At 64.5% G+C, this 113,583-nt stretch carries 109 protein-coding genes and 1 pseudogene (2 of these 110 cut by a window edge); 64 read left to right on the top strand and 46 right to left on the bottom strand.

The window, feature by feature from the left end:
- Positions 1-307, bottom strand: partial view of a DUF4286 family protein gene (locus KW845_RS18005; RefSeq protein ID WP_218370707.1) — the 5' portion only. It extends 386 nt beyond the left edge of the window; 307 of the gene's 693 nt are visible here — the first part of the coding sequence; the start codon lies at positions 305-307; its stop codon lies off the left edge, out of view.
- Positions 304-1,146 carry an SDR family oxidoreductase gene (locus KW845_RS18000; RefSeq protein ID WP_255592736.1) on the bottom strand — a complete coding sequence of 281 codons (843 nt, stop codon included), beginning with the start codon at positions 1,144-1,146 and terminating at the stop codon, positions 304-306. The genes KW845_RS18005 and KW845_RS18000 overlap by 4 nt, the downstream gene beginning before the upstream one ends.
- Before the next feature lie 93 nt (positions 1,147-1,239).
- Between KW845_RS18000 and KW845_RS17995 the strand changes: the two genes are divergently transcribed.
- From KW845_RS17995 to KW845_RS17925, 15 genes are all read left to right on the top strand, one after another.
- On the top strand, positions 1,240-1,914 hold the full coding sequence (locus KW845_RS17995) for a TetR/AcrR family transcriptional regulator (protein WP_218370706.1): 675 nt from the start codon (positions 1,240-1,242) through the stop codon (positions 1,912-1,914).
- A gap of 220 nt (positions 1,915-2,134) precedes the next feature.
- Positions 2,135-2,878 carry an enoyl-CoA hydratase/isomerase family protein gene (locus tag KW845_RS17990; protein WP_370628270.1) on the top strand — a complete coding sequence of 248 codons (744 nt, stop codon included), beginning with the start codon at positions 2,135-2,137 and terminating at the stop codon, positions 2,876-2,878.
- 24 nt (positions 2,879-2,902) lie between these two features.
- On the top strand, positions 2,903-3,646 hold the full coding sequence (locus tag KW845_RS17985) for an SDR family NAD(P)-dependent oxidoreductase (RefSeq protein ID WP_218370704.1): 744 nt from the start codon (positions 2,903-2,905) through the stop codon (positions 3,644-3,646).
- Positions 3,647-3,695: 49 nt separating this feature from the next.
- Positions 3,696-4,553 (top strand): enoyl-CoA hydratase family protein, encoded by an 858-nt coding sequence (locus KW845_RS17980; RefSeq protein WP_218370703.1) that lies wholly within the window; start codon positions 3,696-3,698, stop codon positions 4,551-4,553.
- A gap of 59 nt (positions 4,554-4,612) precedes the next feature.
- Positions 4,613-5,578 carry a tripartite tricarboxylate transporter substrate binding protein gene (locus tag KW845_RS17975; protein WP_218370702.1) on the top strand — a complete coding sequence of 322 codons (966 nt, stop codon included), beginning with the start codon at positions 4,613-4,615 and terminating at the stop codon, positions 5,576-5,578.
- A 23-nt stretch (positions 5,579-5,601) separates the two neighbouring features.
- On the top strand, positions 5,602-6,573 hold the full coding sequence (locus tag KW845_RS17970) for a tripartite tricarboxylate transporter substrate binding protein (RefSeq protein ID WP_218370701.1): 972 nt from the start codon (positions 5,602-5,604) through the stop codon (positions 6,571-6,573).
- A gap of 16 nt (positions 6,574-6,589) precedes the next feature.
- Positions 6,590-8,221, top strand: a complete 1,632-nt coding sequence (locus KW845_RS17965; protein WP_218370700.1) for an AMP-binding protein — start codon at positions 6,590-6,592, stop codon at positions 8,219-8,221.
- On the top strand, positions 8,221-9,942 hold the full coding sequence (locus KW845_RS17960; RefSeq protein ID WP_218370699.1) for an enoyl-CoA hydratase/isomerase family protein: 1,722 nt from the start codon (positions 8,221-8,223) through the stop codon (positions 9,940-9,942). Before KW845_RS17965 ends, KW845_RS17960 begins: the two co-directional genes overlap by 1 nt.
- A gap of 163 nt (positions 9,943-10,105) precedes the next feature.
- Entirely contained in the window at positions 10,106-11,077 is a 972-nt protein-coding gene (locus KW845_RS17955) for a tripartite tricarboxylate transporter substrate binding protein (protein ID WP_218370698.1), read from the top strand.
- Between the two features lie 21 nt (positions 11,078-11,098).
- Positions 11,099-11,941 (top strand): alpha/beta fold hydrolase, encoded by an 843-nt coding sequence (locus KW845_RS17950; protein WP_218370697.1) that lies wholly within the window; start codon positions 11,099-11,101, stop codon positions 11,939-11,941.
- A 72-nt stretch (positions 11,942-12,013) separates the two neighbouring features.
- Entirely contained in the window at positions 12,014-12,811 is a 798-nt protein-coding gene (locus tag KW845_RS17945) for an IclR family transcriptional regulator (RefSeq protein ID WP_218370696.1), read from the top strand.
- A gap of 63 nt (positions 12,812-12,874) precedes the next feature.
- On the top strand, positions 12,875-13,102 hold the full coding sequence (locus KW845_RS17940) for a DUF2945 domain-containing protein (RefSeq protein ID WP_218370695.1): 228 nt from the start codon (positions 12,875-12,877) through the stop codon (positions 13,100-13,102).
- 128 nt (positions 13,103-13,230) lie between these two features.
- The gene (locus tag KW845_RS17935) at positions 13,231-14,190 is read left to right on the top strand and encodes a tripartite tricarboxylate transporter substrate binding protein (protein WP_218370694.1); all 960 of its coding nucleotides are present in this window, start codon (positions 13,231-13,233) and stop codon (positions 14,188-14,190) included.
- Between the two features lie 2 nt (positions 14,191-14,192).
- On the top strand, positions 14,193-15,542 hold the full coding sequence (locus KW845_RS17930; protein WP_218370693.1) for an acyclic terpene utilization AtuA family protein: 1,350 nt from the start codon (positions 14,193-14,195) through the stop codon (positions 15,540-15,542).
- Positions 15,539-15,868, top strand: a complete 330-nt coding sequence (locus tag KW845_RS17925) for a hypothetical protein (RefSeq protein ID WP_218370692.1) — start codon at positions 15,539-15,541, stop codon at positions 15,866-15,868. Before KW845_RS17930 ends, KW845_RS17925 begins: the two co-directional genes overlap by 4 nt.
- A gap of 37 nt (positions 15,869-15,905) precedes the next feature.
- On the opposite strand, the gene KW845_RS17920 is transcribed toward KW845_RS17925, so the two are convergent.
- The 9 genes from KW845_RS17920 to pcaH all read right to left on the bottom strand — a co-directional run bounded on the left by KW845_RS17920 (position 15,906) and on the right by pcaH (position 25,370).
- The gene (locus KW845_RS17920; protein WP_218370691.1) at positions 15,906-16,895 is read right to left on the bottom strand and encodes a tripartite tricarboxylate transporter substrate binding protein; all 990 of its coding nucleotides are present in this window, start codon (positions 16,893-16,895) and stop codon (positions 15,906-15,908) included.
- 524 nt (positions 16,896-17,419) lie between these two features.
- Complete coding sequence (locus tag KW845_RS17915) at positions 17,420-17,971, bottom strand: MarR family winged helix-turn-helix transcriptional regulator (RefSeq protein WP_218370690.1); 552 nt, start codon at positions 17,969-17,971, stop codon at positions 17,420-17,422.
- A gap of 88 nt (positions 17,972-18,059) precedes the next feature.
- On the bottom strand, positions 18,060-19,244 hold the full coding sequence (locus tag KW845_RS17910) for a Gfo/Idh/MocA family protein (protein ID WP_218370689.1): 1,185 nt from the start codon (positions 19,242-19,244) through the stop codon (positions 18,060-18,062).
- Between the two features lie 32 nt (positions 19,245-19,276).
- Entirely contained in the window at positions 19,277-20,248 is a 972-nt protein-coding gene (locus tag KW845_RS17905) for a PDR/VanB family oxidoreductase (RefSeq protein WP_218370688.1), read from the bottom strand.
- Positions 20,249-20,296: 48 nt separating this feature from the next.
- On the bottom strand, positions 20,297-21,286 hold the full coding sequence (locus KW845_RS17900) for an ABC transporter substrate-binding protein (RefSeq protein ID WP_218370687.1): 990 nt from the start codon (positions 21,284-21,286) through the stop codon (positions 20,297-20,299).
- 17 nt (positions 21,287-21,303) lie between these two features.
- A complete protein-coding gene (locus tag KW845_RS17895) occupies positions 21,304-22,623 on the bottom strand; it encodes a Rieske 2Fe-2S domain-containing protein (protein WP_218370686.1) in 1,320 nt (439 codons plus the stop codon).
- 87 nt (positions 22,624-22,710) lie between these two features.
- Positions 22,711-23,727, bottom strand: coding sequence for a tripartite tricarboxylate transporter substrate binding protein (locus tag KW845_RS17890; protein ID WP_218370685.1), 1,017 nt, complete (start codon positions 23,725-23,727; stop codon positions 22,711-22,713).
- A 332-nt stretch (positions 23,728-24,059) separates the two neighbouring features.
- A complete protein-coding gene (pcaG, locus tag KW845_RS17885) occupies positions 24,060-24,650 on the bottom strand; it encodes a protocatechuate 3,4-dioxygenase subunit alpha (RefSeq protein WP_218370684.1) in 591 nt (196 codons plus the stop codon).
- 3 nt (positions 24,651-24,653) lie between these two features.
- Positions 24,654-25,370, bottom strand: a complete 717-nt coding sequence (pcaH, locus tag KW845_RS17880) for a protocatechuate 3,4-dioxygenase subunit beta (RefSeq protein WP_218370683.1) — start codon at positions 25,368-25,370, stop codon at positions 24,654-24,656.
- 102 nt (positions 25,371-25,472) lie between these two features.
- Between pcaH and pcaQ the strand changes: the two genes are divergently transcribed.
- Positions 25,473-26,423, top strand: coding sequence for a pca operon transcription factor PcaQ (gene pcaQ, locus KW845_RS17875; protein ID WP_218370682.1), 951 nt, complete (start codon positions 25,473-25,475; stop codon positions 26,421-26,423).
- A gap of 46 nt (positions 26,424-26,469) precedes the next feature.
- Here pcaQ and KW845_RS17870 read toward each other — a convergent pair whose 3' ends face one another.
- Genes KW845_RS17870 through KW845_RS17860 form a run of 3 tightly spaced genes read right to left on the bottom strand, consistent with a single transcriptional unit; the run spans position 26,470 to position 29,322 of the window.
- Entirely contained in the window at positions 26,470-26,922 is a 453-nt protein-coding gene (locus tag KW845_RS17870) for a carboxymuconolactone decarboxylase family protein (RefSeq protein ID WP_218370681.1), read from the bottom strand.
- A complete protein-coding gene (locus KW845_RS17865) occupies positions 26,915-28,306 on the bottom strand; it encodes a lyase family protein (protein ID WP_255592733.1) in 1,392 nt (463 codons plus the stop codon). Before KW845_RS17865 ends, KW845_RS17870 begins: the two co-directional genes overlap by 8 nt.
- 17 nt (positions 28,307-28,323) lie before the next feature.
- The gene (locus tag KW845_RS17860; protein WP_218370679.1) at positions 28,324-29,322 is read right to left on the bottom strand and encodes a tripartite tricarboxylate transporter substrate binding protein; all 999 of its coding nucleotides are present in this window, start codon (positions 29,320-29,322) and stop codon (positions 28,324-28,326) included.
- Between the two features lie 113 nt (positions 29,323-29,435).
- Between KW845_RS17860 and KW845_RS17855 the strand changes: the two genes are divergently transcribed.
- Complete coding sequence (locus KW845_RS17855; protein WP_218370678.1) at positions 29,436-30,332, top strand: LysR family transcriptional regulator; 897 nt, start codon at positions 29,436-29,438, stop codon at positions 30,330-30,332.
- A gap of 12 nt (positions 30,333-30,344) precedes the next feature.
- Here the strand turns inward: KW845_RS17855 and KW845_RS17850 are convergent, their stop codons facing one another.
- Entirely contained in the window at positions 30,345-31,313 is a 969-nt protein-coding gene (locus KW845_RS17850) for a tripartite tricarboxylate transporter substrate binding protein (RefSeq protein ID WP_255592732.1), read from the bottom strand.
- Positions 31,314-31,385: 72 nt separating this feature from the next.
- On the bottom strand, positions 31,386-32,246 hold the full coding sequence (locus tag KW845_RS17845; protein ID WP_218370677.1) for a TauD/TfdA family dioxygenase: 861 nt from the start codon (positions 32,244-32,246) through the stop codon (positions 31,386-31,388).
- Positions 32,247-32,389: 143 nt separating this feature from the next.
- Between KW845_RS17845 and KW845_RS17840 the strand changes: the two genes are divergently transcribed.
- Positions 32,390-33,190, top strand: a complete 801-nt coding sequence (locus KW845_RS17840; protein WP_218370676.1) for an IclR family transcriptional regulator — start codon at positions 32,390-32,392, stop codon at positions 33,188-33,190.
- A 147-nt stretch (positions 33,191-33,337) separates the two neighbouring features.
- On the opposite strand, the gene KW845_RS17835 is transcribed toward KW845_RS17840, so the two are convergent.
- The 10 genes from KW845_RS17835 to KW845_RS17790 all read right to left on the bottom strand — a co-directional run bounded on the left by KW845_RS17835 (position 33,338) and on the right by KW845_RS17790 (position 42,113).
- Entirely contained in the window at positions 33,338-34,171 is an 834-nt protein-coding gene (locus tag KW845_RS17835) for a polysaccharide deacetylase (protein ID WP_218370675.1), read from the bottom strand.
- A gap of 51 nt (positions 34,172-34,222) precedes the next feature.
- Positions 34,223-35,419 (bottom strand): M20 family metallopeptidase, encoded by a 1,197-nt coding sequence (locus KW845_RS17830; protein WP_218370674.1) that lies wholly within the window; start codon positions 35,417-35,419, stop codon positions 34,223-34,225.
- A 10-nt stretch (positions 35,420-35,429) separates the two neighbouring features.
- Positions 35,430-36,227: an alpha/beta fold hydrolase gene (locus tag KW845_RS17825; RefSeq protein ID WP_218370673.1), complete on the bottom strand. Its 798-nt coding sequence runs from the start codon at positions 36,225-36,227 to the stop codon at positions 35,430-35,432.
- Positions 36,228-36,241: 14 nt separating this feature from the next.
- Complete coding sequence (locus KW845_RS17820; RefSeq protein WP_255592731.1) at positions 36,242-37,027, bottom strand: SDR family NAD(P)-dependent oxidoreductase; 786 nt, start codon at positions 37,025-37,027, stop codon at positions 36,242-36,244.
- Complete coding sequence (locus tag KW845_RS17815; RefSeq protein ID WP_218370671.1) at positions 37,024-37,998, bottom strand: tripartite tricarboxylate transporter substrate binding protein; 975 nt, start codon at positions 37,996-37,998, stop codon at positions 37,024-37,026. Before KW845_RS17815 ends, KW845_RS17820 begins: the two co-directional genes overlap by 4 nt.
- A gap of 14 nt (positions 37,999-38,012) precedes the next feature.
- The gene (locus tag KW845_RS17810) at positions 38,013-39,074 is read right to left on the bottom strand and encodes a ketopantoate reductase family protein (protein WP_218370670.1); all 1,062 of its coding nucleotides are present in this window, start codon (positions 39,072-39,074) and stop codon (positions 38,013-38,015) included.
- Positions 39,058-40,038 carry a tripartite tricarboxylate transporter substrate binding protein gene (locus KW845_RS17805; RefSeq protein WP_218370669.1) on the bottom strand — a complete coding sequence of 327 codons (981 nt, stop codon included), beginning with the start codon at positions 40,036-40,038 and terminating at the stop codon, positions 39,058-39,060. Before KW845_RS17805 ends, KW845_RS17810 begins: the two co-directional genes overlap by 17 nt.
- Positions 40,039-40,061: 23 nt before the next feature.
- A complete protein-coding gene (locus tag KW845_RS17800; protein ID WP_218370668.1) occupies positions 40,062-40,628 on the bottom strand; it encodes a carboxymuconolactone decarboxylase family protein in 567 nt (188 codons plus the stop codon).
- A 305-nt stretch (positions 40,629-40,933) separates the two neighbouring features.
- Positions 40,934-41,797 (bottom strand): MurR/RpiR family transcriptional regulator, encoded by an 864-nt coding sequence (locus KW845_RS17795; protein WP_218370667.1) that lies wholly within the window; start codon positions 41,795-41,797, stop codon positions 40,934-40,936.
- Positions 41,784-42,113, bottom strand: a complete 330-nt coding sequence (locus KW845_RS17790; protein WP_218370666.1) for a hypothetical protein — start codon at positions 42,111-42,113, stop codon at positions 41,784-41,786. The genes KW845_RS17795 and KW845_RS17790 overlap by 14 nt, the downstream gene beginning before the upstream one ends.
- Positions 42,114-42,165: 52 nt before the next feature.
- Here KW845_RS17790 and KW845_RS17785 point away from each other — a divergent pair, with 52 nt between their 5' ends.
- Positions 42,166-43,269, top strand: coding sequence for a sensor histidine kinase (locus KW845_RS17785; protein WP_218370665.1), 1,104 nt, complete (start codon positions 42,166-42,168; stop codon positions 43,267-43,269).
- Positions 43,270-43,300: 31 nt separating this feature from the next.
- Here KW845_RS17785 and KW845_RS17780 read toward each other — a convergent pair whose 3' ends face one another.
- From KW845_RS17780 to KW845_RS17740, 9 genes are all read right to left on the bottom strand, one after another.
- Positions 43,301-44,671, bottom strand: a complete 1,371-nt coding sequence (locus KW845_RS17780) for an amidase (protein WP_218370664.1) — start codon at positions 44,669-44,671, stop codon at positions 43,301-43,303.
- The gene (locus KW845_RS17775) at positions 44,668-44,847 is read right to left on the bottom strand and encodes a hypothetical protein (protein ID WP_218370663.1); all 180 of its coding nucleotides are present in this window, start codon (positions 44,845-44,847) and stop codon (positions 44,668-44,670) included. Before KW845_RS17775 ends, KW845_RS17780 begins: the two co-directional genes overlap by 4 nt.
- Before the next feature lie 19 nt (positions 44,848-44,866).
- The gene (locus KW845_RS17770) at positions 44,867-45,829 is read right to left on the bottom strand and encodes a tripartite tricarboxylate transporter substrate binding protein (protein ID WP_218370662.1); all 963 of its coding nucleotides are present in this window, start codon (positions 45,827-45,829) and stop codon (positions 44,867-44,869) included.
- Positions 45,830-45,906: 77 nt separating this feature from the next.
- A complete protein-coding gene (locus KW845_RS17765; protein ID WP_218370661.1) occupies positions 45,907-46,809 on the bottom strand; it encodes a succinate--CoA ligase subunit alpha in 903 nt (300 codons plus the stop codon).
- Positions 46,802-47,965, bottom strand: a complete 1,164-nt coding sequence (locus KW845_RS17760) for an ATP-grasp domain-containing protein (RefSeq protein ID WP_218370660.1) — start codon at positions 47,963-47,965, stop codon at positions 46,802-46,804. Before KW845_RS17760 ends, KW845_RS17765 begins: the two co-directional genes overlap by 8 nt.
- Before the next feature lie 7 nt (positions 47,966-47,972).
- Positions 47,973-49,124, bottom strand: a complete 1,152-nt coding sequence (locus KW845_RS17755) for an acyl-CoA dehydrogenase family protein (RefSeq protein ID WP_255592730.1) — start codon at positions 49,122-49,124, stop codon at positions 47,973-47,975.
- A gap of 67 nt (positions 49,125-49,191) precedes the next feature.
- A complete protein-coding gene (locus KW845_RS17750; protein WP_218370658.1) occupies positions 49,192-50,082 on the bottom strand; it encodes a polysaccharide deacetylase family protein in 891 nt (296 codons plus the stop codon).
- A 34-nt stretch (positions 50,083-50,116) separates the two neighbouring features.
- Positions 50,117-51,088, bottom strand: a complete 972-nt coding sequence (locus tag KW845_RS17745) for a tripartite tricarboxylate transporter substrate binding protein (protein ID WP_218370657.1) — start codon at positions 51,086-51,088, stop codon at positions 50,117-50,119.
- Positions 51,089-51,252: 164 nt separating this feature from the next.
- Positions 51,253-52,182, bottom strand: coding sequence for a LysR substrate-binding domain-containing protein (locus tag KW845_RS17740; RefSeq protein ID WP_218370656.1), 930 nt, complete (start codon positions 52,180-52,182; stop codon positions 51,253-51,255).
- A gap of 168 nt (positions 52,183-52,350) precedes the next feature.
- Here KW845_RS17740 and KW845_RS29735 point away from each other — a divergent pair.
- Positions 52,351-52,674: pseudogene (locus tag KW845_RS29735) on the top strand (secondary thiamine-phosphate synthase enzyme YjbQ); the annotation flags it as partial.
- Between the two features lie 113 nt (positions 52,675-52,787).
- Here the strand turns inward: KW845_RS29735 and KW845_RS17730 are convergent.
- On the bottom strand, positions 52,788-53,594 hold the full coding sequence (locus KW845_RS17730; protein WP_218370655.1) for an IclR family transcriptional regulator: 807 nt from the start codon (positions 53,592-53,594) through the stop codon (positions 52,788-52,790).
- Positions 53,595-53,681: 87 nt separating this feature from the next.
- On the opposite strand from KW845_RS17730, the gene prpB reads away from it, so the two are divergent.
- The 4 genes from prpB to KW845_RS17710 are packed head-to-tail and all read left to right on the top strand — an operon-like array spanning position 53,682 to position 57,489.
- On the top strand, positions 53,682-54,599 hold the full coding sequence (gene prpB / locus KW845_RS17725) for a methylisocitrate lyase (RefSeq protein WP_218370654.1): 918 nt from the start codon (positions 53,682-53,684) through the stop codon (positions 54,597-54,599).
- Between the two features lie 21 nt (positions 54,600-54,620).
- Complete coding sequence (locus tag KW845_RS17720) at positions 54,621-55,592, top strand: tripartite tricarboxylate transporter substrate binding protein (RefSeq protein ID WP_218370653.1); 972 nt, start codon at positions 54,621-54,623, stop codon at positions 55,590-55,592.
- A gap of 24 nt (positions 55,593-55,616) precedes the next feature.
- Positions 55,617-56,498, top strand: coding sequence for an amidohydrolase (locus tag KW845_RS17715; RefSeq protein WP_218370652.1), 882 nt, complete (start codon positions 55,617-55,619; stop codon positions 56,496-56,498).
- A complete protein-coding gene (locus KW845_RS17710) occupies positions 56,485-57,489 on the top strand; it encodes an Ldh family oxidoreductase (protein ID WP_218370651.1) in 1,005 nt (334 codons plus the stop codon). The genes KW845_RS17715 and KW845_RS17710 overlap by 14 nt, the downstream gene beginning before the upstream one ends.
- Here KW845_RS17710 and KW845_RS17705 read toward each other — a convergent pair whose 3' ends face one another.
- Positions 57,490-58,236 carry an RES family NAD+ phosphorylase gene (locus tag KW845_RS17705; protein ID WP_218370650.1) on the bottom strand — a complete coding sequence of 249 codons (747 nt, stop codon included), beginning with the start codon at positions 58,234-58,236 and terminating at the stop codon, positions 57,490-57,492.
- On the bottom strand, positions 58,236-58,631 hold the full coding sequence (locus KW845_RS17700) for an antitoxin Xre-like helix-turn-helix domain-containing protein (protein ID WP_255592729.1): 396 nt from the start codon (positions 58,629-58,631) through the stop codon (positions 58,236-58,238). The genes KW845_RS17705 and KW845_RS17700 overlap by 1 nt, the downstream gene beginning before the upstream one ends.
- 79 nt (positions 58,632-58,710) lie before the next feature.
- On the opposite strand from KW845_RS17700, the gene KW845_RS17695 reads away from it, so the two are divergent.
- Both KW845_RS17695 and KW845_RS17690 read left to right on the top strand, forming a co-directional pair.
- Positions 58,711-59,130: a secondary thiamine-phosphate synthase enzyme YjbQ gene (locus KW845_RS17695; protein WP_255592728.1), complete on the top strand. Its 420-nt coding sequence runs from the start codon at positions 58,711-58,713 to the stop codon at positions 59,128-59,130.
- Between the two features lie 174 nt (positions 59,131-59,304).
- Positions 59,305-60,012: a ribonuclease activity regulator RraA gene (locus tag KW845_RS17690; protein ID WP_218370649.1), complete on the top strand. Its 708-nt coding sequence runs from the start codon at positions 59,305-59,307 to the stop codon at positions 60,010-60,012.
- Positions 60,013-60,087: 75 nt separating this feature from the next.
- Here KW845_RS17690 and KW845_RS17685 read toward each other — a convergent pair whose 3' ends face one another.
- On the bottom strand, positions 60,088-61,026 hold the full coding sequence (locus KW845_RS17685; protein WP_218370648.1) for a dihydrodipicolinate synthase family protein: 939 nt from the start codon (positions 61,024-61,026) through the stop codon (positions 60,088-60,090).
- Between the two features lie 219 nt (positions 61,027-61,245).
- Here KW845_RS17685 and KW845_RS17680 point away from each other — a divergent pair, with 219 nt between their 5' ends.
- Positions 61,246-62,601: a sodium:alanine symporter family protein gene (locus tag KW845_RS17680; RefSeq protein ID WP_218370647.1), complete on the top strand. Its 1,356-nt coding sequence runs from the start codon at positions 61,246-61,248 to the stop codon at positions 62,599-62,601.
- 63 nt (positions 62,602-62,664) lie between these two features.
- On the opposite strand, the gene KW845_RS17675 is transcribed toward KW845_RS17680, so the two are convergent.
- The 3 genes from KW845_RS17675 to KW845_RS17665 are packed head-to-tail and all read right to left on the bottom strand — an operon-like array spanning position 62,665 to position 66,487.
- Positions 62,665-63,975 (bottom strand): cytochrome c, encoded by a 1,311-nt coding sequence (locus tag KW845_RS17675; protein WP_218370646.1) that lies wholly within the window; start codon positions 63,973-63,975, stop codon positions 62,665-62,667.
- A 13-nt stretch (positions 63,976-63,988) separates the two neighbouring features.
- Complete coding sequence (locus tag KW845_RS17670; RefSeq protein ID WP_218370645.1) at positions 63,989-65,764, bottom strand: GMC family oxidoreductase; 1,776 nt, start codon at positions 65,762-65,764, stop codon at positions 63,989-63,991.
- Positions 65,765-65,767: 3 nt separating this feature from the next.
- Complete coding sequence (locus KW845_RS17665; protein ID WP_218370644.1) at positions 65,768-66,487, bottom strand: gluconate 2-dehydrogenase subunit 3 family protein; 720 nt, start codon at positions 66,485-66,487, stop codon at positions 65,768-65,770.
- 332 nt (positions 66,488-66,819) lie between these two features.
- On the opposite strand from KW845_RS17665, the gene KW845_RS17660 reads away from it, so the two are divergent.
- The 7 genes from KW845_RS17660 to KW845_RS17630 all read left to right on the top strand — a co-directional run bounded on the left by KW845_RS17660 (position 66,820) and on the right by KW845_RS17630 (position 74,402).
- Entirely contained in the window at positions 66,820-67,803 is a 984-nt protein-coding gene (locus tag KW845_RS17660; RefSeq protein WP_218370643.1) for a tripartite tricarboxylate transporter substrate binding protein, read from the top strand.
- Between the two features lie 15 nt (positions 67,804-67,818).
- Positions 67,819-69,219, top strand: coding sequence for an amidase (locus KW845_RS17655; protein WP_218370642.1), 1,401 nt, complete (start codon positions 67,819-67,821; stop codon positions 69,217-69,219).
- 240 nt (positions 69,220-69,459) lie between these two features.
- Positions 69,460-70,491 (top strand): tripartite tricarboxylate transporter substrate binding protein, encoded by a 1,032-nt coding sequence (locus tag KW845_RS17650; RefSeq protein ID WP_218370641.1) that lies wholly within the window; start codon positions 69,460-69,462, stop codon positions 70,489-70,491.
- 24 nt (positions 70,492-70,515) lie between these two features.
- Positions 70,516-71,529 carry a cyclase family protein gene (locus tag KW845_RS17645; RefSeq protein WP_218370640.1) on the top strand — a complete coding sequence of 338 codons (1,014 nt, stop codon included), beginning with the start codon at positions 70,516-70,518 and terminating at the stop codon, positions 71,527-71,529.
- A gap of 37 nt (positions 71,530-71,566) precedes the next feature.
- Positions 71,567-72,367: an SDR family NAD(P)-dependent oxidoreductase gene (locus KW845_RS17640; protein WP_218370639.1), complete on the top strand. Its 801-nt coding sequence runs from the start codon at positions 71,567-71,569 to the stop codon at positions 72,365-72,367.
- A gap of 44 nt (positions 72,368-72,411) precedes the next feature.
- Entirely contained in the window at positions 72,412-73,413 is a 1,002-nt protein-coding gene (locus tag KW845_RS17635; RefSeq protein WP_218370638.1) for a tripartite tricarboxylate transporter substrate binding protein, read from the top strand.
- 8 nt (positions 73,414-73,421) lie between these two features.
- Entirely contained in the window at positions 73,422-74,402 is a 981-nt protein-coding gene (locus KW845_RS17630; protein WP_218370637.1) for a zinc-binding dehydrogenase, read from the top strand.
- On the opposite strand, the gene KW845_RS17625 is transcribed toward KW845_RS17630, so the two are convergent.
- On the bottom strand, positions 74,383-75,414 hold the full coding sequence (locus tag KW845_RS17625) for a substrate-binding domain-containing protein (protein ID WP_218370636.1): 1,032 nt from the start codon (positions 75,412-75,414) through the stop codon (positions 74,383-74,385). The genes KW845_RS17630 and KW845_RS17625 overlap by 20 nt on opposite strands.
- Positions 75,415-75,621: 207 nt before the next feature.
- Between KW845_RS17625 and KW845_RS17620 the strand changes: the two genes are divergently transcribed.
- The 4 genes from KW845_RS17620 to KW845_RS17605 are packed head-to-tail and all read left to right on the top strand — an operon-like array spanning position 75,622 to position 79,833.
- Positions 75,622-77,190, top strand: coding sequence for an AMP-binding protein (locus KW845_RS17620; RefSeq protein ID WP_218370635.1), 1,569 nt, complete (start codon positions 75,622-75,624; stop codon positions 77,188-77,190).
- A 26-nt stretch (positions 77,191-77,216) separates the two neighbouring features.
- Complete coding sequence (locus KW845_RS17615; RefSeq protein WP_218370634.1) at positions 77,217-78,026, top strand: SDR family NAD(P)-dependent oxidoreductase; 810 nt, start codon at positions 77,217-77,219, stop codon at positions 78,024-78,026.
- A gap of 31 nt (positions 78,027-78,057) precedes the next feature.
- Entirely contained in the window at positions 78,058-79,035 is a 978-nt protein-coding gene (locus KW845_RS17610; RefSeq protein WP_218370633.1) for a tripartite tricarboxylate transporter substrate binding protein, read from the top strand.
- A 33-nt stretch (positions 79,036-79,068) separates the two neighbouring features.
- Positions 79,069-79,833, top strand: coding sequence for a citryl-CoA lyase (locus KW845_RS17605; protein ID WP_218370632.1), 765 nt, complete (start codon positions 79,069-79,071; stop codon positions 79,831-79,833).
- Between the two features lie 21 nt (positions 79,834-79,854).
- On the opposite strand, the gene KW845_RS17600 is transcribed toward KW845_RS17605, so the two are convergent.
- Positions 79,855-80,811, bottom strand: coding sequence for a LysR substrate-binding domain-containing protein (locus KW845_RS17600; RefSeq protein ID WP_218370631.1), 957 nt, complete (start codon positions 80,809-80,811; stop codon positions 79,855-79,857).
- Positions 80,812-80,942: 131 nt separating this feature from the next.
- Between KW845_RS17600 and KW845_RS17595 the strand changes: the two genes are divergently transcribed.
- The 21 genes from KW845_RS17595 (at position 80,943) to KW845_RS17495 (ending at position 106,114) form a co-directional block, all read left to right on the top strand.
- On the top strand, positions 80,943-82,409 hold the full coding sequence (locus tag KW845_RS17595) for an aldehyde dehydrogenase family protein (RefSeq protein ID WP_218370630.1): 1,467 nt from the start codon (positions 80,943-80,945) through the stop codon (positions 82,407-82,409).
- Positions 82,409-84,196, top strand: a complete 1,788-nt coding sequence (locus tag KW845_RS17590; RefSeq protein WP_218370629.1) for a thiamine pyrophosphate-binding protein — start codon at positions 82,409-82,411, stop codon at positions 84,194-84,196. Before KW845_RS17595 ends, KW845_RS17590 begins: the two co-directional genes overlap by 1 nt.
- A 1-nt stretch (position 84,197) precedes the next feature.
- Positions 84,198-85,448 (top strand): CaiB/BaiF CoA-transferase family protein, encoded by a 1,251-nt coding sequence (locus KW845_RS17585; protein ID WP_218370628.1) that lies wholly within the window; start codon positions 84,198-84,200, stop codon positions 85,446-85,448.
- Positions 85,449-85,496: 48 nt separating this feature from the next.
- The gene (locus KW845_RS17580) at positions 85,497-86,477 is read left to right on the top strand and encodes a tripartite tricarboxylate transporter substrate binding protein (protein WP_218370627.1); all 981 of its coding nucleotides are present in this window, start codon (positions 85,497-85,499) and stop codon (positions 86,475-86,477) included.
- Between the two features lie 11 nt (positions 86,478-86,488).
- A complete protein-coding gene (locus KW845_RS17575) occupies positions 86,489-87,667 on the top strand; it encodes a thiolase family protein (protein WP_218370626.1) in 1,179 nt (392 codons plus the stop codon).
- A complete protein-coding gene (locus KW845_RS17570; RefSeq protein ID WP_218370625.1) occupies positions 87,664-88,062 on the top strand; it encodes a Zn-ribbon domain-containing OB-fold protein in 399 nt (132 codons plus the stop codon). Before KW845_RS17575 ends, KW845_RS17570 begins: the two co-directional genes overlap by 4 nt.
- Positions 88,063-88,158: 96 nt before the next feature.
- Positions 88,159-88,881, top strand: a complete 723-nt coding sequence (locus KW845_RS17565) for an SDR family NAD(P)-dependent oxidoreductase (RefSeq protein ID WP_218370624.1) — start codon at positions 88,159-88,161, stop codon at positions 88,879-88,881.
- A complete protein-coding gene (locus KW845_RS17560) occupies positions 88,878-90,416 on the top strand; it encodes an acetyl-CoA acetyltransferase (protein WP_255592726.1) in 1,539 nt (512 codons plus the stop codon). Before KW845_RS17565 ends, KW845_RS17560 begins: the two co-directional genes overlap by 4 nt.
- Positions 90,417-90,426: 10 nt before the next feature.
- Positions 90,427-92,538, top strand: coding sequence for an acetate--CoA ligase family protein (locus tag KW845_RS17555; RefSeq protein ID WP_218370623.1), 2,112 nt, complete (start codon positions 90,427-90,429; stop codon positions 92,536-92,538).
- A gap of 43 nt (positions 92,539-92,581) precedes the next feature.
- A complete protein-coding gene (locus KW845_RS17550) occupies positions 92,582-93,547 on the top strand; it encodes a tripartite tricarboxylate transporter substrate binding protein (RefSeq protein WP_218370622.1) in 966 nt (321 codons plus the stop codon).
- Positions 93,548-93,557: 10 nt separating this feature from the next.
- Positions 93,558-94,691: an NADH:flavin oxidoreductase/NADH oxidase gene (locus tag KW845_RS17545; protein ID WP_218370621.1), complete on the top strand. Its 1,134-nt coding sequence runs from the start codon at positions 93,558-93,560 to the stop codon at positions 94,689-94,691.
- Complete coding sequence (locus tag KW845_RS17540) at positions 94,675-95,517, top strand: SDR family NAD(P)-dependent oxidoreductase (protein WP_218370620.1); 843 nt, start codon at positions 94,675-94,677, stop codon at positions 95,515-95,517. Before KW845_RS17545 ends, KW845_RS17540 begins: the two co-directional genes overlap by 17 nt.
- A gap of 22 nt (positions 95,518-95,539) precedes the next feature.
- Positions 95,540-96,979 carry an FAD-dependent oxidoreductase gene (locus KW845_RS17535; protein WP_218370619.1) on the top strand — a complete coding sequence of 480 codons (1,440 nt, stop codon included), beginning with the start codon at positions 95,540-95,542 and terminating at the stop codon, positions 96,977-96,979.
- A gap of 59 nt (positions 96,980-97,038) precedes the next feature.
- A complete protein-coding gene (locus tag KW845_RS17530; RefSeq protein WP_255592725.1) occupies positions 97,039-98,286 on the top strand; it encodes an ABC transporter substrate-binding protein in 1,248 nt (415 codons plus the stop codon).
- Between the two features lie 31 nt (positions 98,287-98,317).
- Positions 98,318-99,190 (top strand): branched-chain amino acid ABC transporter permease, encoded by an 873-nt coding sequence (locus tag KW845_RS17525; protein ID WP_218370618.1) that lies wholly within the window; start codon positions 98,318-98,320, stop codon positions 99,188-99,190.
- A complete protein-coding gene (locus KW845_RS17520) occupies positions 99,187-101,724 on the top strand; it encodes an ATP-binding cassette domain-containing protein (RefSeq protein WP_218370617.1) in 2,538 nt (845 codons plus the stop codon). Before KW845_RS17525 ends, KW845_RS17520 begins: the two co-directional genes overlap by 4 nt.
- A complete protein-coding gene (locus KW845_RS17515) occupies positions 101,721-102,551 on the top strand; it encodes a sugar phosphate isomerase/epimerase (RefSeq protein ID WP_218370616.1) in 831 nt (276 codons plus the stop codon). Before KW845_RS17520 ends, KW845_RS17515 begins: the two co-directional genes overlap by 4 nt.
- A 3-nt stretch (positions 102,552-102,554) precedes the next feature.
- Positions 102,555-103,499, top strand: coding sequence for an NAD(P)-dependent oxidoreductase (locus KW845_RS17510; RefSeq protein WP_218370615.1), 945 nt, complete (start codon positions 102,555-102,557; stop codon positions 103,497-103,499).
- A gap of 39 nt (positions 103,500-103,538) precedes the next feature.
- Complete coding sequence (locus KW845_RS17505) at positions 103,539-103,949, top strand: cupin domain-containing protein (protein WP_218370614.1); 411 nt, start codon at positions 103,539-103,541, stop codon at positions 103,947-103,949.
- 8 nt (positions 103,950-103,957) lie between these two features.
- The gene (locus KW845_RS17500) at positions 103,958-104,908 is read left to right on the top strand and encodes an NAD(P)-dependent oxidoreductase (protein WP_218370613.1); all 951 of its coding nucleotides are present in this window, start codon (positions 103,958-103,960) and stop codon (positions 104,906-104,908) included.
- Positions 104,909-105,016: 108 nt separating this feature from the next.
- A complete protein-coding gene (locus KW845_RS17495) occupies positions 105,017-106,114 on the top strand; it encodes a DUF1615 domain-containing protein (RefSeq protein ID WP_218370612.1) in 1,098 nt (365 codons plus the stop codon).
- A 34-nt stretch (positions 106,115-106,148) separates the two neighbouring features.
- Here KW845_RS17495 and KW845_RS17490 read toward each other — a convergent pair whose 3' ends face one another.
- Positions 106,149-107,276, bottom strand: a complete 1,128-nt coding sequence (locus tag KW845_RS17490) for a Fic family protein (protein WP_218370611.1) — start codon at positions 107,274-107,276, stop codon at positions 106,149-106,151.
- Positions 107,277-107,440: 164 nt separating this feature from the next.
- Between KW845_RS17490 and KW845_RS17485 the strand changes: the two genes are divergently transcribed.
- Both KW845_RS17485 and KW845_RS17480 read left to right on the top strand, forming a co-directional pair.
- Complete coding sequence (locus KW845_RS17485; protein WP_218370610.1) at positions 107,441-108,658, top strand: CaiB/BaiF CoA-transferase family protein; 1,218 nt, start codon at positions 107,441-107,443, stop codon at positions 108,656-108,658.
- A 33-nt stretch (positions 108,659-108,691) separates the two neighbouring features.
- Complete coding sequence (locus KW845_RS17480; protein ID WP_218370609.1) at positions 108,692-109,651, top strand: hydroxymethylglutaryl-CoA lyase; 960 nt, start codon at positions 108,692-108,694, stop codon at positions 109,649-109,651.
- 2 nt (positions 109,652-109,653) lie between these two features.
- Here KW845_RS17480 and KW845_RS17475 read toward each other — a convergent pair whose 3' ends face one another.
- Positions 109,654-110,436, bottom strand: coding sequence for a GntR family transcriptional regulator (locus KW845_RS17475; protein WP_218370608.1), 783 nt, complete (start codon positions 110,434-110,436; stop codon positions 109,654-109,656).
- A gap of 197 nt (positions 110,437-110,633) precedes the next feature.
- Between KW845_RS17475 and KW845_RS17470 the strand changes: the two genes are divergently transcribed.
- From KW845_RS17470 to KW845_RS17460, 3 genes are all read left to right on the top strand, one after another.
- On the top strand, positions 110,634-111,512 hold the full coding sequence (locus KW845_RS17470) for a CoA ester lyase (protein WP_218370607.1): 879 nt from the start codon (positions 110,634-110,636) through the stop codon (positions 111,510-111,512).
- A gap of 69 nt (positions 111,513-111,581) precedes the next feature.
- Complete coding sequence (locus tag KW845_RS17465; RefSeq protein WP_218370606.1) at positions 111,582-112,793, top strand: CaiB/BaiF CoA-transferase family protein; 1,212 nt, start codon at positions 111,582-111,584, stop codon at positions 112,791-112,793.
- A 37-nt stretch (positions 112,794-112,830) separates the two neighbouring features.
- A protein-coding gene (locus KW845_RS17460; RefSeq protein WP_218370605.1) for a branched-chain amino acid ABC transporter permease crosses the window boundary here: on the top strand, positions 112,831-113,583 show its 5' portion. It continues 111 nt past the right edge of the window; only the first 753 of its 864 coding nucleotides appear in the window; it begins with the start codon at positions 112,831-112,833; its stop codon lies off the right edge, out of view.

Here is a 113,583-nt window from a genome sequence, read left to right as displayed (position 1 = left end):
CGCAGAATCCCTTGACTGTATTGTGAAACAGCGGGATGAAGCGTCGGCTATTGTCGTCGGGCCGTCGCTGCAAGGCCTGATAGTGCTCGTCTTCGAAGATCGAGAGCGATGCGGTGCGATACAGGGCCAGGTATTTGGGGCCGCTCCGCATGGCCGCAAAACGCCTGCCCCAGTGATAACCGGGAATGGCGAGCACGCGGTCGCGCACATGTTCGCGGTTATACCAATCATTAAACGCCGGCTCATCGGCCGGCGGGATATCGGTCCAGACAAATACCAGCGCGGCGGAGTGGGTTCCGGGCTTCATTGCAGGGCCGCAACCATTCCGCCATCGACATGCAGGCTGGCGCCGGTGATGAAGCCGGCTTGCACCGACGCGAAGAATGCGACCGCTGCGGCAAGCTCATCTGGGGTTCCCAGGCGCCCGAGCGGTACAGCCTTGATCCGGTCGGCAGCGCTATATGACGTGGTAAGTGCTTCAGTACCGATGGAGGCGGGACATACAGAATTTACCGTAACACCCTGAGCCGCGACTTCGTTTGCCATGTGCTTGAGCATGGCTTGTACGCCGGCGCGATAGACAGTCGAAAGTGCATGCTTGGGCATGGGTTGCTTGACCGATGCCGAGGTCACTCCGATTACGCGGCCCCAGCCGCGGTTCGCAATGGCCGGCACAATGCGGCGAGCGACCCTGACGGCTCCCCATAGCTGGGTTTCATAAGCTTCAGTCCAGCGCGCATCGTCGGTTTCCTCCAATACAGTGCGCATGCCCAGAGGAGGGCGGCCCGTGTTCAACACCAGAATGTCCGGACCGTCGAATGCGGCGCACTCGGCGAGCAACCTGTCGACGTCCGCGGCCTGCGCCATATCGCCAGCCACGGCCAACGCCTGAACGCCATGTTGTTGGCGTAGTTCCGCGGCAGCTGTTTCGAGCTTGTCGCGCGACCGCGCGAATAGCACGATGCGGCAGCCCTCCCGGGCCAACCGGTGCGCGATGGCGTGGCCCAGACCGCTGCTCGAGGCAGTCACGATCGCCGTCTTTCCTTCAATACCCAGGTCCATGTATGGCTCCTCGTTGGCGCCGGCGGCATCGGCCAGTGCACATGTTACAATTGCCGCAAGGCAAAAAAACGAACGCTCATTCATTTTGAGCGGTCATTGTAGGCATAGACTTGCCGAACCGGAACACTTCCAACCATTTCCTTTTGTCCAAAGCGCCGCTGGCGCCTATTCCGATACATGGATCTACCCACCAACCCCCAAGGTACTGTCAAGAGCAAGGTCGACGCTCCTGAGCTTGTGGCCAAACGGCGCAGTCAGTTCATCAATGCGGCCATAGACTTGTTTGGCCAGCATGGATACCACGTCACCACCATCCGGGAGATTGCACAGGCTGCCAAGGTCAGTATCGGATTGATCTATCAGTACGTCGAAGACAAGGAAGACATCCTCTTCCTGGCTCTATTGACCGTGCTGGATACGTATGCGCAAGAGATTCCCAAGGCCCTGGAAGGCCTGGAAGATCCGCTCGAGCGGTTCCGCGCCGCCGTGCATGCGTATTGCCATGTCAATGACAGCAACGCCAACGCTACTGTGCTGGCATACCGTGAAACCAAATCCCTGCGCAAGGAAAGGCGGGTCGCCATCCAGCAAAAAGAGCTGGACAGCAATGCGCTGATCGCGGCATGCATACAAGATTGCATTGACGCCGGTATCTTCGAGAAAACGATCGATATCGAGCTCATGACGTACCAGCTCGTCATGTTTTCGCATGCATGGGCGCTCAAGTCCTGGCGCTTTAGGGGAATGATGAGCGTGGACACCTATGTCGACCGCGGGCTGGACCTGATGCTGGGCCCCGTGTTGACGGTGCGAGGCCGGCGCGTCTATCAGCGGCAGCGTCCTGCTCTGTAAGGCGGCAAGAAGCGAGGGCACGATGGGGGAGTAGTGCGGTATTGACACCGCACTATCGCGCGTGCCAGAATTCGGCCGAGTAAATGAACGATCATTCATTCTATTTTTGATCGCCGCCTGGACTTGCTTTTGCGTGCAAGCCAAATTTCGCCCTGATTAATGAATGACTGTTCATTCTTTTTGGGTGCCGGAACTGCACGGGAGTCGCGTCTTGATCGAAGTGAACGTACATGCCGGCATCGCGACCGCCACATTGGCGCGGCCGCCGGTCAACGCCATCAACAACACCTGGATTGATTGTTTCCATGCCGTGCTGGACCAGCTAGCCGCGCGAAACGACTGGTCGGTGCTGTGGGTTCGGTCTTCTGCCAAGACCTTCTGCGCCGGAGCCGACCTGGCGCAGATTCAAAGTCACTTCGCGGAGCCCGCCGGCGCGAAGGCGATGGTGGCCGACATCCGGCGCTTCCATGATCTTTTCGCGCGACTGGAAGCGTTGCCGCAAGTCACCATGGCCGAGATTGGCGGCGCCGCCTTGGGCGGTGGACTGGAGATGGCGTTGTGCTGCGACCTGAGGATCGCCGCGCACGAAGCCAGCCTGGGATTGCCCGAGGCGCGCCTGGGCCTGCTGCCGGGCGCCGGTGGTACCCAGCGGCTGTCCTGGCTGTGCGGCAAGGGCACCGCTTCGCGGCTGATCCTGGGAGGCGAGGTGGTCGACGGCCAGACCGCCTGTCGTCTTGGATTGGTGCAATGGTCGGTGCCTGCCTTGCAGTTGACCGACCATGCGCGGCAGATCGCATGCCGTATCGCCGATCTTGCCCCGGCCGCGCTCGCCGCGGCCAAGGCCTGCATTGCGCTGGCCGCAGACGCCTCGCGCGATGGGTTCCAGGCCGAGCTCGATGCGACTGAAGCACTCTTCAGCAACGCCGACACACGACGACGCGTTGCGGCTTTCCTCGACAGGTAATTCCACATAGACGAAGGAACGGGCATGTCCAACGAAAAGAATGTAGCGGTGGTCACTGGAGCGGCCTCGGGTATCGGCAAAGCGACGGTGCTTGCGTTGGTTCGCAAAGGCGTGCACGTGTGTGCGCTGGACATCGACCGCGAAGGGGCCGCGCGCCTGGTGGCGCAGCCCGAGGCTGCCGGATCCGTTGAATACTTCTACCTGGACCTGGAGAGCCGGGATTCTGTCTTGCAGGCTGCCGCCCAGGTACTGGAAAAGCACCGGAATATCGACGTCATCGTCAATACCGCTGGATGGGACCGGATTCAGCCATTCATCGACAACACGCCTGAATTCATCGACAAGGTCTTGAGCATCAACCTGGCCGGCCCGGTGCTGCTGACACAGGCGTTGCTGCCATCGATGATCGCGGCGAACCGGGGCAAGATCGTCAATATCGCCAGCGATGCCGGGCGGGTGGGAAGCATGGGGGAAACGGTCTATGCGGCCGCCAAGGGCGGTGTAATCGCCTTCACCAAGTCGCTGGCCCGAGAGATCTCGCGTTACCAGATCCATGTCAACTGCATATGCCCCGGCCCTACCGATACGCCGCTTTTCCATGCGCAGCCGGAAAAGCTGAAGGAGGCGCTGGTGAAAGCCATACCGTTCCGGCGCTTGGCCAAGCCCGAGGAAACCGCCAACGCGATTCTGTTCTTCGCCGGCGCCGAATCCGACTATGTGACCGCACAGGTCCTGAGCGTGAGCGGCGGCCTCACGATGGTGGGCTAGGCAGCGGTTGCGCGAGCATTTTTCCTTTTCCACTAGCAAGTGAAACATCATGACAGCCACCTCCGATCTTTTCAGCCCCCAAGGCCTGAACTTTGCCAACTATCAGCCGCGCCATTTCAAATGGCAATTGGACGGCAAGGTGGCGACCATTACGCTGAATCGCCCCGAACGCAAGAACCCCCTGACCTTTGAGTCGTATGCAGAGTTGCGTGATCTTTTCCGCAATCTGGTCTATGCCGACCAGATCAAGACCGTGGTGATCACGGGGGCGGGGGACAATTTCTGCTCGGGCGGCGATGTACACGAAATCATCGGGCCCTTGGTGGAAATGCAGCGCAACGGCGATATGAATGGCCTGCTGGCATTCACTCGCATGACGGGTGACCTGGTGAAAGCCATGCGCGCCTGCCCCCAGCCGATCGTCGCGGCGGTGGATGGCGTATGCGCCGGTGCCGGCGCCATCCTGGCCATGGCATCCGACCTGCGCCTGGGCACGGCCGCCAGCAAGGTTGCGTTTCTGTTCGTACGGGTGGGGCTGGCCGGCGCCGATATGGGGGCTTGCAACATCCTGCCGCGCATCATCGGTGCGGGCCGCGCGGCGGAACTGCTCTATACGGGCCGCTCGATGAATGGCGAAGAGGCAGAGCGTTGGGGGTTCTACAACCGCCTGTGCGGTGCGGAGACACTGTTGGCGGACGCTCAGGAGATGGCGGCGGCACTGGCCGACGGGCCGACATTCGGCCACGCCATGACCAAACGCTGCATCCACCAGGAATGGAGCATGAGTATCGATGACGCGATAGAGGCCGAGGCGCAAGCCCAGGCGATCTGCATGCAGACCCAGGACTACGAGCGCGCCTACGAGGCATTCGTCGCAAAGCGAAAGCCCGTGTTCCAGGGAAATTGAGACCAGGGCGTTCTGTGCGCGCAGGCCTGGCCGGGTAGCAATGCAATGGAGGAGACGCCATGCAATACCCATTCCGACGCTTCTTGCTGTGTACGGTGCTGGCTTTGCTGTCGGGGCTGGCGTGGGCCGGCTATCCCGAGCGTCCCGTCAAATTGGTGCTGCCTCTTCCTGCAGGCTCGGCCACGGATGTCGTGGCCCGCATTCTTGCGGCTGCGTTGTCCGAATCGGTCGGGCAGTCCATCGTGGTGGAGAATCGGCCGGGCGCCGACGGCGCTATCGCCGGCGCCTATGTCGCCAAGGCAACCGCCGATGGCTACACGCTGCTGTTCGGCACGAACAGTCCCATGGCGGCGGCGCCAGCCATGCACAAAGCACCACCCTATGACCCGGCCAGGGATTTCACGCCGATCTCTCTGGTGGGGCGTTATTCGTCATTTCTTTGGGTCAATGACAGCTTGCCATTCAGGTCACTGGGCCAGGTACTGGACTACGCGCGTGCCAATCCGGGAAAACTGACCTACGCGACTGGCAATACCGGCGGCATGGTGGCCATGGCCCAGATGCTGTCGCTGGCGGGCAAGGTGAAGATGACGCATGTTCCTTACAAGGGCGAACCCGCAGCGCTGATCGACGTCGTGTCCAATCGCGTGCAGTTGATGTTTGCCACGCCCAGTGCGGCGCAAGGCTATGCGCGCGAAGGCAAGTTGCGCGCGCTGGTGACGACTCTGTCAGAGCGCAGTCCGGGAGCACCCGATGTGCCCACGATGGCAGAAGCCGGCCTGCCGGACTTCTCGATCACGCTGTGGGCAGGCATATACGGGCCGTCTGGCGTGCCAGAGGAAATCGTCACGCGCCTGTCGAACGAGATCAACCGGGCTCTCGGGCGCGAGGATGTGCGCCGGCAATTGATGGCACAGCAGTTCTTTCCAGAGGCCTCGACATCACAAGGCTTGGCCGAATTCACCCGGGCTCAACTGGCCTCTTATGCTCAGACCCTGCGTGAGGCAGGCTTCCAGCCCGAATGAACACCGCAGCAAGGAGACCTGCCATGTCCTGGACGAGAAGGTTCCTGTATGGCGCGGCCGTGGCAATAGCCTCGGCGGGGTGGGCTGCTCATGCCGCCGGCTATCCCGACAAGCCCGTGCGCCTGATCGTGTCGTTTTCACCCGGTGGCTCCGTGGATGCAACGGCCCGCCTTCTGAGCGATGCCCTGACCCGGCGCTGGGGGCAGCCCGTGGTTGTCGAGAATCGGCCGGGAGCGGACGGCAATATAGCGGCTGAATTCGTGACGCGCGCGCCGCCGGACGGATACACGCTGCTGATCACGTCGAACTCAATATCGATTTCGCCCGCTCTGCGCAAATTGCCGTTTGATCCGTTGCGGGATCTGACGCCTGTGATACGGGTGCTGTCGATCCCGAACTTGCTGGTGGTGAATCCCGCGGTGCCGGCGCAAAACCTGGCCGAACTGGTGCGTCAGGCCAAGCGTGAGCCGGGCAAGCTGACATATGCGTCCAGCGGAACGGCGACGACTCCCTTCATGGGCATGGCGCTGTTGATCAGCCTGACGGGCATGCAGATGGTTCATGTCCCTTTCAAAGGCACGGCGCCAGCACTGACAGCGACACTGGGCAAGCAGACCGATCTTATGTTCGGCGATGTCAACTCGACGTTGCCGTTCGTGCAAGCCGGCAAGCTACGGGCGCTGGCCATCAGCTCGAGTACCCGGCTGAACCTGTCTCCCGACATTCCCACTGTGGCGGAGTCGGGTTATGCCGATTTCGATACATCCACCTGGGTCGGCATATTCAGCCCGGCGGGTACTCCCTCGCCGGTGCTCGATCGTATAGCGGCCGACATTGGTTCTTTACTGGGGGACCCGGGATTCCGCAAGCGCCTGGGCGACATGGGGGCGCAGGTCAATGGCGAGTCCATGCAGACGTTCGCCCACCTGATCCGGGACGACATTGCTCGTTGGCGCAAAGTCGCCGCCGAGCAGCAGATCTCGGCAACAGACTGAGGAGCAAGCATTTTTCATGGCCTGGAACATTCCCGCTTTCCCGTCTGCCGAGGCCGATGCCTATCGCCGGCAGGGCGTATGGAACGAACGGCTGATCATTGATTACCTGGACGAGCACGCCGCACGTGCTCCGCAACGCACGGCTTTCATCGACAGCCGGAGCAGCATCGACTACACGACGTTGCAGGCCGACAGCTACCGTGTGGCGCTAAGCCTGCATCAAAGCGGGCTGCGTCGTGGCGACGTGGTGGCGGTCCAGTTGCCCAATTGGATAGAGTTTGCGGTGTTGCATATGGCGCTGGTTCGCCTTGGCGCGGTGACGTGCCTGATTACGCCGATCAGCCGCGAGCGCGATGTAGCCATGATGCTGAAGGTGGCGCAGGCGCGGTACCTGGTGGTCGCCGATGTGTTCCGTGGCTTCGATTACGCACGCATGGCCAGTGGCCTGTTGCAAGCTGAAGATTGCATCGTGGTGGGTAACGCCTTGCCCGGCATGCGTTCGTGGCACGATCTGATCGCCTCTGGCAACGACCAGGCCAGGACGCGCCGTGCGATAGACGTGATGCGTCCGGGGGCAAATGAGATAGCCGAACTGGTTTTCACCTCGGGAACCACAGGCGAGCCCAAGGGCATCCTGCATACTCATAACACTTTGCTGGCGCCCCAGCTGGCAATGGCCCGTTCCCTGCAGTTGGATGAAGCGGACGTGCTGCACATGGCATCGACCCTGGGGCACCAGACGGGTTTTCTCAACGGCGTCAGGTTGCCTGTGCAGATCGGCGGCACAGCCGTATTGCAGGATGTCTGGGACCCCGGTGCGTTCGCAGCGCTGGTCGCCCGTCACCGCATCGAAATATCGAGCGGTAGCGCGACATTCCTGTTGGACCTGTTGCGCTCTCCGGCCATGGATCAGCATGACTTGTCCTCCTTGCGCATCTTTCGTTGCGGAGGCGGCCCGATTCCCATGGCCCTGGTGCGAGAGGCGGAACAGCGGTTGCCCGGCTTGAGAGTGCTGCGCGGATGGGGGCAGACAGAGAACGGCGTGGTCACGCTGTCCAGGCTGGAAGATTCGCAAGCCGTTCGTGCCGAGACGGATGGACTGCCTCAGCCTGGCATGCGCGTCAAGGTGCTGGACAAGCATGGTGCGCCCGCTTTGCCTGGCGAAGAGGGGCGGCTGCTGGTTCAGGGTGCATTCATGAGCCCGGCATACGTCGGCACGGCCGGCCCGAGTGCGCACCCGCGCGTCGATGGCTGGTTCGATACCGGGGACCTGGCTGTCCTGGACAAGTGCGGCTACCTGCATATTACCGGGCGGGTCAAAGACATCATCATTCGCGGCGGAGAGAACATTCCGGTCCATTACATCGAGAATGTGCTGTACGAAGACCCGCGCATTCTGGAAGCGGTCGTCGTGGGCGTTCCCGACCCCAGGCTGGGAGAACGCTGCTGCGCGGTGGTCATCTGCCGGGATGGAGCGACGCTCGACCTGGAAGCCCTGCGGATGTTCCTGGGCACCCGCGGGGTGGCGCGGCAGTATTGGCCAGAGAGGCTGCACGTCGTGCAGACGCTGCCGCGCAGCGCCAACGGCAAAGTGCAGAAAGTGGCATTGCGGGCCGCCTTGGCTGCCGAACCACAACGGGAAGCGTAATGAATACGGCACACTATACGGTCGATGGCGAAGTGGCTGTTCTTACGCTGGATAATCCTCCCGTCAATGGCTTGAGCATCGAGCTGCGCATCGCGTTGGCCGCGGGGCTGGACCGCGCGCAGGCCGACCCCGCCGTCAAGGCGATCGTCATTACCGGCGCGGGGGGCGTCTTCTGCGGCGGCGCCGACCTGCGCCAGATCAATACGCCGCAATACTGGGCTTACCCTCGCACCATACAGCTGGCGCATCTGCTCGACCAGATCGCCAAGCCGGTCGTCGCAGTGATTGACGGGCTGGCGCTCGGCGGCGGACTTGAACTGGCGTTGGGATGTCATTACCGTCTGGCGACGGCATCGGCCCGCCTGGCGTTGCCGGAGGTTCGGCTGGGGCTGTTGCCAGGGGGTGGGGCGACGCTGCGGCTGCCGCGCCTCGTCGGCCTTGAGTCCGCGGTGCGGATGATGCTGGACGGAGCCATGACCGGCGCCCGCGAGGCGCTTGCCAGTGGATTGATAGATGCCGTCATCGACGCAGCGCCTCTGCCAGGCGGTATCGCCTATGCACGTGCAATAGCGGCACGCGGCCAATCGGTGAGGCGCGCCCGCGACCTGCCCGTGCCGGCGGACGGGGGGGCCGAGTTTTTCCGGGAATGCCGCCGCGGGTTGGCGCCGGGGCGGGCTCGCGCCGCCATCCTGGCCTGCGTCGAGGCGGGGGTCACCCTGCCGTTTGAAGAAGCCGTCCGGCTGACCGACGAAGCGACGCGCGAATTGATGGAGTCCGACGAGGCAGCCGCGTTGCGTTATCTCTTTTTTGCGGAACGCGAGGCCGGAAAACCCGACTCGGCCACTGTGCCGTCTTGCAGGATCGGCCGCGCGACGCGGGTGCGCCACGCCGCCGTGCCCGAGCGAACCGGCTGGCTGGCGGCAAGCATGCAGGAAGCGGGAGAAATCACGGTTCTGCTGGATTGCACCGGTAATTGGCGTGTCGAGCAATCCAGCGCGGTAGCGGGTGCCGACGACGACGACGCGGCGTTGCGGGCCCTGGTCGGCGCGGATCTCATCGTGGTGGATGCCGACGACGAGACTGTGCAGCGAGAGCTGCTGCGCGCGGCCGGGCACTACATCCGGGCGGAAACCATGGTGGCGTTGATACGAGGGCAAGCGCGGATCGGCGACGCGTCCGTCGACATAATGGCGCGTGATGCGTTGCGCCTGTATTGCGCACCGGTTGGCAAATTGGCCGAGATCCAGCAGCCGGATAGAGCCGATGCGAACTTGGCGGCGGTGGTTCGCTACGTGCGCGATCGGGGCGGAAAGGCCGTACTGACCCGGGGGGCACGGGCGCCGATATGGGAGCTGGTGGTCGAGCAGGCCAGGTCGTGCTTGGCGCAATGCGCCGAAGCTGGGCTGGATCCTGTCGATATCGGCCGTGCCTTGCGGCAGATCGGCTTCGGCAAATCGGCGGTCGACGTGTTGCTGTCTGGCGTATTGCCGGAAAATCGATGCGTCGAGCCTGAAGGCCCTGTCACCGAGGCCGCCAACGAGGCGGTGCGTGTTGCCATGGGCCGCATGGCGCAGGAAGGCGCGCGGTTGCTGGAAATGCGGTGTGTCGCCAGGGCTTCTGATGTGGATGTGGCGATGGTGGGGGCAGGCCTGTTTCCCGCGACGTTGGGAGGCCCCATGTATCAGGTGGCTTGCCAAGCCAAGAAGGATGCTGGCGGCTGAGACGGGCAGTATGTCAGGCTCGTTTTCGCCGGCTTCTACCTTACCCAGGCGGCTGGGTGCTTCTTCAAGTTTTTCCGCCTATCGGAAAAAGTGCGCTTATCGCGCTTGAGGACGGCTAGACCCGACCTCTAGACTGGAACGACCAGTTCATGAGGAGACAGCCATGTCAAGAATCAAAACAGCATACAGGCTGCTGGCGATCACTTCCGTTTTGCTCGCGGGAGGTACGGCCCAGGCCCAACAGTATCCCGAACGACCGATTAATGTGGTCGTGCCATTTCCTCCGGGCGGTCCGGTGGACACGCTGGCGCGGATTCTGTCGAAGTCGATGAGCGCTTCGCTTGGGCAGCAAATAATCATCGAGAACAAGCCCGGAGCGGGCGGCTCGATCGGAGCGGCCCAAGTGGCGCGCTCTGCCGCGGACGGTTATACGCTGCTTATGACGGCGAGTTCATTTGCCATGGATCCGGCCATCCGGTCGAACTTGCCGTTTGATCCCCGGGAAGATATGCATGGGGTTGCCAATGTGGCCAGCGGCCCTGTTGTATTGCTGGCAAAGAAAACCCTGCCTGTCGACACTTTTCCGGAATTGCTGCAACTGCTGAAAAAAGAGCCCGGAAAACTCGCCTATGCATCGACGGGGATCGGCACGGTCAACCATTTCGCCGGCGAGCTGCTCAAAAGCGCGGCGAAGGTGGACGCGCTGCATGTCCCTTACAACGGTGCGGCGCCGGCTACCCAGGCGATCGTGGCCGGCGAAGTCGACTTTTTCTTCAACAATGTCTTGTCGTCCGTTCCCCTGGTGGCGGCCGACAAGGTCAAGGCGCTGGCCGTCACGAGTGAAGAACGCTGGCCGGCATTTCCCGATGTTCCCACACTGCGGGAGTCGGGCGTGCCCGTGGAAATCTCGTCGTGGTATGGCTATTTTGCGCCCGCTGGCACACCCCCGAGCGTGATGCAAAAGTTCTATGCCGAAGTGAACAAGGCGCTGGCGGCCCCCGAGGTCAAGCAGCAGATCGAGCGCCTGGGTTTGAAAATCGAAGGCATGGGTCCGGATGAGTTCCAGATCTATGTGGATAAAGAAATCGACAAGTGGGCCGCGGTCGCGAAGAGCGCGGGTATCCAGCCTCAATAACCGTACATGTAAGGAAATCGAATGCCGTATCTGGAACGCAAAGACCACCCCTCGCTGCATTATCTCGTAGACGATTACACCGACCCCTGGAAAAATTCCCCGACGCTGATCCTGCAGCATGGCTTCGGTCGATCGGCTGAACTCTGGTACCGCTGGGTACCCTATCTGGCGCGGCACTACCGAGTCGTGCGTCCCGACCTGCGCGGGCTGGGAAAATCGGGACGCGATTTCGATCTTGCCACCGGCATGACCGTCGATAACCTGGTATCCGACCTGGCCGCCGTGGTAGACCACGTGGGGGGTGGCAACCCGGTGCATTATTGCGGCGAATCGCTGGGCGGCATGCTGGGTGTGGCGTTGTCTGTCGTTCATCGGGAAAAACTGCGCACCCTGTCTTTGATTGCCGCGCCGCTACGTATCTCGGCCGCTACACAGAAAACCTTTGCGTGCGGGCGGGAAAGCTGGCAAGCCGCGATCGCCGAACTCGGTACCCAGGCGTGGGCTCACGAGATCAACGGCAGCTTGCGCTTCCCCGCCGACGCCGAGCGGGGCATGCAGGATTGGTATGCCGACATGATGGGCGAAACCCACGCCGATTCATTGATCGCGCTGTCGCGCCTGGCGGCCAAGGCGGATATCGAACCTTTGCTCGATCAGGTGTCGGTGCCCACGCTGGGACTGTACCCCGTCGCCGGAACCATCACCGGAACGGATGAAGCCATCATCAAGGCTAAAATTCCCGGCATCAAGTACATCGGGCTTCCCAGCAAGTTCCATGCTATTCAGTTTCTGATGGCCCGGGCTTGCGCCGAAGAAGTACTGCATTTTGCATGCCAGCACGACGGAATCGCTGCGCACGAGTGAGTGTCGCAGGGAAAGACGGGCTTTCGCTGATCCGGTTCCGTCCTTGGCATGGCGGAACCTATTTTCGATCCCATGACTGACGACTCGGTTTACCGTGGTGTTTCACGGACTATCGCCATCCTGAGGGTCATCGCCGCCAGCCAGGAAGGAGGGTTGAGGACCTCGGAGATCAGCGACGAGCTGGGCCTTAGCTACAGCGCGACCAGACGCCTGTTGCACGCGCTATTGGCGGAACAGGCCGTCGAGTTGGCGCCTGACGGCAGGCGGTACCGTATGGGACGGGAAATAACCCTGCTGGGTCTGGCACGCACCCACCATTCAGATCTCAGAAGATGCGCAGAAGGCCATATGCGTCAACTGGTCGGCGACTTCAGGGAGTCCGTCTATTTGACAGTGCGCAGCCACGCGGACTCGGTCTGCATTCACAGAGAGATCGGCACATCCGGGCGCAAGGTACTGTCGATCAGTGAAGGTTCCCGCCGCCCGCTTGGGACCGTTATCGGCAGTATTGCCTACCTGGCCGCACTGGATGCTTCAGAGTGCGAAAGCATCATCGATGAGAACCGGAGCCGATATCCTCATTGGGGAGTCACCTCCAGTCTGGTCATCGAACGTGTCGAATTCGCAAGGCATCACGGCTATGCCTACGCCAGCCAAGGGTTGCGGCCCGGGACCCGTTCAGTGGCGGCCGCCATTCAAGACGGACAGGGCAAGCCTTGTGGATCGCTCAGCATTGCGGCGGTTGCCGATATCATGGACCCGCCGATGATCGAATCGATGGCGCAATCCCTTCGGCACAAGGCGGAACTCATTGCTGCAGTCTTGAACAGCCAGGCCAGCCGCACCCGAGAGCCGCCTGTCAATAGATAAGATCGCCGCTTATGTTGTATGGTGGAACTTACGGCCTGTACTGGCGCTTGGGAGCACGACGACATGACCAAGGCGTTCAAAGTTGGCGATCACGTAAGCTGGAATTCCGAAGCGGGCCGGGTGACGGGCACGATAGTCTCCGTTCACACTGATGATTTCGATTACAAGGGGCATACGCATCGTGCCTCGAAAGACCATCCCCAATACGAGATCAAGAGCGACAAGACGGACCACATCGCGGCTCATCGGGGCGAAGTGCTCAGGCATGTACGTGGCCGTGGCCCGGCATGACGCGGCCGTTCTCTCGGGCAGGCCGGCCGCCACCATGGCGCCCACTACCTTTTCTACACTGCCGGTACAACTCAAGCGGCGGTGGGTTCGATCTCATTGCCCCTCAGCCGCTGCCCAAAGGAGACTTCATGAAACGGCTTTTCCCGTTGTGCGCGGCGATGTTCCTGGCGGCAGTCCAGCCGGCAGTTGCGGACACCTATCCGTCCAAGCCCATCAAGATGGTTGTGCCCTTTGGTCCCGGCAGCGGTACCGACCAGGTCGCGCGCGCGTTGTCAGAGGCCATGTCGAAATTGGACAAGGTCACGGTGGTGGTCGAGAACCGGCCAGGCGGCAACGGTTTCATCGCCGCCCAGGCCGTGTCCAACGCCGAGCCCGATGGCTACACCATGCTTCTGACCACGAACAGCACCCATGCGGCGGCAGAGCATCTATACAAGAACCTGCCCTACGACCCGGTCAAGGACTTCACGCCCGTGGCGCTGCTGCGCAAAGGCTACCTGGTGATGGTGACCCGGCCTGATTTTCCGGCTGCCACGGTGGCCGAGTTCACGGCGTTGGCCAAGCGCGAACCCGGCAAGCTGAATTTCGGCAGCGGCAGTTCCTCGTCGCGCGTGTCGGCCGAGCTGTACAAGCAGCTCTCGGGCACCGACCTGACGCACATCCCGTACAAAAGTAATCCGCTTGCGCTGACCGACCTGCTGGGCGGACAGATCCAGGTGATGTTCGTCGATACCTCATCGGCGGTCAGCCTGGTGAACAACGGCAAGCTGCGGGGCCTGGCGGTGACCAGTGCGCGCCGGCTGGATATTCTGCCCAAACTGCCCACCATGGAAGAGGCGGGCCTCAAGGACTACGAAATGTCGTACTGGACCGCCGCTTATCTACCGCGCAATACCCCGCCCCAGATCACGGCGCGGTTGAGCGAACTACTTGAGCGTGCCATCCATTCCTCCGGGCTGAAGCAACTGATGGACAAGACCGGTACCGAAGTGTCGTTCGGCGATGCCGAAACGTTGAAGCAGTTCCAGGCCTCGGAAACCGAAAAATGGGCCAGGATCATCAAGGCCGCCGGCATTCAACCGGAATAGGCATGGCCAAGCACCGCATACGCGTCGGCGCAGGCTCCGGCTTTTCCGACGACCGCTTCGAGCCGGCCCTGGAACTCGCCCGCCACGGCGACATCGACTACCTGGTATTCGAGTGCCTGGCCGAACGCACCATTGCGCGTGAAACGCTGGCGCGCCTGAAGAACCCCCAGGCAGGCTACACGCCGTATCTTGTCGATCGCATGCGCTTGGTGCTGCCCGAGTGCCTGCGGCGCGGCATACGAATAGTCACCAATATGGGGGCAGCCAATCCGGTCGCCGCCGCGCGCGCCATTCGCGCCGAGGCGCTTGAGCTGGGCCTGGCCGCGCCGGGGGTCGCCGCTGTCATCGGTGATGATGTCACCGAGATCATCCGAGCCAACCCCCAGCTTCGCTTGCTCGACAATGGCGAACCCGTGGAGTCGCTGTTGCCGCGCCTGGCGGCCGCCAATGCGTATCTGGGGGCGGATGTCATCAACGAGGCCCTGTGCCGCAACGCGCAGGTGGTAGTGACGGGCCGGGTGGCCGACCCATCGCTGTTCCTGGGGTGCATGCTGCACGGATTGGGCTGGTCTTACGACGACTACCCGCGCCTGGCGGCCGGCACCTTTGCCGGCCACCTGCTGGAGTGCGCGGCCCAACTGACGGGGGGATGCTTTGCCGACTTGCCGCGCAAGTTCGTGCCCGACATGGCCCGCATCGGGTTTCCCTATGCCGATGTAGACGCCGCCGGAAACGTCAGCTTCGGCAAGGTGGATGGGTCGGGCGGCCGGCTGGACGTGGCCACCTGCACCGAGCAGGCGCTATACGAGATGCACGATCCCGCCAACTACATTACGCCGGACTGCGTGCTGGACATTACCCAGGCCGAGTTCCGCCAGGCCGGCAATGACCGGGTCGACATGCACGGCGCCCAGGCCCGTGCGCGCACGCCGACCTACAAGGTGGTGGTCGGCTATCACGATGGGTGGATAGGCGAGGGCGAGGTCGGCTATGCCGGGCCGAACGCGCTGGGCCGCGCCCGCATGTCGGAACAGATCGTGCGCGAACGGCTGGCGCTGCGCAGCTACAGCTATCCCGAGATCCGGGTCGACTATATCGGCGTATCCAGCCTGCATGGCGATCTGCCGGGCCGGCCAGAGCCCTACGAGGTCAGGTTGCGCGTGGCCGCCCGCACCGCCGATCGCAAGGCTGCCGAGGCGGTGGGCTTCGAGGTGCGCACGCTGAACGTGAACGGGCCGGCGGGCGGCGGCGGCGGCACCCAGTCGGTGCGCCAGGTGATAGGCGTCAGGTCGTTGTTGCTGCCGCGCGAGTATGTCCGCCCCGAGATCATCATGGAAGGAGCCCCGGCATGATCAAGGTCTACGAGCTGGGCCATTCGCGCGCCGGCGACAAGGGAAATACCTCGAATGTCTCGGTCATTGCCTACGACGCGGCAGGTTGGGATGTGCTGCGGCGCGAGCTGACCGTCGAGCGGGTCATGCAGGCCTATCGGCACGTGGCAGCCGGACCGGTGACACGCTACGAGCTTCCCAGGATGCGCGCGCTGAACTTCGTCATCGAAAACGCACTGGGCGGCGGTGTGACGATTTCCCTGGCCATGGACGCGCATGGCAAGACGCTGTCGTACATCATGCAGGATATCGCGCTGCCGGATCAGTCGTCGCACACTGGGCGGTGATCCGCCGGCCTGGCCGGCCGGCGTTTCGCAGGCGACGCTACTTTTCTGCCTTGGCGCCGGAAATCTGCACCAGCTCGGCGGCCTCGCCCATGCCTTTCCGGACCATGTCCCAGTAGGCATCGATGGACATGGGCTCGGCGGGTACCGAACCCATGTCCACGAACTTCTTGCGCAAATCGGGGTCTTGCAGGGTCTTGGCCAGGGCCTCATTGAGCTTGACCAGGATCGGGCGCGGGGTGTCCGCGGGCGCCACCAGGCCGTACCACGATTCCATATAGAAGTCCTTGACGCCTGCCTCGTCGAAGGTGGGCACTTGCGGCAGGGCGGAAATACGCGCCTTGGCGGTGATGGCCAGCGGCCGCACCTTGCCCGAAGCGATGGGCGCCATGGCGCCGGTGGTGATGATCATGTCGACACGGCCGGCCATCACATCGGTCAGTGCCGGCGCCGTGCCCTTGAACGGCACATGCAGGATGTCGATGCCCGTGCGTGTCTTGAAGCTGGCGCCCGCCAAGTGTTGAGATGAACCTACGCCACCCGAGGCATAGGTCAGCTTTCCCGGGTTCTGTTGTGCTTGCGCCACGTAGTCTTGCACCGTTTTGAAGGGGGAATCCAGCGGCACCAGCATCGTGGATGGCGACGTATTGACCAGCCCCACCGGCGCGAAATCCTTGATGGGGTCATAGCCGATGTTGTCGTACAGCGCCGAATTCAGGCCGTGCGAGGCCACTGTGGCCAGCATGATGGTGTAGCCATCGGGCCTGGCGCGCGCGGCGGCAACCGAGCCGATATTGCCGCCCGCCCCGCCGCGGTTGTCTACCACCACTGCCTGGCCCAGATGCTTGCTCATTTCCGCGGCCACCATGCGGCCAACGCCGTCGGCGGGCCCGCCGGCCGCCCAGCCCACGATCATGGTGACCGGCGCGGACGGATAGTCGTCGGCCGATTGTGCCGGGGCGGCAAAGGCCGACAAGCCCAGCGCAAGGGTCAGTCCGGCGAATTTATGGGCGCGTAAGTTGGCACGCATCGTTGCAGTCCTTATAAGAATAGAAGCAAGAGCGTACCTGATCTTCATCTGAATTTTCCGAGGCATTTTCCCTATCCTTTTGATTGCGAGACTTAAGCTGGGATAGCCTGGTGACGTAGATACGGTAGACGGGCGCGTTACTGCGCATACGTGATTCCACTAAACGCAAGGAGCAGACATGGAAGTCATGCGAGCACTGTGGGTCGGTATGTTAGGAGCGGCGTTGACCACGCCGGCATGGGCCACAGGCGGGCGAATACACTTCGTGGGCAGTATTGTGGTTCCGGCTGCCTGCACGGCGGCTGTCCAGATTCGCCGCGGGGCGCCCAACGTCACGGCAGATTGCAGCACGCCGGAAAGCGTGTCGGTGCCGTCATCGTCGCAAGTCCCGTACGCTGATGTGACGGTCCGGCCGTTGCAGGACCATTCGGCCCAGGCGAGCGGCCCACGCAGGTACGTGGTCGATATGACGTACCGCTAGGCGGCGGGCCGGGCGGTAGAGCGGGCCGGGGCACTGGCCCGGCTCAGGATTCGGCGGTCTCGTTGATGCGTCGCGACAACTCGCGGGTAGACACCACGCGCCGTTCGGCGTTTTCCATGGAGGCCTCGTCGTCTGCCATATTGGCAATGATGGCCAGCAATACCTTGCGCGCGGTCTTGACTTCGGTGCCGGTCAGGCCGCGAGTGCCGATGGCATTGATTTCTTCGGCCAGCGGGATCAGTTTTTTTTTCAGGGCCCGGCCATTGCGCGTGAGAAAGACGTGGATGTTCTTGTTGTTGCCCGGCAGGTGCTTGCGTTCGATATAGCCCAGCGCTTCCATCGCTTTCATGGCCGCATAAGTGGTGGGTTCCATGACGCCGGCCTGTTCGCTGAGTTCGCGTTGCGTCAGGCCGTCTTGTTCCCACAGGATGCGCAGGAACGCCCAATGCCCGAACGAGACGTTGTGATCCGACAGGCGCATCTGCAGGCCACGCACCAAGGCGCGAGTGGCGTCCTTGATCAGGTGTGCAAGGCGGTCGTGCGGAACTGCCTCGCGCCAATGGGCCAGTACTTTTCTCGTTTCTTTGGAAGTCATGCGCAGGCAGCGTGATGGAGTCGGAAGGTCGCGGAAAATGATACCGCAAAGCGCCAGCCGCCAAATTGCCGGCGCCGCGGACCTGGTGTCATGCTACCTGGTGGCGCAGCGGTATGTCCGAGCCGGCGCCGTCGGATTGCAGCATGGCCAGGCAGATTTCCAGCGTGGCCTTGGCCCAGCGTCCGTCGTGCAGCGCGGGGCGGTCGCGGTAGATGGCGTCATGCAGCTCGTCGACCACCTCAAGGCGCGGCGCAGCCGGTGCCGGCAAGGGCAGGAACTCGCGGCGTGCGTTTCCATAGACGAAAATGCCGGTGGGCATCGGCCGCAAGTCGGCCTGTTCACACGACACCAGGATGCTGCCGAAGTGCTGGTGCGTGGCCTGTGGCCCACCGGGCGCGGGTGCGCTGTACAGCGGGCCGCCATAGGTGCCGGCCGCTTTCAGGGCGGCTTCGTCTTGCGCAGGGCCCAGGCCGGCCAGCTTGCGGCGCGCCGCGCCGTAATCGGCCGGGTCTTTCGGACGGCCCATTTCGCCGACCCAGTCCATCCATTCATCGGAGTCGAAATGCGCGTAGCCGTTATAGTTCAACGAGGCGTAGGCGCCGCCATCGAACCACAGCAGCGCGCTATAGGCGCCTTCGGTGGGCCGCCCCGGGTCCCAGTTTCCCAGCGCGCAGCGTAGCCGGGCGGGGCGCCGGCCGACCAGCAGGCGCACGATATCGACCTGGTGGGCGGCCTGGCTGAACACTGCGCCGCCGCCTTCCCGGGTGGCCAGCTCTTCGGGACGGCGCGGCCGCAAGAGATAGTCGGTGTAGTTCAGCGCATGCACCATCCTCACGGCCCCGAACTCGCCGCGCGCAATGCGCTCGCGGCATTGCAGGTATGGCGTATCGAAACTGTGGCAGTGGCCTATCACCAAGTGCACCGAGGCGGCCTCGCAGGCCGCGATCATGGTGTCGCATTCCGCCAGGCTGAGCGCCATGGGTTTTTCGACCAGCACATGCTTGCCGTGCGCGGCCGCCAGCCGGGTATGGTCGGCGTGATGCTGGTGCGGACTGGCCACGTACACGACCTGCACCAGGGGGTCCCGGATCAGCGCTTCGGCGGATTCGTAGGCCGGGCCCTGGAAGTCGGCCGTGAATTGCTCGCGGGCGGGGCGGCGGGGGTCGCACGCCGCGACCAGCTGCACACGGGGGTCTTCCCGGAAAGACGGCAACATCAGCGAGAACGCGCGGCCCAGTCCGATGACGCCCAGGCGAAGGGGGGCAATGGCCATGAGTGGGATTCCGAATTCGTGTGGGCCGCGGGCTACAGGTCCAGCACAAGTTTTTCGCAGCTTGCGCGCGATACGCAGACCATGACCTGGCTGTCCTGCTCGTCCGGCAAGAGCACCATGTCGCGATGGTCGGCCGTGCCGGCCAGCAGGCCGGTGCGGCATGAACCGCAGGTTCCGCTTTCGCAGGAATGGCCCACGCGCACGCCGGCTTCCAGCAGCACCGACAAGATCGACTTGCCCACCGGCACCTGCAGCTCGCCGCCCGATCGCGCCAGCGCCACCGTGAACGGCTGGTCGTCGGGTTGCCTTGCCCCGCCCTCGAGGAAGCTCTCGAAGTGGATTCTTCCGGGAGACCAGTGGCCGGACATGTCGCGCACGGCCTCCATCAGCCCGCGCGGGCCGCAGCAATACACATGGCCGCGGTTGGGTTTCTCGAGCACGGGCCACAGGTCCAGCGACTGCGCGGGATCGCCGTGATCGTGGTGTATGCGCACGGATGCCTTCAGCGCGGGGTTGCCCAGTTCATCCAGGAAGGCCGTGCCGGCGGGCGCCTGGCTCAGGTAGTACAGTTTCCAGGGCACCGTGGGCGGCTCGCCCAGCGAGCGGATCATGGAAAGAATGGGCGTGATGCCGATACCGCCCGCAATGAAGATCAGGCTGCCCGGATTGTCGACCAGCGCAAACGCGTTGTCGGGCAGGGACGTGGGCAGCGTATCGCCCACCGAGGCCAGGTCCACCAGGCTGATGGAACCGCCGCGGCCCTGCGCATCGCGCTTGACCGTGATGACATAGCGGTCGCGCTCGGCGGCATCGTTGCACAGCGAATACTTGCGCAGTTCACCGTTGGGCACTTGCACCTTGATATGCGAGCCGGGTGTGAAGGGCGGCAATTCGCCGCCCCTGGCCGGGCGCAGCTCGAACGAACGGATGCCGTCGGCCGCATCGACGATGCTGGCGATGCGCAGCGGCATCAGGGCTTCTGCGCCGTGGGCAGACTCAGTCATGGCAGTGTCCTTGCGCGGATGTTCCGGCCCAGGGCCTGTTCACAGGCCCTAGATCTTGTAGGTTTCATAGGTGCTGGGGTGAAACAGCTCGTCCACCGCCACGTGCCGGGCCGACAGCCCCTGTGCGTGATGATGGTGGGTAAACGCTTCCAGCGTGGCCCGGTTGGCATCGACCCCGTAGGCCCAGTAGTTCTCGCCCAGCGTGTCGCGCGCCGCCTTCAACTGCTCTTCGACGAACGGCAAGGTAACCTTGGTGGCCGAGGTGTCTTCAAGCTTGGCCAGCGCCAGTGCCTTCGATTGCTCGAATGCCTTCAGCAATGCGCCTGGCAGCCATGGATGCTGCTGGGCCAGGGCCTTGCGTATGCCCACCACGTGCATGATGGGGAAAATGCCGGTGCGCCGGTAATAGTCCTTGGCCACGGCCGTCGGGTCATCGAACAGCCAGCCTACGTCGGGGTTGGCGCGCGCGGCGCCGAACGGCGCGCGGGGGGCCATGAAGCCTTCGATCTCGCCGCGGTCCAGCATGTCCGAGATGGTGGTGGACGCCGGAGCGTCTACCATCTTCACGTCGGCGGGCAATTGCAGCTTGATCTTCTCGGGGCGGCCCGGTTGATCGATGCCGCCGCGCACCCAGGTGACGTCGGACGGCTTGACGCCATAGTCGTCGGCAAGCAGCGCGCGTGCCCACACATTGGCGGTCAACTGGTATTCGGGAATACCGATGCGCTTGCCTTTCAGGTCTTGCGGCGATTGGATGCGGTCTTTGCGTACATAGATCGACGTATGGCGAAACGCGCGTGACAGGAAAATCGGCAAGGCAATGTAGGGGCAGTCGCCGCGGGCGTGCTTGACCAGATAGCTACTGAATGACAGTTCGCTGATATCGAAGTCCTGGAAGCGGAACGCGCGAAAGAACATTTCTTCGGGGTTCAGCAACATGAAGGCGGGGTCCACCCCGTCAATCTGCACGGCGCCGTCGTACAGCGCGCGGTTGCGGTCGTAGTCGCCCATGGCGATGGAAAGTGGTAGCTTGGCCAACGTGGTTTCTCCTGGGTTCAAGCGGTGGTCTGGTAATTACCGGCCAGTAGCGGGTCGTGGCTGGGCCGTGCGCCGGCTGGCTGCACCGAGAATTCGCGCCAGTCGGTGGTCTTGGGAACGATGGCCTGGAACGAGCAGACATCGGCCGGAATACGCAGGTCGCCCGTACCGATGGCGGGTTCGCCTTTCTGGAACGCCTGCACGGCATCGAGCATCTGGCGCCGGAACTCCACGATGGCCAGGTCGCTGGCGCCCAGCCGCTCTTCCGGGCGGTTGGCGATCGGCCCCATGGTGACCCACATGGCAATGTCCTGGTTCGGAAAACCCCGTATGCCGGTGAAGTTGCCGGCTTTCATGGCCTGGCGGTCTTGCCAGAAGCGATTGCCGGTATTGCGATGCGGCCGGTAGCGCTCATCCAGGTCGATGCCGACGCTGGTGCCCAGGAACCTGCGCCAGGTCTCGGTATCGGGCGTGGTGGTTTTCTCGCCCCAGGCGATGAAATAGAACGCCGTGTGCGTATCGTCAATGGGCACGTTGACGTTCGCCACGTTGTACAGATTGTTGGGCGGGATCAACACGGTACCCGGCGCCACGAACACGGTGGACCGCACGTAGTCGTTCTGCGCGGCGTTGGTAATGGGCCGGCGGATGGCGGCATAGCGAAAGCCGAACGAGGTGCGCTGTACTTGCAGTCTCGGCGCCTTGTCGGTGGAAGGACGCAGCCAGTTCTTGTCGGTGGCCTCGGCGCCGCCGACGCGGGCCGGCACGAAATCGGACGAGTGCAGGCTGGAGCTGTGCGCGGAATCGATCGCGCCTTCCAGGATCTGCGCCCAGTTGCAGGGAATGAGCACCTTGGCGATGCTGACTTTGGTCTGCGCCGTGGGCGCCCACGAGGGCGGGTTGAACTCAGGAATGTCGTCTTGCAGCCCCATGTAAGCCCAGATGACCCCGCCCCATTCCTGCACCTTGTAGGCCTTGTGCTTCACTTTCTGCGCCATGGTGCTGGCCGCGGGCTCGGAGACCATTTCGATCACCGTGCCTTCGACGTCCATCTTCCAGCCGTGGTACAGGCAGCGCAGGCCGCATTCTTCGTTGCGGCCATACACCAGCGACACACGGCGATGCGGACAGTATTCGTCCATGACGCCGACCCGGCCGTCAGTATCGCGAAACACCACCAGGTCTTCGCCCAGCACGCGCGCCTGCACCGGGTCGCCGTCCGGCTCGCTGACTTCTTCGCTAAGACAGATGGGGGTCCAGTGCCTGCGCATCAATTGGCCCATGGGCGCGTCGCCGACGACTCGGCACAGCAGTTCGTTCTCTTCGGTGGTCAACATACGGATTCCTTCCTGTCGATATGAGGCGCGAGGGGCCGTCCGCGCGAGGGAGCCGGGTGCAGTCCCCCGCGCGGCGCCGTGGCTCGGCTAGTCGGCCTTGATGCCGGCGGCCTGGATCGCGCTTTGATAGCGTCTGGCTTCGTCGTCGATGGCAGCTTCATACTGGGCGGGCGTGCCGCCCACGGGCTCGATACCCAGCGTGTTGAACTGCTTGACCACGGCTGGGTCCTTGACCGCCTTGGCAATGGCGGCACTGATTTTCTGCACGGCGTAATCGGGCGTGCCCGTGGCGGCCAGCGCGCCCACCGTGACGGCAAAGTTGAAGTTGGGAATGAGCTCGGAGATTGCCGGGATATCGGGCGCCAGCGCAGAGCGCTGGCCGGCGTTGGTGGCCAGGATCTTCGCCTGGCCCTTGTCGGCGAAGCCCGACAGCGAAGGCAGGGCGGCGAACACCACGTCCACCTGGTTGCCTATCATGGCGGGCACCGATTGGCCCGACCCCCGGAACGGCACATGGGTCACGTCGAGTTTCAACGCGATTTTCATGGCCTCCATGGTCAGGTGGTGTGAACTGCCGATGCCCGACGAGCCATAGTTCAGTTGTCCCGGCTGGGCCTTGGCACGCGCCACGAAATCCTGCAGCGAGTTGATGCCGGTTTGCGTGCTGGTGGCCAGGAACAGCGGCGACGTGGCGATCAGGGAAACCGGCATGAAGTCGCGCTTGGGGTCATAAGGCAGGTCTTTGTACAGCGACGGATTGATGGACATCATCGACCCGTCGGTGACCAGGTACGAATACCCGTCGGCCGGGCTGCTGCTGAGTGTTTGCGCGGCGACCACGCCGTTGGCGCCGGGCTTGTTTTCCACCACCACCGGTTGGCCCATGCTGATGGTAAGGCCCTGGGCGACCACGCGCGCAACCGTATCGGGCAGGCCGCCTGCCGCGTAGGGAACGATGAATCGAATCGAGCGTGAAGGGAACTGCGCGGCCTGCTCGTTTGCCTGCGCGGCAGAGGGCGCCGCAAGCGCCAGCACGGCGCTTAGCAGCGAAGCCAGGACGATGCTACAGCCCTGAAGGCGTAGTGCTGATCGGTCTTTAATCATGAGTCTCTCTCCGTTTTTTCGTGGCACGTTCTTAGATGGAATACGCCTTTTTTTTGCGGCTTTGCGCAAGTGGCGATGTTTTGGCGTGCCGTTGAATAATATTAGATAGCTAAGAATAATTCAACGCATCGATCCGTATGGAATTGTTTTTCTTGGGATGTTTTTTTTCGCGTTGTGCCGCGTCCGCGCAAGCGCGGCGGGCCCGCTGCAGGCGGCTGCGCGGGCGTGGCGTGCACGCCACGGGTCGGCCGCGCACGATGCTGCGATAGCGTGGAAACTAGCTGAAGCGGCGGACTATCGCGGCGAGAATTTCCAGGGTTCTGCGCCTGTCTTTACACATCGAAGAACACGGTTTCGTCTGTGCCCTGCAAATGGATGTCGAACTGGTATGCAACACACTGGGTATGCGGAAGGCGCCTCGCGATCAGCGTGGCGCGGCGCTCTGGCGGCACGGCCGCCAGGACGGAATCGTAGGCGTGGGCCCGTGCATCGTCTTCGAAGTAGATGCGGGTGTAGGCATGCAGCAGCATGCCGCGCATCATGACGATGACATCGATATGCGGAGCCGATGCGGGGCCCGTGACACCGGGCTTGATGGTTTCGACGATGAAGCGTGCTTGCGGATCGGTGCCGGTACCCACACGAGCGAAGCCATGGAACCCGCTTGCCTCATTGTCTTCCAATGAATGCGCATACTGGCCCGCCGCATCGGCCTGCGTCATTTCAATGATGGCGTCGGTCACGGCCGCACCGCTGCCATCGTAGACCCGGCCCTCGATCGTGATGGGCTGGCCCGCGGCGTGGCGATGCGCCAGCACGGGCGTGAACAGGCTCTTCAGGTCGAAATGGTATTGCTCGGGACACAGCCCGTACGCGAAGAAGGGGCCGATAGTCTGCGAAGGCGTTTGCTTCAGGACGGACATGGCTTACTCCGTGGGGGTTTGCCGCGCGCCGCGCAGCACGATGTCGAACTCATAGCCCAGTGCAAAGCCCTCTTGGGTGGCCTCCAGCGAGAATCGCGAAACCAGGCGCTCGCGTGCATCGGTGGGCGTGCCCTGGAAGATGGGGTCCAGCTTCAGCAGCGGGTCGCCGGGGAAATACATCTGGGTGACCAGGCGCGATCCGAAGTAGTCGCCAAACAACGAGAAATGAATATGGTTCGGGCGCCAGGCATTGGCATGGTTGCCCCAGGGATAGGCGCCGGGCTTGATGGTCAGGAAGCGGTAGCGGCCTTCGCCGTCGGTCAGGCAGCGGCCCGCGCCCAGGAAGTTCGGATCCAGCGGCGCATCGTGCTGATCGCCTTTATGAACGTACCGGCCGGCCGCATTGGCCTGCCAGATTTCCACCAGCGTATCGCGCACCGGACGCCCGCTTTCATCCAGCACCCGGCCCGTGACTACGATGCGTTCGCCCAGCGGGGCCCCGTTCCTGGCGGCGTTGCGGGTCAGGTCGTGATCCAGCGCGCCCAGGCTGCTGGCGCCGTAGACCGGCACCTGGCGGTTCTTCAGCGAGTCGTGCAGGGGAATCAAGGGCAGTGTCGGGCTGCGCAATACCGACGACTTGTAGTCGGGATGGCGGTAAGGCGGATGCGCGTCCCAATCCCGCGGGCTGAGGATCGTGTGACGTGGCGTTGAACCGTCCATGGGAAACACTCCGGCTGCTCAAGATTGATTGAGCCGTCACTGTAATAGGGCTATAAAGTTATGGTAAGTGATGTTTTATGCTGGGAGTTTGCATAAAAAGTTATGGAAAATCCTTTACACGGCGGCCATATCAAGCTGCGCCATATCCAGTGCTTCCTGGCGGTGGCCCAATCGAACAGCTTGCAGCGGGCCGCCGAGCGGCTGTCGATTACCCAACCGGCGGTGTCCAAGACGCTGACCGAACTCGAATCCTTATTGGGAACGCGCCTGTTCGAGCGGGGGCGGCGCGGTGCCGAACTGACCCGCGAGGGGCGGGTTTTTGCGCCGTATGCCCATGCCTGCCTGGGCAGCTTGCGCGACGGCATTGGGCAACTGGCCCATGCGGACGCCGGCGATTCGATAACCGTGGGACTGGGTATCCTGCCCACCGTGGCCAGCGTGTTGCTGCCCGCGGCCATCCAGGTATTTCGCCAGACCTGGCCGATGGCCAGCCTGCGCATCCACACCGGCCGCAACATGGAACTGCTTGAACGCCTGAAGGCGGCCGACATCGAGTTTGCCGTGGGCCGCCTGGGCGAGCCGGATGCCATGGCCGGCATGAGCTTCGAGCATCTGTTTCGAGAGCCGCTGACGGTGGTGGTGCGGGCCGGCCATGCCTTGCTGGGCGAGGGGGCGCTGGTGCCGATGGCGCTGGCGCGCTACCCGCTGATCGTGCCGCCCGAGGGTACGCTGATACGCCAGTCGGCCGAAAGCGTCATCAGCGCGTTCGGGCTGCCGCGCCAGTTGGCACGGGTAGAGAGTTTGTCGGTTTCCCTGAGCCTGGAACTGACGATGCGCAACGATGCGGTATGGTTCGTGCCATCCAGCCTGGTCGAGGCGCTGGTGGCGCGCAATGCGCTGGTTTGCCTGCCCATGCCTTTTGGCGGCACGGATGAACCCATGGGCTTGATCCAGCGCACCGATATCGTGCAATCGCCGGCCGCCATCAGTTTGCTGCACGCGATACGCCAGGCGGGCCTGCAACGCGAACAGGCCCGCCTGGCGCAAGCCTAGCGGCCCGCCGAGGCTGCCCTGCCCGCGCAGGGGGCGGCACCAAGGCTCAGGCCGGGTCGCCGGCCCAGAAGTCTGCTTTCGGCGGGCTGCGGTCCAGCGCCGCCAGGACTTTCAGCACAATGGCCATGCCGGTGTTGCCGGCGGGGACGCCGGCGTACACGGCTGTCTGCAGCAACACTTCGCGGATGGTGTCCAGATCCAGCGCGGCGGCGGCGGGATCGTCGGCCGGCGCTTGCAGGCCACTGCGGATGTGCAGCTCGAATTCTTCCCACCGGCCCATTGCGGCGGTGATGGCCAGCACCAGGATGCGGCGCGTGCGGGGGTCCAGCCCGGGACGGCTCCAGATGCTGTCCCACGCATAGCAGGTGATCATGCGCTGGAATTCCACGTTCAGCGTGTTGGCGTTGCCGACCGAGCGTTCCACCCATGCATCGCCCAGGACGTTGCGCCGGTTTGCCAGGCCGCGCTTCAGGGCGTCGGCAGGAAGGGAATCAGACATGGTGGGGCTCCAGGGTTGAAGGGGGTTGCGGCGGGGTATCCAGCGTGCGCAGCAGCGCCGCGCAGCAGGCGGCCGACGCCTGCACGGCCCGCTGCGGATCGGTGGCTTGCGCCAAGACTTGCGCGGCCAGCCGTGCCTGTTCGGGGCCACGGGTTTCTTCGATCCAGCGCTGCAATAGTATCGATAGCGGCTGGCGCTGCGCCAGCGCCTGGGGGGCCAGGCGTTCGATGGCCTGCTGCGCCGCGTCGCGGCCGGCCAGCGAGGCAAGCGCGTCTGCGCAGGCTTCCGAGAAAATGACCTGATGCAGGGCGTCAATGTGCGCCTGCATGCGCGCCGTGTCGACTTGCAGGCCTTCGGCGGCCAGCCGCAAGGCGGCTGCCGCCGCGTGCACGTGGCGCCATAGGGGCGCCCACGCGGACAATTCGGCCTGCCATTCGCCCAGGGCCCGTTCGTGCGCCTGCGTCATGCAGGCAAGCAAGGTCGACGCCAGGCCCGGCACCGGCTGGGTTTGCGCGACAGCCTGCATGCAGTGCACGGGGTTGCGCTTGTGCGGCATGGCGCTGGACGTTCTGCCGCGCGGCGCCTCGGCCAGCTCGCCTACCTCGAACTGGCTCATCAGCGACCAGTCGCGCGCCAGCTTGGCGAGGCTGCCGGCACAGACGGCGGCTTCCATCGCCAGCCGCATCCACGCATCGCGCTGCGTATGCCAGCTGTGGCCGCACGCCCACAGCCCCAATTCGGCGGCCAGCGTGTCTTCCACCTGGGCGGCCTGGTCTGCCATGGCGGCGCGATTGCCCACCGCGCCGCCCAATTGCACGCACAAGGCGTGCGGCGCAAGCGTGCGCAACTGGCCGGCGCTGCGCCGCACGGCGGCGGCGGACTGGGCGCACTTCAATCCGAAGCTGGTGACCTGGGCGGGCTGCAGCAGGCTGCGCGCCATCATGGGGGTGGCGGCGTGAGTGCGGGCCAGGGTGCGCAGCGCGGCATCCAGCCCGTCCAGCTCTTGCAGCACGGCAGCCAGGGCGGCCTGGGTCAGCAGGGCATGCGCGGTATCGACCGCATCCTGGGTCGTGGTGCCCCAATGCAGGTAGGGCAGCGCATCGGGGGCATGCTCGGCCAGCACCGCCTTGATCGGATCGACCAGCCCGATGCCGAAAGCACCGGTGCGCCGGGCCTGCTCGATGAACCGGGTGCGATCCAGCTTGGCGCGTGCGCAGGCCTGGGCAATGGCCGTGGCTGCCGCGGCCGGTATCAGGCCCGCGGCAGCCTGGGCGCTTGCCAGCCCGGCCTCGAAGCGCAACAGCGCTTGCAGCCATTGACTGTCCGAGAAGAGCTCGGTGTCGCCGGCCGGATTCAGGGATAGTTCTATCAGGGATGTCATCATCGCGGGCCTGCCTGCGTTCATACCGCCGCGCCGGACACCGTTACCACCTGGCCCCATTTGCGGCTTTCTTCCTGGATGCGCCGGGCGTATTCGGTGCTGCCACCCAGCATGGGCTCGGCGCCTTCCACTACCAGCTTGGCCTGGAAGTCGGGCGTGGCGGCGGCTTTCAGGATCCGGGCCTCGAGCTGCCGGACGGCGTCGTGGGGCATGGCCTTGGGGGCCAGGATGCCGTAGGTGAGCGTGCTTTCGAAATCGGCCAGCGCGGGCACGCCCGATTCGATCATGGTGGGCACGTCGGGCAGCAGGTGCATGCGCTTGGCGCTGGTAACGGCCAGGGCGCGCAGCTTGCCGGACTTGACCAGGGCCATGGCGGCCGGAATGACGCTGAAGCTGAAGTCCACCTGCCCGCCGGCCACGTCCGCCAGCGCGGGCGCCGTGCCCTTGTAGGGTACATGCACGGCCTGCGCGCCCAGGGTCTGCAGGAACAGCTCGCCGGTCAGGTGGCCGCCCGTGCCCGCCCCGCTGGACGCGTAATCCATATCGGAATCGGTCTTGCGCAGGGCTTCGGCCAGTTGCGCAACGTTCTGTATGGGCGAGTCGGCCGGCACGACCAGCAGCAGGGCCGATGACGCGAACATGGCCACCGGCTGCAGGTCGGTAGAGGCATTAAACTTCAGGTTCTTGTAGAGCGCCGGGTTGATGGACACCGTGCCTGTGTGACCAAGCAAGAAAGTGTTGCTTTGGGCCGAGGCACGCACCACCTGTTCGGTGCCGAGGTTGCCACCGGCCCCCGGCTTGTTTTGCACGATCACGTCCTGCTTGAACATCTCGGTCAGGCCGTGCGCCAACTGGCGGGCCAGCACGTCGTTGCCCCCACCCGGGGCGAACGGCACGATGATGCGCATGACGGGGCTGCTTCCTTGCGCCCAGGCGGGCGCCAGCGACATGGCGGCCAGTCCGAGCGCGGCGGCCAGCGCATGGCGGCGCGATAGTAAGGACGGGGCGGGGCGGTTCATCGGGTCTCCTTCGGGTTATCAAGGCTGGCAGGGCCAAACATGGCATTTTCGTCCACCGCCGCCGGGGCAATACAGTATGTGTTGCTTTCATCAAATGAAAGAAAATACAGGCAATGGACATCCGCTACCTGAATAACTTCCTGAAGGTCGTTGCCGTGGGCTCGATGTCGGAAGCCGCGCGCCAATTGGACCTGAGCCCAGCCGCAGTGGCCCAGCAGATGCGCGCGCTGGAGCGGGAACTGGATGTCTCGCTGCTGGTGCGCCAGGGGCGCAGCGTGCGGCCCACCGCTGCCGGGCAGCGCCTGGTGGAACGGGGCAGCATGCTGGTACAAGACGCGGAAGCGCTGCGCGACTGGGTGGCCACCGACGAAGACGAAGGCGAACTGCGCCTGGGCACGGTCAATACGGCGCTGCATGGTTTTCTGCCCGACATCCTGCAGGCTTTCACCGAGCGGCATCCCCACGTGCGCGTCGGCCTGCGCATCGGCATCACGCCGGCGCTATACAGCGCGCTGGTGCAATCCGAACTCGACGCGGCCCTGTGCCTGAAGATGTCATTCGACCTGCCCAAGACCGTGTGCTGGACACCGTTGCGCCAGGAACCCCTGGTGGTGCTGGCGCATGCGCGCGATGCCGGGCGCGATCCGCTTGAACTGCTGCGCAATGCGCCCCTGGTGCGCTATGACCGCCAGCTTGCGGGGGGCAGCCTGGCGCAGCGCTATCTGCAAGCCCAGGGCATACGCCCGCACGAGCGCCTGGAGCTCAATTCCATCATGGCGATTGCCTTGCTGGTGGAACGGGGCCTGGGTGTCGGACTGGTGCCCGACATCGGCCAGGGCTTGGCGGGCCAGAGCCTGTGCAAGCTGGCCGTGCCGCCGGTAGCGGGCGACGGCAACGGGTTGGCGCCGCCGCCGCGCGAATTGGGCATGTTGTGGCGCAACCAGTCGCAGCGGGGGCGCTGGGTGCGCACGCTGCTGCAGTGCGCGCAAGCGGCGGTGCAGGCGCCGTGATGGCCCGGCGGGTCAATCGATGTGAATATCGGCCTGCTGCGCCACCTGCCGCCATTTGTCGATCTCTGCACGCAGGAAACGGTTGAATTCGTCGGGCGTGGATGCGATGGGCGTCATGCCCAGGCCGGCCATGGTATGGGCGACCTTGGTCGAATGCACGACCGCGGCCGCGGCGTCGCGTATCGCCGCGACGGTGGCTGGCGGCGTCTTTGCGGGGGCTATCAGCCCGAACATGCTGCCCACCTCGAATCCCTTGAGCGTTTCGTTCACGGTGGGGTAGCCGGGGAAGGCCGGGTCGCGTTCAGGCGAGGCCAGCGCAATGATCTTCAGCCTGCCGCTTTGCACCATCGGCTGGGCGGATTGCAGCACGTCGAACATGATGTCGACTTGTCCGCCTATCAAGTCGGTTTGCGCCGGGCCACTACCCTTGTATGGAACGTGCACGATATCGATGCCGGCGGCGTGCTTGAACATTTCCCCGGCCAGGTGGGTGGATGTGCCCGCCCCTGGCGAGGCGTAAGTCAGTTGTCCGGGGCGCTGGCGCGCCTGCGCAATGAGCTCGGGCACCGTATTGAACGGCGCGTCGGCGCGCGTGACCAGCACCAGCTTCGAGTCGGCCAGTTGCGTAATGCCCTGCAGGTCGGCCAGCGTGTCATAGGGCATGGACCGGCGCACCGAGGGATTGATGGTGTAGGCGCTGATCACGATGCCCATGGTCTGGCCATCGGGCCGTGCCTTGGCGACATGGTCGGTGCCTATCAATGTGCCCGCGCCGGGCTTGTTCTCGACAATGACGGGTTGGTTCCAGCGTGCCTGCAATCCCTCGGCGAGCATCCGCGCCAGCGTGTCGGTGGGGCCGCCCGCGGGAAACGGCACGACCAGGTGCACCGGGCCGTGGGGATAGGCCGGCGCCGCCTGGATGCATGGCGAGGCGGTGGCCGCGGCCAGACAGAACGCGGCGGCAATGAATGCTTGCTTCATGGTTGTCTCCTTCTTCTCCGCTTGGTACGGATGGTGTCGTGGTTGTTTTAGCGCTTGCGGCGCTTGCCGTGGTCAAGCGACGGCGTCCAAAGTCGTGGTGCGGCGCAGTTCGCGCCTGGCCGAGAGGTCGAACGGCCGGCCGCGATGCAGGGTGCTGCGGTTGTCCCACATGACCAGGTCGGCGGGCTGCCAGGTATGCCGGTAGACGAAACGCGGCTGGGTGGCGTGTTCCAGCAGATCCATCAGCAGCAGCCGCCCTTCGGCGACAGTCAGCTCCAGCACGTGGCTGGCATGGGCGCCGATGAACAGCAGGTGGCGGCCGTTGCCGGGATGGCGGCGCACCAGCGGCCACGCCGCCGGGGGAATCGCCTGCCGCTGGGCTTCGGAATAGTCGGTGTCGCCCAGCAGGAAACGCGAGTGCAGCGCGTAATGCTCGGCATGCAGGCCCTCGAGCCGCTGCTTGTGCGCTGGCGGCAAGGCGTCGTAGGCGGCGCGCATGTCGGCGAATTCGGTTTCGCCCCCTTCGTCGGGCAGCACGACGGCATGCAGCATCGAATAACGGGCCGGGGGAGATTGGAATGAGCTGTCGCTGTGCCAGAGCTGGTTTGCCAGGTTGCCCACGATCTTGCGGTGGTTGCGATCGGCGACCTGGCCGGCCTCGTCCACGTTAGAGATGTCCAGCAATTCTTCATGTGCCAGGCGATTAGGGGCTTTTGATGCTTTTTTGAAACCAAGATCCAGATTTCCGAAGTTCTGGGCAAATTCAAGTTGGGCGTCAGGCGCCAGTGCCTGGCCTCGGAAGACCAGTACGGCGTGCTCGTCCATGGCGGCTTCTATCGCGCGGACGTCGGCGCGGGCCAGCGGCCGGGACAAGTCCAGGCCGCTGGCCCGGGCGGCAAAGCCGGGCTGGATCGGGGTCAGGGTCAAGGGCATGCGCGTCTCTATATAATGGAATTTAGTTTTATTATATTTAATGTAAGGCAATAAACAAGCCTTTTCAAGCCCGGATAGAATTACTTCCTTGGTCGTGCATTTCACAATTCCGGGAATGGCCGCGACGTGATGGAGTTCGTTCTATGTATGAATCCCCCCTTGGGGACTCCGCCGAGGGCGAGGTCAGCGCCTTGGCGCGGGGCCTGGCGGTGCTGCGCTACGTGGGCGCCAGCGATGGCCCTGCCACACTCAAAGAGATCTCGGAAGGCACGGGTATTCCCAAGCCCACGGCGTCACGCCTGGTAAGCACGTTGCTGGCGTCCGGGCTGATCCGGCGCATGCCCGGCTCCGAGCGCTATGCCCTGGGCCCCGGCATCATGGCGCTTAGCAACTCATATCTGGACAAGCTGGATATGCGTGCCGAGGCGCGCGTGCACATGCGCACGTTCGCCGAGGCGGCTGGCGTCACCGTGCACCTGGGCACCCGCGACCGGCTGGAAATGGTGTTGCTGGAAAGCGTGCGCCCGTTGTCGGCTGCCCTGGTCATGCGCATCGGCGTCGGAGACCGGCTGGGGCTGGCGACCTCGGCTTCCGGGCGGGCTTACCTGGCCGCGTTGCCCGAAGAAGATCGCGACCGATTGATCGATACCCTGCGCACCAGCCTGGCGGGCCGCTGGGCGGCCATTGCCCCGCAACTCCATCAGGCCCTGGCGCAATATCGCCAGACAGGCTATGTGGCATCGCATGGCGAATGGCACCCCGATGTGAACGCCATTGCCGCGCCGCTGGTCATGCCCGATGGCGAAATCTATTCCTTGAATTGCGGCGGTCCCGCCTTCAAGCTGCCGCCCGAGACGCTCGCCGGCGAAGTAGCGCCGCGCCTGCTGGCATGCGTGCGCGGCATCATGGCCGATACCGGCGCCACGCGTCCCGCAGCGGTCTAGCGTGCCGATGCGGCCGTCGGCCTGGCTGGCAATGAAGCCAGGCTGGTTCTGAGGGGCAACCAGGGCATGCACGTGGCCTACAAGGGCGGCGCACGCCCGTGTTGCCCGACGTGCCGAGGCTGGCCGAGGCCGCCCCTTTGCCGATTTTCAGAACGGCGCGCGTCCGTCGTATTCCCTTGCCGCGTCTTCCATGGTCATGAAGGTTGCACCCTTGGCAACCAGGCCTTCAAGCAACTGTTCAAGCATCAGCATCCGATGCCCCCGGCCAATGACGTAAGGGTGGCAGGTATAGGTCAAAATGCCCCAGTCGCAGTTTCTGCGCATGTATTCAAAATCGTTGAGCCAGTTTTCCAGGACGCCGCTGGCGTTCTGCAGGCCAGGCATCAGCGACTGCCCGTGGCGCAGGAATTCAAAATGCGGGAAATCGTCCAGCGACCAGCTGACGGGCATTTCGATCAGCGGGGTGGGCTTGCCGAATACCATTGGCGAATCGACCTGCACGACATCGCCGTTGCGTGCACGATAAGGCGTATGGTCATCGCCCATCATGCTGCTTTCATACAGGAATCCGTGCTTCAGCAGCAGTTCCAGCGTGTTGTCGCTAAGGTCCCAGGACGGGGATCGATATCCCACCGGGTTTTTTCCCGTCAGCGCCTTGATCGTATCGCTGCCGCGCAGCAGGCCTTCTTCTTCCTCGTCACGGCTCAGGTTGGCCGGAGGAATATGCGCCCAACCATGATGCGCAATCTCGTGCCCGGCCTTGATGATCTGTTCGCACAGCGACGGATAGGTCTTGATGACGACGCCTGGAACAAAGAAGGTGCCGGAAATATCGAATCGCTTGAGCAACGCCAGGATCCGCGGGACCGCGACCGCTCCGAATTCGCCTCGGGAAACCGGCGTCGGCGTCGTCATGCCGCGTGCCACCAGGCCAGACATTGCATCGAAATCAAAGGTCATGCAGGCGATCAATTTTTTCATGGAGAGCCTCGAAAGTCCTGGATCTATCTTGCTGGATATGACGATGGTTTCTTAAGGTGGATTGATAGGCGCGGGGCCTTGGCCCACGTCGCAGCCTTCCAGAATCGTCATGGCGACCGCTTGCGCGCGGGGCGCCAGCGTATCGATGCGGCACACTTCGTCAACGGTGTGATAACCGGCCCCCACGGGCCCCACCGCGCACAGTGTCGGCACGCCCACCGAAGAGGTGAGGCCACTGTCGGCCGAACCGCCGGCATACTCGCCATGCACCGAGTAGCCCAGCGTAAGGCTCTGGTCCTGGTATTTCTTGAGCAGCCGTTTGCCGGCTTCTGTGGCGGCAAAAGGCAGAAAGCTGCCTTCCCGGGTGACGCGGCCGCAGGTGCAGCTGACGGACTCATCTTCGATGATCTGGTAGATGCGTTCGCGCAGGCGTTCGCGGTCGTGGCGTTCGGTAAAGCGCACATCCAGCTGCGCCACGGCGAGATCCGCGACGGTGTTGACGGACATGCCGCCGCGCATGGTTCCCACGTTGGTCGTGAGGCCGTCTTCGGAACCCGTCAGAGAATGCAAGGCCACGATCTTGCGGGCCATGGCTTCGATTGCGCTGGCTCCTTGCGCGTGGTTGACACCCGCATGAGCCGCCACGCCGTCTACTTCAAAGTCGAGGAATAGTGCGCCTTTCCGGCCGGTGACGACATTGCCGGACGGCCGCCCCGGCTCGGCATTGAATGCGACCAGCGCCTGGCGCGCGAATTCAAGGGTCAGGTTTCGAGACGACGGCGAGGCGATTTCCTCATCGCCGGTGTACAGCACGCGGATGGGCGCGTGGTCGCCGCCGATTTCGGAAAATGCCCGCGCAATGAATGTGTTCATCACCAGCCCCGATTTCATATCGGCGACACCCGGCCCGTAGGCGTTGTTGGCATCAGTGCAAAAGGGGCGTTCGCGTGCGGTGCCGGCGGGGAACACGGTATCCATGTGCCCGAGCAGCAATACGTATTTTCCGGCAGCCGCCCGGGGGCCGGGGATATGGGCAGACAGGCAATTGCCGTGCTTGTCCATGTCATGGACCTGCGTGGCGATGCCGGCACTTTCCAGGTGCTCTCGAAACAGTTCATGAACCCGGTCGACGCCTGCTTTATCGTGGCTGCCACTATCGATGTTGACCGCCGCTTCCAGCAGGCGAAGCATGTCGGATCTGTGGTCATCCAGCCAACCCAGCAGCGCACCTCTAAGTGATTGATCCATGGTAAGCGGCTCAAGTGTGCCGTGCCAGGAACGCAAGCAGGTCTTGCAGCGTGCGCTCGGCATAGCCATCGCAGATATTGTGCGCGGCGGTGTCGTAATAGATCAGTTCCGAGTGCGGTATTCTTTTTTTCATCTCTTCGTAGGCACTGGCATGCCCGATGGCTTCTTTCCCGGCGGCCACGATCATGGTCGGACACTGGATGGCGTCCAGTTCGTTCATGAAATCATGGGTACACATATGGGACACGAAGCGCGCGATGAACGCGGGGTCGTTCGAGCCCGCCTGGTCGATGAACCATTGCACGTGGTTCGGATCGGCATTGTTGTCAAAGCGCTCGGAAATCGTGTCCGACAGGAATTGCCGCAGCCCGATTTCCTTGATTTTCGGCAGCCAGGTGGGGGCATGGCTGTTCTTCAAGCCAGGGGTCGATCCATACAGCGAGAGCGTACGTACCCGCTCTGGGTGCTGGATGGCCAGTTGCTGGGATACATAGCCGCCCGCGGAATTTCCCACGACGTGCAGGTTCTCGATGGCCAGCCGATCCAGTAATTCCAGCACGTCGCCAACCAGGTGCTGCAGCGAGAAGTCATCCGTGTCCCGGGGTATCTGCGAGGCGCCGTGCCCGCGCAGATCAAGGCGAATGACCCGGTACTTGGCCGTCAGCGTGGGCATCCAGTGAAACCAGCGCTGCGAGTTTCCCATGGCGGGATGCAGCAGCAGGACAGGCTGGGGCGTTTCCCACGGCGGGGCAAAGCAATCGTCGTAGTAGGCGACCTGCGCGCCATCGCGGGCGGCAAAAGTATTCATCGGGATTACCTCACTCAGTAAGCGGAGCGGCCACCCTCGGCGGGGATGGCGGCACCGGTGATCATGCGGGATTCGTCAGAGGCCAGGAACAGGGCGATATTTGCCATATCGATGGGTTCGCCGAACCAGAACGGGTAGGCCTTGACCTGCTCGTCCACGTTCATCGGATCATGGAACCGGCCGGCCTGGCCAGGAATGCCATAGCTGTTGCGCACCCGTTCGGTATTGACGCGCCCCGAGCAAATCGCATTGGCCCGGATGTTGTGTTTGGCATAGGTGCCGGCCAGCGCGCGGGTCAGCGAGATGATTGCGCCCTTGGCACTGGTATAGGCGTGCGCGGAACTCGCGCCGCGCAAGGCCGCGCCGGAAGACATGTTGACGATCGAGCCCCCGGCGCTTGCCACCATGTGCGGCAGCGCATGGCGGCAAGCCAGGAAGGTGCCTTTCAGGTCCACGTCGATGGTGCGTTCCCATATTTCCATCGCGACGTCGGTGACCGGCTTGTCTTGCGGGGATGATCCGCCCGCGCAATTGAACAGCACGTCCAGCTTGCCGAAGCGTTCGACGGTGGCCTCGACAGCCGCCTTGACGCTGGCCTCGTCGGTGATATCCGTCACGACGTAGGCGGCGTTGCCTTTTTGCGCGAGTATTCGCTCGGTGATGGCCGTCATGCGTTCCAGGTCAAGGTCGGCCAGCATGACGCACGCGCCCTCGCGGGCGAACAGCTCTGCCGAGGCCCCGCCGATGCCTCCGCCACCACCGGTGATCAAGGCTGCGCGGCCGGCCAGTCGGCCGCTCATTGGGCTTTGATCCCGGCGGCTTTGATCACTCTGCCCCATTTCTCGATCTCCGATTTCGTCAAGGCGGCGATGGTCTCGGGTGTGCCGCCTTCCATGGTGTAGCCCAGGCTGAGTACGCGCTCTTTGACTTCGGGGTCGGCGGCGATCTTGTTGAACTCGGCATTGAGCCGCTGCACCACAGCCGGCGGTGTGCCGGCCGGCACCAGCAGTACCCAATGTGTGCGATTGTCGACTTTCGGCAAGCCTGCTTGGGCGAAAGTCGGAACGTCTGGAAGCGCAGCGGCACGCTGGTCTCCCGTGACGGCCAACCCCTTGAGTTTGCCGGCCTGGATGGCGGGGCCGGCGGTGCTGATGCCGGTAAATATCAGGCTGACCTGATTGCCTATTGCCGCGCTGATGGCTTCCCCGGTTCCTTTGTAGGGCACGTGGGTGATCTGGGTGCCGGCCGTCTGGTTGAAGAGCTCTCCGGACAGGTGGGTGGGGGCGCCTATACCGCCAGATCCATAGAAGAGTGCGCCCGGCCTGGCTTTCGCCTCGGCGATCAGTTCGCCGACGGTATTGGCGGGCAAGGCGGGATTGGCCGCCAGGATCACCGGGCCGGAGGCCACGTGAATGACGGGAATGAAGTCCTTGAGCGCGTCGTAGGGCAGGTTCTTGAACAGGCTGGGGTTGAGCATGATGCTCGAGTCCACCAGCAGCAAGGTATATCCATCCGCGGGCGCTTTCGCGACGATCTGCGTGCCGATGATGCTGGAGCCGCCCGGCTTGTTTTCGACTACGACTTGCTGGCCCAGGGCGGTATACAGTTTCGGCGCGATCAGGCGGGCAATGATGTCCGAGCCGCCTCCGGCGGCGAACGGGACCATCAGCCGGATCGGCGCGGACGGCCAGTCCTGGGCCATGGACGCCAGCGGCGCTGCCAATGCCGCGACGGCAAGCGCGGCAGTGCTGAGCAGTTTTCTTGTATTCATGAATTTCCCCTTGTTCAGGCCAAGCGTTGCAGATTCGCCCTGTCAGGATGGGCGGCGCCCGACTCAATGCATTCGATGAGATTCGCGAGTTCTGCATGGTGCGGCACGGACACTCCCGCTTCCTGGGCCCGGGCCGCGATGTAGCCATTCATATAGGCGACTTCTGTATGACGGCCTTTCTGGATGTCCTGGGCCGTGCCGGATATTGCCGAGTGAGTCAGCGATTCGTATTGTTTCTGGAACACCTCGTGGACACGCAGCAAATCGGCGGTTTCACCGCGAGCCGCCGCTACCCATGCCTCGGCCGGCAGGCCGAAGACGTTTTCCACGTCATAGCCCAGGGTGTCGCCCAGGACGATGGCCTGGGACGCCAGCTGGGTCATCGCCCGACGGCTTTCGGGGTTCAGGAACAGGGCCTTCAAATCCATGTCGGCCACCGCGCACAAGGCCGAGGTCATGCAATTTGCCACCAGCTTGGCCCAGCGCAACCCCCATAGATTGTTCGTGGGCACTGACGTATCGACATGCTGCAGCATGTCGGCCAGGTGACGTGCGCGCGGCGTGATGCGGCCGTGCACCTCGCCCACATAGAAGCACGGCGAAGCGCTTCTGGCGGACGTGCGTGCCCGCTGCAGATGGCCAGGACCCGCAAGCGCGACATGCAGGCCGCTGCCTATGCATCCGACCGTGCGTGCCCAGCCCACGCGAGCGGCAATGGTTTCCTCTATCAAGCCGTTCTGCAGGGTGACCACATAACCCGTCGCCGACAGGTACGGGGCGATCAGCGCCGTGGCCCATTCTGTGTCGTACAGCTTGACGCATATGAAGGCGATATCGGCCGGGTGTTTGTACAGCGATTGAACCTGGCCGATGTGCAGGGCGCGAACGTTCACCGTTCGCGTGTTGCTGGGTTCTTCAAAGACCAGGCCATGGCGTTGGATGGCCTCTACATGTTCTGGCCAGGCGTCGATGAGCGTGACGTCCAGGCCCGCATCGGCCAGCCGGCCACCCACCAGGCAGCCTACGGCCCCGGCGCCGACAATGGCGATGTGCAGGGGCTCAGTCCATGGGTTCAATTTTTGCAGCCTTGGTGATGGCAGAGTATTGCTGCACTTCCTGGGCGATGAAGTCGCGGAACTCGGCCGGTGTATCCGATGCCGCCTCGGCGCCCATGCTCTTGAAACGATCCTGGATTGCGGGGTTGGCCGCCGCATTCGCCATCGATTTCGCCAGCCGGTCGACGATGGCCTGGTCCGTTCCCGCAGGTGCCAGCAACCCCCACCAGGTGCCGATGCTGTAATCAGGCACCCCTGTTTCCATGAGGGTCGGCAGGGTATCGGCGACCGTGCTGCGGGCAGCGCTTGTCACGGCCAGGGCGCGTACTTTGCCGCTGTGGATAAAGGGCAGCATGGGTCCCAGCGAGCCAAATATCATGTCGACGTGACCTGCCGCAACCGCAGTATTGGCGTCGGCGTCGCCGCGAAATGGAACGTGGCGCAGTTGGGTCTGGGTTTTTTCCTGGAACAGTACGCCGGCCAGGTGCAGGGGGGCCCCCACGCCTGACGAGGCGAAGGTAAGTTCCTCGGGCCTGGCCTTGGCCAGGTCTATCAATTCGCGTACCGAGGTTGCCTTGACTGCCGGATTCACCACCAGCACATATGTGCCGATGGCGGCGATGCTGACGGGGTCGAAGTCCTTGATGATGTCGTAGGACAGATTCTTGCGCACGCTGGGAGCCAGCGCGTGCGCGCCAGCCGCCATGAAAAGCGTATATCCATCCGGTGCCGATTTGGCGGCCCGGGCTGCGCCCAGCGTGCCGGCAGCCCCCGAGATGTTCTCGACGATGACCGTCTGGCCCAGGTCTTTCGAGATTTCTTCGGCCGCTGTTCGAGCCACGATATCGTTGGCGCCACCTGCCGGGTAGGCCACGATGATCTTGATCGGCCTGGATGGGTAGGAATCGGCGGCCAAGGCAGGCACCCCGCAAACCAGCAAAGAGGCGGCCAGGCACACCTGGGCAGCCAGACGAGTGTTTTTCATATTTCCCCCTGGAATCGACGTTGTCAGGCCTGGTCTTTTTGTTGTTGCCATTCCAGCTCGGCGGCGACGAAATCCTGGGAGTCGTAATGGGCTCCCAAGGCCGCCGTCATCATGGCAAAGGCCACGTAGTAAGCGGAAGTGAACGAGATGTCTGTCAGTTCTTGCGGTGTCATCACTTTCTGCAGGGCCGCGAACGTGCCGTCAGTGACCGATTCGGCAGACGTGAATTCAAGTACGTACCGCGTTACGGCCTGGTCGGTATCGTTGAATGTGGGGGGCACCGTGCCCTGGCACAGCGCATCCAGTTCGGCCTGGGTAACGCCCGCCTGCAGCGCCAGGGGACCATGGTGGTTGATGGCGTAAGTCGACGCGCGACCGGTAATGACAATCACGATTTCCCGGGTACGGGCGGACAAGGTGGAGTGGAAGCGGGCGTAGTCCCCGACAGCCGCAAAGCGGCGCAGGGCTTCCGGCGCATGCCCCATGGAGCGCAGTGCGTTCGATACGACACCACGGCTTTGCTCCAGTTCTTTCAGGACGGCGGCAAATTCCGGGTTCTGTTTCGTATCGGGCAAGGGTAGGCGAGCCATGGCGGGTTCCATTAAGTGAGGTTGAGCCGCCTGGATCGATGTGCCAGACGCCAGTCGATTGCGCGCTGCAATGACTGAATTTCATCATTCACTTAATGTTTATGCAATGATTATTTCATAAAATATAAGTATTGAAAAATCGATTGCAATAGCTGGCGGCCGGTGAAATATCCGACCAAAATCGGCACCTGTCAGCGTGCGCACTCTGCGCATGCGCACGATGGCAGCGCCTATATGCGTGTGGCTTTGTTCGCAGAATGCTATTTGGAATGCAACTGGCGTTGCAGAAGGGCCAGGCTAGGCCCTTAGTTGCCTTCGACGAAGGTGCCGATCTTGCGCCAGATGTCGTCGCCGCGCGCCAGCAAGGCATCTACGGCTTTTTTCCGACGCCACGATATGGCGGACACCAGCGCGGTGCAAAGGCTGAAAAGCGCCGTGAAGGAATCGAAGGGCGAATTGCTGGCCGTATGAATCAGTAGCCGGTGATCGGCCACGCCGGCGATGGGCGATAGCGGGCTGTCGGTGATGGCAAGCACGCGTGCGCCTGTGGAGTGGAAATGCCGTGCGGCGTGATGGACGGTCCTGGCGTAGCGCCGGATCGAGATCGCCACCAGCACGTCGTGTTCATCTATCCACAGCAGGTTGTCGGCCAGCGTGGATGGTTGAGTGTCCAGGAGCTGCACGTCTTTCATGCACATATTCAGGTGCGTGTGCAAATGTGCCGCCACCCCATAGGCATTCTTGGCGCCCGCGATAAAAACCCTGCCTTTGCGGGGCCGGCTCAGGATATGAACGATGGCCTCGAATTCCGCCATGTCCATCGAGGCCCGCGTCGCCTGGATGTTGTCGATATCCAGCAAGAGGCTGTCTTCGACCACGGACTGCAGGGTCTGTTCGCCGGTCGTTCGAAGCGTGGCGCGCTGCGCGGGTGAGGTCAGTTTGGAGGCTATCTCGTTGCGTGCTTCGCGCTGTGCCTCGGCAAACGAGTCGTATCCGATCTTGGAGAAGAGGCGTACGACAGTCGATGGGCTGATGCCGACCTTGCGCGCAATGACCGTGGCCGTGTCCAGCATGCCATGCGGCTGGCGCGACACCAGGTAATCCACCAGCATCTGTTCGCTCTGGGTCAGGCCTTGGGTTCGGGCGGCGATGCGGTCAAGGAAATTCATAGTGGAGTGTGGCAGAGGGGAAACGGCGATCGAACTGCAATGGCAATTGCATGGAAACATAGCACGTGACAGCAGGTCGTCGAATTTCGTGGTGGCGCGATCGATGGCTGCCAAGGCCGGTGGTGGACGCCTTCGAAAATATCCGGTTAGAATTTAAATGAGAATTATTGTTGTCTTTGGCTTGTCGACGGAATTGTCGATGGCCGGTAATTTCGTCGCCAAAAAAGCCGGTTTCGTCGAAAAAATCTTGTTCCCGAAATGGGGCGCCCGCAGAATCCAACCGAAGCATTTCCATCAGGTACGGGGTAAAAGCCACCGCGGCTCATTGACACCCATGATGCCGTTCTGACGCGGATAATATGCACGGGATGGCACTCTCTGACCACACTTCGACCATATTCACCACTACCAGCCAGGAGCTCAGCCAGGGCGAATCTTCACCGGGTTTCTGGCGCGCACAGGTGGTGGGGTGGATCTTCCTTGCCGTGGTCGGCTTCTTCATCAGGCTGGCCGTATTCGGCAATGCGTCGGCCGCGTTCTGGCTGACGCTGGCGCTCGAGCCGCTGGCGTTCGTGCTGACCAGCGCCGCCGCGGTATGGCACGGACGCAATGCGTCCAAGACCCGCTCGGCCGTCACCACGCTGGCCTGTGCGGTGCTGCTGTGCGTGGCGGCAGCGGCGCTGCTGGCCTCGATCGGCTACGCCATCCATCACCTGTTTCCCGTCGGCGCCATGCGGGTCATACCCGGCAACCAGTACCGGCTGGGGTTCATCTACTACATGGGCATTCTGTCCATCTGGACTTTGATCTACTTCGGCGTGGCGGCCGAACTGGCCGCGCGCACCGAACGCATTTCCAAGATGAAGGCCGAGACGCATGCACTGCGCCTGGAACTGGAAAGCCTGCAGCTGCAGATCGAGCCGCATTTCCTGTTCAACGCGCTCAATACCATCGTGGCCGAGATCGGCGAACGTCCTGCCATCGCCGAAGAAATGACCCGCCGGCTGGCGGCATACCTGCGCTATTCGCTCAACCGCCGCGGCCAGGGCCTGTGCCGGCTCGATGAGGAAATCGAGGCGGCCGAAGCCTATATACGCATACAGTCGCTACGCTTTGACCGGCAGCTCGAATACCGCTGCCATCTCGATCCGGCTTCCCTGGAAAGGCGGCTTCCCCACATGACGCTGCAAGGGCTGGTGGAAAACGCCATCAAGCACGGCATGCAGTCCAGCAGCGAACACTTCCTGATCAACATCCGTACCCGGCTGCGGGGCGACGAGTTGATGGTAGAGGTCGACAACCCCGGGCATCTGCATGCGCCCTACGACTTGGCGCAAGGGGGCGGCGGCCTGGCCAATCTTTGCCGGCGCCTGGCCCTGCGTTATCCCGATCGGTACGAGTTTTCGTTGAACCAACGTGATGATCGGATCGTGGCGGAAGTGAAATTGCAGGGCGAGCCTATTCAGCTGTAATCGTGTCGGTCTACCGTGGCGATCAATTGGGTTACAGGTGCGGCGGGTGCAGGGTATCGAAGCCAGTATGGCGCTGATAGGCTTGCGCTGCTTGAAGCAGCATTCGTTCGTTGAAAAACCTGCCAACAAGCTGAAGCGACAGCGGCAACCCGTCAGAAGACAGGCCCGACATCAACGATATCGCGGGATGTCCTGTCACATTGAACGGAGTGCGGGCCTGCCGTGAATTGACAGGAGAGCCTGAGGAAAACTGATCGATCGGCCCGGCCGGGTCAAGCGAATTGGCGCATAGCAAGAAATCGAACTGGGCCAATTGCGCTTCGATTTTGGCGTGCAGTACAGTACGGCGGCGTTGCGCCGTGACATAGTGCTCGGCCGAAAGAAACGCGCCTGCGGGAATTCTCCTGCGGCAGATCTGGCCGTACTTGTCGGGGTGCGACGTGAACTGCTTTTTGTGGATAGACCACGCCTCGCTGTACAGGATCACCCTGTTGACGGCCGCGAAGTCATCGAGCGGTGGCACACGTATATCGTGTACGGTGGCGCCCAAGACGGCAAATGCCATTGCCGCCTGATCGAGCGCGGCACCGACTTCCGGCGCGGCGATCATGTCAGTTTCATGGAAATTCTTGATGAAACCTATTTTCCAGCCATCGAGCCTGTCGGCAGCAGGGGGACCGGTTCTTGGGCAATGAGGGGTGCCGGCAAGCACATCAAGCAACAGCGAGGCGTCTGCCACCGATCTGGCCATCGGACCTACATGATCCAGTGAATAAGCCAGCGGAAAGACCCCGTCGCGCGACACGAGGTCGTAGGTGGGCTTGAGCCCGACCACGCCGCAAGATGCCGCGGGATGACGGACGGAGCCGCCGGTGTCTGTGCCTATAGCCAACGGGAAAAAGCCTGCAGCAAGCCCGGCGCCGCATCCGGAAGAAGAGCCTCCCGGCTGATGACTGTAACGCCAGGGGTTTCTTGCCGGAGGAACGGGCAGGTCAAATGACGGGCCGCCAAGGGCGAATTCCCATGTCGCGACCTTTCCAAGAATGATGGCGCCTTCACGGCGCAGGCGCTCGACGATCAGCGCATCCCGGTTGGCAATGTTGCCTGTCATCAGATGGGAGCAGCACGTGGTGGGTACGCCGCGCACATTGATATTGTCTTTGATGCCCACCGGGACACCGTGCAATCTGCCTGGCGTGCAACGCGTTGCGCGCAGCGCCCGGTCGGCCCTCTTTGCCTCTTTCCGGATGTCATCGGGATGGAGATCAATGAAGACATGAAGCGCATCGTCGTAGCGGTCTATATGGTCCAGCAGGCTGTCCACATACTCGGACGGAGCTAGTTGTCGCCGTTGGTAGGCATCGACCAGGCTAGCGGCATCAAGCCAATGAAGATCGTTCATGGCCGGTGCACCTGGACCATTTTCCAGGGTTCGTCTGCAGGAGAAAGGTCGTCGCTAAGCGCGCCCGCGAATTGCAGCGCATCGGCCGCGGCGATGGCAATATCGTCCGGGTACGCTTCGTAGGCGTGGCCAAGGCCCTGGTTCATGATCTGGGCTTCGAGTTGTTTCCGATCCATCTGTTTCATCGCCAAGCCTCTACTTTGCTTTGATGCCGGTTCTGCCAGCCACGCCCTTCCAGTTTGAAAGTTCGCTTGAGACGAAGGTGCCGAACGCGGCGGTTGTCATCGGCGTTGCGATCGCCCCGTCTGCAAGCAATGCTTGCTGAAGATCCGCTTCATTCAGGACGGTGTTCAGGCCATCATTGATCTTCTCTATGATCGCACGTGGCGTTGCCGCGGGCGCGAACAGCCCCCACCACTGTGAGATATCGACACCCGTCACACCGCTTTCCAGAAATGTTGGCACGGCCGACAAGACCGGCGATCTTTCGGTGCCCGTAACTGCCAGCACCTTCAGTTTTCCGCCATTGGCATGGGGGGCGATGGTTGCAGCGCTGCTCATCGACATGTTGACCCGATTCGCCATCAGGTCAGTCAAGAGTTCGGGGCCGCCCCGGTACGCGATGTCTTGTAGATGAACGCCGGTTTTCTCCATTAGCAAGAGGCTGCCAAAATGGTCCACGGCACCAGGCCCGGTGGTGCCTGCGAACAGGTCTTTGGTTGCGGCGAGTGCGAGAAAGGCGTCCAGTGTATCGACTTCAAGATCATTGCTGACCGTCAACGCGAGGGGCGACTTGGCGATCAATCCAACAGGAGTGAAGTCTTTGCTCATGTCGAAGGGCAACCCTTCCTGGACGGCGGGAAGCATGGTCAGGGTCACGGGGCCCACCAGCAATCTCAGGCCATTCGGTTTGGCGCTGGCCACACTAACTGCGGCGATGGCGCCAGAGGCACCGCTCCTGTTTTCCACCACGACGGATTGATTCCATAGCTTGCTCAGCCGATGTCCGATCTCGCGTGCGACTTTGTCGTTGGCACCCCCGGCGGTGAATCCCACCACCAACGTGACAGGACGATCCGGATACGTGCTTTGCGCGTGGACGGGCAGCATCGCATGCGTCAGAATTCCTGCAAGGATAAGCCTGGCGATTTTCTTCATCTTGGATGTTTCCCAGTGTGTGATTGCAGCGAAACGAATTATCTGGCAAAAATGGCTATCTACCTCAGAGCCGGCAACTATTGGGCGCGTTGCGCACGATCCGCCGATATTTGCGCCACGAGGTTGCGCATCGACTGAAATACGTGAACCCCGCAGTCCTGCAAAGCGGCGCGCTTGGATTCCAAGGATCCACGTTCGCCCAGTACCAAAGCGCCAGCATGCCCCATCGTTACCCCCTCCTTGGCCTGCGCGCCTGCAATCAGGGCATAGACAGGTTTCGGAGAACCCAGGCCGCGCCATCTGTCGGCAAACTCTTCTTCCTCGGTTCCTCCGATTTCGCCGATCAGCAGGACAGCTTTCGTGGCGGTATGAGTGGCGAACGATTCGGCCAGGTCGGCAAAGCGGAGCCCTTTTACCGGATCCCCGCCGACGCCGATCCATGCGCTTTGACCAATCCCTTGTTGCGTCAGCCGATGGCAGATTTCGTATGCGAGCGTGCCGCTTTTCGACATGACGCCGATCTCGCCCGCAGATAGCGAGACATCAGGAAGGAATCCGATTTTCATCTTGCCTGGGACGGCAAGTCCGGGCGTCGAGGGGCCGATCCAGAATACGCCGGCCTCGCTCGCCAGGGTGCGCATGATCAGCGCATCGTGTACGGGAATTCCCTCGGCGATGGTGATGACGGTTCGTAGTCCGGCACTGATAGCCTCTTCGAAGGCCGCCTTGGTCTGCATGGCGGGTGTCATGACCAGGCTGGTCGTGGCGCCCGTGGCCGCGACCGCGTCTTTGCAGTTGAAGAAAACAGGAACGGGAACGTCCCGGCGTTCGGAACCCGGTGCGCTGACTCCACCGGCGATATGCGTTCCATACTGCAACATCAGCTTCGTGTGCAGTCTTCCCATTCTGCCCGTCACCCCCTGCACCAGCACCGGCAGTGCCGGGGTCAGAATGTCGAGATCAAATTTGAATTCAGGCATTGCTTCGATTATCAGTGGTTGACCGGCGTGCATGGCCGACCAGATCCATGCAGCGATCCAGGTCGGGCTCTACGATGATATCGGGCGCGATGCCAGCCAATAGACGTTGCGCCGCTTCTGCGCCATTGCCGACCAGGCGGGCGATCATCGGAATCTTGAACCCGGGGCGCTGTTCCCTGGCTTGCGCAAGAAGGCAGGCAAACTCTTCCAGATTAGTGATGCCCGCGAAGATGTTGACCAGTACCATCTGCACGTTGGGTGCCGCATTCAACCAGTCCAGAATCCGGATCAGTCGTTCCGGGCTGCCGCGCAATTGGCCCGTGCGGACATCGCAGAAATTGAACGGACGCTCTCCGCGCGCAACCAGTTCGTCGACCAGCATCATCGACAGGCCGGCACCCGTCGTGATCAGGCCCAGCGTTCCCTGATGTTCGATTTCCACAAAGTCGAAATCTTCAGTCAGTTTGAGCCACGCGTCGGGATACAGGTCGCGAGCGTTGGCAATCAGGCTGTGCAGCATTTCGTCCGTGGGCACGGCGTTCATGTCTACGGCTATTTTGGCATCCCCGGCGATGAATGTGCCGTCGGGCATCGCAAAAAGAGGATTGATCTCGGCCAGTGTCAGTTTGTGAGTCAGGAATAGGGTGGCCAGGCATTGGCCCAGGCGCAGGAGTGCGTTGCGGTGCGCGGCGGGAGCGGCAAGCGCGGCACGGCGGGTCATGGCGTCGATCGCCGCTGGCGATAGCGCAGCCACTTCATTGAATCGCATGCAAGACTTCGCATGCGATTCAATGTCGATGCCTCCTTGGTCTGAGTACATCAGCCGGATGCCGCCGGCGCCTGCATCGACCATCAATGCCAGGTAATGTTCCTGGCCTGCCACGCATTCTTCTACCAGTACCGCGCGTGGGTGGCATCCTTTTATCGATAGCTCCAGGATCGCGTCGACACTGGGTTGCAGCGCGTCGATGCCTTGCACGATCTTGATTCCTCCCGCCTTGCCGCGCCCGCCCGCGGCAACCTGGGCCTTGGCAATCCAGGGCGGACCACCTGCCATCGCGGCCGGGGCTTGGCCGGCGCGCAGCAGCATTCCCGCGGGGGTGGCAATACCGTACTTGCGCAGCAACGACTTTCCATCATTTTCGAGAAGCAGCATGACGGGCCTATTGAGTCAGTGCCAGGATGCCTTCCGGACCATCGCCATCAGCAAGGATCTTTCGTCCTATCAGGTCCTTCAGCGTTTCGCTGACGCCGCCCCCCAAGGTGCCATACCGCGCGCCACGATAGAGCCGCGAAACCAGGTATTCGTCGGTGAATCCGTAGCCGCCGTGCACTTGAAGCGCTTCGCTGGTCACGCTGATGGCCATCTCGTTACACGTGATCTTGGCTACTGCCGCAAGGAAAGGGTCGGGAAAGGGATCGGCCGATTCGCAGGCGCGGTATAGCAGGCCTCTGCCGGCCTCGATGGCACGAAACATGTCTGCGAACTTCCAGCGAATGCCCTGGAAGTCGCTAACGGGCTTGCCGAACAGGCCGCGCTGCTTGACGTACCGGACGGCTTCGTCAAATGCGCCTTCGGCCAGTCCCAGTGATATGCTGGGGTTCAGGCACCGTTGCGTGTTGAACGCGGTAAGAAGCTGCCTGAATCCATCTTCGCGGATGACCAGGTTCTCGAGCGGCAGTTCGCAGTCATTGAACTGGACTTCGTGCAGATTCTCGCCGCCCATGGTGTGATAGGTGCCTGTGACCTGGAACCCCGGGGTTTCGGGCTCTAGCAGTACGCAGCCGATGCCCTCCCGGCCTGGTCTACCATCGATGCGCGAGAAAATGACGAACATGCCGGCTTCGTGGGCCCGGCTGATGAGCGTCTTGGTGCCGTTCAATATCAACCTATCGTTTTTGACCACGACGTTTGTCTTGTAATTGGCGACATCCGTGCCGGCGTGGGGTTCAGTCATGCACACGGCAAGAATGCAGTCTCCGCTGACCACTTTGGGCAGAACGCGGCGCTTGATGGCCTGCGGTGCATACTTGGCGATAACCCGGGTTTGTACGCCGGCTTCACCCAGAACGGCCATGGCCGTCACGTAGCAGGTCTTGGCAATTTCTTCCAGGATGAGGGCGGTATCCAGAACGGGCAGCCCCAGTCCCCCGTATTCCTCGGGCACCGTCATTCCCAGTACGCCTAGATCGGCAAGTTTGCGGATGTTCTCCCAGGGAAACGAACCGTCCATATAACGCAGGCCGTTGGGTTTGAACTCTGCCTGGGCTAGTTCTCGTACGCTGTCTATCATCATTTTTCGTTGTTCGTTCATGCGAGCATCCATGTTTCTCAGTGCAAGATAAATATAGAGAGTGAGCAGGCAACGGCCGTCCGATTGATCAACCTCCGGGGACAATTCCGGCGGGCAATTGTTCGATGTGGCTGCAGATCGCGCCGGGGCGTGTCAGCCATATCCGGTCGCGGTGATTCATGATGTGCTCGATCACGCGGCGAAACTGGCGAAGCCGGTAGGGTTGGCCCAGGATGAAGCTATGCAACACAATGGGCATGACCAACGGGCGCCGTTCGGACTCGGCCAGCATCTCGTCAAATTGGTCGATCAGGTTGTTGCAGAAGTCCTGTGACGGCGTGCGTCGAATGATGCATTCGAATGAATCATTCAGGTCGTGTGCGTAGGGAACCGAAAGAATCGGTCCATGCCTGGTGCGCATCCAGACCGGCTGGTCATCGAGCGGCCAGTCCATCATGTATCGGTATCCCGCGGCCTTCAGCAGCTCCAGGGAGTCGTTCGTTTGCGAGATATAAGGCGCCAACCAGCCTTGGGGGGGCTGGCCTTCATGCCGTGCGATGGCCGTCGTGGCTTCTTCAATGCAGCGGCGTTCTTCGTCAATTGCCATATCGGCCTGGCGCTCTGCATTGGTGCGCCCATGCGCTACGATCTCGTCCCCTCGGCCGGAGAAGGCCTGGATGAGCTGGGGGCAGTAGTCATACAGCTCGGTGTTGACCAGCACCGCGTACGGAAGGTCGTAGGCCTCGGCCAATTCCAGTAATCGCCATGCGCCGACCCGGTTGCCATAGTCGCGCCAGGCAAAGCTTCTATGGTTGGGGGCTGGATGAGGCGACGCATAGTCATTGCCCATGCCTTCGCCGAATGCGAAGTGCTCCAGGTTTAAACTGAGATGCACTGCCAGCCGTTGGCCGTTCTTCCAGCAGTAGTCCGGCCGGCGGTTGATGGCCGAATACGAGTAACGTCCGTGCGATTTCAGCATTGCGCTTCGCCTTCAACGAGATTCCGGAATGAGCTCAGAGACGGCCCTGTTTCGCGAGCTGTCTCGCAAGTCCATCTTCCACCTGGAGAAGGTGCTCAAATTCACTGCCTGGCGCGGGATAGACAATGCCGCCGAGTTGGCTGAGCGTCGACGTGAGCTTTTCGTTCTTCAGCGCTTCCTGGAGCGCCTGGGCCAGTGTTGCGAGGATGGTCGGGGGTGTCTGCGATGGGGCAATCAGCCCCACGTACGTGGTCGCGTCGAAGGCCTTGACGTCGAGTTGAGGCATGGCCGGGACTTTCGGCAATGTCGGTTCGTGTTCGGGGCCCAGCACCGCCAGGGCACGCAGCGTACCGGCCTCGAGGTAAGGCATGGAACTCGTGACCTGGTCGAAGACCACGTCAACGTGCCCGCCCAGAAGGCCCAGCAGCGCAGGCGACGAGCCTCGATAGGCGATGGAGTTGAACTTGATATTCGCCGCATCTTCCAATTGCACCATGGCGAGATGGTTGGCTGTTCCCGCACCGGCGTGCCCGGCGTTCACAGCTTCCGATTGCTGCCTCGCCACGGCGAGGAAGTCTGCAAAATCACCAAATCTCTTGTCGTCCGAGCGGACGACCACGATCATCGAGGTTCGCGTGATCATTCCAACCGGCTGGAAAGAGTTGAGCGAGTACTGCGTGCTTAGCATATGCGGCAACGTCGACAACTGCGACGTCGAGGCTACCAGCAGCGTGTGACCGTCCGGTTCCGCGCGCGCCACCACCGCCGTGCCGATGGCGCCTCCGGCACCCGTGCGGTTTTCCACGACTATCGTCTGCTTCAGTTGCCGCGATAGCGGAACGGAAAGCGTACGGGCGACGACGTCCAGGTTGCCGCCCGGAGCAAACGGAACAATCAGGGAAATGGGCTGGGCCGATAAACCCTGGCCCAGGACCGCGGGGGGAAGGGAAGCGGCGCCAAGCGCGGCAGCCCCAAGGACGAAATCTCTGCGGGTGTACGGTCTCATCCGGTTCTCGCCATGAAGTTCCAACACAGCCCGTGTTGCAGGCCGATGACAGAAGCAACTTTATGGCAGTCGCCAACCTATTGGCGAGACGGATAATCGCATCACCTCTTCACGTTTTTTGAATGCCCCCGGAATCCGACACCTCCCGGCTGTACAGGTGCGGGTTATCCCGCCTCGTGGAGGCTGGCGCCGATCCACTTACCGCCACCGATCACATCTTTGATGACTTTTCTTAGTAGACTGCGCAGCGCCAGTCCAGCGGGCGACATTTCTTCTTCGTTCAAACTGATGAGTTGGCTGCGGCGCAACGCGTGCGCGTCTGCTATTTCGATGGCGACGATGCCCGAGTCTTGGTAGCGCGCCATGGCGGCGCCGGGCTGGATAGAGGCCGCTATGCCGGCCGAGACCGTGTCCATCAACATGACGAGTGAATCAATCTCCAGGACGACGCGAGGCGTCAGTTCCATTCGGTTGAAGCAGGCTTCAACAGTGGCTCGAAGACCATGCGAACGCGAAGGCATGACCAGTGGAATATCCGCCATGTCGCCAAATGCGATCTTGCCGCCCGCAGGCATTCCGTTGAGCCCGCGTCTGCCGACCAAGAAGAGTTTTTCAGTCAATAACGGGATGCTCCGCAGGCGATGCGCGGATTCAGCATTGAACAGGACGGCCATGTCCAGTCGCCCGGTGTTGAGCATCGAGATCAAGTGTCCTGACAGTGCCTCGACCAAGTGCAGTTTGATATCCGGGTACTGCTCGCGTGCGGCATCGACCAGGGGGACTCCCAGCAACGAGGCGGTCGTGGGTGGCAGGCCGACGCTGGCATGGCCGGACAGTTGTGCCGTCTTGGCGGCGCGCGCCGCGTCGTTTGCGTGGCGCATGACAAGCTGGGCATGCCGTAGGAACGCCACGCCGGCGTCTGTCGGGGCCACACCGGATGGCGTGCGATGCAGAAGGCGGGTGGACAGTTCGCTCTCGAGCCGGCTGATCTGTTGGCTAAGGGTCGACGGTACGGTGCCAAGATCCAGCGCCGCGCGCCCCATGCTGCCCAACTCGCAAACCGTAATGAAATAGCGTAGCTGGCGGAGTTCCATGCACAGGTCCAGAAAGAGTGCCGTTGGCGATCCGCGTCATGCTATACCAGCACGCCCGAATGCGTCGCTTATTCATAGGTCGGGACGCGTGCGTTGGGGTTTTTCCCGAGGGAGAAGGTGCGACGCTCTGTGCTTTTGCGATCACGCTGGAACCGGCAGCCGGCCTTCATGCAGAAAGCCAGCAAGCGGATAGGTGGCGACTTCGCGCCGGCCCGTGGACGCGGCTTCCATCTGGCCATCGATGAAATCCTGGGCCAGATGCCCGAACTTCGGCGCATCAAGGCCAGCCTGATGTACTTGTTCATCCCGCACACCTCGGCTTCGCTGACCCTGAACGAGAATGCTGCCCCCACCGTGAGCGCCGACTGCGAGCGCTACTTCAATCATGCGGTACGCGAAGACGGGCCCTATTACGAGGATACCTATGAAGGAAGTGACGATCTGCTCGCTCACCTGAAGTCCAGCATCCTGGGGGCCAGCCTCAGTATTCCGGTCGGCGGCGGCCGTCCGTGCCTGGGCACGTGGCGGGGCATCCACTATGCGAACATCGAGATCATGGCGGCGCCCGCACGGTGGTGGCGACAATCCAGGGGGAATGAGCCGGCTCAGCCGCGGGCCAGCCGGCGTCGCGGCGCCGCTTTGTCCGGGGCGGCCACGCGCGGCTGGCCCGCCGGCGGATGCGCGCCGGCGGTGTTGGCCGCCAGCGTGCGCGTCAGTTCTTCGCTGCCGGCGATCAGGGCGTCCAGGTGCGCCGTCAGTTCGGCGTGGCCCAGCCGAGCCGATTCAGCGGAAATGCACAGCGCGCCGAATAGCCGCCGGCGCGCCCCGAAAACTGGCGTGGAAATACTGCACACCAGCGGGTCTCGTTCGCCTACCGACACATGGTAGCCGCGCCGCCGGATGGTGTCGTACAGATCGCCCTGCTGGCTTGAGTAGGCCAGCAGGATGTGGCCCGATGCGCCTTTGTCCAACGGCAGCCGTTCACCCACGCGGATATAGTGCCGCGCCAGGCTGGGCCGTTCCACGCGCGCCACGCAGGTGCGGCTGGAGCCTTCGCGTACGAACAGGGCAGTGGTTTCGCCGGTGGCGTCGGTCAGGGCGCGCAGTACCGAATCGATGACATCGCGGGCATCGAAGGCGGTTTGATAGCGCACCCCCAGCCAGCCGACGGCTGGCCCCAGGCGCCAGCGGCCGTCTTCCCACTGCGCCAGGTAGCCCGAACGCGCCAGCGTGCGCGCGGTGCGCAGCACGGTGGTCTTGCCCATGCCCAGGCGGCGGCTGAGCTCGGACAGTGTCACGCCCTGTTCATGCGGCAGGAAGGCATCGAGCAGCAGCAGCGCGCGCGTGACGGCGTAGACATTCTCGCGCTCGGCCAGGCCGGGCGCAGGCAGGGGAGTAGGGGCGGGTCTCATAGGGTGTTCCGCTATGCACAACACGATTGTAGGGCGGCCACTGGCTGCGGACAATGCAGCGCATTGGACAACCAGGAGCCCCGCATCATGTTGATCGATTCATACCAACCCTCTGCCAGCCCGGGCCAGCGCTTTCGTGCCGCACTGGCACACAGCCAGCCGCTGCCCATCGTGGGCGCGATGAATCCGTTTTGCGCGTTGCTGGCGCAGCGGGCCGGGCACCAGGCCATTTACCTGGCCGGCGGCGGCATGGCGACTTATTCGCATGGCCTGCCCGACCTGGGCCTGACCACCATGACCGAGGTGCTGCAGGATGTGCGGCGCATGACCGACGCCTGCGACCTGCCGCTGATGGTGGATGTGGATACCGGCTTCGGAGGACTGTTCAATATCGCGCGGCTGGTAAAGGGCTTGATCAAGGACGGCGCGGCTGCCATGCACATTGAAGACCAGGTTCAGCTCAAGCGCTGCGGCCACCGGCCGAACAAGGCGCTGGTCAGCACCGCCGAGATGGTCGACCGCATCAAGTCGTGCGTGGATGCCCGCACCGACGATGCGTTCTTCTTGGTGGCCCGTACTGATTCGCTGGCCAACGAGGGCCTGCCGGCGGCGATCGACCGGGCTTGCGCCTATATGGAGGCCGGCGCCGACATGGTGTTCGCCGAAGCCTGCGCCGACCTTGGCCAGTACCGCGGTTTCGTGCAGGCCATCGATCGGCCGCATGCGGTGCTGGCCAATATCACCGAGTTCTCGATGACCCCGACCTTTACGCTGGACGAACTGCGCCAGGCCGGCGTGTCGGCCGCGCTGTACCCGCTGTCGGCCGCGCGCGCCATGGCGGCTGCCGCGCAGAACGTATATCGGGCCATCCTTGAAGATGGGTCGCCGCGCAAGGTGCTCGACGCCATGCAGCCGCGCACCGAACTGTACGAAGTCTTGAACTACCACGCCTACGAGGCGAAGTACGACGAATTGTTTGCGGCCGGCGCAGGCGCATCCAGATAATGATTGACTGAGGAGACCGTCATGAATCAAGCAACACCCTGGACGCGGCGCGGGTTCGCCGCCGCGCTGCTGGCGCTGTCGTCGCTGGCGGCAGCCGGCGCGGTGCGCGCCGAAGAGGTACTGCGCCTGGTGGTGCCGTTTGCCGCCGGCAGCTATACCGACAATGTGGCGCGGCTGGTGGCGCCGGGCCTGGCGCAGCACCTGGGCAAGAACGTTATCGTGGAAAACCGCGCGGGCGCCAACGGCATTATCGGCGCCGATTTCGTGGCGCGCGCCAAACCCGACGGCTTGACCCTGCTGGTGGGCGGCGCCAGCGTCAATACCATCAATCCGGGCGTATACAAGAACCTGCCCTACGATCCCCAGCGCGACCTGTTGCCGGTGGCCCGCATCGGCATCCTGCCCTTCATGTTGCTGGTCAATATGGACCTGCCGGTGCGCTCGGTGGCCGAGCTGGTGCAGTATGCCAAGGCCCATCCCGAAAAACTGTCGTATGGCACGCCCAATGCCGCCACGCTGGTGGGAACCGAGACCTTCAAGCGCGGCGCGGGCATCAGCCTGCTGAGCATTCCGTACAAGTCCAGCCCCCAGGCCATGACAGACCTGGTGGGCAACCAGATCCAGGTGCTGATGGCCGATTTCGCCACCGCCATGCCCCAGGTGCAGGCCGGCAAGGCGCGCCTGTTGGCAGTCACCATGAAAGACCGTTCGGCGTTGCTGCCCGATACGCCGCCCATCAGCGATACCGTGCCCGGTTTCGACTTGTCGGCCTGGACTGGCTTGCTGGCCCCCGGCAAGACGCCGCCCGAAGTGGTCCAGCCCATTTATGATGCCCTGCGCGCCTCGCTGGCCGATCCGGCATTGCAAGCCAAGTTCAAGAATATCGGCTTTGACATCGACCCGATGGGCCCGGCTGAATTCGGTCCGTACATCCACGACGAGATCGACAAGTGGAAAGCGCTGGCCCGCGAAGCCGGCATCGAACCCCAATAAGCATTGCCAAGGATATTGCGCACCATGATCGACACCCGCAACCCCATCGGTGGCAAGCCGCTCTATGCGGTGGACAGCCATGCGCATGTCCTGGATACCGCCGCTTTTCCGTTCAGCAATCCGGTGGGCTACAAGCCGGGGCCCAATGAAATAGGCACGTCCCGGGAATTCCGTACCGTGCTGGCCGCGCATGGCCTGACGCACGCCCTGGTGGTGAACCCGTTTGCCGGCTATGCCACCGACAATCGCTGCATGCTCGATGGCATTGCCGCATCCGGGGGGCGCTGGCGGGGCGTGGCGCTGGTGGGCCATGACGCCACCGATGCGCATCTGCAGGCATTGGCCGATGGCGGCGTGGTGGGCGCGCGCTTCAATACGCTGTTCAGCGGCGCAACTTCGCTGGAAGGTGCGGCGGGACTGCGCCTGCTCGAGCGCATCAGGGAAATGGGCTGGTTCGCCCAGGTGTATTACCACGACGATGGCCTGCTCAGCCTGCTGCCCATCCTGGACGCGGCGGGCATACGCGTGGTGGTCGACCATTGCGGCTGCCCGGCGGTCGAGCAGGGCCTGAAGCAGCCAGGGTTCCAGGCGCTGCTGGAACTGGGGCGGCGCGGCAATGCGGCGGTCAAGCTGTCGGGGGCATTCCGGTCGTCGCGCCAGCCGTGGCCGTACGCCGATTGCGACGAGTATGTGCGGGCGCTGGTCGAGGCCTTCACGCTGGACAACTGCGTATGGGGTTCGGACTGGCCTTTCGTGCGTGTACCGCGTCGCATGGACTACGGGCCGGTGTACCAACTGCTGGAACGCTGGCTGCCCGACCCGGCCGATCGGCAGCGCGTGTTGTGGGACACCCCATGCCGCTGGTTCGGTTTCGACGCACAGGAAGGCAGCCATGCAGGCGCCTGACGTGCAGCGCCGCCGCCTGACGGCCGGCCAGGCGCGCGACCTGTCGGTGCGCGCGTTGCGCGGCATCGGCTACAGCCCCGCGCAGGCAGGCGTACTGGCCAGCCACATGCTGGATGCGGCCTTGTGCGGCTATGAATATTCCGGGCTGCCCAAGATACTGAACCTGGCCGAATATCGCGACAAGCGCCAGCCTGCCGGTCCCATGCGCGTGGCGCATGAAACCCCGCTGTCGCTGATGCTGGACGCCGCCGGCCACAACGGGATGCTTGCCGTGCAAGACGCCACCGAGCGTGTCATCGCCAAGGCGCAGGAGCACGGCTTTGCCGTGGCGGGGGTCTACAACAGCTGGATGAGCGGCCGCAGTGCCTATTATGTCGAACAGATCGCGCAGGCCGGCCTGATCGGCCTGCACACCATCAGCTCGCGGCCGCAGGTAGCGCCGCCTGGCGGGGCGCAGGCGGCGCTGGGCACCAACCCCATTGCGTTCGGATTCCCCACGCTGGCCGATCCCTTGGTCATCGACATGGGCACGTCGGCCCTGATGTTCACCGACCTGGCCTTGCGGGCGCGGCGTGGCGAACTGCTGCCCGAAGGCGTGGCCATCGATGCGCAGGGCCAGCCTACTCGCGATCCGGTGGCGGCCAGCCAGGGCGCTGCATTGCCATTCGGCGGCTACAAGGGGTTTGCGCTGGCGTTGGCCATGCAGGCCCTGGGGGTCTTTGCCGGTTCGGGCTTCGGCGCCGAAGGGGCGGGCTACCTGCTTTTGGCCATGCGGCCCGACTTGATGATGCCGCTGGAGCGCTATCGGGCCGATTTGTCGGCCAACTTGGCACGCGTCAAGGGCACCGCGCGCCAGCCGGGCGTGCATGAGATCCGTATTCCGTCTGAACATGCATTCGCGCGGCGCCGGGCCAACCAGCGCGACGGCATCGAGATCGACGCCGACATCCATGAGGCGCTGCAAGCGTTGGCTGCACGCTGCCGTGGGTAGTCAGGCCGGAATCGGCAGCCTGCCTTCATGCAGAAAGCATGAGAGCGGGTACGTGGCGACCTCGTCGCCGCCGGCCTGCTTGAAGGCGACGGTGTCGCCACTGGCCTGGCACAGCCACGGGCTCATGTGGCGCGGGCGCTTCTGCGCCAGCGCGTGCAGGGTGAACAATGCGACGCAGCAGCCCCCTTCAGGGTCGCGCGCGGACGGGTATTCGAAAGCCTGCACGCCCGCTGCACGCATGGCCGTGCCCAATTGCTGGGCCGCCTGGTAGCGGGCGGGATGCGCGAGCTCTGCCCGGTAGGCGTCGAACGGGGCTGCTTGCAGCCGCACGCCTTGGGAAGCTTTGTATCCCACTGAGAACAAGGTGTGCTGACTGCGGATCTGCGCCTTGGGCGGCGGCGCATCCATCGAGCGCCAGAAGACGAAGCGGTAATAGGCCGATTCCGCCAGCGTCGTGCCGATGCTGCATCCGCCATAGAAAATGCCGGGCTCATGCGTACGCCCGAAGCGCGAGCCCCATGGCAGCGGCGGATACCGGAAGGGCGTGCTCAGCAGATAGTGCAAGCCTGCCGAGTTTTCCGGGTAGGGCGGCTTGACGGCGTCGATCAGGGATTCCAGGATGGCCTGTTCTTCCAGCGTATCCACATAGCCCAGGGTGGCGATCTGTTCCTGGCTTTCGACCAGCCGGTACAGGGTGCCGCCGATAGGGCCGATGTGCCGCGGCCCATCACAGGCTTGCCAGATCATCAGATCTTGCCCCGGATGGCATCGGTAAACCGCAGCACAGTCATCAGGCCCTGGATGCTTTCGATTTGCCGCGCCGGCACGCCGCCCGTGACCGTGTTGGGCGTGTGCATGAAATGGCGTATCCAGTCTTCGTCGCCGCCCGTCAGGGCGTACAGGGCGCGCGCGATGCGCACCAGCAGCAGGGCCAGTTCCCCCTGCTTGGAAGCGGGGTCGAGCGACAGGTTCTGCTTCAGGCGGCTGACCGCCGTACGGTGTATGCCCAGGACGGCGGCCAGGTCGGCCTGCCGCAGCCCCAGTTGATCGGCCGCGCGCAACACCGCCTTGGCCAGGACGGCATCGGGAGACGGTTTGGTGCGACGCAGCGCGGCCATGGAGTTGATGTTCATAATGAACATATAATAGGCCAAATGTGCAAATTCAACAATCCAGCACTCGGCCTGGCCCTGGGCGCGTGCGGACTTGCGAGCAGGCAATATGTGGATTCAGAAATCGCTTACGCTGGCCGCCCGCAAACGCGGCTTCCATCTGGTCACGGATGAAATCCTCAACCAGGTGCCCGAACTTCGGCGCATCAAGGTCGGGCTGATGCACCTGTTCATCCAGCACACCTCGGCGTCGCTGACCCTGAACGAGAATGCCGACCCCACGGTGCGGGCCGACTTCGAGCGTTATTTCAATCATGCGGTGCGCGAGAACGAGCCCTATTACGAGCATACCTACGAAGGCACCGACGACCTGCCCGCGCACCTGAAGTCCAGCATTCTCGGGGCCAGTCTCAGCATCCCCGTGGCCGATGGCGGCCTGTGCCTGGGCACATGGCAGGGCATATACCTGTGTGAACATCGCAACCAGGGCGGCGCGCGCAGCGTGGTGGTGACCTTGCAGGGGGAATAGGCTGGGCGTTGGCTGGTCCCGCTGCAGTACGTATTTTCAAGTGAGGGAAGCCCTGTGCAGTTCACAACCAACTGGCTGGATTCGCGTTTCTTCAGTGTCAGCTACGAGCTCACCGAAGGGCAGTTCTAGTATGGTTAGGTATTGGACAGTTCATTGCCCTGACGGAGACCGCACATGACTACCCCGCAAGACGCGTCTGCTTTCCAGGCGCTGGCTGGCATCACGACCGCCACCCTGACCACCACCCTGCTCAAGAAAGGGCTGCGCAACGTCTGGATACGCGGCGCCTTTCCGCTGACACCGGGCAAGCAGCGCATCGTGGGCCGCGCCTTCACGGTGCGCTTCATCCCGGCCCGCGAAGACCTGGCCACGCCGGAATCCTGGAGTTCGCCGAAATCGACCCGTGCGGCCATCGAGCAGATGCCCGGGGGCTGCATTGCCGTGGTCGACGCCAACGGCGTCAAAGACGCCGGGTTCTGGGGCGACATCTTGTGCGCCCGCATGGCCAAGCGCGGCGTGGCGGCATTGGTCAGCGATGGCGCGGTGCGCGACCTGGCTGGCGTGCTGTCCACCGGCTTGCCGATCTGGGCCAGCGGCGCCGCCGCCCCGCCTTCGGTGGCGGGACTGACCTTCGTCGATTGGCAGCAGCCCGTCGGATGCGGCGGCGTGGCGGTATTTCCGGATGACGTCATCGTGGCCGACCAGGACGGCGCCGTGGTGATCCCGGCCGCGCTGCTGGACGATGTGGTCGGCCTGGCGGTCGAGCAAGAGCGGCTGGAAGGCTGGATCATGGACGAAGTGCAGGGCGGTGCGAGCCTGCCCGGGCTGTATCCGCCCAACGCCGAGAACAAGGCCCGCTACGAAGCGACCAAGAAGCAATAAGTACCGGTATCCCACCAGGTGCCAGGCACCTTCGGAGCCTGATACCTGGCAAGCGGCGTGGCAACGCGCGTAGCGCTATGGCACCAGCTTGCCCGCGCGCGGATCCTTGCGGGCCAGGCGCGCCAGCAGGTGGTCGACTTCCTGGCGTGCCACGGTTGACATCGGGCTGGCCGGCTTTCTTTGCGCGGCCGATGTCAGTATGCCGCGCCGCATCAGCACATACTTGCGCACGGCCAGGCCGGCGCCGGGCTGCTGCTCGTAGCGCAGCAGCGGCAGGTGGGCATCGAACAGGTCGTGCGCTTCTTCGCGCTTGCCTTCCGCATTCAGGCGCACCACGTCGCACAGCATGTCGGGAAAGCAATAGCCCGTATTGGCGCCGTCGGCGCCGCGCTCCATTTCGTAGTCGAGAAACAGCCCGTTGTTGCCGCACAGGATGGAAATGTGGCGCATTTTTCCGTCTTGCTCGAACTTGCGCAGGGTGGATATTTTTTCCAGCCCCGGCCAATCTTCGTGCTTGAGCATCACGCAGGAAGGCAGTTCGTCGACGATGCGCTTGATGACGCCCGGGCTCATCTGCACCGAGAACGTCAGCGGATAGTCTTGCAGCACGAAAGGCACATCGGGACCGATGGCCTCGACGGCCTGCCGGTAGTAGTTGACGACCTGGTCATCGGTGCGCAGCGTATTGGGCGGCGCGATCATCACGCCCGCGGCGCCGCGTTCCATGACATCGTGCGTCAGCGCCCGCATGGCCGCGAAGCCCGGCGCCGACACCCCCACGATAACGGGCAGCCGCTGGGCCCGGGCAATGACCAGGCTGGCCACGGCCAGCGATTCGGCGTGTTCGAGCTTCTGGGCCTCGCCAAGCTGGCCAAGCACGGTGACCCCCGTAGAGCCGCACGCGATGTAGAAATCCATCATGCGGGCGATGGATTCGGTATCAATGCTGCCGTCGTCGAAGAAAGGCGTGGGGGCGATGGGATAGACCCCTTTTGCATCGGTGGTAAGTGGCATGTGCAGTGCTCCGTGGGTGGCATTTCCGCTTGCAGCCGCGGCGTGGCGGGTGGATGCGTCGATTATCGCCTGACTTATATGGGTGATGTACGGGTGTGGCCATCAACCAAGTCCGGGCATATGTTCGCGGGCGATTCTGTCCTGTAGGATGTGACAAACGCGCAGCTTGGGGTCGGCGAGTTCACCCGGCGATTCCAGTCGTCCCATCGGAGACCACCCATGCAATTCCTGGATACTGTTGTGAACAGCGTCAACGGCCTGGTTTGGGGGCCGCCGATGCTGGTGCTCATCCTGGGCACCGGGCTGCTTCTTATGCTGCGCCTGGGGTTCATGCCCCTGACCAAGATCGCGGCCGGTTTCCGGTTGGCCTGGCGCAGCCGTACCAAGCGGGGCGACGATACCGGTGAAATCAGCCCCTTCCAGGCGTTGATGACCAGCCTGGCCGCCACGGTGGGCACGGGCAACATTGCCGGCGTGGCTACCGCCATCTTCCTGGGTGGCCCCGGTGCGCTGTTCTGGATGTGGGTAACCGCGCTGGTCGGCATGGCCACCAAGTACAGCGAAGTACTGCTGGCCGTTCACTATCGCGAAAAGGATCCGCGCGGCGAATTCACGGGCGGGCCGATGTACGCCATTCGCAATGGCCTGGGGCCGAAGTGGGCGTGGCTGGGTATGTTGTTCGCCCTGTTCGGCGGCCTGGCGGGCTTTGGCATCGGCAACATGGTGCAGGTCAACAGCATGTCCGACGCTTTGCACGCATCTTTCGGCGTACCCGATTGGGTCACTGGCGTGGTCACGATGGTATTGATCGGCATGGTGGTGCTGGGCGGCATCCGGCGCATTGGTGCGGTGGCCGAGGCGTTGGTGCCCTTCATGTGCATTGCCTATATCGTGGCATCGCTGGCGGCGCTGGTACTGATGGCCGACGCCATCCCGGCTGCGTTTCAGTTGGTCTTCACGCACGCTTTCTCGCCCGTGGCTGCCACGGGTGGCTTTGCCGGTGCGGCCGTCATGGCCGCCATGCGCTACGGCGTGGCGCGCGGCATTTTTTCGAACGAGGCGGGGCTGGGCACTGCCGGCATCGTGCAGGCTGCGGGCACCAGCAGCAGCCCGGTGCGTTCCGGCATGATCGGCATGATCGGCACCTTCATCGACACCATCGTCATCTGCACGATGACCGGCCTGGTCATCGTGTGCTCGGGCCTGTGGACTAGCGGCGACAGCGGCGCGGTGCTGTCTTCGGCGGCATTCGAGGCGGCCTTGCCCGGCGTTGGCCACTATGTCATTGCGGTGGCGCTGGCGATCTTCGCCTTCACCACCATTCTGGGCTGGAGCTACCTGAGCGAGCGGTGCTGGGAATTCCTGGCGGGCGTGCGCGCCATCTTGCCGTTTCGCATCGTCTGGGTGGTGGCCGTGCCATTCGGCGCCATTGCGCAACTGGACTTTGCCTGGCTGCTGGCCGACACCTTGAACGGCCTGATGGCCATTCCCAACCTGATTGCCCTGGTGATGCTGTCGCCGGTGGTAGTGAAGCTGACGCGCGAACATTTCGCCCAGCCCGGCTCGGGGCAATAACAAGGTCGTAACAGGTGCCAGGCACCCCGCGGGAGCCTGGCACCTGGCAATGTCCGCGCAGCCCTAGCGTTGCGGTTCGGGGGCGGCGCCGACATTCTTGCGCACCTTCGCCACGTCGGCCGCGCTGACGGCCGAGGCCTGGTTACCCCAACTGCTGCGCACGAAACTGACCACCGCGGCGACTTCCTTGTCGTTCAGGCGCCAGTCGAAGCCCGGCATCGCGTACTGCGTGGGGGCGGTAGCCGTGCCCGGCAACTGCGCCCCTTTCAGCACGATATGGATCAGCGAGGTCGGGTCGGCCGAGTTCACGGTGGAGCTCAGCGCCAATTGCGGGAACGTCTGCTCGTAACCCTTGCCGCTGCTGCGGTGGCAGGCGGCGCAGTTGTTCAGGAACGTCATGGCGCCTTCCCCCTGGTCCTTGCCGGTACGCAGCGCCTGGGCCGCCGACGCATCGTAGGCCAGCGGCTCGGTGGCGTCTTCGTTTACCGGCGACAGCGTCTTCAGATAGGCCGCGATGGCGTTCAGGTCGGCATCCGTCAGGTGCTGGGTGCTGTCGGACACCACCTGCGACATGCCCCCGAATGTGGCGGAATGGTCGTTGATGCCGGCTTTCAGGAAGGCCACGATATCTTCTTTCGACCAACTGCCCAGGCCGTCGGTCATGTCGCCGCGCAGGTTCTTGGCCAGCCAGCCTTCCACCACGCCGCCCGACAGGAATGCCGAGCCGTCGGCGTCGGTCAGCGCCTTTTCCTGCAAGGCAAAGCCACGCGGCGTGTGGCAGGTGCTGCAATGGCCCAATCCTTCCACCAGGTACTTGCCGCGCAGCACCTCGGCCTGGCCTGGGTCGGCGGCCTGGCCAGCCGGCGCGGCCTCGACGACATCGGGCGCGAACATCCAGCGCCATACCCCCAGGGGCCAGCGCATCGAAAGCGGCCACGTGATGTCGGTGTCTTTGTTGGCCTGGTTCACCGGTTGCACGCCATGCATGAAATAGGCATATAGCGCCTCGATGTCTTGCGGCGATATCCTGGCGTACGCGGTGTACGGCATGGCCGGGTACAGCGAATGGCCGTCCTTGGCGACCCCGTGGCGCACGGCCCGGTCGAAGTCTTCCAGTGTGTAATTGCCGATGCCCGTGTCCTTGTCGGGCGTGATATTGGTGGAATAGATCCTGCCCAGCGGCGAATCCAGCCCCAGGCCGCCCGCGAACGGCTTGCCGCCCTGCGCGGTGTGGCAGGCGATACAGTCGCCGGCGCGCGACAGGTACTCGCCCTGCTTGATCCGCTGGGCGTCGGGTGGGGCGCCGCCGTCGGCGGCCCAGGCGGAGCCCGCCAGCAAGGCCAGGCTGGCCGCGATGATGGTGTGCTTGATCATCTTGCGTGCCTCCTCAAGCCTGGACCAGCGGGCCGGGGTTCTTCAAGTACTGCTCGCGGATGGCCCGCGCCGCCCAATAGGCCAGCGCACCCACCAGCCCCGTGGGGTTGTAGCCCATGTTCTGCGGGAATACGCAGGCGCCCATCACGAACACATTGGGTACGTCCCAGCTTTGCAGGTACTTGTTGACCACGCTTTCCCTGGGGTTCGAGCCCATGATGGCGCCGCCCGTGTTGTGGGTGCTCTGGTATACGCGGGTGTCGTAGTGCGAACCCTTCTTGCGCACGCCCACGAAGTGCTTTTCCGGCTTCATGGCCTTGGCCACTTCTTCCATGCGGTCGCCCATGTAGGCCAGCATCTTGAACTCGTTGTCGTGCCAGTCGAAGGTCATGCGCAGCAGGGGCTGGCCGTAGATGTCCTTGTAAGTGGGGTCCAACGATAGATACGCGTCGCGGTACGACATCACCGAGCCGGACATGCCGATCGCCATGTAGCGCTGGTAGACGTCCTGCACGGCGCCTTTCCAGGCCGTGCCCCAGGTGGGGGTGCCGGGCGGCGTGGCCGCCTGCTTGATCGGGCGGCCGCCCGTGCGCACATGCCGGATGCTGGCGCCACCCAGGAAACCCAGCGGGCCGTGGTCGAACTGGTCGCCGTTCAGGTCGTCCATGCTGACCCCGCCCGCGCCCGTGCCCATGAACGGATTGAGTTGCGTGCCCTTGGGCAGCAGCACGTTGATCGAGCCGTTCATCTGGTACGCGTAGTTCTTGCCCACCACGCCCTCGTTGGTCTTGGGGTCGTAGGGCTGGCCGATGCCCGACAGCAGCAACAGGCGCACGTTGTGCATCTGGTAGGCCGACAGGATCACCAGGTCGGCGGGCTGTTCGATCTCGCGGCCCTGCGCGTCGATATACGTCACGCCCACTGCCTTCTTGCCGGTGGAATCCAGATTGACCTTGATCACGTGCGAATGCGTGCGCAACTCGAAGTTGGGCTTCTTCAGCAGCACCGGCAGGATGGTGGTCTGCGGCGAGGCCTTGGAATACATGTAGCAGCCGTAGTTCTCGCAGAAGCCGCAGAAATTGCAGGGGCCCAGGCGCACGCCGTAGGGGTTGGTATACGGACCCGATGCGTTGGCGGCCGGAGCCGGAAACGGGTTGAAGCCCACTTCCCTGGCGGCATTCTCGAACAGTTGCGCACCCAGCGTGGTGGCCAGCGGCGGCAACGGGAATTCCTTGCTGCGATGGCCTTCCAGCGGGTTGCCGCCCTCGACGATCTGGCCGTTCAGGTTGCCCGCCTTGCCCGAAGTGCCGCATACATATTCGAACTGGGTGAAGTAGGGTTCCAGCTCGTCGTAGGTGACGCCGAAATCCTGGATGGTCATGCCTTCCGGGATGAAGTCCTTGCCGTAGCGCGTTTCATAGCGGGTACGCAGCTCGAGCTCTTCGGGCAGGATGCGGTAGTGCATGCCGTTCCAGTGAAAGCCCGCGCCGCCCACGCCATTGCCCAGCAGGAACGAGCCGTTCTGGCGGTATGGCACCGCCACGTCGTTGACGCCATGGCGGATGGTGACGGTTTCTTTCGACAGGTCCTGGAACAGCTTGCCGCGCACCGAGTACGCCAGTTCGTCCAGCACCTTGGGGTAGGGCGCATCCGTCGCGGTGTCCTGCATGGCGCCACGTTCCAGCGCCAGCACATGCAGGCCCGCGTCGGTCAGTTCCTGGCCCAGGATGGCGCCGGTCCAGCCGAAGCCCACCAAGACCGCATCGACCTTGTCTTTCTTGATGGCCATGGCTTATCCCCTTTTGCCAGAGATGGACACCGGCCCATAGGGATACTTGACGTTGGGCTGGTCGGTCCAGTCCAGGAAGTCGCCACGCGCGCCCGGGAAGCCCACCATCTTCCAGCCGACCATGTTCTTGTTGCCGCCGTACATCGGGTCGGACAGGAAGCCTTCCTTGGTGTTGGACAGCAGGAAGCTGAAGAACACGGCCGAGGGCACCGTATCCAGTTCGATCTTTCCGGCCTGCAGGTCTTTCAGCACCTGCTCTTGCAGGGTGCGGTCCAGTTCGGCATAGGAATGCCCATGGGTCTTCTTGCACCAGGCGTCACACGCCGCGATGCCGTGGCGGTATGCGTCGCGCGGGGTCAGGTTGAGCTGGTAGCCCAGTTCGGGCACTGAGTCGGGATGGAAGGGGCCCTGCATGTACCAGAGCTTGCCGTGGCCGTATGGCGTTTCCATCTGCCGGTCGATGAACTCGGGCACGCCTGCGTCGATGGCGCCGGGACCGTAGTCGTCGGAAGGAATCAGGTGGTCGACGGCGGCGCTGATGAATGTCCACTCTTCCTGGGTGAAATAAGTGGGCGTATAGGCCTGGGCAGGGCCGGCAACGCGTTCGGTTCCGCTGCTACAGGCCGTTTGCGTGATCGCTGCACCACCCACCAGGGTCGTAGCGGGTACCAGCGCCATTGCCTGCTGAAGGAATCGCCTGCGCGGCCGCGTGTCTTCTGTCATATGACTCTCCGAGGTTGCTTCCTGCTGTCTCGGCCCAACTGAGAGCATGCATTCTGGAAACACGGGACTGCGAGCTGGAGACAGCGCCAACGATGAATCGCCGGCATCTTCCATTAGGGAAGACCCGATTCATTATGCGCTTCTGAGCGCCACGGGCACGGATGCTTGAGTGGATAAGTCGGAATTCAGGGCGATGTAACTGGCCGGGAAATAAAATGGCGCGCGTACTCGCCCGGTGCCTGGCATGTCGCGGCGAACGGCAAGTGTCAGCGTACTATCTCGATAGGGCACACACGCATCGTGCCCAGTAAAAATCCTGGGGGATACCTGACATGCTTCACTCTTCAACTCTGCGCGCCGCCATGGTCTGCGTAGCTTTTGCCTGCGCCGCCGTTCCGGCCGCCCAGGCCCAGCCACCCATCGAGGGCGTGCCTACCATCACCGTGGGCTTCGCACCGGGCGGCGCGGCCGATACCACTGCCCGCATCTACGCCGAAGAGCTGCGCAAGCAAGGCTTTGAAAAAGTACTGGTCGACAACCGCCCCGGCGCATCGGGCCGCATCGCGCTCAACGCCGTCAAGGCGGCGCAGCCCGATGGCTTGACCATGTACCTGGGCGGCTCGCCGCTGTTCACGATTTTTCCGCTTACCTACCAGAACCTGAACTACGACGCCGACAAAGACCTGCGGCCCGTGGCGGTGCTGGTCGAGATTCCCACCGCCGTGGTGGCGGGAGCGGCGGCGCCGTACGACAGCATGGCCGACTACGTGAAGTGGGCCCGGCAACGCGGCGCGCCGACCACGCTGGGCGTGGCATCGCTGGGCAGTTCGGGGCATTTGGGCGCACTGGCGCTGAACAAGAGCCAGAACCTGAACATCGAGCCGGTGGCGTATCGGGGCGCCGCGCCCATGCTGGTGGACGTGGCCAGCGAACAGGTCTCTATCGGCTGGGACGCCGTGGCCAGCATGATGCCGCTGTACCAGAGCAAGAAGATCAAGTTCCTGGGTGTCAGCGGCACCAAGCGGCTCGAGGCCTTGCCCGATGTACCCACCATCGACGAACAGGGCTTTCCCGAGTACCGCGCCGCGACCAGCTGGTACGGCATTTTCGTGCCGGCCAAGACTCCCGACTCTGTGGTCGCGGCGCTGGAACAGGCTTTCCTGAAAGCCTCCGAAAACCCCGAATTGCGCAAGCGCCTGCTCGACAGCGGCCTGGTGGTGGCTCCCGCGCCGGCCGGCGAGGTGGCCCGGCGCATCGTGCAAGAGCGCAAGCAGTGGGAGCCCACCGTGGCGGCGTCTGGCATCAAGATGGACTGACAGGAAACACGCATCATGGAAGACGCGATCAATGCATTGACGGCCGCCCAATTGACAGGCCTGATCCAACAGAAGAAGCTGTCGCCGGTGGAAGTGGTGCAGGCGGCGCTGGACCGCGCCGAGCGCCTGCAACCCGAGCTGAACTGCTTCATCACGATATGTGGCGAACGCGCGCTGGATGAGGCGCGCCAGGCCGAGCAGGCAGTGATGGCGGGCCGCGCGATGGGCCTGCTGCACGGCGTGCCCTTTACCGTCAAAGACCTGGTCAACACGGCTGGCGTGCGCACCACCTTTGGCACGCTGGCCTACCAGGACCACGTGCCTGACCAGGATGCGGTCAGCGTGGCCCGGCTGCGCGCTGCCGGTGCCATCCTGATCGGCAAGACCACCACGCCCGAGTTCGGCTGCCAGTCGCTGACCCGCAGCCCCTTATTCGGCCAGACCCGCAACGCCTGGAGCGCCGAGCGCACCAGCGGCGGGTCCAGCGGCGGGGCGGCGGTGGCCACGGCCGCGCTGATTGCCCCCCTGGCGGTGGCCAGTGATGGCGGCGGCTCGACCCGTATCCCGGCCGCCTGCAATGGGGTGGTGGGCTTCAAGCAAAGCAACGGCGTCATTCCGCACAGCCAGGCGCTGGATGTCTATGGCAACCAGACCTATGTCACGCCGACCACGCGCACCGTGGAAGACACCGGCCTGATGATGCAGGTCATGGCGGGCGAAGATCCGGTAGACCCCTGGTCCATTGGCGTCATCAAGCCGGATTTCGAGGCGGCTGCGCGCGCGCCCGCGGACTTGCAGGGCAAGCGCGTGCTGTATTGCGCGGCGCCGCCGGGGCGCCCCGTATCGGCCGACGTGCAGCGTGCGTTCGACAGCGGGCTGCAGCGCCTGCATGCCCTGGGTGCCGAACTGGAAGCCTTCGACGGCGAAGGCTTCAACATCGAACCCATCTGGCGGGCGGTGAACCATACCGTGTGGCGCACCCGCTTCATGGACATGGTGCAGGCCAGGCCTGAATTGTTCAGCGAGACCTTCCGGCGCCAGGTGGAATCGGCGGCGTCTTTCAGCAGCGTGGACTACCAGCGGGCCATGTTTGACCGTTCAGCGCTGTTTCACAAAGTGCAGCGCCTGCTGCAGCGCGCCGATTTCCTGGCCATGCCTACGCTGACGCGCACGGCGCTGCCGATCGACCAGGATTTGTTCCAGCCCATCGAGATCGACGGACGGCAGTTCGATGACCTGCGATCGCACTGGTATCCCTGGACCATGGTGTTCAACATGACCGGGCATCCGGCCGTCAGCTTGCCATGCGGGACAGGTTCGGATGGCCTGCCCATCGGGCTGCAACTGGTGGGCGGATTTCGGCTGGATGCCGACTTGCTGCGGGCCTCGGCGGCATTCGAGGCGGCGGCGGGGTAGACGGCGCAGCACCGGCCAGCGCGGCCGGACCACCCTGACAGGCCGTCCCTGCCCACGCGGGCAGGGACGGCTCTTTTGTTTCCGGTTTCCATGATTGCCGCCACCGTCCCGGCGTCCCTGCCGGGCCGGGCAAGTCGTCATCCACTCTATTGATGAACCGTTTCATTATGTGCTAGAGTTGCCGAAATTTCTGAAACCGGCGCCTATAAACATGGGTTATCAACAAAAACAGGAGGCGACGTGGCATTCTTCGGTCCATTAAATGAATCGGTTCAATATGCAAGGAAAGAACACGCGCCTGCCTTGATGGGGCGGCGCAGCTTCCTGGCCGCCATGGCCGCGCTGGGGGTGTGCGGGCCCAGCCGGGCGGCGGGCTACCCTGCGCGGCCGCTGACACTCTATGTTCCGTTCGCCGCGGGCGGCATTGCCGACAGCAATGCCCGCCTGGTCGCCGAGAAACTGGCGGGGCGGCTGGGGCAGCCTTTTGTCGTGGACAACCGGCCAGGCGCGGGGGGCAACATCGCACTGGGCGTGGCCACGCGCGCGGCGCCGGACGGATACAGCCTGATGTTCGGCACCAATGGCACGCATGCCGCGAACCGCTATCTGTACAAGGATTTTCCCTACGATCCGGTGCGCGATTTCGTACCCGTGCACGGCTTGTTCGCCGATTTCAATGTGCTGGTGACCGGCACGAAGGCGCCGTTTGCCACATTCGACGAATTCCTGGCGCTGGCGCGCAAGCAGCCTGGCCGATTGACCTATGCGTCGGCTGGCGTGGGTACCGCGCAGCACCTTGTGGCCGAACTGCTGCAGCAGGTGGCCGGTATCCGGTTGCTGCATGTGCCCTACAAGGGCGCCGGCCTGGCAATGAACGACCTGATGGCCGGCACCGTGGACGTGATGTTCGACTACCCCATTACCAGCCTGCCGCTGATCGGCGCCGGCAAGTTGCGTGCGCTGGTCACGACCGGCCCGCAGCCCTTGCCCAGCCTGCCGGGCGTGCCCACCATTGCTGCGGCTGGATATGGCGGGGCGCAGTCGTCAGTGTGGTCGGGGCTGTTTGCGCCGCGCGGCACACCGGCGGATGCCGTCGCGGTACTGTCCGATGCCTGCCGCCGCGTGCTCGAGGATCCGGCCTTGCAGGCACGTGCCGCCCAGAACGGCACCGAACTGTTGCGGCGCCTGGACGCGCAAGCGTTTCCGGCATTCGTGGCGGCCGAGGCCGGTCGCTGGAAAGACATTGTGCAAACCGCGCATGTGCAGTTGTGACGCGCGGGTATGGGACGACAGGAAATGAACCAACGCTGGAAGATGCGACCGCCGCAATCGAACTGGGGCGACTTCGGCCCCGACGATGAACTGGGCAGGCTGAATCTGATCACGCCCCAGGCGGTGCTGCGGGGCGTGCGCGAAGTGCGCGACGGGCGCAGCATCTGCCTGAGCTTGCCGCTGGACCTGCCCGGTGGCAATGTGCTGAACCCGCGCCGGCATCCGCCCGCGCTGGCACCGACGCGGCGCGATGGCCGGCCTGTCTACAACTTGCCGGTCGACCCCACCGGCCATGCGCATACCGATGTGGTCTGCGATGACGCGGTAACCCTGCATACGCAATACTCCACGCAATGGGACAGCTTTGCGCATGTGGGGCACCTGTTCGACGTGGACGGCAACGGCCAGCCCGTCGCGGTCTACTACAACGGTTTCCGCGCCGGTACGGACGTGGTCGGGCCGGCCGGCCAGGCGCCGGCGCGCGCGCACCGGCTGGGCATCCAGACCATGGCCGAGAAAGCCATCCAGTCGCGCGGCGTGCTGCTGGATCTGCACGCGCTGTGCGGCGATGCCCGCCAGTATGTCGGCTATGACTTGCTGATGCGCGCCGTGGATGCGGCCGGCGGCGACATCCAGGCCGGCGACATGCTGTGCCTGTATACGGGATTCGCCGACAAGCTGCTGGCAATGGCCGGCACGCCCGACCTGGCGGTACTGGACAGCAGCTGCGCGGTGCTGGACGGCCGCGACGAACGCCTGCGGCGCTGGGTCGTCGACAGCGGCATTGCCGCGCTATGTGCCGACAACTATGCGGTAGAGGGCATTCCGGCCAGCCCGGCGGCCGAGCCCTGCGCGCGCTTGCCCTTGCATCAGTTGTGCTTGTTCCAGTATGGGATTCCCCTGGGCGAGCTGTGGTATTTCGCCGAGCTGGCGTGCGCCCTGGCGGCGCAGGGCCGTTCGAAGTTCTTGCTGACTGCACCGCCGCTGCGCCTGCCCGGCGCGGTGGGGTCGCCGGTCACGCCCGTGGCCACGCTTTGAGCGCGCCGTCCACCCTACACAGGCCAGGAGCCCTTTCATGAGTGACACGCAAATTCCAACGGCCAGCCTGGCGGGCCGCCGCATCCTGGTCGTGGGGGCGGGCCGGGCGCCCGGCGCACGCGAACCGGCATCCAACGGCAACGCCAGCTGCCTGGCGCTCGCGCGTGCCGGGGCGCGCGTGGCGTGCGCCGACCGGGATCGCGATGCCGCGCAACGCACCGTGGACGACATCGTCCAGGCTGGCGGCCGCGCCACTGCGCTGCAGGCCGACGTCGCGGATGTGGCGCAGATTCCTGGCCTGCTCGAGCAGGCGGCCGCCGACCTGCAGGGCCTGGACGGCCTGGTGCTGAACGTGGGGATCAGCCACCGTGCGCCGCTGGCAGCCCTCAGTGCCGAAAGCTGGGATGAGGTTCTCAACGTCAATACCCGCGCGCACTTGTTCTGCGCCAAGCATGCCTTGCCCCTGATGGCGCCGGGCGGGTCGATCGTGTTCGTGTCGTCTACCGCAGCGCGCCGGCCCGGTGGGCGCAATCCCGCCTATGAGGCCTCGAAAGCGGCGCTGTCGGCCGTGTGCCGGGCGGTGGCGCTGGCAGGGCAGCCGGCCAGCATCCGGGCAAACGTCGTCATGCTGGGCCTGATCGATACCCCCATGGGGCGCGCCGCCACCCAGGCCAGGCCCGACCGGCTGACGCAGCCCATGCCCTTTGGGCGGCAAGGCACTCCTGAAGAAGTGGCGGCGGCGATCCGCTTCCTGCTGTCTGAAGAGGCCAGCTATATCAACGCCATCGAGTTGCCGGTCGATGGCGGCATGTCCGCAGGCATCGTCCTGCGCAAATAGGGCGGCGCGCGCCGCACGCATTACAACGACACAAGGAGACCATCATGACCTCTCGATTTCCCGCGCGCCTGGCGCTGCGCGGCATACAGTGCCTGCTCGCATTGGCCATGGCGCTGGCGGCAGGCTTGCCCAGCATGGCCGCTGCCGCGTATCCCGACCGGCCCATCCGCTATGTGATTCCATTTCCGCCGGGCGGGTCCACCGACACCACAGGCCGCATCCTGGCCGAAGAAATGGCGAAGATACTGGGGCAGCCTGTCGTCGTCGAGAACCGGGGCGGCGCGGGCGGCAATATCGGCGCTGCCCATGTCGCCGGCGCCCCGGCCGACGGCTACACGCTGCTGCAGGGAACCATCGGCACGCACGGCATCAACCCGACGCTGTACGACAACCTGCCATTCGATGCGCGCCGCGATTTCGTTCCCATCGCGCGCATGACGGCAGGCACGAACGTGCTGGTGATCAATCCCTCGGTGCCCGCGAAAACCGTGCAGGAACTGATTGCCTATGCCAAGCAAAACCCCGGCAAGCTGATGATGGGCTCTTCTGGCGCGGGCAGCAGCATCCATATGTCGGGCGAACTGTTCCAGGTACTGACGGGTACCCGCTTTACGCATGTGCCTTACCGCGGCGGCGGGCCGGCCATGAACGACCTGCTGGCCGGACACATCCAGCTGATGTTCGACAATCTGAACGTCTCGCTGCCGCATATCCAGGCCGGCAAGGTGCGGGCCCTGGGGGTGACCAGCCGTACCCGCGCCGCGGTGTTGCCAGACGTGCCCACCTTGATGGAGGCGGGCGTACCCGGGTACGAAGTCACCAGTTGGAGCGGCATTTTCGCGCCTGCCGGCACTCCGCGCGATATCGTGGAAAAGCTCAATGCCGCCATCAACCAGGCACTGAGCACTGATACGGTACGCGCCCGCTTCGACGAAGCCGGCATCCAGATCGATCTGATGGGCGTCGACCAGTTCAAGGCGTTCGTTGACAGCGAGATCGACCGCTGGGGCGATATCGTCAAGAAATCGGGCGCCAAGGCGCAATAGGCGGCCGGATGATGCGCGCTATCGTTCTTGGTGCCGAAGGCCCGGTGCTGGCCGAAGCGCCGGTTCCCGAGGCGGGTGGGGCGCAGGTCCGCGTGCGGGTGCAAGCCTGCGCGCTGAATCGTGCCGACTTGTACATGGCCGAAGGCCGCCGCCACGGCGATACGGGTGGGCGGGGCACGGTCCTGGGCCTGGAATGGGCCGGCGTGGTGGATGCGGTGGGTCCGGATGTCCCGGCGCACATCCACGTCGGGAAACGTGTCATGGGATCGGGCCGCGGCGCCTTTGCCGATTATGCGGTTGCCGATTGGGGACGTGTGCTGCCCATGCCGGACAGCATCCTCGACCCCGCCATGGCAGCCACTTTACCGATTGCCCTGCAGACCATGCACGACGCCCTGGTCACCCATGGCCGCTTGCAGGCCGGGCAATCGTTGCTGGTTCATGGGGCATCGACCGCCGTGGGGTTGATGGCGCTGCAGATCGCCCGCTACATGAAGGCGGGCTGGGTGGGCGGCAGCTCGACCAACGCCGGCAAGCGCCAGCGCCTGCCGGACTGGGGAGCCGACCTGGCGGTTGACCCCACTGCGCCGGACTGGGTGCAGCAAGTGCTCGATGCCACCGGCGGCGCGGGGGCAGATGTGGTCGTGGACATGCTGGCCGGGCCGGTCTTCAACGCCACGCTGGCGGCCACCGCCATCGAGGGGCGTATCGTGAATGTCGGCCGCCTGGCGGGCCGCACGGCAAACTTCGATTTTGACCTGCATGCGCTGCGACGCGTGCACTACAGCGGAGTGACGTTCCGCACGCGCACTGCGGAGCAGGTCAGGCAGATTACCGCGCACATGCTGCGCGACCTGGGCGCAGCGCTGGACGCCGGGCAACTGCGGCTGCCGGTGGATCGCAGCTTTGCCCTGGCGCAGGGCGCGCAGGCCCTGGCATACATGCAGACCAACCGTCATTTCGGCAAGATCATCCTGCGCGTCGCTTGACCGGGCCGCACGACTGGCGTTCGATCAGGGCGTACGGAAACATGTTGCTGCGTGCCTCGGGCGCTTCGCCGTTGCGTGCCTGGATGCGTTCAAGCAGCATGGCGCAGGCACAGTCGGCCACCGATTCCACCGGTGTGCGCAGCACGGTGAGCGGCGGGTCGTAGTTCTCGGCGAAATCGGTATCGCCTATGCCGATCACGGATATGTCGTCGGGGACGCGCTTGCCGGTCATCGAGATGGCGCGCAGGGTGCTGCTAAGGGTTTGCGTGCCCTGGGCGATGATGGCCGTGGGCGCATCCGGCCTTCCCAGCATTTCGGTAACGGCATCGTAGGCAGAACTGGTAGGAGTGGGGCCCTGGACCAGCAGGTCGGGTACCGGCAGGCCGGCCGCCTTGAAGGCCGCCTTGTAGCCTTCGATACGCCGGCGCACGGCGCGGCTCTTGGCTTGCCATAGCACCAGCGCGATCCGGGCATGGCCCAGCGCCATCAGGTGGCCTACCGCCGCCTTGATGCCTTTTACGTGGTCGTAGAGCACGGCGTCGGCATCGACGTTCATGTCGCGGTCGTAGATCACGACAGGCATGGTCAGGTGCTGCACGGCTTCCAGCACGCCGGCATCGCGTTCGTTGCCGGGCGCGATGATCACGCCGTCCATGCCGCGCAACTGGAAAGTATTCAGGATGCTGACCTCGCGTTCGGCGTCGTTCAGCCCATTGGCCAGCAGCAGCATGTAGCCGGCGGCAAAGAAGCGCGCTTCGAGAGCGCGGAAGGCGCGCGCGTACAAGGGGTTGGTGACATCGGAGAACATGCAGCCGATGGTCTTGCTGCTGCGCGATCGCAGCGCCTGCGCCGCATGATTGGGGCGGTAGCGCAGCGCCGCGATGGCGCGTTCGACTTTGGCACGGACTTCCGGCGTGACATTGGCGGCGCCGTTGATGACGCGCGAGGCACTGCCCACCGAGGTGCCTGCCAGTGCAGCGACGTCCCGGATGCTGATCTGCTTTGGTCGCATGAGGGTCCTTTTTCCAGGCGCGAGTATAACCCGCGGCCCATGGCGCCAGGCTCTTGCGGCCGACGTTCCCGCGTACGATTCTGGCGGTGTTGATGAAACGATTCATTTAGAGATATACTCGCCAACCATGAATTGATGGAAATTATGGTGAAACGATGTCTTGGCGCTGCCCAGGACCGGCTTCATCGATACCGGACAAGGATGGCAATGACTACACACCGCGCCCATATCGGCGGCACTATCGGCGACATGATCATCCAGGCGATCGCGCGTTATCCAGACCGGGTAGCGTTCATCGACGATCAGTCGCAGCTTGGCTATCGCCAGCTGGGCGAGCGCATCGGCCAGGCCATGGCCGCCTTCACGGCGTTGGGACTCAAGCGCGGCGACGGGGTGGCGCAACTGTCGGGCAACCGCAGCGATGTGTTCGTGGTGATGGCCGCGGCCTACCTGATGGGCCTGCGCTCGGTGACCCTGCACGGCATGGGCGGGCTGGGTGACCACGCCTACATCATCGGTGACGCCGAGGCGTGCCTGTTCATCGCCGATCGCGGTTACCAGGCCCGCCTGGATGCGCTGCGCGCACACTGCCCGGCGGTACGGCACTGGTATTCGCACGATAGCGACGTACCGGGCCAGGCGTCGTTCTGGGACTACGCAACGGGATTCGAGCCGGCGCCACTGCGCGTGTCGGCCGAGCCCGACGACGTGATCCGCCTGGCCTATACCGGCGGCACCACAGGCAAGCCGAAAGGCGTGATGCTGACCAACCGTTCGGTGTGGATGCAGGCGCTATTGCTGCTGGCGGCGCGGCAGTTGCCAGCCGAGTTGCGGTTGCTGTGCCCGACGCCGATTTCGCACGGAGCCGGCGCCATGCTGGTGCCCACGCTGTGGCGCGGCGGTACGGTCATCCTGCAGCGCGGGTTCGATCCCGAGAAGTACATCGCGGCACTGCAGGCGCACCGGGCGAGCTTCAGCTTCCTGGTGCCCACCATGATCTATGCCATCCTGGATCATCCGCACTGCAAGACAGCCGATTTCTCGTCGCTGCGGCTGCTGTCGTACGGCGCCTCGCCCATGGCGCCGGCGCGTATCGAAGAGGCCATGCGCGTGTTCGGCCCGGTGCTGGTGCAAAGCTATGGCCAGACCGAAAGCCCCAGCAATATCCTGTTCCTGTCGCAGGAAGACCATGCGCGTACCGACGTCAACACCCTGGGGGCGGCGGGCATGCCTTATCCGGGCGTCACCGTGGAACTGCTGGATGACCAGGACAACCCCGTCGAAGCGGGGCAAGTTGGCGAACTGTGCGTGCGCAGCCCGCTGGTCATGGACGGCTACTGGAAACAGCCGGAACTGACCGCCGAAGTGCTGCGCAGCGGCTGGCTGCATACCGGCGACATGGCATACCGCGATCCCCACGGCTACTACTTCCTGGTCGACCGCAAGAAAGACATGATCATCTCGGGGGGCTTCAACGTGTACCCCAAGGAAGTCGAGAACGTGCTGACCGCGCATCCCGCGGTGGCCGAGGCGGCGGTGATCGGCGTGCCCGACGAAAAGTGGGGCGAAGCCGTCAAGGCGGTGGTGGTGTTGCGCGCGGGTGCCACCGCCACCGAAGCCGAACTGCAGTCTGCCGTGCGAGCCGCCAAGGGGCCGGTCAACACGCCCAAGTCGGTCGACTTTGTCCAGGCGCTGCCCCTGACCACGCTGGGCAAGCACGACAAGAACCAGCTGCGTGCCCGCTATTGGGGCGACCGCACCCGCAAGATCAACTAGTGCACAGACAAGGAAAAGGGAAGGCAATGAGCGAAGAATTCCAGCCCGCCAGCCGGTCGCTGGCCGACCGCGTGGCCATCGTGACCGGTGCGGGTTCGCGCGCGGACGGGATCGGCAACGGCCGCGCCGCGGCGATCCTGCTGGCGCGCGAGGGCGCGCGCGTGGCGCTGATCGATGCGATAGAGGAGTGGGCCGAGGCCACGCGCCGCATGATCGAAGACGAGGGTGGCCAGGCGCTGGTGCTGCCCTGCGACGTGAGCGTCGACGAGCAATGCGCCCAGGCCGTCGCCCAGGCCCGGCAGCGCTGGGGCCGGGTCGACATCCTGGTCAACAACGTGGGCGTTGGCGGGCCGGCGGGCAGCGCCGTCGACCTGGACTTGCAAGAGTGGGATCGTGCTTTGCGGATCAACGTCACTTCGATGATGCTGATGGCGCGCCACTGCATTCCCGCGATGCGCGAGCAAGGCCGCGGCGCGATCGTGAACGTGGCATCGGTGGCGGGCTTGATCGGCGGGCATCCCAGCCTGCTGTACCCGACCTCGAAGGGGGCGGTGGTGAACATGACGCGTGCCATGGCCGCCCATCATGGCGAGGAAGGCATCCGCGTGAATTGCGTGGCGCCCGGCATGGTCTACACACCCATGGTGTACGCCCGCGGCATGTCGGACGAGAAGCGCGAGATTCGCCGCAAGCGCTCGCTGCTGTGCACCGAGGGCAGCGGCTGGGATGTCGGGCATGCCATCCGCTACCTGGTCAGCGACGAGGCGCGCTGGGTGACAGGCGTGGTGTTTCCGGTCGATGCGGGTACGACCGCCGGCCGGCATTCATATCAATAAATCAAAAATGAACGACACAGGAGCAGCGTAGATGAAGAACTGGACCACCCTATGGGGCGTCGTGGCGGCGGGGTGCGCCATCTTGGCCGCGCCGCTTGCCCAGGCGCAAGACTACCCCAGCCACAGCATTACCCTGGTCGTGCCGTTTGCAGCCGCCGGGATATCCGACAACCAATCGCGCATGCTGGCCCGCAAGCTGGCCGACAGCCTGGGCCAGCCGGTCGTGGTCGAGAACCGGCCCGGCGCCAGCGGCATGATAGGCGCCGAAGCGGTGGCGCATGCCAGGCCGGACGGCTATACGCTGCTGTATGGCACCCACGGGACGCAGGCGGCCAACCTGGCGTTATTCGACAACGTGCGTATCGATCCGCCCAAGGACCTGCGGGCCGTGCATTCGCTGTTTCGCCAGTCGACCGTGCTGGTGGCCAATGCCGCCACGCCGTACCGCAGCCTGAAGGACCTGGTGCAGGCGGCCAGGCAGCGGCCGGGCGCCGTGAATTATGCGTCGGCCGGCTCCGGTACGCAGACCCACCTGGCGGCGGCCAGGTTGCAGTCGGCAGCCGGCATCAGCTTGACGCACATTCCCTATAAAGGCGCCGGGCCGGCGCTGGCCGACGTGCTGGGCGGCAACGTCGAGATCATGTTCAGCTACCCCGAATCGGTCGACCAGCATATCCAGGCTGGCAAGCTGCGCGCGCTGGCCGTGGCCGGCCAGAGCCGCCTGGACGCGATGCCGCAGGTCCCCACCATGGCCGAGGCTGGGTATCCGGACGCCGCGCTGGAAGGGTGGTCGGGGGTATTCGTGCCGGCGGGCACGCCGGATGACGTCGTGGCCAGGCTGGCCGCCGCGATCAGGCAAGCCACCGAAGCACCCGATGTCGTGGCCTCGATGGCGGCCATCGGCAGTTTTCCCATGGGCCTGTCGGATGCCGACTTCCAGCGCTTCGTCGAGCAGGAAGTGCCGCGCTGGAAAGAAGTGGTAGTGCAATCGGGCGCCCGGCTGGAATAGTCCGGGCCGGGCCAACACCAGGAAGGAATGCACATGTTCAAGAGCAATATCGGCGGCGGAGACGCCGACCACATCACCATCCGCGGCTACGACCTGGTCGATGACCTGATCGACAAGCGCGATTTCATCGACGTGCTCTGCCTGACCGTGCTGGGCAGCTTTCCCGATGCGAACCAGCGCCGCATGATCAATATGTTCCTGGTGACGGCGGCCGATCATGGCCTGACGCCCAGCGCGTTGGCCACGCGGCTGACCCTGCATGGCGCACCCGAGTCGATGCAGGGCGCGGTCGCGGCCGGCATACTGGGCGCGGGCAGCCGCTACCTGGGCGTCGTGGAATATGCCGCAAGGTTCCTGCAGCAAGCCGTTGCCGATTTCGACGGCGCGGATGACGACACGGCCGCGCGCGATGCCCATGCCGAGCGCGTGGTGGTCCGCGAGCGCGAAGCGCGGCGGCGCATCCCGGGTATCGGGCATCCCATCCATGTCGACGGCGATCCGCGCTGCAACAAGATCCTGGCCGTGGCCGCCGATTGCGGCTACCACGGCAGGCATTGCCGCTACGCCCTGGCCCTGGCCGCCGCGGCGACCCGGGTCTTTGGCAGGCCGGTGCCATTGAACGCCACCGGCGCCAAGGCTGCCGTGCTGCTCGACATGGGGCTCAGCCCCGAGTTCGGCAAGGGCATGACGCTGATCGGCCGCGTGGCGGGGCTGATCGCCCATATCATCGAAGAGCGCGAACAGCCCATTTCGCAGGCGGTATGGGATATGGCCAGCGGCAACGACGGCGGCCATTGACCAACGGCACAGCGTGCGCGATCAGGCTTCCAGGCTGGGCACTTCCAGCAGTTGCACGCCCTGCCACTTGTCTTGCTCGACCAGGTCGGCGGTGACCGACCTGATCTCCTCGGCAATGATAGACGCCGATGGCGAGAAGACCTCGCTGGCCAGCGAATAGATGTAATTGCCCCGCACCAGTTGCGCGTCCGAGATGGAATAGGCGCGCCAACTGCGCGACAACTGCCGCTGCGACAAGACCGCCGCCATGGGCTTGATCGTAACGCCCATGCCCTCGTATACGCAGTCCATCAGCAGCGACAGCGAATCGATTTCGGCAATGATGTTCATCGTCAGGTTGCGCTGCTCGAACACGGACGAGATCAGGCGCCGCAAGCCATGCGAGCCGGTGGGCAGGATCATGGGCAGCGCGGCGGCCTCGGCCAGCGTCAAGTGCTTGCGGCCCTTCGGGATCAGGGGCGAGGTCGCCGAGGCCAGCACGAACAGTTCTTCGCGCAGCAGTGGCGTGGGCTCATGGTCGGGCAGGGCATTGCGGTTGAACAGGATGGCCAGGTCCAGTTGGCGCAGCCGCATCATTTGCGCCAGGTGCCCGCTCATGCCCTCGACCACGTTCAGCACTACGTGCGGATAGCGCTCTCGCACCCACCGCACCAGCGGCAGGCCCAGCGCACTGAGTGTGGTGGGCGCCAGTCCCAACGACACCATGCCTTGTATGTGCGGGGTTTCCTGGCGCACGATGGATAGTGCCTGCTCGTGCTGCCTGAGCATCAGGCGGGCATGGTTATACAGCGCGCGGCCGTGCTCGGTGGGAACGACGCCCTTGGCTGAACGCAGCAGCAAGGGCCGGCCCACTTCGCTTTCCAGCTTGGCAATCTGCTGGCTGAGCGCGGGTTGGGCAATGTAAAGCTGGCGTGCAGCCTTGGTCAGGCTGCCGCTTTCGATGATCTGGATGAAAGAGCGTAGCTGACGTAATTCCATGTGCGCGGGCGTAGCATCGATCTAGGGGTATTCATTCTACTTATGCCCGTCAATGGAAAACAGTATTATTTCTTCGCGTTTACCCGCGCGTATTCTTTCTTCGGTCAATGTGAAGGAAGAGGCGAACGGCGATGGAAGTGCATGGTGCGCACGAGATTGGAACGCGGCGGGGCTTGTTGATTGCCGGCGAATGGGTGCAAGGACAGGCGGGCTCGTTCGAGGTACTGAACAAGTACGACAACCAGTGCGTGGCCGAAGTCGGCATCCCCGGCAGTGCCCAGATCCAGGAAGCGGTCCGGGCGGCTGCGCAGGCGTATCGCGCCGCCAAACTCAGCCCCTATGATCGCGGGCTGTTGCTGGATAAGGCGGCGGCCGTTCTCGAGCAGCGCAGCGAGCGCCTGCAGCGATTGCTGTGCATCGAAGCGGGTTTCACCCTGAATGACGCCGCCGGTGAAGTGCGGCGCACCATCCAGACCTTTCGCCTGTCCGCGGAAGAGGCGCGCCGGTTCACCGGCAGCCTGGTGCCCATAGAAGGCGCGCCGGGCCAGGCTGGCCGGGTCTGCTGGACCGTGCAGGTGCCCTTGGGCGTCGTATGCGCCATCACGCCATTCAATGCCCCCTTGAACACCGTGGCGCACAAAGTGGCTCCCGCGCTGGCGGCGGGAAATGCCGTCATCCTGAAGCCTTCGCCGCATACGCCCCTGGTGGCTTGCGAGATGGCCGACGCGCTTATCGAGGCAGGCCTGCCCAGGGCGATGATCTCGGTATTGCATGGCGGCGCCGATGTGGTGGGGGGCCTGCTGGACCAACCCGACATCAACTTCTACGCTTTCACGGGCAGCACCGAGGCCGGTCGCGCCATCCAGCAGCGCGCGGGCCTGCGCCGCACCCAGATGGAACTGGGCTCGATCGCCTTTGGCATCGTCTGCGATGACGCCAACCTTGATTTCGCGCTGGGCCGCATCATCAATGCGGCTTACCGCAAGGCGGGGCAGGTGTGCACGTCGATCCAGATGCTGCTGGTGCACGAGCGCGTATTCGCGGAAGTCGAGCGGCGCCTGACGGAAAAGGTGCGCGCGCTGACCGCGGGAGACCCCTTCGAACCGGGCAACTTCGTGGGCCCGGTGATCAGCGCCGCTTCGGCAGAGCGCATCGAGAACTGGATAGATGTTGCGGTACAGGGCGGCGCCACCTGCCTGGCCGGGGGCAAGCGGCAGGGCAACGTCATTGCCCCGACGCTGCTCAAGGGCGTGGACGACAGCATGCCGCTGGGTTGCCAGGAGGTCTTCGGGCCGGTCATGTCGCTGATTCCGTTTTCAACCCTGGACGAGGCCATAGCCCGGGTCAACGCAACGCCTTATGGCCTGGCGACCGGCGCTTTCACCAATCGGCTGGACGATGCTTTCCGGTTGGCGCGCGAGCTGCGCGTGGGCGGCGTGCATATCAACGAGACCTCGAGTTCACGCGTCGATATGATGCCGTACGGCGGATCAAAAGCCAGTGGTTTTGGGCGGGAAGGTCCGTACTACGCCATGCGCGAGATGAGTGAAGAGCGCGTGATCACCTTCATCCCGGATACCGGATCAGGAGAGCAGTAATGGCAAGTCGTAAGGGCGGAGAAATCATTGTCGACTACTTGATCAAGCAGAAGGTGCCGTATGTGTTCGGCATTTGCGGTCATGGCAACGTCGGCATCCTGGATGCCTTGCACGAGCGCAAGGACGAAATCAAGTATGTATCGCCCCGCCATGAGCAGTGCGCGGGCCATATGGCAGACGGGTACTTCCGGGTGAAGCATGCGCCCGTGGCCACGCTGACCTCTACCGGGCCGGGCTCGGCGAACATGGTCATGTCGCTGGCCACGGCGCTGTCGGATTCGTCGGCCTTTCTGGCGATCACGGCCAACGTGCCGACTTCGCAGGCCAACCGGGCGCCGTTCCAGGAGCTCTACAAGCACAACCAGGCCGATTTCGCCCAGGTGCTGCGGCCGGTCGTCAAGCGCAGCTTCCAGCCGTCGCGCGTGGACATGCTGCCGCTGGCCTTGCGGCAGTCGTTCGACACCATGCTGACTGGACGCCCGGGCCCGGTGAACATGGACATTCCCTATAACGTCTTCCAGGAAGAGGACGACGTGGCCACGCCACCGGCCACGCCGGCCTTCGGCGCGCATCGGCCCGCACTGAGCGAAACCGACCTGGCCTCGGCCCTGGACCTGGTCGCCGCGGCGCAGCGCCCGGTCTTCTTCATCGGCCAGGGCGCCACGCTGGCCGGCGCCGGCCCGGCGCTGACCGAACTGCAGGCCAGGCTGGGCATTCCGGTGATCACCTCGCCCAACGGCATGGGCTGCGTACCGGCCGGGGATCCCCTGACATTGGGGTTCATCGGCCGCAACGGGGCTTATCCCGCCAACCAGGCCGGCCGCCATGCGGACCTGGTCATTTGCGTGGGAACACGCTTTGACGATCGTTCGTCGTCGACCTGGATGCCGGGGTATTCGTGGAACTTCCCGGCCACCCGCTTGCTGCAGGTTGACCTGGATCCCGTCGAGCTCGGCCGCAACTATCCGCCCACGCTGGGGGTGATCGCGGATGCCAGGGTGTTCTGCCAGCAATTGCTGGGCGCGCTGGCCGGGCGTGCCGATATCCAGCGGGAAAATTTCTCGGCCTGGCGCGAACAGGTGGCAGGCTGGTGCAAAGAGTGGCAGGACTTCGTGCGCCCCAATTTCGATGCCATCACCACGCCGATCAGGCCGGAGTACGTGGTGGGAACGCTACAGAAGGTGTTGCCGGAAGACGTGATCCTGACGCTGGATTCCGGGGTGCATCACAACTGGTTCATGCAATTCTGGCAGGCGCGGCGGCCGGCCAGCATGCTCAATAGCTGGGGCTATTCATCGATGGGCTTCGGCGTATGCAGCGTGCTGGGCGCACAGCTTGCCGCGCCGGATCGCCCCTGCGTGGCGGTGGTGGGCGACGGCGGCTTCATGATGGCGCCGTATGTGGTGGCGACAGCGGTCGAATACGAATTGCCTTGCGTCTGGATAGTGTGGAACAACTTCGCTTGGGGGGCGATCCGCGACCTGCAATATGGCCTGTTCCAGGGGCGCGAGATGGGAACCGCCTTCTACAAGGGCGCCCAGGGCCCGGGCGGCGAACGCTACAACCCCGACTTTGCCGCCTGGGCGCGTGCCTGCGGCGCCGATGGCATCACGATCACTCGAAGCGAAGACCTGGCGGCCGCCGTGGAACAGGCGGTGAAGAACCGCCGTCCGTGCGTGATCGACGTCCATGTGGACAGCGAAGTGCGGCCGCCTTCCACCGGCACCTGGCAGTTGCCGCCCATTCCGTATACCGAACCGATGTTCGGTAAGCCGTGGGTGGCATGACATGGAAGATGCCGTCGACAAGCGCCCCTTGAAGGGAATCCGTATCCTGGACCTGAGCCGGGTGTTCTCGGGGCCGTGGGGCACCCAGATCCTGGGCGACCTGGGCGCGGAAGTGATCAAGGTCGAACAACCGGGACGCGGCGACGACATGCGCCGGCTGGGGCCGCCGTTCTTGCCCGACCTGCAGGGTGCTCCGACCGAAGAGTCGTCTTACTACCTGAGCACCAACCGCAACAAGAAATCGATCGCGGTGGACATCTCGACGCCGCAGGGCCAAGAGGTCATACGCGGGCTGGCAGCCGTCTCGGATGTATTCATCGAGAACTTCAAGGTGGGGAACCTGGCCAAGTATGGCCTGGACTACGCACCGATCTCGGAGATCAATCCGCGCATTGTCTATTGCTCGATCACCGCCTTTGGCCAAACCGGGCCGAATCGCCATCGCTTGGGCTACGACACGCTGTTGCAGGCCATGTGCGGTGTGATGAGCGTGACCGGGCATCCCGATCAGCACCCGGGCGGTGGCCCGGTCAAGGTGGGCATGGTGTTGTCCGACATGCTGGCCGGCATGTATGCCGCGATGGCCATCCAGTCTGCGCTGTACGCACGCGATACCGGCGGACAGGGCGACAAGAAGGGGCAATACATCGATATATCGATGTTCGACGCCCAACTGGCCGCGATGTCGCACCAGGCCATGCATTACCTGGTGTCGGGCGAGAACCCGGCGCGCTTCGGCAACGGTGCGCCATCGGTTTCGCCGTCCAATGCATTTCGCTGCAGCGACGGCTACATCGTGATGGTGGCCGGCAACGACGCGCAGTTCAAGAAGCTGTGCGGCGTGATCGGCGCCGACGCGCTGGCCGAAGACCCCCGCTACCGCAGCAACGGAAACCGGGTCGTGCACCGGGAAGCGCTGATCCAGGACCTGGAGCGCATTTTCTGCACCCGCACGAAAGCGCAATGGCTGGCCACGCTGGAACAGGCCAATCTGGTTGCGGGGCCGATCAACGAAATGAGCGACACCTTCGCCGACCCGCAGATTGCGGCGCGCGGCATCGTGACCCAGGCCACGCATGCGTGCGGCACGCAGGTGCCGTTGATTGTCTCGCCGATGCGCATGTCGGACACGCCGCTGGATGTCTACATGGCGCCGCCGACCAGCGGACAGCATACCCGCGAAGTGCTGTCGTCCCTGCTGGGCATGGGCGACCAGGAAATAGCCGAGGTATCGAGACTTCCCCGCGGCTAGGTGAATTCGAGACTCGCCACATTGAGCGAGGGTTCAGGAGGCATGAAAATGAAGATGACGAGACGGGGCCTTGCGGCCATCGCGGCAGCTTTGCTGTTTGGCGCCTGCGCCGTGCCGGGGCCGGCCAGCGCCCAGAACGCGCGAGGCGCGACGCGGTTGCTGGTTCCCTATGCGGCGGGCGGCGCTACCGACATCCTGGCGCGGCAACTGGCTGAGAAGCTGGGCACGTTGTGGGGCACGCCGGTGGTGGTCGAGAACCGCCCCGGCGCGGCGGGAACGATCGCCTCGCGCGAGCTGGCGCAGTCCAAGCCCGACGGCAAGACCTTGATCATGGTGACCAGCGCGCATTCGATCAATGCGCTGGTCTACCAGAAGCTGCCCTACGACACGCTGGCCGACTTCACGCCTATTGTCCAGGTCGCGGACATTTCCAACGTGCTGCTTGCCAGCAAGGCAAGCGGCTATACCTCGCTGGCGCAGGTGCTCGAGGCGGGCAAGGCCAACCCCGACAGCCTGACCTACGGCACGGCGGGGGTGGGAACTTCTGTGCACCTGGCGGGCGAGCTGCTGTCGTCCACGACCGGGGTGCCCATGACACCGGTGCATTACAAGGGCGACCAGGAATCCATTGTTGCCCTGGCCGGCGGCCAGATCCCGCTCAGCATCAATACGGTCGCGGGCGCGCGGGCGCAGATCGAAGCGGGCCGGGTGCACGCGCTGGCGGTCACCGGAAGCACGCGCTCGGCCATGCTGAAAGATGTGCCGACCATCGCTGAAAGCGGCGTGCCCGGCTATGCCGCCGGCAACTGGTTCGGCATCCTGGGGCCGGCCGGCATGGATGCCCAGACGGTCCAGCGGCTAAATACGGATATCGCGAAGGTGCTGAGCGACCCGGCGACGGCGGAACGGGCGCAGGGCCTGGGCCTGACGATCAAGACGGGCACGCCGCAGCAGTTCGACGCGCTGATCCGGCACGACATGGACATGTGGCGTCCGATCGTGAAGAAACTCGACTTGCGCAACGGCTAAGGCGGCACGACATGGAATGGCTGCAGGATAGAAGTATTGCGATCGTGGGCAGCGTGCATACGAAGCTGGCCAGGCAAAGCGGCAAGACCGCGCTGGAACTGGGCGGCGAGGCGCTGGCCGCCCTGATCGAACAGACCGGTGTCGAACGGGACCGGATCGACGGTTTCGCCAGCACCCTGGCCAACGCCGATGCGGGTAACGCGTTCTGGACCAGCGTGGTCTGCGAAACGCTGGGCCTGTCAGTGAAGTGGGCGCAGGTTTCCGACATAGGTGGATGCTCGGTCGCCGGCAACGTCGCGCGCGCCGCGGCTGCCATTCACGCCGGGTTGTGCGAGGTAGCGGTGTGCCTGGCGGCGGATGCGCCGTCCACCCGGTTCACGACGGTGCAAAGCGGATACCGGACAGAGTTCTGCGATCCGTTCGGCTACGGCTTGCCGGTGTCGTTCGGGCTGTTGTCGTCGGCCTATGCCGCCAAGTACGGCCTGCCCGAGCGCGGCATGGCCAGGCTGGCGGTCACGCAGCGCGCCGGCGCGCTGCTCAACGACCTGGCATGCGAGACCCTGCGCACGCCGCTGACCGAACAAGACTACCTGGCGTCGCGCATGATTGCCGAACCGCTGCGGCTGCTGGACTGCGTGATGCGATGCGATGGCGCCAACGCCTTCCTGGTGATGTCCACCAAGCTGGCCCGCAAGCTGGGCATGAAGCGCTTCGTGCATCCCGTGGCCTACCGCGAGCGGCTGAATTTCGATGCGCGCGGCGAAATCGAAGACATCACCGTGACCGGATTCTCGGATGTCGGGCCGGCTTGCCTGGAAGCGGCGGGCTGGCGTCCTTCGGACGTGCAGTCATTTCATCCGTACGACGACTTCTATATCGCGCTGATTCTGCAACTGGAGCAAATCGGCTTCTGCCATGCCGGCCAGGCAGAGGCTTTCATCCTGGACACGGATATCGGGCTGCAGGGCACCTTGCCCATCAACACGGGCGGCGGGCAGATCTCAGCCGGCCAGCCGGGCCTGGCCGGCGGCGGCGTGAACCTGTACGAGGCCGTCGAGCAGTTGATGGGCCGCGCCGGGCCGCGCCAATTGCAGGCCGCGCAGAACGCGCTGGTGACGGGCATTGGTGTCATCCAGTATGCCCGCAACTGGGGATGCAGCAGCGCGCTGGCGCTGGAGGCAGGAGCATGAACAAGAAACCCGCGCTGATCGTCAACAACACCTCGCGGCCCTTCTGGGACGCCGTTGCGCGGCACGAGCTGCTGCTGCAATACGACCCCACGGCCGACCGCTACCAGTTCTACCCGCGCCCGATCGGCCTGCACACGACAACCGCGCTGCAGTGGCGCAAGGCCAGCGGCAACGGCACCTTGGTGGCGGCCACGCGCACGCATTTTGCCGCGCCCGGCTTTGCCGAGCAGGTGCCGTACTGGGAAGGCCTGGTCCGGCTGGACGAAGGGCCGCGCATCTTCGCGCCCCTGGGCGACACGGGCACGGCCTGGCTGCCCGGCACGCGCATGCGCATCGCCTGGCCGGCGCCAGGCGCATCCGGACACCCGTTCTGGTTCGAGGCCATTCCAGGGTAATTCGCGTACAGACTGGCCCGGCCGCCCGCGGTGGCCCCGCCAGCATGAACATCAACGCGCCACCCCGCACGGTGGCGGAACCGAAAAGGATGCAACATGAGCAAGAAACTGGCTTTGGTATTTGGTGGATCCCGCGGCATAGGCGCAGCCTGCGTGCAGGCCCTGGTCGACGATGGCTTCGATGTCGCGTGCACTTATGTATCCAGCAAGCCCGCCGAGCCGGCCGGGGCGGCGGCCGGCCGGGTGGCGTTCTACCAGGTGGACATTGCCGATGATGCCCAGGTGGCCGCGGTGTTCGACAGCGTGGCGCGCGACTTCGGTACCCGCCCGCACTGCGTCGTGGCCAATGCGGGCATCAATGTGCCGCCCGGGCCGGTGCACCAGTTCGACACCGGGAATTTCCGCAAGCTGGTCGAGGTGAACATCGTCGGCGCGTTCAATATCCTGCGCCACGCCGGGCAGCAGGTGGCCGATGGCGGTGCCATCGTGGCGCTGACCACCTCGCTGGTGCGCCATGCCGCGCCCGGCCTGGGGCCGTACAGCGCCTCGAAGGCCGCGGTCGAATGCCTGGTGCGCGCCATGGCCAAAGAACTGGCCGGCCGTGGTGTGCGGGTCAACGCCGTGGCGCCCGGCCCCGTCGATACCGACTTGTTCCGCGCCGGCAAGACTGACGAGGCCAAGCAGCGCTCGGCCGCGATGAGCCCGTTCAATCGCATCGGCACGCCCGAGGAAGTGGCGCAGGTCGTGGCGTTCCTGGCGTCGGACAAGGCGTCCTGGGTGCATGGGCAGATTGTGCAGCCCAACGGCGGGCTGGTATGAACGCATTGGATCCCCGCGCGCCGATCATCGTAGGCGTGGGCGACCTGACCGACGCCGAGACGCCGGCGTCGCTGGGCCGTTCTCCCTACGACCTGATCGCGCAGGCCGCGCGCCTGGCTTTGGCCGATACGCAGGCGCCGGGCATGGCCGACGCCATCGATACCGTGGCCGTGCTGCGCTCTTACGCGGACACCTCGCACCGCTTCGCCACCCGCCTGGGCGGGTCGGCCAATCCGCCCAAGAGCCTGGCGGACCGGCTGGGCCTGAATGCCGCGCGGCATATCTATACCTGGAACGGCGGCAACATGCCGCAGTCCCTGGTGAACCAGTTTTCCGAGGCGATTGCGCGCGGCGAGATGCGCGCCGCATTGGTGGCGGGCGGCGAGGCCCTGCGCACCCAGCACGCCCTGGAGCGCACGCAGGCCGAGATCTCCTGGCAGGAAGACCCGGGCGGCGCGCCGGAACTGATAGGCGACCCGCGCCACGGCTGGAACGACGATGAAGACCGCCACGGCATGCGCGCGGCCATCGCCATGTATCCGCTGTTCGAGAACGCCATCCGCGGCCGGCGCGGGCTGTCGGCCGACAGCCATATGCGCAGCATGGCAAGCCTGATGGCGCGATTTGCCCGCGTGGCCCGCGACAACCCGCTGGCGACCCGTCGCGAGGGCTGGTCGGCCGAGCGCCTGGCCACGATTGACGCGGAGAACCGCTGGATAGGGTTTCCGTATCCGCGCTTCATGGTGTCGAACGCCTTCATCGACCAGGCGGCCGCGTTCATCGTGACCTCGGTGCAAGTCGCCCAGGAATACGGCATTCCCCAGGAAAAGTGGGTGTACCTGCACGGCTGCGCCGACGCGCACGATACCTGGTACACCTCGGAGCGCCATGACCTGCACTCGTCGCCGGCCATGCGCGCGGCTTCGCGGCAGGCCTTGGACATGGCCGGCTGCGTCATCGACGATATCGACATCCTGGATATCTACAGTTGTTTTCCTTCGGCGGTCGAGATCGCGTGCCAGGAACTGGGCATTGCCGAAGACGATCCGCGCGGCCTGACAGTGACTGGCGGGCTGGTCTATTTCGGCGGCCCGGGCAACAGCTATGTGGTCTTGTCCATCTGCGAAATGATGCGCAGGCTGCGCGCGGCGCCCGGCAAGAAGGGTTTGATTACCGCCAACGGCAATTGGGTGACCAAGCACGCTTACGGTATTTATTCCACGACGCCGCCCCGCCAGCCATGGGAACGGGCATCGCCGGCAGCCTTGCAGGCCGAGCTGGACCGCTTGCCGGTGGCGCCCATCGCCCGCCAGCCATCCGGCCGCGCCGCGGTCGAGACCTACACGGTGATGCACGACCGCAACGGCCCGGCGTTTGGCATCGTGCTGGGACGCCTGGCCGCCACAGGCGAGCGCTTCATCGCCAACACGCCGTCTGACCAGGCGACGCTGAACGACTTCCAGGCGCGTGAAAGCCTTGGGCGCGGCGGCTCTGTGGCACAGCGAGACGGCCTGAATATCTTCACGCCCGACTGAGACGATGGATATGTTCGATCACACTGCATCGCTGCGCGCCGCGCTCGATCCCCGCTCGATTGCCGTCATCGGCGCCTCGGAGAACCCCAACAAGGTGGGCGGCCGGCCGCTGCGCTTCCTGACGCAGTTCGGCTTCAAGGGGCAGATCTACCCCATCAATCCCACGCGCACGCATACCCAGGGCCTGCGCACCTGGCCCACGTTGCAGGCATTGCCCCAGGCCCCCGAACTGGCGATCATTGCCGTCGCCGGGCAGGCGGCATTCGATGCCATCGACGCCTGCGCCCAGGCGGGCGTGAAGATTGCCGTGGTCATGACCGGCGGGCTGACCGAAAGCGACCTGGTGAACGGCAAGCAGAAAGAACGTGACATGGTGGCCAGGGCGCAGGCTTGCGGCATGCGCATCATCGGGCCGAATTCGCAGGGCATCGCGAACTTCGGCACCGGTGCCATCGCCAGCTTCTCGACCATGTTCGTCGAAGTGCCGCCCGCCGACGGCCCGGTCGGCATCGTCAGCCAGAGCGGTGCGATGAGCGTCGTGCCCTACGGTTTGCTGCGCCAGCGGGGCATTGGCATTCGCCACAGCCACGCCACGGGCAACGATTGCGATGTCACCGCCTGCGAGATGGCGGCAATCGTGGCCGAAGACCCCGCCCTGAAGGTGCTGCTGCTGTATCTGGAAGGCTTGCCCGATCCGCACCGCCTGGCCCAGGCAGCGGCCATCGCGCGCGACCGCGGGCTGTTCATCATGGCCATAAAAAGCGGGCGGACCGCCGCCGGCCAGGCGGCGGCGCAATCGCATACCGGCGCGCTGGCCAGCGAAGACCGGGTCGTGGACGCATTTTTCCAGCAGCACGGCATCTTGCGCGCCAAGGACATGCGCGAAATGGTCGACGGCGTCGAACTGTACCTGAAGGGCTGGCGGCCCCGCGGACGGCGCCTGGTGGCCATCAGCACCTCGGGGGCCACCTGCGTGATGGCCGCCGACGCGGCCGCCTCATGCGGCTTGAGCCTGGCGCGCCTTTCGGACAGCACGACGGCCGCCTTGCGCCAGGCGCTACCCGCCATCGCGCTGCCCAATAATCCCGTCGACCTGACCGGCGCGATGCTGACCGACAGCAGCCTGTTCGGGCGCACGCTGGATGCGCTGGCGCCTGATGGCGGCATCGATGCGGTCCTGACCGGACTGCCCGTGTCCGGCGCCGGGTACGACGTACCCCGCTATGCGCGGGATGCGGCGGCCTTCATCGATCGCACCCAGCGTCCGTTCCTGTGTTCCGCGGCACAGCCCGGCGTCCGGGAAGCATTTCGTGCCCAGGGCGTACCCGCCTTCGACACCGAGACCGACGCCGTGCAGGCGCTGGGGCGCTTCATCGCGCACTGGGAATTGACCGAAAACGTCAACCGGCGGATCGAGGCGGGTTGTTCTCCCGGCCTGGGCATGCACGATGCCGCGGGCGGCAAAGAGCAGATGCTGGACGAGGCGAACAGCCTGGAGTTGCTGGCGCAGGCGGGCATCCCGACAGTGCCGCACCAGGCATGCGACTCGGAAGAATCGGCGGTGCGCGCCTTCCACGGCATCGATGGCGCCGTGGTGCTGAAAGGCTGTTCCGCGCAGGTGGCGCACAAGACCGAGCTGGGCCTGGTTCGCTTGAATTTGCGCGATGAGCCGGCTGTCAGGCAGGCGTGGCGCGAGGTGGCCGCGGCCATGGAAAGCCATGGCCTGTCGCCGGCGCGGGCAGTGGTGGCTCAAATGGCCAGGGGCTGCCAGGAACTGATGGTCGGCGCCCATCGCGACCCGCTGTTCGGACCGGTGGTGGTGTTCGGCGCCGGCGGCAAATACGTGGAAGCCATGCCGGATGTCGCCATGCTGCTGCCGCCGTTCGCGCGCGATGACGTCAGGGAACGCCTGGCATCGCTGCGGATGGCGCCCTTGCTGCATGGCGTGCGCGGCGAGCCCGCACTGGACATCGACGCGTTCATCGACACGGTCATGGGCGTGCAAGCCTTGATGGTCGACCCCGGGCAACGCCTCAGCAGCATCGACCTGAATCCCGTCATCCTGAAGCCGGTGGAAGAGGGATGCGTCGCGGTGGACGCGGTGGTGTATCGCACCGGCTGACCCTGCCGCAAGGCAGGTAAAAGACCCATGACAAGGAGACACCATGAAACCGATCAACCTGTTGAAAGCCCTGGCCGCAGTCGTGCTTTGCACGCCCCTGGCCGCCCACGCGGCGTGGCCGGATAAGCCCATACGCCTGGTCGTGCCGTATCCACCCGGCGGGATGACCGACGTGTTCGCCCGGCCGCTGGGGCAGAAGATGTCCGAGCTGCTGGGCGTGTCCGTGGTGGTGCAGAACCGCGCCGGCGCGGGCGGCACGGTGGGCTCGGCCGCCGTGGCGCGCGAGGCCCCCGATGGCTACACCCTGATCCTGGGCACGTTCGGCACACATGCCGTCAACGATGCGCTATTCAAGAAGCTGCCCTACAACTCGTTGAAAGACTTCACGCCGGTGTGCACCGTCGCGGCGGTGCCCAGCGTGCTGTCCGTGAATGCGTCCTCGCCCATCCAGTCGCTGGCGCAATTGCTGGATACCGCGCGGGCGCATCCTGGCGACCTGACGCATGCCAGCACCGGCATCGGTGCCTCGCCGCAATTGTTGATAGAGCTGCTCAAGCGAGAGGCAAAGGTCGATATCCGGGATATTCAGTACAACGGCGGCGGCCCCGCCATGATGGCGCTGCTGGGCAACCAGGTGTCGATGATCTTCGACACGATAGGAACGTCGCTGCCGCACATCAAGGCCAAAGACATCAGGCCCCTGGCCATCAGCAGCAAGCATCGTTCGCCGCAGTTGCCCGATGTTCCGGCCGTGGCCGAGACGCTGCCGGGCTTCGAGGTGGTGCCCTGGTTCGCCATCTGGGCGCCGGCCGGCACGCCGCCCGAGATCGTCGAGAAACTCAATCAAGCCATCAATACGGCCTTGAAGTCACCCGACGTGGGCGAGAAGTTCGCCAGTATCGGCGCCGAGGTCATGGGCGGCAGCGTGGCTGACTTCACCGCCTTCCATCGCGCCGAGTACGACAGGTGGGCGAAGTTCATCCAGGAAACCGGCATTACGCTCGAATAGGACTGAAGACATGGCTGCAACCGCATTGTTCTCGCCGCTGCTCCTGCGCGACCTGACATTGAAGAATCGCATCATGCTGTCGCCGATGGCGCAGTACGCCGCGCTGGACGGCAGTGTGACCGACTGGCATTTCGCGCATTTCGCCAAGTTCGCCGTGGGCGGCGTCGGCCTGGTCTTCACCGAGGCCACCAAGGTTGAACGGCGCGGCCTGGGTACTGTGGGCGATATGGGCCTGTGGAAAGACGAGCAGATGGCGCCGTTGTCCCGTATCGTGGATTTCGTTCACGCGCAGGGCGCCGCCGCGGGCATCCAGCTGAACCACGCGGGCCGCAAGGCCGGCACGTTGAGGCCCTGGGAAGGCTACGGAACCCTGGATAGAAGCGCGCCCATCGAAGGCCAGCCACACTGGGAAGTGATAGGCCCCAGCGCCATTGCGTATATGGACGGGTGGCCGATCCCGCGCGAAATGACCGAAGACGATATCGCGGCGGTGATCGATGCGTTTGCGCAGGCCGCGCGCCGCGCCGACAGTATCGGATTCGATGCCCTGGAACTGCACGGCGCGCACGGATATCTGATTCACCAGTTCTTGTCCGAGGCTTGCAACCAGCGCCGCGATCGCTGGGGCGGCAGCCTCGAGAACCGCATGCGTTTCGCGCTGGAGACCGTGGCTGCCGTGCGTCGCCATTGGCCGGCCGGCAAGCCCCTGTTCTTTCGTATTTCCGCTGTCGACGAGGGAGGCTGGACACTGGGTGACTCTGCCCGTCTGTGCGCCGAACTGAAGCAGCGCGGCGTGGACGTGATCGATTGTTCGTCGGGCGGCATAGGCACCCGGTCACCCACCGCTGCCGCCATCAAGCGGCCCATGGGATTCCAGGTGCCCTACGCGCGGCAGGTGCGCAGCGAGGTGGGGGTGGCCACCGCCGCAGTGGGGCTGATCATCGAGCCCGGGCACGCGAACGCAATCATCGAGCGGGGCGACGCCGACCTGGTCGCCATTGGACGGGAACTCTTGTTCAACCCGTTCTGGGCGCACCATGCCGCGGCACATCTGGCCCAGGACCCGGGGTTTGACATGATGCCGCCTCAATATCAGTGGTGGTTGCAGCGGCGGGCAAGGGCGGGCTATGGACCGGCAGCCTGATCGAGCGGGCGGCGCCGGCCGTCCCGTTACCGTGGTCACCGGTGCGGCGGGGGGCATCGGCCGTGAGTTGGTGCACGCACTGCTGGACCAGGGACACCATGTGCTTGCCGTGGTACGCCGGCCCGCCACGTTTGCCGGGCGCCAGCAGGCCGGCCAGGCAAGCCTGGTGCAGGTGGTGGCGGACTTGACGGCGCAGGCGGGACGGCTGGCGGTGGTGCAGGCTGTCCAGCAGCATTTCGGGGGATTGACCAGCCTGGTGAACAACGCCGGCATCGGCATGGGCAGCATCCGGCCGGACTACTACAAGCGGCCTGTGCAGCTCGCCGAGATCGATGCGCAGACGCTGCAGCGCTTTCTGGACGTGAACGCGCACGCACCCATTGCCCTGGCCCTGGCCCTGTTGCCGTGGTTCAACCTGGGATGGGGCAGGATCATCAACGTTGGCACCAGCCTGACGGCCATGCTGCGCCCCGGGTTCCTGCCCTATGCGATGTCGAAGGCGGCGCTGGAGTCGGCTTCGGCGGTATTGGCCGAAGATCTGCGCGGCACGCCCGTCACCGTCAATGTGTTGAATCCGGGCGGGCCCGTGGACACGCCCATGGCAAGACGCGAAGAACAGGCTTATCGGGCGGCGCTGATCGCCCCGGCGCTGATGGCGCCGCCCGTGTGCTGGCTGGCGTCCGCGGCATCGGGCGGGATGCATGGCCGCCGCGTGACGGCAACACGCTGGCATGAAGCGGCGGCGATGGACGGCACCGATCCTGTCGGTTGGCCGCAGTTGGCCAATGACTCTACCTGGGCGGCAGCACCGTCCTGCGGCGCATAAAGGGATGGCAATGAGCGTGGCAATGAACGAAACGGTCGATGTGGTCGTGGTGGGGGGCGGCGGCGCCGGCCTGGCCGCGGCGATCGAGGCCCGGGAAGCGGGCGCGCGGGTGCTGTTGCTGGAAAAAAATCCCAAGCTGGGTGGGTCCACGGCCTGGTCCATCGGGTCGGTGTCCGCAACGCAGACGCCGCATCAGCGCGCCAAGGGTATCGTGGATACGCCCCAGCATCATTGGGAAGACATGCCCGGATTCGCGGGCGAACTGGCGCCGCGCGACAACGACGCCTTGCGCAAGATACTGTGCGATGAAGTGCCGGCGGCATTCCAGTGGCTGCTCGATAGCGGCGTGCGCTTCATGGGCCCCATGCCCGAGCCGCCGCATCGCCAGCCGCGCATGCACAACGTGCTGCCCAACTCGCGCTCGTTCATTTATCACCTGGAGCGGCGCGCGCGGCGCGCAGGGGTGGTGATCCGGTGCAACGCGCAGGTCCGCGACCTGGTGGTGGAAAACGGCCGGGTAACGGCGGTGCGCATCGACCTGGACGGCCAGCCGCATACGGTGGGCGCTACCAAGGGCATCATTCTTGCCGCCGGCGACTTCACCAACAGCCCGGAACTGAAGGCGCGCTTCATGGGGCCGCGCGAGGCCAAGGTCGAGGCGATCAACATGACCGCCACCGGCGACGGGCAGCGCATGGCCGAGGCGCTGGGCGCGGTGGTGCTGAACGGCGACCTGGCCCTGGGGCCGGAATTGCGCTTCATTCCTCCGGCCCGGGAAACCCTGGTGCGGCGCCTGCCGCCCTGGCGCGCGCTAGCCGTCTTCATGCAATGGTCGATGGAGCATATGCCCCAGGCCTTGCTGAGGCCCTTCCTGATGCAGTTCCTGACCACGGCGCTGGCCCCTTCGCTGGCCTTGTTCGAGGCCGGGGCCGTACTGGTCAACCAGCATGGCAAGGCGGTGACGGCGGCGCCCGGCCAATTGGCCTACGCCCTGGCCGACGAGCCCGGCAATCGCGGCTGGATCGTGTTCGGGCGCGAGATCGCCGAACGCTTCTCGGCTTGGCCGGATTTCATTTCCACGGCACCGGGCGTTGCCTACGCCTATCTGCCGGATTACGCGCGAAACCGAAAAGACATCCATGCCCGCGCCGATAGCCCGCGGTCCCTGGCCGACAAGCTGGGCATGGACAGCACGCTGCTGGAACAAGCCATGGCCAACCAGACGGCCAGCGGACCGTTTGTTGCCCTGGGGCCGGTCCGGTCGGTGTTCGTGCATAGCGAAGGAGGGCTCAAGGTGGATCTCTCGCACCGTGTCCTGGACAGCGGCGGGCAGCCGATTCCGGGCTTGTATGCGGTGGGGTCCACAGGGCAGGGCGGCTTATTGCTGAAGGGACACGGCCACCATCTGGCCTGGGCGTTCGTGTCCGGGCGCAGGGCGGGAAAACAGGTGGCCGCATTGTGACGCGGGTATCGGGCCCCTGCGGGGCGACGACATCTTCAATAAAGGACAAGGAGACAGCGATGGACAGAATCGAATCGATGGCGGTCCGCCTGGTACGGCGGACGGGCGCGCGGGGCAGGCTATGGGCGTGCACCGCGCTGATGTGCGCCTCGATGGCCTCGTGGGCGCAAGACAGCGGGCCGGTGAAGATAGGCATGGTCTTTCCCAAGCAAGGGCCCAGCGCGTCGATCGGCGAGTTCCTGTCGCGCGGCGCGATGCTGGCCGTCGAGCAGCACGGCAAGGTACTGGGCCGCGATGTCGATGTGGTGTTCCTGGATGAGCCGAATGCGCAGCTTGCGCAGCAGAATTTCCAGAAGCTGGTCGATGAGCATCGCGTGGCCGGCGTGGTGGGCGCCAACAGCAGCGCGTCCGCCCTGGCGATGATGGGCGTGGCCGCCCGCAGCAAGACGCCACTGGTCGTGGCCGGGGCCGCGGCCCGGGAAGTGACCGGGGCCAACTGCAATCCGTACACCTTTCGCTTCCAGGCCACCGTGCCCGTGCAGATGGCCGGCCTGATGCCCATCGTCGACAAGCAGGGCAAGAAGGTGTACTTCATTACGCCGGCCTATGCCTTTGGGCAGGATATCCTGCGCACCGGCCGCACCATGCTGAAAAGCAACGGCGGCCAGGAAGCCGGCGTGGACGAAGTGCCGCTGAATACCGCCGACTACAGCTCATATGTGCTGAAGATCCGGGCCGCCCGGCCGGATGCGGTCGTGGGCGGACTGGTGGGGCAGGACCTGTCGAATTTCCTGAAGGCCTGGAACGCCATGGGCATGAAAGACAAGATCCCGTACTACGAGATCGCGGTCAGCGATACCGACTTCTGGGACGTGGGCGCCGCGTCATCCGCAGGCACGTACGTCAAGCCCTGGTATTACAACGACCCGGCCAACAGCGAAGCCGAGAAAGCGTTCACCAAGCTGTTCATCGAGAAGTATGGCCGTCCGCCGGCAGACAAGGCGTACTCGGGATGGCTGTCGATGCGCTCGCTACTGGATGCGATCGATGCCGCCAAATCCACCGAAGGCCCGGCAGTGGCCGCCGCGCTGGAGCAATGGAAGGACGACAAGGGCGCGTTTCCCGCCTATTACCGCACCTGGGACCACCAGTTGATCCGGCCGTCGGTGATCGCGAGCATCAAGAAAGACATCACCGACAAATGGGACTTTTTCGATGTCGTCGGCCACACCAGCCAGGCCGAAGAAGACACCTTGCGCGATTTCGGCACCAAGGAAGAGGTCGGCTGCAACATGCCGGCACGGTGATGGGCCGCGTTCCACGTTGAGAGGGTGAGCCGTGTTCAATGAGATTGTGCTGTCCCAGGCGGCCAACGGTATCGTACTGGGCGTCCTGTATGTGTTGATCGCCGCCGGGCTATCGATCACCTTCGGCCTGCTGGGAGTGATCAACTTCGCGCACGGTGCCTTCTTTGCCCTGGGCGCCTATTTCGGCCTGACCCTGTACCAGTGGTTCGGCTGGCTGGCCGTGCCGCTGGCGCCCATCCTGGTCGCCGCGGTGGGCATGTGCCTGGAAGTCGTGCTGATCCGGCGCCTGTATGGCAAAGAGCCTTTGCTGAGCCTGATCGTGACCTTTGCCCTGGCACTGCTCATCGAGGCGATCATCCGCTTCGTGTGGGGGGCGGACGGCAAGCCGTTCAGCCCGCCGCCTTTCCTGACGGGGGTCTTCGAGCTGGGCCCCTTGCTCATGACCAGCTACCGGGTGGCCATGCTGGGGGCAACCGTCCTGACGCTGTTGGCGTTGTGGGCCTTCCTGGTGTTCACCCCCTACGGACGCATTCTGCGTGCGGGCAGCCGCGATCCCGAAATGGTCGAGATGCTGGGCATACCGCTGCCCCGCGTCATGACCGGCGTGTTCGGGCTGGGCTGCGGCCTGGCGGCCATTGCCGGCGTACTGGCCGCGCCGCTATGGAACGTCTCGCCGTCGATGTCGGCCAGCGCCATCATGCCGGCCTTCGTCATCGTGGCGATCGGCGGGCTGGGCTCACTGCGGGGCGCCACCGTGGCGGGGCTGCTGGTGGGGGTCGTTACCTCGCTGACGATCCAGTTCTATCCGCATGCCGCGGGCGCGGCGATGTATGCGTTCATGTTCCTTGTCCTGCTGCTGCGTCCGCGCGGCCTGCTGGGTGAGCGTTGGGAGCGATTCGAATGAAAGGTCATGCATCCAATCCCGTGCTGGTCATCGCGGCGTTCCTGCTGCTGCTGACTGCCGGCGCGTTCGCCATGGGGATGCCGGTCTCGCGCATTACGCAGGTCGCCATCTACGCCTTGTACGGCATCGGGGTGAATTTCCTGATCGGCTATCTGGGCCTGGTGCCGTTCGGGGCGTCGTTCTTCTTTGGCGTGGCCAGCTATGGCGTGGCGATATTCTCGAAGGCCGTGGTGTCGAACGAGATCGTTGCCCTGGCGTTCAGCGCCGCGTTTTCTTTGGTGCTGGCGGTGGCGCTGGGCGCGGTGATCCTGCGCCGCCGCGGGTTGTACTTCTCGTTGTTGACGCTGGCATGTTCGCAGATTGCGTTCGAAATCGCGTATAGCTGGACTTCGGTGACGGGCGGAGAGAACGGCATACAGGACGTGCCGCGCCCGCTGTTCGGCTCCACGCTGGCCTTTCATTTCTTCACCCTCGCGGTGGTGCTGATCGCGGTTTATGCGCTGTGGCGGCTGGTGCACGCGCCGTTCGGACGCGTGCTGCAGGCCATACGCGACAACGAGCAACGGGTGTCCAGCCTGGGGTTCAATGCGCTGGCCATCAAGCTGGCTGCTTTCTGCATATCGGGCATGCTGGTGGGCGTGGGAGGCGGGTTGATGGCCTTGCTGCTGCGCGGCGCCTATGCCAACAACCTGAGCTGGCAGCATGCGGGCGACCCGGTGCTGATGGCGGTGCTGGGCGGGGTGCATCATTTCCTGGGCCCGCTGTGGGGGGCCACCACCTTCATCATTCTCGAGGACCGGCTCAGCGCCATCACCGAGAACTGGTGGCTGATGTTCGCGCCCATCATCATCCTGTTCGCGATCCTGTCGCCGGAAGGCATGCACGGCATACTGCGCCGCTGGATCCGGCGCGACGAGCGCTGGACGCTGGTGCGGCATGGCATTCCGCCGCGGCCGGCAAGCATCGCACCCTATGCGCCGGCCGCGGCACGCACCGTGCAGGGCAGCCAGCCCATCTTGTCGGTGCGCGGCCTGTCCAAGCGCTTCGGCTCTATCGTGACATCCGAGGATATCTCGCTGGATGTACACGACCGCCGGCTGCACAGCCTGATCGGCCCCAATGGCGCGGGCAAGACGACGCTGTTCAATATCCTGACCGGCCTGATGGCGCCCGATGCCGGCACCATCACGCTCGATGGCCGCGATGTCACGCGCTTGCCGGCATACCGGCGCGCCAGGGCGGGGCTTTCGCGGTCGTTTCAGATCCTGAGCGTATTTCCCAATCTGACCACGTTCGAGAACGTGCGCGTGGCCACGCAAGGGGCGCATCGCCCGTGGGGCGGCTTCTGGCGCGACGCCTACGATAACCAGCCGGAGAACGCCCGCGTCTGGTCATTGCTGGATGCCGTGGGCCTGGCCGATCGGGCGGCCGACCTGTGTTCGGAACTGTCGCACGGCGAGAAGCGGCTGCTGGAGATTGCCTTGTCGCTGGCGGGCAGCCCGCGCGTGCTGTTGCTGGACGAGCCCCTGGCCGGCCTGGGCGAGGCCGACCGCCAGGTGGTGTCGGCGCTGATCGTACGGCTATCGCAAACCCATGCCGTGCTGCTGATCGAGCACGATATCGACCGGGTGCTGGCCTTGTCGGACCGCATCACCGTACTGCACCAGGGCCGCTTGATCGCCGACGGCCTGCCGGACCAGGTATCCCGGCATCCGGACGTGATTTCGGCGTATATGGGCAAGCCCGCCGAAGAAGCCGGCGCGCCCCGTGGCGCGGCACCAGCGGTGCCTGTCGCCAGCGCCAGCCGCACGGATGCCGGACACGCCATGCCCTTGCTGGAATTGTCGGGCGTGAAAGCCGGCTACGCCGGCGGCGCGGTGCTCGATGGGTTGGACCTGGTGGTGCAGCCGAACGAGGTGGTGGCATTGCTGGGCCGCAACGGCGTGGGCAAGACCACGACCCTGCGCACGATCATGGGCGTGGTCAAGGTCAGCCAGGGCAACATCCGTTTCGACGGCCAGGACATCACCCATGCCCGTCCGGACCAGATCAATCGCCAGGGCATCGCGGTGGTGCCGGAAGGACGGCGCCTGTTCCCGAACCTGACGGTGCACGAGAACCTGCGCATTGCCGCCCGTGCCGGCGGAGCCAGCCAGGAAGAGATCTACAGCCTGTTCCCCAAGCTGCGCATATTGGCGAAATCAAGGGCCGAGAACCTGTCGGGCGGCGAGCGCCAGATGGTGGCGGTGGCGCGGGCCCTGATGGCGCCGACGCGGCTGATCTTGCTGGACGAACCTTTCGAGGGCCTGGCGCCCGCGGTCGTCAAGGATATACGCGAAGCCGTGCAGCGCATCTCGCGCCAGGTCAGCATGATTATTGTCGAGCATCACGCCGAGTCGGCGCTGGCCCTGGCAGAGCGCGCTTATGTGCTGGTCAACGGCCGGGTCGCCTATGCGGGGCCGGCCCATGCGCTCAGCATCGACGTGGCGCTGCAGCAGCGGCTGCTGGGTGTCGGCCAACAGGAGGCGGCATGAACGCGCGCGTGGCGGGGATCAATACCTACAGCTATATCTGGAGCCATCCGATCCGCGAGTGCCTGGCCGGGCTTGCCGCATTGGGCTACCGCCAGTTCGAGGGCGTCATCAACCCGCCGCACCTTGACCTGGACACCTCGCCGCAGGCCCGGCGCGAGATCGTTGCGCTGATGCGGGGCGAAGGCTTGTCGTTCACGTCGCTGAATCTGCCCAGCCTGGACACCAACCTGGCCAGTCCGTTCGCGGATACGCGCGCGTATTCGGTGGGCATGTTCAAGAAAGCGATCGTGCTGGCCGCCGAGCTGCACGCTTCTTGCCTGGTGACGGTGCCGGGGCGCCTGAGTCCGTTGCTGGCGCCGGCGCGCGCGCTGTCCAGGGCCTGGGTGCAAGATACGGTGCAGACACTGGTTCCGTACGCCCGCGAACATGGCGTGAAGCTGGCCATCGAGAACGTGCCTTTCGCCGCCTTGCCCACCGCGCGGGATATCGGCGATTTCCTGGATGAAATGGGCAATGGCGATGTGCTGTGCGCCTGCTACGACGCCGCCAATGCGCATTTCATCGGCGAGGCACTGCACGACGGCGTGCGCAGCCTGGCGGGGCGCATTGCCTTGCTGCATTGTTCGGACACCACCCGTACTGCCTGGCGCCACGACCCCATAGGCAAGGGGGATGTGCCATTCGGGCAGTTGGCGGCGGCGCTGGGAGCCCAGGCGTACGCCGGGCCGATATTGCTTGAGATCATCGACCAGGATGCGCAAGCATCGATCGTGCAAAGCCACGACGCCCTGGCGGGCGCCGGCGTTGTTGCACCCAGGGAGGGCTAGGCGATGGAACAGATTCCCCATTTCGACCCGCAACGGCCGCGCGTGCTTGTTACCGGCGCGGCGGGCCTGCTGGGGCGCCATGTGGTGCGCGAGCTGCTGCGCCAAGATGTGCAGGTGCGCGGCCTGGACCTGCGTGCCGGGGCCGAGGACATCGAGTGGCAAACCGGCGACATTACCGATCCGGCCGCCGTGGCGCGCGCCGTGCAGGGCTGTTTCGCGGTGCTGCATATTGCCGCGCGGCCCAATATCTGGTCGGGCGACGAGGACGACATCCTGCGCATCAACACGCTGGGTGCCTGGAACGTATTCCGCGCGTGCGAGGCAGCAGGCGTGGGGCGCGTGGTGCTGTGTTCCAGCGATTCGGTCATGGGCTATACCGTGCGCGAAGGCGCCATGGTGCCGCCCGACTACCTGCCTGTGGATCTTGCGCATCCGCTGCGCGCCACCGACCCGTATGCCATCAGCAAGGTGCTGGGCGAAGACATCGGCCGGGCATTCGCGCTGCGGGGTACCCAGGTCATCGCCATGCGCACCGTATTCGTGGCGTACCCCGAGATGGAGGGCGAGATCCGGGCCCGCGCCCGCGACCCAGATGCATATGTGGGGCGCCAGGCGGGCGGGCCTTCGTCGGCGGGCGGCGGTCCGCTGTTCAATTACATCGATCCGCGCGACCTGGCGCATGCTTTCTGGCTGGCCTTGCGCATGGCGTCGCCCGGCACGGGGGCCCTGCCATTCGAGGCCTTTTACCTGGCCGCGGCCGACACGCTGGCGCCCGAACCCACGGTGGGGCGGCTCGAGCGCCTGCTGGGCCGCCAGGTACCGGTGCGCGACCCCGCGCTTTACCGAGACAACCCCCATGCGTCGCTGTACGACCTGGGGCCGGCCCGTGAACGACTGGGCTTCGTGCCGCGGCACAGCCTGCGCCACCTGATAGATGCAGCGGCGTGATTCGATTCCTTATGTTCTTTACCAGCGAGGTACACAAGCATGAACGACAACGGAAAGGCCGAAACCAAGACGGGCGCTTCGTCTTTGCCCTACGCGCCGGCGGTCACGCGCAACCTGGCGGAACTGCTCTGGACCGAGTATCCGGGCCATCATCACCAGGCGCTGTCCAAGGCGATCGTCACCCCGGACCTGAACGGAAGCAAGTTCTTCGATCATCGCATCTCGTGTTACGAGCCGGGCGCCTACGTGGAAAGCCATGTTCATAAAGTGCAAGAGCAGATCTACCATGTGCTGAGCGGCGAAGGCGTGCTGATCACCGACGGCGAACGGCGCGTGGTGCGCGGCAACGACGTGGCCTTCATTCCGCCCGGCGTCGTGCATGAACTGCACTGCACCGGCACGGACACCCTGGTGTTCCTGGTGATCACCACGCCACCCACCGACGAATGAGGCACGCCATGTCGCAACGTATTCTGGTGACGGGCGCCGCCGGCTGGCTGGGAATCGCCATCGTGAAGGCGCTGCTGGCGCGCGGCGACGAGGTGGTGGCACTGGACTTGCGGGTCACCCCGGCACTGGCCGGACTGAAGCAGCGCCATCCCGGCCTGACGCCGGTAGAGGCCGACCTGGGCGAGTGGTCGCAGGTCATCGATGCATTCAAGGCCCACGAGCCGCAGGCGGTGGTGCATACCGCCGCCATCGTGGGTGTGGCATTGGCCGCCGATGTGCCGATCAAGGCCATGCGGGTCAATACCGAGGGCTCGGTGAACCTGTTCGAGGCCATGCGCCATTTTGGCGTGCGCCGGGTCGTGCATATCAGCACGGAAGAAACCTACGGCGATTTCACCGCGCAGATCATCGACGAGAACCATCCGCAGCGGCCCACCAGCATCTATGGCCTGACCAAGCTCGCTGCCGAGCACTACGGCCGCGTCTATGCCGACCGCCATGGACTGGAGTGCATCAACGTGCGCACGTGCTGGGTCTATGGGCCCGACCTGCCGCGTGCCCGGGTGCCCAAGGTGTTCGTGGATGCGGCGCTGGCGGGGGGCTCGTACCATCTACGTACCGGCGGCGACCTGGCAGTGGACCAGGTGTATATCGACGACACGGTGGCCGGCGTGCTGCTGGCGCTGGACAAGCAGCATCACCGGTTCGATGCCTATCACATCGCGACGGGGCAGGCGCCCACCATCGACGACGTGGCGCGTATCGTGCGTGAACTGGTGCCCGGCGCCAATGTGACCACGGCGCCGGGCTGGTACTTGCACGGCGACCGCTACCCCACGGCGCGCAAGGGGGCGCTGGATATCTCGCGGGCGCGCAAGGAACTGGGCTATGCGCCGCAGTACGATCTGCGCCGCGGCATCGAGGCCACCGTGCAGGCGGCCAGGGCCATGCCGGGATAGCCGGCGTGTATGATCGGGCACTCGCCTTGCGCGACCCGCGTCCAGGCTTTCAACAGGGCAATACGAGTGCCAGTTCCGGTTCCGGGAAATCCCAGCCCAGGTTTTTTCATGGGCCCGTGGCGCCGCGGCCGCGCCGCGCGCTGCCTGGGTGCGGCGTTGCTGGCCCTGCTGGCCGGCTGCGCCACCCAGATTCCCGAAGAACCCACGCGCGGCGCCACCGAGATACGCGCCGACCTGAAACGGCTGTTGCCGCCGCAGGTACCAGACCGCGATGGCTGGGCGCGCGATATTGCCGTGGCCTTCACCGCGCAGGGGCTGGATTCCAGCCAGACCTACCTGTGCGCCGTGCTGGCCGTTACCGAGCAGGAATCGTCGTTTCGCGCCGACCCCGCGGTGCCGGGCTTGCCGGGCATCGCGCGGCGCGAGATCGAGCGCCGCACGCAAGCCATGCATGTGCCGGCCTTCCTGGTGAACGCGGCGCTGAACGTGAAGTCGCCCACGGGCAAGACCTACAACCAGCGGCTGGATACGGTACGCACCGAAAAGCAGTTGAGCGAGATCTTCGAAGACTTCATCGGCATGGTGCCCATGGGCCGGCAGTTGTTCAGCGGACTCAATCCGGTGCATACCGGCGGCCCGATGCAAGTCAGCATCGCCTTCGCCCAGGCGCACGCGCAAGACTACCCCTATGCCGTCGAAGGCTCGATCCGCCGCGAGGTCTTCACCCGGCGTGGCGGCATGTACTTCGGCATTGCCCACCTGCTGGGCTATCCGGCCAACTACGATTCGGTGCTGTACCGGTTCGCCGATTTCAACGCGGGCTGGTATGCCAGCCGCAACGCGGCCTTCCAGGCCGCGGTCAGCCGCCTGTCGGGCATCGAGCTGGCGCTGGATGGCGACCTGCTGATCCACGGGTCGATAGACCCCAGCCGCACCGAACGCGCCGTGCGCGCCATCCGGCGGCGCCTGGATATCAACGAGGCCCGCATCCGGCCGTCGCTGCAAAAGGGCGGCACCCTGGAATTCGAAGAAACGCAGTTGTACCGGCGCGTGTTCGAATTGGCGGATAAGGACGCCGGCCAGCGCGTGCCGCGCGCGGTGCTGCCGGGCATCAAGCTGGAAAGCCCGAAGATCACGCGCAACCTGACCACCGCATGGTTCGCCAACCGGGTGCACGGGCGCTGGAAGCAGTGCATGGCGCGGTAGGGGGCGAATCGCCTGTTGTGCTTGTGCCTGCAAGCTACGGTGCCGCGGGGATGTTCAATTCATAGCTGGTGCTGCGCCCGCCGGCTGGCGATCGTCGCAGGACGTCTCGCGCGACCAGCTCGTTGATGTCGCGCAGCGCGGTATCGGCGGAACACTTGGCGATGGCCGCCCACTTGGTGGTGGTCAGCTTGCCTTCGAAGCCGTCGAGCAGGCGGTTGACGAGCCTGGTTTGCCGTTCGTTCATGGGGGTGCCGGCAACCTGCTGCCAGAACCGGGTCTTGCCCAGTACGGCATCGAGCGTGCGTTGCGCCTGGGCGATGGCCCGTTGCAGGGCGGACAAGAACCATGTCAGCCATGCTGTCACGTCCAGCGTACCCTTCTGGGTTTGTTCCAGTATCTGGTAGTAGGCCTCGCGCTCGCGCCGGATCTGCGCGGCAAGGCTGTAGAAACGCTGCGAGGCATTGTCGGCCCGTGCAAGCAGCAGGTCGCCCAGCGCGCGGGCGATGCGGCCGTTGCCATCGTCGAACGGGTGCAGGGTCACGAACCATAGGTGGCCCAGGCCGGCCCGGACGAGGGGTGGTTCGTGGGGCGGGCTGTTGATCCAGTCGAGAAAGCGGCAAGTGTCGGCTGCCAGGCGGGTGGCCGGGGGCGCTTCGTAATGGATGCGATGGCGCCCTACAGGCCCCGATACGACTTGCATCGGGCCATGTGCGTCATCGCGCCAGGCGCCTGCCGCAATGCGTACCAGGCCAGAATGGCCGGTGGGAAATAGCGCGGCGTGCCAACCGAGCAGGCGTTCTTGCGTGACGGGGGCGTGGCAGTTGGCGGTGGCATCGAGCACCACTTCGACAATGCCTTCGACATGGCGGTCGACGGGAGCCAGGGCGCCGATGTCCACCCCCAAGCGCTGCGCAATGGAAGAGCGCACCGATGCGACATCGAGCTTTTCGCCTTCGATTTCGCTGGTCTTGACGACATCGTCGGTCAGGACCGACAGGCTGGCTTGCGCGCGTACCGGCAAGCCGGCGTCGACCAGGCGGCCGGCCAGCAGGCCCTGGGCATGGCTGACTTCGGCCAGCAATGGAGCCAGCGCTGCCAGGTCGTAGCGCCAGTGCGGCCAATCGGGGGCCTGCCAGATGTATAGATAATCTCCGCGATCCATGCGGAGATTATGGGCTGTATTCTCCGCACATGCAATTATTCACCGCAAATAATGCAGAGAATAAGCGGCTTATTCTCCGCACGGCACATGGCTCATCGAAGGGTTGACGCTATTCCATACGTCCTTTAATGTACGTACAAACGTACATTATTCAGGAGGCGAACATGGCTGTTTCCCCCCAGGCCGGGCCGCAGGGCGCGCTGGCTGGCGTGAAGGTGCTGGACCTGTCGAATTTCCTGGCCGCGCCCATGAGCGCGATGTTCCTGGCCGATTTCGGCGCCGATGTGATCAAGGTGGAAAGGCCGGGCAGCGGCGACGAAGTGCGCAATTGGGGGGAAAGCAAAGAGGGGGTGGGCCTGTATTTCAAGGTGCTCAATCGCGGCAAGCGCGCCATCACGCTAGACTTGCGCACGCCGTTTGGCCAAGAGGCGGTCAAGCGTCTGGTGGCCGACATGGACATCGTGGTCGAGAACTACCGCAGCGGCACCCTGGAAAAATGGGGGTTGGGCTATGACGCGTTGAAAAGCATCAATCCCGGCCTGGTGATGATGCGCGTGACCGGCTTCGGCCAGACCGGCCCGTATCGCGAGCGCCCGGGCTTTGGCACGCTGGCCGAGGCGTATGCCGGCTATGCGCAGATTTCCGGCTACCCCGACCAGCCGCCGTTACTGCCCGGCTTCGGCCTGGCCGATTCCACCACCGGCCTGATGGCCGCCTTCCTGGCCATGGTGGCCCTGCAGCACAAGCAACGCACGGGCGAAGGGCAGTACGTGGACCTGGCCATCTACGAAACCCTGCTGACCCTGATCGGGCCGCATGTCATCAACTACGACCAGTTGGGCCTGGTGCAGGAACGCAGCGGCAGCCGACTGCCCTTCACGGCGCCGCGCAACACCTTCCAGACGCGCGACGGCAAGTGGCTGGCGATTGCCGGCAGCGCGCAATCGACCTTCGTGCGCATTTGCCAGGTACTGGAAGTGCCTGGCTTGATTGACGATCCGCGCTTCGCGGACAACCGCCAGCGCCTGAAGCACGTGCGCGAGCTGGACGAGGCCTTGCAGCAGGCAGTGGGGCGCTACGACCTGGACGACCTGCTGGCGCGTTCGGCCGACTTGCAATCGACCATGGCGCCGGTCAACAACGTGGCGCAGATCTTGGCCGACCCGCAGGTGCAGGCACGCGAGAACATTGCCACCGTGCACGACGAAGAACTGGGCGGCCCGCTGCGCATGCAGAACGTGGTGGGCAAGCTGTCGGCATCGCCCGGCAACATACGCGCGCCGGGGCCGGCACTGGGCCGGCACAACCGCGAGATCCTGGTCGAGCGCCTGGGCTACACCGAGGCTGAATTGAAACGCGCCGGCATCGAACTGGCCGACTAAGGCCTGCCGACACCAACACTAAAGGAGCAAGCCATGCCCATGCACTTCCCGGCGCGCGTCCAGGTGGCCGAGGTCGGCCCGCGCGATGGCCTGCAGAGCTTTCCGGCCTGGGTATCCACCGACGACAAGGTGAGCATCATCGACCGCCTGTCGGCCGTGGGTTTTCCGGTGATCGAGGTGACGGGCTTCGCGCATCCGCGCGTCATTCCGAACCTGAAAGACGCCGAAGAGGTCTGCGCCCGCATCCAGCGCCGTGCGGGCACCGTATACCGGGGCCTGGCGCCGAACGCGCGCGGCGCCGAACGCGCCGTGCGGGCCAAGGTCGACGAGGTGGTCGGCCTGACCATCGGCAGCGCCGCGTACCTGAAGAAGAACCAGAACATGGACCCAGGCCAGGCCAATGCGCAGGCGATCGAAGCCTTTCGCATCGCCGACGCGGCGGGCCTGCGCTATGTGCTGGCGCTGGGCATGTCGTTCTGGTGTCCGTACGAAGGCCTGATTCCCGAGGAACGCATCGAGGCCATGGTGGGCGAGTTTCGCAATGCGGGCATCCGGCGCCTGTACCTGGCGGGCTCGGTGGGCATGGAAGACCCGCGTCACGTCAACCGCTTGTACGTGCGGCTGGGCGAGCGCTATCCCGATATGGAACTTGGCTTTCACGTGCACAACCTGTCGGGCATGGCCACGGCCAATATCGCGGCGGCGCTGGATGGCGGCGCGGCATGGCTGGAAGGGGCGATATGCGGCATCGGCGGCGGCATCGCCATGCCGCAGACATTGGGCGCGGTGGGCAATTTCCCCACCGAAGACCTGGTGCGCATGCTGGGCCTGATGGGTATCGAGACCGGGCTGGATGCCGACGACGTGCTGGCGGCCGCGCGCGACGTGGCGCGCCTGCTGGATATCCAGGCGCGCAGCCATGCCACGCACGGCGCCACGCGCGAGGCCGTGACCCAGTGGGGCCGCGACCATCCGCACGAGCATCCGGCGTGAGCCTATTCGTCGGTGTTGTGGGCGCGAAAATGCGAGCTTTGCGTGTAGCGCCCGCTGGGGTAATGGCCCAGGCCCACCTGCACGAGCTGGCCGGCGCGGTCCAGGTAATAGCGGGTGATTTTCAGCGCCGCCTGGCCTTCGGTGGCTTTCAGGGCGCGGGCCATCTGGCGGTCGAGATTGGCCGCGGTGATCTCTTGCTGTACTTCGACGATGCGCACGCCATAGCGGGCTTCCACCAGCGAATAGATGGGTTTGCGCAATACCTTGACCGAGGCCAGCACGTCGGCGAATTCCGGCCGCAGGTAGACCTGCAGATAGCTCATGGGCGTGGTGTTGCCGACGATGGTACGCACGATGTTGGTCTCGGCCCAGGCCTGCCCGGGTTGGCAGTGCAGTTGGGCAGCCCAGGTATCGTCGGCCACGATCTCGCGGCGCGACTGTACGTGCATTTCGGTGGCGTCCACGAATTGCAGCAGGTCGGATACCGAATTGATGCCGCTGAAAAAACGCAAGCCTTGCGGACGGGACCGCACCTTTGTGCCCACGCCGGGACGCGACCAGATGATGCCTTCGTCTTTCAATTCACGCAGGGCCTGTCTGACCGTGTGGCGGCTGACGTTGTAGCGCAGCGCCAGTTCGCCTTCGGTGGGCAGGGTGCTGCCTACCGGATAGCGGTCATTTTCGATGTCTTGCTTCAGGGTGCGTGCCAGCGCCGCGTACAGCGGCTGCCGCCCACCCGAAAACGCATCGAAGGCAACAGGCGGGGACGACGGGTTAGTTGCCATGCGGTGACCAACGTTGGGATTGAGACGGATTGTAATGGAGCACCCGATTCGGGCGTGGTGGCACAAGCCGCGTTAACCCGATATTGACAGTGCCCAGTTTGCTGGATATTGTACGTACATTCGCACAAACAAAAACCCTGTGACGAACCGGCAAGGCGCCCGCCGGCGGTTCGCCCACTTACCCGTGGAGAGTTTCGATGCCTGTGCTGCGGTCCTTCCTGTTTGCCCCCGCCAACCACCCCAGGCGTGTCGAGAAAGCGTTCACCCTGGGCGCCGACGCGGTGATCCTGGATCTGGAAGACGCATGCGCGGTGTCGGAAAAAGCCGCCAGCCGCCCGAAAGTCGTGCAGGCCATGCAGGCGCCGCGTTCGTGCCTGGGCTATGTGCGGGTCAATCCTCTGCCCACCTCTTTTGCGTATGGCGACCTGACCGAGACCGTGCGCCCCGGGCTGGATGGCGTGCTGCTGCCCAAGGTGGAATCGGCGGCCGACCTGCAGACCGCCGATTGGCTGATCGGCCAACTGGAACGCGAGCACGGCATGGTGGCCGGCAGCGTGGACCTGATCGGCTTGATCGAGACCGCGCAGGGCATGGCCCGGCTGCCCGAGATACTGCGCGCCAGCCCGCGCGTCAGGCGGGTGGCATTCGGGGCGGGCGACTACACGCTGGACCTGGACCTGACCTGGACCCGCGACGAGACCGAACTGGCCGCCTACCGCAGCGAGATCGTGCTGCAGTCGCGCGCGGCCGGCCTGGAGCCGCCGCTGGATACCGTGTGGGTGAACCTGAAAGACCCCGACGGTTTCGCCCTGTCGGCGCAGCGCGCGCGCGGGCTGGGCTTCCAGGGCAAGCTGTGTATCTATCCTGACCAGGTGCCCGTGGCCAACGCGGCGTTCAGCCCCAGCGATGCGCAAGTCGCGCATGCGCGACGGGTCATGGACGCTTTCGCGCAGGCCGAGGCCCAGGGCTCGTCGGCCATCCAGCTCGATGGCCAGTTCATCGACTACCCGATTGTTTATGCGGCCCAGCGGGTGCTGGATGCCGCGCAACGGATTGCCGCCGCGCAGACGGCATGAACCGGCGGCGCGCGGCCCGCGCATGGGGCCGCGCGCTTGCCGCCGCAATGCAATACCGAGGAGACAGGCATGCAAGACAAGGCAGCAGGGGTACGGCCGCTGGATGGCTTGAAGGTCGTCGATGTATCGAGCTTCCTGGCCGGGCCGTTTTGTTCGACCCAATTGGCCGAGTTCGGGGCCGACGTCATCAAGCTGGAATTGCCGAAGGTGGGCGACGCGCTGCGCCGTTTCGGCAGCATCACGCCCAGCGGCGATTCGCTGCCCTGGCTGTCGGAGTGCCGCAACAAGAAATCGGCCACGCTGGACCTGCGCACCCCGGAAGGCGCGGAATTGCTGAAGGCGCTGGTGGCGCAGTCGGACGTACTGGTCGAGAACTTCCAGCCCGGCACCCTGGAAAAATGGGGATTGGGATGGGACGTGCTGCATGAGGTCAACCCGCGCCTGATCATGGTGCGCATCTCGGGCTACGGGCAGACCGGGCCCTACAGCGGCCGTCCGGGCTTCGGCCGCATCGGCAATGCGTTCGGCGGGCTGTCGTACCTGGCAGGCTATCCCGACCGCCCGCCCGTCACGCCCGGCTCGGCCACGATTCCCGACTACATGGCCGGCCTGTACGGCGCGCTGGGCGTGCTGCTGGCCATGCAGGCGCTGGCCAAGACCGGCCGCGGGCAGGTCATCGATATCGGCTTGTACGAACCGATCTTCCGCATCCTGGATGAGCTGGCGCCCAGCTATCACATGAAGGGCTATGTGCGCGAACGCATGGGCCCGGGCACGGTGAACGTAGTGCCCCATAGCCACTATCCCACGTCGGACGGACGCTGGATCGCCATAGCCTGCACCAGTGACAAGATCTTCGAGCGGCTGGCCCTGGCGATGGGCGTGCCGGAGTTCGGCGGCGACGGCAAATGGGGCACGATCGGCCAGCGCGAAGCCGAGCGAGCCCTGGTCGACGAGTATGTCGGTACCTGGACGGCACGCTACCCGCGCGACGAGGTGCTGGGCATCTGCGAACAGTTCCAGGTGCCGTGCGGGCCGGTCTACGCGGTGGACGAGATCTTCGAAGACCCGCAGTACAAGGCTCGCGGCAATATCGTCTACATGAAGGACGAGCGCGGCGAGTATGCCTTGCCCAACGTCGTGCCGCGCCTGACCGACACCCCGGGCGGCATCGATCACATGGGACCCACGCTGGGCCAGCACAACGACGAAGTGTTCCGCGAGCGGCTGGGCCTGTCCGAGGCGCGCATCGCCGAACTGACCCGCGCCGGCGTCATCTGACCCGGCATCCGCCGACACTCACGGAGGGAGACCCATCGTGCCTGTCTTCGAACTACTGGTTGCCGGGATACTGCTGGGCGGGCTGTACGCGCTGATGGCTTGCGGCCTGAACCTGGTCTTCGGCGTCATGCGCGTGATCAACTTTGCCCATGGCGATCTGCTGGCCGTGGGCGCGTTGACCGCCGTGTCGCTGGTGGCCGGCATGCACATGCCTTACCTGGCGGCGTTGATCATCGTGCCGCTGATGACCGCGGCGATCGGCCTGGCCATGCAGTATGTGGTGATACGCCACATCATCGACGGCCCGCCCATCATGTCGCTGCTGGCCACCTTTGCGCTGTCCACGATCGTGGTGAACATTTCGCTGCTGATCTGGGGCGGCGGCTTCCATGGGCTGTCGACGGTGCTGGGCGGCTCGATTCCGCTGCTGGGCATGGACGTGCCGCTGGCGCGGCTGGTGTCGTTCCTGGTGGCGATGACAGCCACGCTGGGCGTGTGGTGGTTTCTGCGCAGCACGCGCTTCGGCAAGGCGATCCGATCCGTCTCGCAGGCACCCGAGCTGGCAGTGATCTCGGGCATTTCCATCAACCAGGTGCGCAACGTCACCTTTGCCCTGGGCGCGGCCATGGCCGGCCTGGCGGGCGTGCTGCTGGCGCCCACCTTCGCTTCCGACGCGCAGTTGGGCGCGCGCTTCGGCATCAAGGCGTTCGCGGTGATCATCGTGGGCGGCATGGGCAGCTACCCCGGCGCCATGGCGGCCGCGCTGCTGATGGGGGTGCTGGAAGTGTTC

Source organism: Bordetella sp. BOR01, assembly GCF_019218885.1.
In the GTDB taxonomy this organism is placed as follows: Bacteria; Pseudomonadota; Gammaproteobacteria; order Burkholderiales; family Burkholderiaceae_B; genus Bordetella_A.
This window is presented reverse-complemented; position numbering and strand designations above follow the sequence as displayed.

Coding starts and splice junctions, on each gene's coding strand:
- KW845_RS18000 (WP_255592736.1), bottom strand. CDS start 1,146: ATGAATGAGCGTTCGTTTTTTTGCCTTGCGGCAATTGTAACATGTGCA.
- KW845_RS17995 (WP_218370706.1), top strand. CDS start 1,240: ATGGATCTACCCACCAACCCCCAAGGTACTGTCAAGAGCAAGGTCGAC.
- KW845_RS17985 (WP_218370704.1), top strand. CDS start 2,903: ATGTCCAACGAAAAGAATGTAGCGGTGGTCACTGGAGCGGCCTCGGGT.
- KW845_RS17980 (WP_218370703.1), top strand. CDS start 3,696: ATGACAGCCACCTCCGATCTTTTCAGCCCCCAAGGCCTGAACTTTGCC.
- KW845_RS17975 (WP_218370702.1), top strand. CDS start 4,613: ATGCAATACCCATTCCGACGCTTCTTGCTGTGTACGGTGCTGGCTTTG.
- KW845_RS17970 (WP_218370701.1), top strand. CDS start 5,602: ATGTCCTGGACGAGAAGGTTCCTGTATGGCGCGGCCGTGGCAATAGCC.
- KW845_RS17965 (WP_218370700.1), top strand. CDS start 6,590: ATGGCCTGGAACATTCCCGCTTTCCCGTCTGCCGAGGCCGATGCCTAT.
- KW845_RS17960 (WP_218370699.1), top strand. CDS start 8,221: ATGAATACGGCACACTATACGGTCGATGGCGAAGTGGCTGTTCTTACG.
- KW845_RS17955 (WP_218370698.1), top strand. CDS start 10,106: ATGTCAAGAATCAAAACAGCATACAGGCTGCTGGCGATCACTTCCGTT.
- KW845_RS17950 (WP_218370697.1), top strand. CDS start 11,099: ATGCCGTATCTGGAACGCAAAGACCACCCCTCGCTGCATTATCTCGTA.
- KW845_RS17945 (WP_218370696.1), top strand. CDS start 12,014: ATGACTGACGACTCGGTTTACCGTGGTGTTTCACGGACTATCGCCATC.
- KW845_RS17940 (WP_218370695.1), top strand. CDS start 12,875: ATGACCAAGGCGTTCAAAGTTGGCGATCACGTAAGCTGGAATTCCGAA.
- KW845_RS17935 (WP_218370694.1), top strand. CDS start 13,231: ATGAAACGGCTTTTCCCGTTGTGCGCGGCGATGTTCCTGGCGGCAGTC.
- KW845_RS17930 (WP_218370693.1), top strand. CDS start 14,193: ATGGCCAAGCACCGCATACGCGTCGGCGCAGGCTCCGGCTTTTCCGAC.
- KW845_RS17925 (WP_218370692.1), top strand. CDS start 15,539: ATGATCAAGGTCTACGAGCTGGGCCATTCGCGCGCCGGCGACAAGGGA.
- KW845_RS17920 (WP_218370691.1), bottom strand. CDS start 16,895: ATGCGTGCCAACTTACGCGCCCATAAATTCGCCGGACTGACCCTTGCG.
- KW845_RS17915 (WP_218370690.1), bottom strand. CDS start 17,971: ATGACTTCCAAAGAAACGAGAAAAGTACTGGCCCATTGGCGCGAGGCA.
- KW845_RS17910 (WP_218370689.1), bottom strand. CDS start 19,244: ATGGCCATTGCCCCCCTTCGCCTGGGCGTCATCGGACTGGGCCGCGCG.
- KW845_RS17905 (WP_218370688.1), bottom strand. CDS start 20,248: ATGACTGAGTCTGCCCACGGCGCAGAAGCCCTGATGCCGCTGCGCATC.
- KW845_RS17895 (WP_218370686.1), bottom strand. CDS start 22,623: ATGTTGACCACCGAAGAGAACGAACTGCTGTGCCGAGTCGTCGGCGAC.
- KW845_RS17890 (WP_218370685.1), bottom strand. CDS start 23,727: ATGATTAAAGACCGATCAGCACTACGCCTTCAGGGCTGTAGCATCGTC.
- pcaG (WP_218370684.1), bottom strand. CDS start 24,650: ATGTCCGTCCTGAAGCAAACGCCTTCGCAGACTATCGGCCCCTTCTTC.
- pcaH (WP_218370683.1), bottom strand. CDS start 25,370: ATGGACGGTTCAACGCCACGTCACACGATCCTCAGCCCGCGGGATTGG.
- pcaQ (WP_218370682.1), top strand. CDS start 25,473: ATGGAAAATCCTTTACACGGCGGCCATATCAAGCTGCGCCATATCCAG.
- KW845_RS17870 (WP_218370681.1), bottom strand. CDS start 26,922: ATGTCTGATTCCCTTCCTGCCGACGCCCTGAAGCGCGGCCTGGCAAAC.
- KW845_RS17865 (WP_255592733.1), bottom strand. CDS start 28,306: ATGATGACATCCCTGATAGAACTATCCCTGAATCCGGCCGGCGACACC.
- KW845_RS17860 (WP_218370679.1), bottom strand. CDS start 29,322: ATGAACCGCCCCGCCCCGTCCTTACTATCGCGCCGCCATGCGCTGGCC.
- KW845_RS17855 (WP_218370678.1), top strand. CDS start 29,436: ATGGACATCCGCTACCTGAATAACTTCCTGAAGGTCGTTGCCGTGGGC.
- KW845_RS17850 (WP_255592732.1), bottom strand. CDS start 31,313: ATGAAGCAAGCATTCATTGCCGCCGCGTTCTGTCTGGCCGCGGCCACC.
- KW845_RS17845 (WP_218370677.1), bottom strand. CDS start 32,246: ATGCCCTTGACCCTGACCCCGATCCAGCCCGGCTTTGCCGCCCGGGCC.
- KW845_RS17840 (WP_218370676.1), top strand. CDS start 32,390: ATGTATGAATCCCCCCTTGGGGACTCCGCCGAGGGCGAGGTCAGCGCC.
- KW845_RS17835 (WP_218370675.1), bottom strand. CDS start 34,171: ATGAAAAAATTGATCGCCTGCATGACCTTTGATTTCGATGCAATGTCT.
- KW845_RS17830 (WP_218370674.1), bottom strand. CDS start 35,419: ATGGATCAATCACTTAGAGGTGCGCTGCTGGGTTGGCTGGATGACCAC.
- KW845_RS17825 (WP_218370673.1), bottom strand. CDS start 36,227: ATGAATACTTTTGCCGCCCGCGATGGCGCGCAGGTCGCCTACTACGAC.
- KW845_RS17820 (WP_255592731.1), bottom strand. CDS start 37,027: ATGAGCGGCCGACTGGCCGGCCGCGCAGCCTTGATCACCGGTGGTGGC.
- KW845_RS17815 (WP_218370671.1), bottom strand. CDS start 37,998: ATGAATACAAGAAAACTGCTCAGCACTGCCGCGCTTGCCGTCGCGGCA.
- KW845_RS17805 (WP_218370669.1), bottom strand. CDS start 40,038: ATGAAAAACACTCGTCTGGCTGCCCAGGTGTGCCTGGCCGCCTCTTTG.
- KW845_RS17800 (WP_218370668.1), bottom strand. CDS start 40,628: ATGGCTCGCCTACCCTTGCCCGATACGAAACAGAACCCGGAATTTGCC.
- KW845_RS17795 (WP_218370667.1), bottom strand. CDS start 41,797: ATGAATTTCCTTGACCGCATCGCCGCCCGAACCCAAGGCCTGACCCAG.
- KW845_RS17785 (WP_218370665.1), top strand. CDS start 42,166: ATGGCACTCTCTGACCACACTTCGACCATATTCACCACTACCAGCCAG.
- KW845_RS17780 (WP_218370664.1), bottom strand. CDS start 44,671: ATGAACGATCTTCATTGGCTTGATGCCGCTAGCCTGGTCGATGCCTAC.
- KW845_RS17775 (WP_218370663.1), bottom strand. CDS start 44,847: ATGGATCGGAAACAACTCGAAGCCCAGATCATGAACCAGGGCCTTGGC.
- KW845_RS17770 (WP_218370662.1), bottom strand. CDS start 45,829: ATGAAGAAAATCGCCAGGCTTATCCTTGCAGGAATTCTGACGCATGCG.
- KW845_RS17765 (WP_218370661.1), bottom strand. CDS start 46,809: ATGCCTGAATTCAAATTTGATCTCGACATTCTGACCCCGGCACTGCCG.
- KW845_RS17760 (WP_218370660.1), bottom strand. CDS start 47,965: ATGCTGCTTCTCGAAAATGATGGAAAGTCGTTGCTGCGCAAGTACGGT.
- KW845_RS17755 (WP_255592730.1), bottom strand. CDS start 49,124: ATGAACGAACAACGAAAAATGATGATAGACAGCGTACGAGAACTAGCC.
- KW845_RS17750 (WP_218370658.1), bottom strand. CDS start 50,082: ATGCTGAAATCGCACGGACGTTACTCGTATTCGGCCATCAACCGCCGG.
- KW845_RS17745 (WP_218370657.1), bottom strand. CDS start 51,088: ATGAGACCGTACACCCGCAGAGATTTCGTCCTTGGGGCTGCCGCGCTT.
- KW845_RS17740 (WP_218370656.1), bottom strand. CDS start 52,182: ATGGAACTCCGCCAGCTACGCTATTTCATTACGGTTTGCGAGTTGGGC.
- KW845_RS17730 (WP_218370655.1), bottom strand. CDS start 53,594: ATGAGACCCGCCCCTACTCCCCTGCCTGCGCCCGGCCTGGCCGAGCGC.
- prpB (WP_218370654.1), top strand. CDS start 53,682: ATGTTGATCGATTCATACCAACCCTCTGCCAGCCCGGGCCAGCGCTTT.
- KW845_RS17720 (WP_218370653.1), top strand. CDS start 54,621: ATGAATCAAGCAACACCCTGGACGCGGCGCGGGTTCGCCGCCGCGCTG.
- KW845_RS17715 (WP_218370652.1), top strand. CDS start 55,617: ATGATCGACACCCGCAACCCCATCGGTGGCAAGCCGCTCTATGCGGTG.
- KW845_RS17710 (WP_218370651.1), top strand. CDS start 56,485: ATGCAGGCGCCTGACGTGCAGCGCCGCCGCCTGACGGCCGGCCAGGCG.
- KW845_RS17705 (WP_218370650.1), bottom strand. CDS start 58,236: ATGATCTGGCAAGCCTGTGATGGGCCGCGGCACATCGGCCCTATCGGC.
- KW845_RS17700 (WP_255592729.1), bottom strand. CDS start 58,631: ATGTTCATTATGAACATCAACTCCATGGCCGCGCTGCGTCGCACCAAA.
- KW845_RS17695 (WP_255592728.1), top strand. CDS start 58,711: ATGTGGATTCAGAAATCGCTTACGCTGGCCGCCCGCAAACGCGGCTTC.
- KW845_RS17690 (WP_218370649.1), top strand. CDS start 59,305: ATGACTACCCCGCAAGACGCGTCTGCTTTCCAGGCGCTGGCTGGCATC.
- KW845_RS17685 (WP_218370648.1), bottom strand. CDS start 61,026: ATGCCACTTACCACCGATGCAAAAGGGGTCTATCCCATCGCCCCCACG.
- KW845_RS17680 (WP_218370647.1), top strand. CDS start 61,246: ATGCAATTCCTGGATACTGTTGTGAACAGCGTCAACGGCCTGGTTTGG.
- KW845_RS17675 (WP_218370646.1), bottom strand. CDS start 63,975: ATGATCAAGCACACCATCATCGCGGCCAGCCTGGCCTTGCTGGCGGGC.
- KW845_RS17670 (WP_218370645.1), bottom strand. CDS start 65,764: ATGGCCATCAAGAAAGACAAGGTCGATGCGGTCTTGGTGGGCTTCGGC.
- KW845_RS17665 (WP_218370644.1), bottom strand. CDS start 66,487: ATGACAGAAGACACGCGGCCGCGCAGGCGATTCCTTCAGCAGGCAATG.
- KW845_RS17660 (WP_218370643.1), top strand. CDS start 66,820: ATGCTTCACTCTTCAACTCTGCGCGCCGCCATGGTCTGCGTAGCTTTT.
- KW845_RS17655 (WP_218370642.1), top strand. CDS start 67,819: ATGGAAGACGCGATCAATGCATTGACGGCCGCCCAATTGACAGGCCTG.
- KW845_RS17645 (WP_218370640.1), top strand. CDS start 70,516: ATGAACCAACGCTGGAAGATGCGACCGCCGCAATCGAACTGGGGCGAC.
- KW845_RS17640 (WP_218370639.1), top strand. CDS start 71,567: ATGAGTGACACGCAAATTCCAACGGCCAGCCTGGCGGGCCGCCGCATC.
- KW845_RS17635 (WP_218370638.1), top strand. CDS start 72,412: ATGACCTCTCGATTTCCCGCGCGCCTGGCGCTGCGCGGCATACAGTGC.
- KW845_RS17630 (WP_218370637.1), top strand. CDS start 73,422: ATGATGCGCGCTATCGTTCTTGGTGCCGAAGGCCCGGTGCTGGCCGAA.
- KW845_RS17625 (WP_218370636.1), bottom strand. CDS start 75,414: ATGCGACCAAAGCAGATCAGCATCCGGGACGTCGCTGCACTGGCAGGC.
- KW845_RS17620 (WP_218370635.1), top strand. CDS start 75,622: ATGACTACACACCGCGCCCATATCGGCGGCACTATCGGCGACATGATC.
- KW845_RS17615 (WP_218370634.1), top strand. CDS start 77,217: ATGAGCGAAGAATTCCAGCCCGCCAGCCGGTCGCTGGCCGACCGCGTG.
- KW845_RS17610 (WP_218370633.1), top strand. CDS start 78,058: ATGAAGAACTGGACCACCCTATGGGGCGTCGTGGCGGCGGGGTGCGCC.
- KW845_RS17605 (WP_218370632.1), top strand. CDS start 79,069: ATGTTCAAGAGCAATATCGGCGGCGGAGACGCCGACCACATCACCATC.
- KW845_RS17600 (WP_218370631.1), bottom strand. CDS start 80,811: ATGGAATTACGTCAGCTACGCTCTTTCATCCAGATCATCGAAAGCGGC.
- KW845_RS17595 (WP_218370630.1), top strand. CDS start 80,943: ATGGAAGTGCATGGTGCGCACGAGATTGGAACGCGGCGGGGCTTGTTG.
- KW845_RS17590 (WP_218370629.1), top strand. CDS start 82,409: ATGGCAAGTCGTAAGGGCGGAGAAATCATTGTCGACTACTTGATCAAG.
- KW845_RS17585 (WP_218370628.1), top strand. CDS start 84,198: ATGGAAGATGCCGTCGACAAGCGCCCCTTGAAGGGAATCCGTATCCTG.
- KW845_RS17580 (WP_218370627.1), top strand. CDS start 85,497: ATGAAGATGACGAGACGGGGCCTTGCGGCCATCGCGGCAGCTTTGCTG.
- KW845_RS17575 (WP_218370626.1), top strand. CDS start 86,489: ATGGAATGGCTGCAGGATAGAAGTATTGCGATCGTGGGCAGCGTGCAT.
- KW845_RS17570 (WP_218370625.1), top strand. CDS start 87,664: ATGAACAAGAAACCCGCGCTGATCGTCAACAACACCTCGCGGCCCTTC.
- KW845_RS17565 (WP_218370624.1), top strand. CDS start 88,159: ATGAGCAAGAAACTGGCTTTGGTATTTGGTGGATCCCGCGGCATAGGC.
- KW845_RS17560 (WP_255592726.1), top strand. CDS start 88,878: ATGAACGCATTGGATCCCCGCGCGCCGATCATCGTAGGCGTGGGCGAC.
- KW845_RS17555 (WP_218370623.1), top strand. CDS start 90,427: ATGTTCGATCACACTGCATCGCTGCGCGCCGCGCTCGATCCCCGCTCG.
- KW845_RS17550 (WP_218370622.1), top strand. CDS start 92,582: ATGAAACCGATCAACCTGTTGAAAGCCCTGGCCGCAGTCGTGCTTTGC.
- KW845_RS17545 (WP_218370621.1), top strand. CDS start 93,558: ATGGCTGCAACCGCATTGTTCTCGCCGCTGCTCCTGCGCGACCTGACA.
- KW845_RS17540 (WP_218370620.1), top strand. CDS start 94,675: ATGGACCGGCAGCCTGATCGAGCGGGCGGCGCCGGCCGTCCCGTTACC.
- KW845_RS17535 (WP_218370619.1), top strand. CDS start 95,540: ATGAACGAAACGGTCGATGTGGTCGTGGTGGGGGGCGGCGGCGCCGGC.
- KW845_RS17530 (WP_255592725.1), top strand. CDS start 97,039: ATGGACAGAATCGAATCGATGGCGGTCCGCCTGGTACGGCGGACGGGC.
- KW845_RS17520 (WP_218370617.1), top strand. CDS start 99,187: ATGAAAGGTCATGCATCCAATCCCGTGCTGGTCATCGCGGCGTTCCTG.
- KW845_RS17515 (WP_218370616.1), top strand. CDS start 101,721: ATGAACGCGCGCGTGGCGGGGATCAATACCTACAGCTATATCTGGAGC.
- KW845_RS17510 (WP_218370615.1), top strand. CDS start 102,555: ATGGAACAGATTCCCCATTTCGACCCGCAACGGCCGCGCGTGCTTGTT.
- KW845_RS17505 (WP_218370614.1), top strand. CDS start 103,539: ATGAACGACAACGGAAAGGCCGAAACCAAGACGGGCGCTTCGTCTTTG.
- KW845_RS17500 (WP_218370613.1), top strand. CDS start 103,958: ATGTCGCAACGTATTCTGGTGACGGGCGCCGCCGGCTGGCTGGGAATC.
- KW845_RS17495 (WP_218370612.1), top strand. CDS start 105,017: ATGGGCCCGTGGCGCCGCGGCCGCGCCGCGCGCTGCCTGGGTGCGGCG.
- KW845_RS17490 (WP_218370611.1), bottom strand. CDS start 107,276: ATGGATCGCGGAGATTATCTATACATCTGGCAGGCCCCCGATTGGCCG.
- KW845_RS17485 (WP_218370610.1), top strand. CDS start 107,441: ATGGCTGTTTCCCCCCAGGCCGGGCCGCAGGGCGCGCTGGCTGGCGTG.
- KW845_RS17480 (WP_218370609.1), top strand. CDS start 108,692: ATGCCCATGCACTTCCCGGCGCGCGTCCAGGTGGCCGAGGTCGGCCCG.
- KW845_RS17475 (WP_218370608.1), bottom strand. CDS start 110,436: ATGGCAACTAACCCGTCGTCCCCGCCTGTTGCCTTCGATGCGTTTTCG.
- KW845_RS17470 (WP_218370607.1), top strand. CDS start 110,634: ATGCCTGTGCTGCGGTCCTTCCTGTTTGCCCCCGCCAACCACCCCAGG.
- KW845_RS17465 (WP_218370606.1), top strand. CDS start 111,582: ATGCAAGACAAGGCAGCAGGGGTACGGCCGCTGGATGGCTTGAAGGTC.